Genomic DNA, 115,343 nt, shown 5'->3' with positions numbered 1-115,343 from the left:
GCGACTTCTAAGCCATCCATTTTTGGTAACATCAAATCTAGCAAGATCAAATCAGGTTCCACCTCAGTGACTTTTTCTAAGGCTTCTTCCCCGTCATATGCAGTATAAACATCATAGCCTTCCTTGGCTAAATTGAATTTGACGATATCCGAAATCGGCTTTTCGTCATCGACAACTAAAATCTTTTTCATTAAAGAGCCACCTCTTTTTTATTATTGTCATACTCTCCCATTATAACGTATTTTCCAAGATGTTTCATCTTTGTAAAAAAAGCCTTACAGAAAACATACACTTCTCACTTGAATCCTCATTTTGTTTATCCTTTATTTGTTTTTGGTGGCAAAAAATAAACGAATCAAAAAATAGCATTTTTTTCGATTCGTTTTACTGATTGATAGGGCTATTTTATTTTTTATAGAAAACGACGGTATTCATCAGTTATCTACAACTTGTACCGCAATTAATTCTTTGACATCTTCAGGATTGCCAGTCGGGATCGAAACAATCGTTGCTTGATCAAGGATTTCTTGTTCCTGCTTTTTCACTGCTGCTTGATCTCTTGGATTACCTTGAAAATGACTCGGAACAGGATAACAAGTGATCGTACCGTTATGATTGCTTGAATAAACAACTAAACTTTGATAACCATATTCTCCTGAAAGAGTGGCCGTTTCAGTTGGAAAAGTCAAACTCGTGCTATCATAAGGATTGACTGCTGCTCCAGCAGCTGAATGTGACACATGAAGTTTAAAATTCCCACTGGCTAAATCGGTTTTGTAATGTGTACCCATAACTGCTAACCAGACACGGGCATATTCAATTTGGTCGTTTGTATAGCCACTTAGCGGATCGGGAGTGACCATTGTTTCGGTGGTGCTGCTGATTGTCGTTGATGCGCTCGTTGTTTCATTTTGCGTAGTATTCGTATTTTTCGCGACAGACTGGGAGTTAGTCGTAGTAGATTGGGTTTGTGATGATGCTTGTTTGGCTGAACTTGAAGAGTTAGTCATTGTTTGAGTTTCACTGGATGAAGCAGCCTTTGATTCTTCTGCTTTATTTCCTTTTGTGCCACAACCAACAAGAAGAAAAGCTGAAATAACCATTACAAATCCTACTTTTTTCATTTATACCACCTCTTTTTATTAATAGTTCGTATTATAACATTTTACGCTGCCAAATACATCGCTACTTAAGCTATATAATATTTATCTTTTTTTGTTTAAGTTGTAAAATGTTGATTTTTATCTTTCCTATCGCTCAGAGTCATTCTTAGCTAAACGATCAAAAAGAGACTAAGGCAAAACTTGCCTCAGTCTCTCCTAGTATCTCTAAAAACGAATAAACGGTGAGACAAAAGCAGCATCTTCGGAAATAAGCCGAAATTAACCACTAATTTGGGAAGTGCCAAGTAGATAACAATTAACAGCAACACTAGTATTTATACTTCTTTTCAATTTTCGAAAATCCCTTCTTATTTCTCGATGCTAAACACTTTTATTTCAACCTCTTCTTTGCTATTTTAAGCTGTTTGACTTTGTTGAATAGCTATTTTTCTGATTACTTTTCTAATACTTGAACCCCGACACCTAACAAACCAGGACCTGTATGAACAACAAGTGCAGGGGATATTTGACCAAAATAGATTTGTTGCGCTTGTGGAAATTCTTCCTTCAATCTCGCCATCATCTCAGTTGCTTCTTCTTTGGCATCTCCATGCGCAACGGCTAAGTTAAAGACTTTAGCTGTTCCAACTCGTTCTTTCACATAGGAAACAGTTCGATCTAGACTTTTTTTACGTCCTCTTGCTTTGCCCACTGTATAGTAAATGCCTTCATCATTACAAGAAATGATTGGATTTAATTTTAAAGCCGTTCCTAATATAGAAGCAACTAACCCAATCCTTCCCCCTTTTTGTAAATATTCAAGGGTTGCCACGTTAAAGAATACTTTGGTCTGTTTGACTAATTCATTGAGTCTTTCAATCAATAATGACCATTCCATTCCTTCTTCTAACCATTTAGCTGCTTGAATTGCTGAAAAGCCTGCTCCGATCCCAATGTTCTTAGTATCTAGTACATACGCTTCCAATTCTTCTTGTTGTTGGGCAATCAACCGAACGATGTTATACGTACCACTTAATCCACTTGAGATTGTCACTGCTAAGATTTTTTCATAGCCGTCCTGTTTGATCTGTTCAAAAATTTTGGTAATTGTTTCGCCATCAGGTAAAGATGTTCCTGGAATCTCTTGAGGTAATCTTTGATAGATTTCCTCCGGAGTAATATCAACTTTATCAGTATATACTCGATCTTTATAAATAATCTTTAATGGAATCACATACATTTGATATTTTTCAATTAGCTCTTGTGGAACGTCTGTCCCAGAGTCTACTAAAATCGCCACTTTATTTTTCATTTTTTTTCTCCTCAATTAAATACTCAGTTTCTAGACTAATCGTTTTTTCTGCCAACAATTTCATCGCAAATGACAAGGTCGCCGATCGAACTGCGATATATTCTACGGGTATCTCTTGCTCCAATATCTGTGGATAGACTTCTCCTTGAGCCAATTGGCTAACCATTTTGATGGCTTTTTCTTGTTCGTGACAAAATAGATTGTAGGCTTCACGGATACCAACCGTTTTCCCTTGAAAGAGGATTCCTTCTTTAATTTCGGGAATTGTCAGGACTTGCTTCAATGATGTAATTGCAATTAAAAATGCAACATGCTCTTTGTTGTATCGTTTTTTGATGGGCGCTGGAACTAGCCCTAATTTCACATAATTATTTACCATTGAAGAGGTCAACAATGGATGTTTCTCACCTCGGATAACAGGAGAAAGATAGCGATCAACTAACGTTCTGACCTGATCCATATAAAGTTCTAAATCAGGAAGTTCATCCCACTGAGGTAAATGATAATTTTCCAGTTCTTTTCCCCATTCAATTAATTGTTGTCGCATTTTTTCCATTACTTGTTCTCCTTTGTTGTTTTCACAAACATCTTATTAGAGTTATTAAAAACATCCAATCTAGTTTTTTTAACTAGGTAATTCAATTATATTAAATTTTTCGAGAAAATAAAACAATTTTACTTGCGAATACCTAAAATAAAACAATCTTTCCCTCCTTAAACAGATACCTTGGTTCTTTGTTTGCTATTTTTTCTTACTTTTCTGATTCCTTAAGCCCTACGGATAATAACTTGCTTACTTCTAAGCTTATTTGAAACCTTCAGTCCATTCGGCATGGTACACTGAATAAGAGTGAATGGAGGGAAATAAAGATGATTCCAACAGATAAATTTTTTCAAGGAGAAAACAAAACCCACCCTTTTTTTGAAGGATGGTATTTTAAACATCAAATCGGAAATAACGTTTATGCTTTCATTCCTGGCTATTCGATTGCGGAAAATGGCGAAAAGTCTCCCTTTATACAAGTAATCAGTCATGAACATTCCGAGATTTTTTATTTTGATAGTGCGCAACTCTTTATCGAAAAAGAACATTTATTCATAAAAATTGGTGAAAATATCTTTAATGAAAAGGGTATTTCTCTTTCGTTAACCAATGACAATCTGTCGATTCATGGAACGATTGATTATGGCGATTTTACACCTATCCATCGGACCTACTATGCCCCTAGTATCATGGGCCCTTTTTCTTATTTCGCTTTTATGGAATGTTACCATGGGATATTAAGCATGAAACATTCACTACAGGGAGAATTAGTCTGGAATGATCACCCCATTGATTTTGATCAAGGGATTGGTTATGTAGAAAAAGATTGGGGCTCTTCTTTTCCTGCAACTTATGTATGGGCCCAGTGTAATCAATTTGAGACGTCCGATGCACGTTTTTTCTTTTCTGCAGCAGAAATTCCATTTCTTGGTGGACGTTTTTTGGGAATCATCGCAGTGTTGCAGATCCAGAGCGAAGAATATCGCTTTGCTACTTACTACGGAGCTAAAATTTTATCGATTGTCCAAGAAAAAGACTATTTAGTTATCACGATCAAACAACAACAGCTTAAATTAACACTGACAGTCCTGCAAAAAGACGGACATCCATTAATGGCGCCTCACAAAGGATTGATGAATCGAGTGATTCGTGAAAAAGCTAGTACAGAAATCTATGTAACGTTACAAAAAAATAATGAAACGCTTTTGGAACAAAAAGGGATCGCAGCAGGGTTTGAGGAAGTAGATCATTTGCATGGTTTTACCTACTAAAATAGGAGACCCGCCATTAAAAATGGCGGGAAGGAGTAAAAATGAAAAAGTGTTAGGGTTCGTTCTTTTGCAAGAACTTTTGTTGGTTGGTATGGTTATATCATACTGAGCATTTGTGAATAAACTATGAATGAATTTCTATAAAGACGTAAAGTTTTTTATGATTTTTTTTAAGCTAGTCTTGCATTTTAAAATCCACAGTGCTACTATTATTAAGTAATATTCAGTAAATATTTCATAAATTTATTGGGCCGTTAGCTCAGTTGGTAGAGCAGCTGACTCTTAATCAGCGGGTCGCGGGTTCGAGCCCCTCACGGCCCATTGGGTGCCAAACCCACGTCATCAGTACATTCTTGGCTACTTCGGTAGTTTCGAAAAGAGTGTACGTGATGACATTTTTTGTTTTTCGGATATATTTTTTTGATTGATCACTTAGTATTGTCCGGGGGAAAACTACGAATGAATGAACTCCGCCAAACCGTCAATTAATTAAACCACATTGCTTCCTCTAACAGATCTCTTCATCGTAACTAAATGATAGCGTTTACTTTATTAATAAAGCATTTATCGTTACAATCTAATTAAAGTTTCAATGAAACAAAGTAAGTCTAGCCCTTTTGACGTATTACCAAAGAAGTTCGTACACCTTGGGATCCTATTTAGTTGATGAGACAGCCTTTTGCCAACCATTAACTAACTATTGGATCGTTTTATCAACTAGTAATTGGAGGAAAAAAATTATGTGTGGACGTTATTTTTTTGATTTAGCATCCGATGAGCTGAAAAAATATTATGAACAAGTAAAGCCACAGGCGGAAAGTCGGCAAATCCACATTGGAAAAAATGAAATTTTTCCATCGAACCATGTAGTAACATTAGGTCTTAATCAAGAATCCGTTGTTGTGCCAGGTATCACTCGTTGGGGCTTTACCGGTTTTAAAAAAGGACAGCTAATGATCAATGCTCGAGCAGAAACTGTGGAAGAAAAAAAGACATTCTCTCACCCTTTCAAAGAGACTCGTTGTGTTTTCCCAATGTCGGGTTTTTATGAATGGGATTCTGATAAACACAAAGTAATATTCACTGACAGTCAAACGTCCGTCCTTTATGTCGGTGGTTTTTATCGAATCCATAAAAATGAAGCTGGATTTGAAACCGAATCAATCATTTTGACCACTCAACCAAGTCAATCAGTGCTTCCCATTCATGATCGCATGCCCTTAATCCTAGCAAAAGAACAGATTAAAGACTGGCTTAATGATTTAGATTTTGCAAGGAGTCAGCTGACAGCGAAGATGCCTGAGTTAATTCGGCATGACGTAGACTAGTCACAAATGAAAGTACGCTAGTCTTTTCCAAATGCTCGTCTCAAACAAAAAATCTCAAAACATGAAAAAGATGTTTTGAGATTTTTTGACTGATTACTAATCCACGACATACTAAAAAGATTTTCTCCTTGAGGACCCATTACTGAGATACTGAAATACAGTTTATTTTTCAATTGAACATTCATCACTACTGACTGACCTGGGAGATAATTTTCGCTGATCGTTAGCTGTTGATCTTTGAATTGTATCAAAATTTATTTGGATTCCCATCAACTGATTGTCCTTTGATATCAAAGTTTTGCTCTACTGATATCGGCACAATTTGACGACTGATTTCTTGGTAATCTTGATCATACAAGACAATCTTCACCTGATCAGTTTGCTTTAATGAACCCTCATAGTAATCGATTTCCCATTAGTGGGAAGATATCATGTTTTCTCAAAAATTTTTTCATAAATGATCGTTTTAGAGATCATTTTTAAATTTCCAAGTATGGAGACTGAAACAAAAGTAGCATCTTCAAAAAATTGGAGAAGAAATTTCAGGAAGTCCCTTCTTATTTCTTGATGCTAAACACTTTTGTTTCAACTTCAACTTCTACTTATCATTTAGCTTTCGATTGCTACTCTAAAAAACAGAGCGCTGTACAAATTTTCCTATTTTTTTAGTATCAAGCTGATGAATCATAAAAATTTAAATAGGCTGTTTTTGCTATAGTATCTCCTCGCCTAACACCCGTTTCCACTTACGCAAGGAACTAACTGATACTTTCCCATTATGGCACCTTTCTGTGATCATCTTTACCGTAATAGCATTCTACTGCAGTTGGATAACCAAGTAATTCTCCAACTGTTTTAAATTGATACCCTTGTCCTTTTAAATATTCAATAACTTGAGGCATCGCATTGATTGTTTCCGAATAGATATCATGAAATAACAGGATAGCCCCATTATGAACGGTATTTTGAACACGTTGTACAATCATTTCCGAATTTCTAGTTTTCCAATCTTCTGAATCAACTGACCATAAAATAATGGGGCGTTTAATTAGTTGAGCGACTCTATTTGATGTGCTCCCGTATGGTGGACGTACGAACGCAGCTGTTTTACCTGTCACCTTTTTAATTTCTTCGTCCGTTTTTTTGAGCTCACTCTCAACTGATTCCAGAGAGAGTCTCGTGAGATCTTGGTGATCATATGAGTGATTTCCGACTTCATTACCGTCCATGACTGCTTGTTTCACAACTTCAGGGTATAGCTGAATATTTTGGCCTAAAGCAAAAAACGTGCCATGTATCTGTTGGTCTTTCAAAATTTTTAAGAGTTTTGGTGTCGTTGTTCCATTTGGTCCGTCGTCAAAACTGAGTGCAATCGTTTTTTGTGCTTTAGTTTCCGTATTAGTTGTTGTAGAAGGCTTAAGCTCCTGTTCTTTCGATGTCTCTATTGTTTGTGATGAGGTAATTGTTTGTTGCGTTACGGTGGTTTTTGTCAAATGTAAAGCCCGTAGTGAAATAACTTCCACCAATAAGACACCTGTAAAAAAACAAATTCCCGCAATCAAAAATTTTTGTTTCAATATCTTTTGGTCACCTTTCTACTATTGGTTTTTATGATCGATTTCAATATACCAAACTGATTTCCTCACTTTTTCTTTTAATTTATCATCTTTTCCTTTTTATAATGAATTAACAGTTTTGACATTTTGTCTAAAAATAATTTCGTTTATGCCTTTATAAAAAAATTGGAATTTACACCATTTTTTCACTCAGAAAGTCTCCATGAACTGGAAAAAATTTTTTAAATAAAGAATCACAAAAAAAATCAAAAATGTAATTGATTCTTGTTTTTTTTATTGAAAGACTGATTTTTCAAAGTCATGTGTTGCTAAATGATACGCTTTCATTACTTGCGCTTTTAAATCATCCATATAATGCATCTTTCTGTTTTGTTTCGCTAGTGTTAAATCTTTATTCAAAGCATCTTGATATAGTATCTCGAATTCATTAGAAGAATGAATCGTCCGTGGACCATTTCAATTGATGGTAATTGGTTTGAACAAATCTTTTTCATTGATTGCGCTTGATTGTCCATTTCATTTTTTGAAGTTGTCACAACATTCGTACTTGTTAATAAATTCGTCGGTACATGATTATTTGGGATTTCTTCTGTATGCACGTATCCTTAGAAAGTATACTCATGAATATTGGGATCAATTTGTGGGAGTCTACTACCAATGGGAACTTCAAATGTTTGGTGCTAATGTTCTACCGAGGGGTGACCTATCATAGATAAACTTAATACGTTCGTACCGGTAAAAGCCTTCAGTAATAAAATACTAAATAAAAATTTAGATTTTTATGCTTTCTTAGACAATAAAATCCAGCTGGCTAGCAACATACCTGAATCAATATAGATATAAATCAGTGATGAGCCCGTATCATCTGTTTCCGACAAGACACGTTGATTATTTTTTTATAAACTAAATAATATTTTTAATTTTTAGTTACAACAGTTTTAGGCAGCTCTGTACTGATTTTTTCTTGTTCTACTGTGCTTAAATTAGTTTTTAATATGGGGATAAATTCGACCTGTAGAAATTTTTCCTGTTTATTCAGTTTTTCAATTACCCGCTTAGGTTCTGTAAGCAAGATATCCTCATTAACACTAGGAACTACCGGTATTCCATCTAGTAATACCGAGCCTATAGTCTTAAAAAAACACCTTATGGGAATTTTCTTAGTGCATATTTTATTTTCTTATCGCCAAATTTTTGTTTGTCCACTTTATTTTTCTCCTTAAATGTACATTTAGTTAAGGAAATTATAGCGAGAGATAAAGAACTTAATTATTATATTTTTTAAGAAAATCTGCTATTTTATCATAGAATAAAAATAGCAAACAATAATAGCCTCTTTTACATTCCTTTAGTACCATGGCTTATGTATTTTTCCCATCAACAGTGAGTTACATAAAAAAGTTCTGAATACTAACAAAAAATGAAGCGTTCCAAAAATAGTAAAGACTATTTTCAGAACGCTTCATTTAATTTACTAGAGTTTGATCGAACTTTTCGTGATCAGTTACCTAAACATTATTCTTTCCAGCTATCGACTGTTTTTTGATTTTCTTTGATCCAGTCTTGTGCTGCTTGTTGTGGATCTTTTCCGTTATTGATTTCTAACATGACTTTTTCCATATCTTTTTCTGACCAGTGGAAATTATCTAAGACCTTATATGCTTCTGGTTGGTCTTCTTTTAATCCTTTGCGGACGATCGTATGGATTTCTTCAGCACTTCCCATAGCTTTTTTAGGATCTTCAAGATACTTCAAATCATATTTAGCAAACATCCAATGTGGGGTCCAACCAGTAATAACGATTGGTTCTTTCTTTTTGATGGCTTGACCTAATGCCACTGTCATCGCACCTGAAGAAGAAGTTTCTACGGTCCAATCTTTTAAGTTGTCATATTGCTTGATTGTATTTTCAGCAGCATTGACGACTCCGGCACCAGGTTCAATACCGGTGATTTTCTTACCTGCTTGATTGGTTAATTCTTCAATCGAGTTGACATCCATATAGCTTGGAACAGCTAAGCCAACTTTAGCACCAGTTAAATTAGCACCTAGATCATTTATTTGGTCTTTGTACTGTGCATATTGAGAACCATGGGTTTTTGGTAACCAAGCAGCTACCATCCCATCTGATTCTCCTTTAGAAACAGATTCCCACATGATGGAATTATCTAATGGTGTGATCGACACATCATAGCCCATTCCTTTAAGTACTTCAGCAACTACATTCGTTGAAGCTACTTCAGTATCCCATTCTACATATGAAAGATTGATTTTTTTTGTTTCTTTGTTATTAGCTAAACTACCTAAGCCAATGGCACCTAAAATCACAACCACTACAGCTCCAATAATGATTCCTTGGCGTTTTTTACTTTTTTGTTTGTTCGCACCTGTCGCTTTTTTATTATTTGGTTGATTCAAATGTTGCGTAAAACGGTCAATGATGATCGCCAAGATAACTAAAGCTACCCCGTTAACAAATCCATTTCCGACTTGTGCACGTTGTAATGCTGACAAGACGCCACGACCTAATCCTGGCGCTCCGATCATTGAAGCAATCACGACCATTGAAAGTGACAACATGGTGGTTTGGTTGATCCCCGCCATGATCGTACTTTTAGCCAATGGTAATTCTAACTTGAACAGTTTTTGCCAACTGGTACTACCAAATGAATCAGATGCTTCCACCAATTCTTTTGGTACTTGGCGAATACCTAGATTTGTGAAACGAACAGTTGGTGGTAACGCAAAAATAACTGAGGCGAATACCCCTGGAACCATCCCGATCCCAAAGAATGCAACTGCTGGGATCAAGTAAACAAATCCTGGCATAGTTTGCATAAAGTCAAGGATCGGTTTGATGATACTTTGCGCTTTGCTGCTTTTTGCCATTAAGATTCCTAATGGTACACCAATAATGATGGAGATCATACTAGACAATAAGACAAGTGTCACAGTATTCATCAAATCAGACCATAACCCTTGATTGTAAATAAACCATAGACCGATCAACGTAAACAAGGTCAGTCCTGGACGTTTCTTAGAGATAAAGAATGCAACGACTGTTAATAAAAGGATGAACACTGGTGCTGGAATAACTAATAATAAATTAGTGATCCCAGACATCACTGCTTGCCCGATCGTTTGTAGAAAAGCAAATAGTCCTGCAAACGTAGTCGTAAACCATTCTGTCAATTTCTCAACCCAATCTGCTACGGGTAATTGATAGTTTAATAAATTATTCATGTTCATTCACCTCACCTGATTCTGCTAATGCTTCAATCACACTTCCTCGAATGACAACCCCTTTAAGTTTACCGTTGTCAACGACTGCTAGTGGCGTAGGTGAATCATAAATAATATTGAAGATATCACTGACAATCATGTCTTTCCCAATGACAGTGACATTTTCATCTAAGAAATCAATCAACGGCCGTTTTTGGCGTCTGGCTTCTAGCGCTTGATCAGCTGTAATGATTCCTTTTAAGTTTCGTTTTCTATCGACTGCCATCAACATACTTACTTCTTCGTTGCGCATTCGAGTCAATGCAACATTCGGACCATCTGATTCAATATTGGTAGTCAACGCTGGAACCATGATATTTTGAGCTGTTAAGACTTTGGAGCGGTCCACTTCCTCCACAAATTCTCGAACATAATCGTTAGCAGGATTCGTTAAGATTTCTTCCCCTGTGCCGATTTGCATGATTTCACCATCTTTCATCAATGCAATACGGTCACCGATTCGCAACGCTTCGTTTAGATCATGGGTGATGAAAATGATTGTTTTTTGGACATTTGATTGTAATTCGAGTAGTTCATCTTGCATTTCACGGCGAATCAACGGATCAAGAGCAGAAAAAGCTTCATCCATCAATAAAATCTCTGGATCGTTGGCTAATGCTCGAGCTAGCCCCACACGTTGTTGCATCCCACCAGATAATTGATTTGGATATTGATCTTTAAATGAAAGCAAACTTGAGTTTTCAAGTGCTTGTTCTGCTTTTTGTTGGCGTTCTTCTTTCGGAACTCCTCGAACTTCTAAACCATATTCCGTATTTTCTAAGATCGTACGATGTGGAAATAACCCAAAGTTTTGGAAAACCATATTGATCTTGTGACGACGAACTTCACGAAGTTCTTCTTTACTCAATTTTGAGATGTCTTCTCCATCGATATAGATGTTTCCTGCTGTTGGTTCGATCAAACGATTCAATAATCGAATCAAGGTTGATTTCCCACTACCGGAAAGACCCATGATAACGAATATTTCGCCTTCTTGAACATCAAAGCTAGCATCGTAAACACCGACTGTTGCGCCGGTTTTTTTCAATATATCTGTCTTCGGTTGATGATTCTTCATCATTTCTAAAGCTACTTGTGTCTTTTTACCAAATATTTTTGTTAAATTTTTTACTTCTACCTTTACCAAACAAATTTCTCCTTTTTTATGTTTATGTAAATTCATTTTACTTTCTGAAAAAAAGTGACCACACTATACTAACATCGTGTAGTCACTTTGTCAAAAAGGAGACTTTTTTGTTTGCTTCCAAAATAAAAAAAACTTGAATAAAGCCCTAGCGGTTAGGCTTATTCAAGATTAAAATTTGATGATAAAAAATAATTGAAGGACTAGTTTTCTGGATAGAAGAAATTAGTCATTCTTTGTAAGGTAAATTCGTTTCCAATGAAATGTACAGTGTCACCCGCTGTGAATTTGGCATACGGTCCAGGTGAAACGAGTAACTCTTCTTTATGGGAAATCGCAATCACTGTCGCTCCTGTTGCTTGCCAAATATTCAACTCGCTGATGGAGCGGTCAAGATGGGTCGCTTCTTTCGTCAACGTTAATTCAAATGGCAATAAAGGATTCATCTTATGTATCCGTTTCGTTTGACTGACTAATTGATCTAATAATTGTGAAAAATGATCCAATTCTTCTTGTTGCTTTTCTACACTTGCCATAATTTCGGCTTTTGTTTCTTGGATCGATTGAACATCTTGGTATTGCAATAAAAAATCTTTGGCTTTCTCTTTTGAGGCAACGAATGCCCCACTGCCATGGCGAACCTCCATGATCCCTAGATCAACTAGCACATTGATTGCTTTTCTTGTAGTTTCAGGAGAAGCATTATATGTACTTGCTAAAGTGGATCTCGCATGGATCTTCTCCCCCACCTGATAACGGTTTTCCACGATTCGTTCAGCCAGATCAACTGCGATTTGTTGGTATCTTGGACGAACAATTTTTTTCTTTCCTGCCATTTATTCTCCTCTTCCTTCTCTTTTTCAGTTACATCTTACTATGGGAAATCAAAATAAGCAAAAAATCTTAAAAAGGTTTTAAGTCTTTTCCTTGAAGAAAAATCAAAAGAAGCAGAATCAACCACAAAAAAAAACAACGAACGATGAACTGTTTTTCGATCATCACTCGTTGTTTTTATCATCTCTCATCCGTTAAACTTTCTTTACTGGGCAAGCACTTTTACAGTCATCACACGTTTTTCCTGATTTGACACGTGAAAACACGATATAACCAGCACTGCCAAAGATCAATACACTTAATAAAAAAGTCGCCATTTAATTTCCACCTTCTAATGATAACGTCAAAATTTCTTGTTTCTTCTGCTGTTTTTTCAACAAGGCGTAACCTAATCCAATCAGAACCATACCTGCTAAATAAGTCGAAAATACGATAGAGCCGCCTTCTAATAAATGAGCGAACTGATAAATCATGAAGCTTACCAAGTAAGCAAACCCACATTGATAACCAACTGCGATCAGTGTCCATTTCCTTGAATTCATTTCACGATGGATCGCACCGATTGCTGCAAAACAAGGGGCACAAAGCAGATTGAACGACAACAAGGAATAAGCAGCAGCGGAAGTATACGTACCTTGTAATGCTTGCCAAATCTCTCGACCATTTTCCGCTACTTCTTTGTGCCCAAACAAAATACCAAAAGTCCCAATGACATTTTCTTTGGCCACTAATCCAGTGATCGTAGCTACTGTTCCTTGCCAATTCCCCCATCCTAGTGGTTGGAAAAGAGGAGCCACAATCCGTCCAACACTTGCTAAGATACTTTGATCTTCTGTAACAGGTTGACCAAAAAAGTTATACGAAGAAGTAAACCAAATCAAAATACTTGAAACAAAGATGATCGTTCCTGCTTTTTTGACGAATGATTTACTGCGGTCATAGGTTTGGCGTAAAATCGTTGTTCCTTGTGGAAAATGATACGCTGGTAGTTCCATAATAAATGGTGCGGTATCGCCAGCAAATAATTTCGTCTTCTTCAACATGATCCCTGATAAAACGATGGAAGACATACCTAGAAAATAAGCAGAGGGTGCTACCCAAGAAGTATGGGGGAAAAACGCTCCTGCAATCAAAGCAATGATTGGTAATTTAGCAGAACATGGCATAAACGTTGTGACCATGATCGTCAAGCGCCGATCTTGCTCATTTTCAATGGTTCGGCTAGCCATCACCCCTGGAACGCCACAACCTGTAGCAATCAACATAGGAATAAACGATTTCCCTGACAAACCAAATTTCCGAAACAAACGATCCATCACAAAAGCGATCCGTGACATGTAGCCACAATCTTCCAAGAAACTTAAACACAAGAACAAGACGATCAGCTGAGGTAGAAAGCCCAACACTGCGCCTACCCCTGCTATGATTCCATTGAGGATCAATTGTTGCATCCACTGTGCCACTTGCCAGTTGACCAGTACCTGTTCGACGTGTTGTGGCAACCAGCTGCCAAATAACGTGTCATTGATCCAATCGGTTCCCATGGTTCCGATTGTTTGAATTGCTAAATAATAGATCAGCCACATGACAAAAGCAAAAATTGGTAAAGCGAACCAGCGATTAGTAACGATTCGATCGATTTTATCACTGATGGACAAGCGAAATGAATCCGTAGACACGACACAAAGTGCAGTAAGTTGCGTTAGCCATTCATATCGTTCATTAATAACTATTGTTTCGCTATCTTCATCAAATAGTCTCTCTGTCAGACGAATCAGCTGCTCAATTTCTTTTTCTTGTTTTGTCGTTATTGTTTGTTTTTCCCATAACTGTGGATCACGCTCAAAATATTTGATGGCAGACCAGCGTTGAAAAGGCTGATCTTTTCCTAATATCTCTTCGATTTCATGGATTGCAGCTTCTAGTCGATCGTCATAATTAGTTAGTAAGGATACCTTCTGTTCTTTTGGCTGCTTGAAGGCATCAATGATTTTCTTCGTGAGTTTATCCAACCCTTCTTTTTTCAATACACTGATAGGAACCACAGGTATGCCTAAACCATAACTTAATTTTTCGACATTGATTTTTTTGCCATTTTTTTTAATGATATCCATCATATTCAGTCCGATAATGATGGGGATGCCTAGATCTAATAATTGTGCAGTCAGATAAAGATTTCTTTCTAAATTTGTGGCATCGACAATATTGATGATCAGATCAGGACATTCGTTGGTCAAATAATCTCTCGCAATTACTTCTTCAGGTGTATAAGGTGACAGGGAATAGATTCCAGGTAAATCTTGAATCTTGATTATCGGATTCTTCTTCATTTTTCCTTCTTTTTTTTCCACCGTTACCCCTGGCCAATTCCCTACGTATTGTTTAGCACCAGTTAAGGCATTGAATAAACTACTCTTTCCACTATTAGGGTTACCAACTAAAGCTACCTTCATTTTTTACACCTCTTTTTGCACAAGGATCAACATTGCTTCTTCTTTACGAAGCGTTAACTCATACCCTCGCAAGGTAATTTCTAACGGATCTCCTAGTGGTGCTAATTTTCTTACTGTCAAAGGAACATTTTTCGTTACACCCATATCCATCAAACGCCGTTTAACAGCGCCTTTTCCATGTATCCCTACAACGATTCCTCGTTCTCCAACAGTCAGTTGATCTAATGAAGTCCAGTTATCCTTAGAAAGTTCGTTCTTTTTCACTAAAATTTGTTTAAACAACCCTCGATCGATCGCGATCCGATTATTTTTTAGCAGGACGATTCCATTACTTCCTGATCGATTGATAACAACGAGTTTACTTCCAACGATTATACCGAGATTTTGCAAATGTTTTTTGACTGCTTCACTCGTTTGCAATTTTTCAATTTGGTAAACAAGATTTAGCTTCGCTTCTTCTAAAGGGACAGTGGCATCTAAAGATAAAGTAGCATTCAAATTCATAAATCGATTTTCATCTCCTTCTTGTGAAAAACATCATGATAGTTCTTTCTATTTATTTTTCCTAGTATTTACTTCATTTATCAACATACATTGAGAATCATTCTCAATAAGAATACTCTCGTTACTTGATAAAGTCAACGAACGTTGTGATTTTATGAGCGAACTTTCATTTAACCACTTAATAAGGAGATAAAAAATCTTTTCGGGGATTTTTCCACAACCTTCACTGTACTAAAACAAGTATTTTTTCCCCTGTTACTTGTTTTCAGCTGTTTTTCAAAAACCACAAAACATAGTATTCCACAGTTTCCACAACACAAGATGTAGTGTTTGTTGTTTGACTTTTTTACTAATAGTTTTATACTATTCATTATAGATAAACAAGAGCTGTGGAGGAGGCAATACACATGAATGTCAAAATATTTTCTAAAAATAATTGTATGCAATGCAAGATGGTCAAACGCTTTTTAACTGACAACCAAATCGATTTTGAAGAAGTTAATATCGACGAACAACCAGATGCAATTGAATGGTTAAAAGCTCAAGGATTCCAAAGTGTTCCTGTTATCACGTCAGATGCACAAACGGTGATCGGGTTTCGACCAGATCAACTTCGCAAACTTGCTAGTTAGTCACCAGTCAATCGAAATGGAAAAGAACGTAGAATTGGATTTGATGGAATTGAGGCACTTGTTTTTGCCGTAAACTCCCCAAATCCTTTTTTACAGCACGAAACAATATTCACTATCAAAATATGGAATGAAGGTTGGGCGTACTTATGAGTCTTAAGCAGTTAAAAGATGTTAGTTACTTTAAATTAAACAATGAAATCAATCGACCAGTAAATGGTCAGATCCCGCTAAATAAAGATAAAGAAGCGCTAACCGCTTTTTTTGAAGAAAATGTCAAACCAAACACGATGACGTTTGCAACAGCAATGGATAAAATCAATTATTTGATTGAAAACGACTATTTAGAGTCAGAATTTATCCAACTGTACTCTGCTGAATTTATTGAATCACTTTATCAATTTTTAGCAGAACAACACTTTACCTTTAAATCATTTATGGCTGCCTACAAATTTTATTCACAATATGCGTTAAAAACGAATGATGGGACTGCTTATCTTGAATCTTATGAAGATCGAGTAGCTTTCAACGCACTTTATTTTGCTAATGGTGATGAACAATTGGCGCTGTCTTTAGCAGATGAAATGATCCACCAACGTTACCAACCTGCTACCCCTTCTTTCTTAAATGCCGGTCGGAAACGTCGTGGGGAACTCGTTTCTTGTTTCTTGACACAAGTAACTGATGATATGAACTCTATCGGTCGTTCGATCAACTCTGCTTTACAACTATCACGTATCGGTGGTGGTGTTGGGATCACTCTTTCAAACCTACGTGAAGCGGGGGCACCGATCAAAGGTTATGAAGGAGCAGCAAGTGGTGTTGTCCCTGTTATGAAATTATTTGAAGATAGTTTTAGCTATTCAAACCAATTAGGTCAACGTCAAGGTGCTGGTGTCGTTTATTTGAACGTCTTCCACCCAGATATCATTGCTTTTCTTTCTGCCAAGAAAGAAAATGCAGATGAAAAGATCCGAGTAAAGACACTTTCACTTGGTGTAATCGTTCCTGATAAATTTTACGAGTTAGCTCGTAAAAATGAAGAAATGTATCTTTTCAGTCCTTATAGTGTGGAAAAAGAATATGGCGTGCCATTTTCTTATGTCGACATCACTGCTGAGTATGATCATTTAGTAGCGAATCCTAATATTCGGAAACAAAAAATCAAAGCACGTGAACTTGAAAATGAAATTTCGAAATTACAACAAGAATCCGGTTATCCTTATATCATCAATATTGATACAGCTAATCGTGAAAATCCAGTTGACGGAAAGATCATCATGAGTAACTTGTGTTCGGAAATCCTACAAGTTCAAACACCTTCTGTTATCAATGGAAAACAAGAATATGAAGTATTAGGAACGGACATCTCATGTAATCTCGGTTCGACTAACATCGTTAACTTGATGGACAGCCCTGATTTTGGTCAGTCTGTGCGTACGATGACGCGGGCATTGACTTACATCACAGATGCTTCCGATATCGATGTTGTTCCTCCAATCCAAAATGGAAACAAATTGAATCATACGATCGGACTAGGAGCAATGGGCTTACACACTTTCTTTGCGAAGGAACAAATGGCGTATGGCTCTGAAGAATCCTTAGATTTCACAAATATTTACTTTATGCTTTTAAATTACTGGACATTAGTTGAAAGTAATACGATTGCTCGTGAAAGAAAACAAGTCTTCCATAACTTTGAAAAATCTGCTTATGCAGATGGAAGCTATTTTGATAAATATGTTACTGGAGAATTCCAACCAAAATCTGATAAAGTAAAAGCTTTATTTGAAGGAATCTTTATTCCAACTGCTGAAGATTGGGAAAACTTAAAACAAGCGATCATGACCGATGGTTTATACCATCAAAATCGTCTAGCTGTAGCACCGAATGGTTCGATTTCTTATATCAATGACACTAGTGCAAGTATTCATCCGATTACACGCATGATCGAAGAGCGTCAAGAAAAGAAAATCGGGAAAATCTATTACCCAGCGCCTTATCTGTCAAATGAAATAATTCCTTACTATACTTCAGCTTATGACATGGACATGCGAAAAGTCATTGACATTTACGCAACTGCTCAACAACATGTAGATCAAGGAATGAGTTTAACCCTATTTATGCGTTCTGAAATCCCAGAAGGTCTATATGAATGGAAAACAACGACTAAACAAACAACACGTGATTTGAATATCTTACGTCACTACGCTTTCCATAAAGGAATCAAATCAATTTATTACGTTCGGACGTTTACTGATGATGCAGAAGAAATCGGCAGCAATCAATGTGAAAGTTGTGTCATCTAAAACAAGTAAGCAAAAAATGAACAGACAGGTAATTTAAATAAAGGAGCATTTCTCATGTCAGAAACTTACTATGAAGCAATAAACTGGAATGAAATTGAAGATATCATTGATAAATCTACGTGGGAGAAACTAACTGAACAATTTTGGTTAGATACCCGTATTCCTTTGTCTAATGATTTAGATGACTGGCGGACACTGTCACAGTTAGAAAAAGATACGGTTGGCCATGTCTTCGGTGGACTGACTTTACTCGATACTGTCCAATCAGAAAGTGGAATGGATCAGCTGCGTAAGGATGTCCGTACGCCGCATGAAGAGGCTGTATTGAACAATATCCAATTTATGGAATCGGTCCATGCAAAAAGCTATTCTTCCATTTTTAGTACATTGAATACAAAAAAAGAAATCGAAGAAATCTTTGAATGGACGAATACAAATCCTTATTTACAAAAAAAAGCGGAACGTATCAATGAAATCTACAAAAATGGCACACCTTTAGAAAAGAAAATCGCTAGTGTGTTCTTAGAAACATTCTTATTTTATTCCGGCTTTTATACTCCTCTTTATTATTTAGGAAATAATAAGTTAGCGAATGTAGCAGAAATCATCAAATTGATTATTCGAGATGAATCTGTTCATGGGACTTACATTGGCTACAAATTCCAATTAGGTTACAATGAACTATCAGAAGAAGCACAAGAACAGCTAAAAGACTGGATGTATAATTTATTATATGAATTGTACGAAAATGAAGAACGTTATACCGAGGAACTGTATGATCCAATCGGTTGGACGGAAGAAGTAAAAACATTCTTGCGCTACAATGCCAATAAAGCATTGATGAACCTGGGAATGGATCCACTTTTTCCAGATACAGCGAATGATGTCAATCCAATCGTGATGAACGGTATCTCTACCGGTACCAGCAACCATGATTTCTTCTCACAAGTGGGAAATGGCTACCTCTTAGGGCATGTGGAAGCAATGCAAGATGACGATTATTTGATTGGTTTAGATGACTAAATAGGAAAAGAACGTTTAAGCGTTGGGTTGTCCCCACCTTAAACGTTCTTTTTTATGTGCTTTTTCTCAGTCAATCATTTGATATGTTCATGAAACTAAATATGGAAAATTCTCTCTGCATACTGGTCTTCGATTTTTAGATTTCGTTCGTGTCCCCCATCGATATTCGCACTTAAATAAACTGGCGGTTCAAAACCTTGAGCAACCATTCGCTCAATGGCTTCTAACATCGTTTGTTGGAGTAACAATGTAGCCGCATATGTCGAAGTCCCGCATACTTTGGTCTCTAATCCATCAACAGGTAATACCGCATCACCATAAACAGAGTGGTTATCTAAAACAACATCTGCAAATTCATACAATAACTTTCCACTTTCATGTCGTGAAGTGGATGCTTTAGAGGCAGCCAATGTCGTGACCACGATCAATTTATTTCCACGCTTTTTGATTTCCTCAGCCATTTCAATTGCCATGGGGTTTCTTCCAGAATTAGAAATCAGGAAAAAGACATCATTGGGATGGATGGACACTTTGTGCATGAGTGTTCGTCCGACACCAGCATGTTGTTCATACATGCCCCCCGCAGGATCTAAAATCAGTTTTGACGGTATCAATCCACCTGCACGCCCACTGATTTCTAGCGCTGCTGCATGGGAATGTCCGCTACCAAAAGCCTGCGTAATCCCACCGTTCATAATTCCATCGGCTACGATTTGGGCTGCTTTCGTTATATTTTCTGTTTCATACTTCTCTAATGTTTCAGTTAATTTTTTACATTCTTCAAAAAATGCGAGTGTCATAAGGCTCTCTCCTTTTTATGATTATTCCTCATTTAGTTATAAAATCACATGATTCCGAATACTCTTAATAAAATCGATAACACCATGATCGCTAAAATCGCTCTTGTTGAATTAAAGTATTTTTTTCCTAACAACCAATAAATGACACCCACTAAAAGGGCTGGAATCATCATCGGCATGATCTGATCTAGTGTTTCTTGAAGGTTAAGTTCGATATCTCCCGTTTTAAAGGTCCAAGTAATTTGGGCATTGATCACCGATGGAATCATGGCACCAATCACCGTGACCCCTAATAAAGTAGCAGCATTGGTCAATGCATTCAAATGTCCGGACATACTAGTCACTAATTTCACGCCTTGAGTATAACCTATTCTTACAGAGAAAAATCGAAAGACTAAAATCGCCAGATTTACTAATACCCAAACAGCAACTCCGATCGCGTTTCCTTGTAGAGCTAAATAGGAAGCCACTGAACCAAAAACAGTTGGGAACAATACTCCAAAAATCGTATCCCCGACACCAGCAAATGAACCCATTAATCCAGTTTTCAAACTAGACACCGTATCTTTTGATTGTTTGCCTTCAGCTTCTTCAGTAGCGATATCGATTTCCAAAATAAAACCGCCCATATGTGGTGTTGTATTAAAAAATTGACTTTGCATGTTCATCATGGCAATCTTGGTTTCTTCATCGTCGCCGTAGAGTTTTTCGATGATCGGTAACATGGAGTACAAATAGCCCCCACCCATCATTCGTTCATAGTTCCAAGACAATTGGCTACCATACAACCAATTGATACTTACTTTATCTAGGTCTTTTTGATTAATCTTCGTATTCATCAGCACTTAATCCTCCTTTTCCATTTACATCAGCTTGAGCCACTTGTGTCAGATTGTTTTGCTTTCCAATTAAATTCTTAAATTGTAAAATGGCTAAAGCCAATCCTAATAAAGCCACGCCAAACATAGGCATCTTTAAGTAAGCAACTGCCAAAAACCCAATCATCAAGTACGTAATGAAATTTTTAACTGGTAAAAATCTTAATAAAATGGCGATACCGACTGCTGGTAACATGCCTCCTGCAACTGCCAACCCACCAGTCAACCATTCTGGAATTACATCTGAAACAATTTGAATCACTCGGTCACCAAAACTAAAGACGATAAAAATAGGAACGCCTCGTGATAATCCCCAACTCATTGCTCCCAACAAGTGATAAATTCTTATTTTTTTAGTATCAGCTAAACGAATATTTTTATCGATTCTCTTTTGAAAGAACACATTGCAAAAACGAGCAAAAATATCTAACTGGATCATCAACAATGCTACTGGAACAGCTAATCCGATACCAAATTCCACACCTCTTCCACTCGTAATCGCAAAAACAGTTCCTACGATCGAAGCGGTCATATAATCTGGGACACTTGCTCCTCCATAAGCTTGAATACCCAATCCCATTAATTGCAATGTCGCACCTACTGCCAATCCAGTGGTCAGATCCCCCATTACTAAACCTGTAATGGTACCTACAATCAGTGCTTGGTTAGCAATCACATTGATCCCTAAATTTTCGATGATGACATAAAATCCTAACAGTGATAATACGATGATTTGCCAAATTTCTATATTCATTCGTTCCCCCTACTTTCCGTAAAATTGTGAAAATCGTTTTTCTTCTTCCATTGGTACCATTTGTGCCGTCACAACGACTCCTGCTTTTTCCAACTCTAAAATCTTCGCAATTTCTGCTTCGGTTAAAAAGACGGATTTTTTGATTTGAAGGGTTCCTTCTCTCGAACTGGCATTGCCTAAATTAAATGATTCAATTGGTACACCCGCATCGATCAAATCAAAGATCGTTTGAATCTTTTTGGTAAGCAACATGATTTTTTGATCTTGATAAATCCCTTCTTTTAACCGTTTCGCAGCGGTAACCGTTTTCAATATACTCAATTTGATACCACCTGGAACAGCAGCTTTTAAAGAGGTCTTAGCAATTGGATCATTGACAACTCCATCATCAACGATCATAACTCTTGTTGTTCCCATTTTCCCTAACCAAAGTGTCGCTACTTGACCATGGATCAACCGTTCATCCAATCGGACATGGCTGATCCCCAATTCACTCATTTTGTTGGAAACGGAAGCCACAACTGATGGCTCAGTCTCTGCTGTGTTCGATGGTAAATCCGCTGCGGTGCTTCCAAGGGACGTTTTAATCCCTTGAACACCGACGGTCGAAATGGTCTGAACGATTTCATTCAGCGAAGCCTTAGGATTAAAGCGTTCGCTATAAGCTTGAAGCAGCATCGGAATATTCAAACCAGAAACAATTTCGATTTTTCTGCTTCCTTCTTCTTTCAGCTGGTTCAGCTGATTAAAAGGTGTCCCACTCCATAGATCAACTAAACACAACAGTTCATCATCAACGGAATACTTCGCTAACACCTGTTCCACTTGGTGGCGAAACTCTTCTGGACTATTTTCAGGCATCAATACACACACATCTACCTGTTCTTGTTCTCCAAAATCATGTCTCCCGTTTGCTTTACGCCTAAAGCGAACTCGCCATGGCTTGCAAGAATAATGCCGATACTCATTTTTCTTCCTCCTTTAGTGTTAATTCAATCACTGGGATCAATTCATTTGGTTCTTTAATCGGAATGTTTAGCATCAACATGCTCGGGTCAAGCGCCTCCTTCACATGAACTTCAGTAATCTCTTTGTATAAATTAGTTGTCGCTTTTCTTTCTCCTCCTAAATGCTTCGTATCGACAAAACGAATCTCGGAACCATCATTGAGTAGTTTCGCAAACTTCACTTTCCCACCTAATTCTGGTAATAAAATCGTTCGATAAGGCCAACTAAAAATGTGAAGATATAATTTATTTCCTTTTTGAGTGTATCGACAATCTTGAGGTGGTGTAAAACTAGATAACCCCGCACCGTAAATCGCTTTTCCATGTTTTCGTAGCCATTGACCAACAGAACTTAAAATGCTATCGCTATTGTCATCCCACTCTCCTCGTGCGTTTGGTCCAATATTCATCGTGAAATTCCCACCTTTGGAGACAGTATCCACTAGTTGTTTCGCTACCATTTCATTCGTTTTGAAATTAAGGTTATCCCGATCGTAACCCCAACTATTATTTAAGGTTTGAACGGTTTCCCATACCTCTTCTTCGTTGTCCATTGCCTTACTTCTAGCAAATTGTTCTGGGGTAAGTACACCACGATGTAAGTCTAACCGGTCATTGATCAAAATATTGGGTTGAATCTCATGGATCATTTTTTCTAATTCAACACTTCCCCAATCTTGCGCCCCTTTACCGACCGAAGTCCCCCAATCTCTGCTTTTATAAGAAAAATCAAACCATAGATAGTCAATCGTACCGTAACTTGTCAATAATTCTCTGACTTGATTTGCCATAAATTGGCGATAATTTTCCATGTTGCCAGGATGTTGTTCGATATAGGTTGGATTATTTCTCATTGGATGATAGCCATCTACTAAGAAATCTGGATGATGCCAGTCTAATAGAGAATAATAAAGACCAATCTTGATCCCCACTTCACGAAATGCTCCAATCAATTCTCCTAACAAATCTCTTTGATACGGTGTTTTTCCTATATGATATTCTGTTTCTTTTGTATGCCATAAACAAAAGCCATCATGGTGTTTTGCTGTAATAATGACATACTTAAAACCTGCTTCTTTGGCTTTTTGAGCCCATTCATGTGGATCTAATAAATCAGGATCGAATTGATCCAGATATTTTTGGTAATCTGTTACACTGATTTCTTCTAAAGTCTGGACCCATTCATGTCTTCCTGCCACTGAATACAATCCGAAATGAATAAATAAACCATATCGACTCTCAGAAAACCATTTTCGTTCACTATTTACACTCATTTTTTTCCTCCGTTAACATTTCTATTTGATTTAACCAAAGTATAACGAGCAATTTAAAACGTTTCCATACTTGAATAATTTGTTGACATTTATTCAAAAAATGATTCACGCGAAAATATGTAAGCGTTCTATTGTATGATTATAACCGAAGCAGATTTGCTATCCACTTAGAAAAGGAGGAAAAATCTATGATTACGATCTTAGCCTTTGATTTAGGCGCTACCAGTGCGCGAGGTATCGTTTTTTCCTTAATGAATGGTCAAATCAAGGAAGAAAAAGTTTATCGTTTCACTGATTACCAAGTGATTGATTCCGACAAAGATGAAATCCATTGGAATATTGAGAAAATCATGACGAATATCAAGGAAATCATTACTTTAGCAACTACAGAATATGTCATTGAAAGTATCGGCATCGATACATGGGGCTGTGATTTTGGTTTGATAGATAAAAAAGGACAGCTAGTGCTACCACCACTTTGCTATCAAACTATGCTGAAAGAACCTAATTTACATTATGGTGGGGATTTACCAACTCACTTTCACGAACGTACAGGGATTCCAAATGCATCGATCAATACCAGTTCCCAACTACTCTACTTGAAAGAACATTATCCTGAGCAGCTAAATAAAGCAAGTACTCTTTTGATGATGCCTGATCTGATCCATTTTTTATTAACAGGTACGATCTTAACAGAATCTTCGATCGCCTCAACGAGTCAATTATTCGATATCGATAAACATCAATGGGCATCCGACCTTATTGAACAATTAGGGATTTCCCCTTCCTTGTTCTCAACGATCGTTCTTCCATATACAAAAATCGGTTTGATAAATCTAGCCGAAAGACAACTTCCGATTCATTCGGTGATGTCCCATGATACTGCTAGTGCGATCTTTGCTTTACCAACCAACGATCACTCTTGTTTCTTTTTATCCTCTGGCACCTGGTCTGTTCTAGGAGAAAAATCAGAAAGAGGAATTTTGGTCAATCACCCATTAGATACGAACTATTCTTATGAACAAGCCGGTGATGGAAAAATATTAAAACTCAAAAACATGTTAGGAATGTGGTTCATTGAGGAAGCTTTAGCGTTCAGCAATCAAACCCAGTCAATCACGATCCAACAGATCCAAGACATGCTACTTACTGCTGAGCCGATTCATTTTTTCTTTGATAACGAACATCCTGAATTTTTGAGTAAAGGTCAATTTGTAAAAAAATTGCAGCAATACGGAAACCAACATCATTTTTCATCAATTGAAGAGCCACAACAATTGTTTTTAGCCATCTATCAAAATCTAGCATTTAAATACGCTGAAACGTTCGATAAATTAGCAGGTTTCGCTCCTTTCACTAAGCTATATTTATTTGGTGGTGGGAGTAAATCACACTTTTTGACTCAACTAACAGCCAATTTAACGCAAACGACGATAGAGGTCTGCTATTCTGAAAATTCAGCTTTAGGTAATGCGTTAGCCCAATTTTTAGCGATCAAAGCAATCAAAAATAGAGACGAATTAGTTACGCTCGTTACAGAAAATTATCCACCAATTTCTTTTTTCCCAGAAGTTTCGACACCCTTTGAACAAACGTACATCAACTATAAACAATTTATGAGGAGGAATATCAATGAATTATCCTAAAATCGGCATTAGACCTACGATCGATGGCAGACAAGGAGGCGTCCGTGAATCATTAGAACAACAAACGCTGGACATGGCGCGTCGAGCAAAAGAATTGATCGAATCATCCCTTTATTACATGGACGGCACTCCAGTACAGTGCGTTTTACCAGAACAAACGATTGGCGGTTACGCCGATGCCAGCTTTGTTGACGATGATTTTGCCCGTCAAGATGTGGTCGCTACCTTAACGGTGACACCTTGCTGGTGCTATGGCACAGAAACGATCGATTTACGACCAGGTACCTTTAAGGCGATTTGGGGATTTAATGGTACAGAACGACCAGGAGCTGTTTACTTAGCTGCCGCTATGAGTGGCTATGCGCAAAAAGGAATTCCTGCCTATAAGATCTATGGTGAACAAGTCCAAGATAGTGACGACAAGTCGATTCCAGCTGACGTCCAAGAAAAAATCTTACTCTTTGCACGTGCGAGTGTGGCGGCTGGGGAAATGAAAAACAAATCTTATGTGAACATTGGTGCTTCTTCGATGGGAATTGCCGGTAGTCAAATCAATCAAACCTTTTTTGAAAAATATCTAGGGATGCAAGTTGAATATGTGGATATGACTGAAGTCTTACGTCGAATCGAACTAAATATCTTTGATCCGAAAGAATATGACACCATTAGAACTTGGATCAAACAATATTGTCAGGAAGGAATCGATATCAATGCAGGCAAGTCATTCCCTGAAGTCATTACAAAATCACGCTATATCGTTGAAGAAGATCAGTGGGACTTTATTGCCAAACAAACCCTAATCGTTCGTGATCTTTTATTTGGCAACCCTGAACTAGCAAAATTGGGTTGGCTGGAAGAAGCAAAAGGCAGAAATGCCATTGCTGGAGGGTTCCAAGGACAACGACAATGGACCGACTGGCTACCCAATGGCGATTTTATGGAATCTATTTTAACAAGTACTTTTGACTGGAACGGCCCTAAACAACCCGTCTCATTCGCTACTGAAAATGATACCTGTAACGCTGCTGCTATGTTATTTGGCTCTTTATTGACTAATAAAGCACCGATTTTTTCCGATGTCAGAACCTATTGGAGTGCGGAGTCAGTGGAAAGAATCACTGGGCACAAATTAACGGGTAAAGCACAACATGGCTTAATCCATCTACTGAATTCAGGTGCGAGTGCTTTAGATGGCAGTGGTGGAAGTATCGATCACGAAGGTAATCCAACGATGAAAGAATTTTGGAATATGACAAAAACCGATATCCAAGCTTGCTTAGAAAAAACAAAATGGTGTCGTGCTAATTATGAATACTTTAGAGGCGGTGGCTTCTCCAGTCAATACCATCTACAAGCAGAATTACCTTTAACGCTCATTCGTTTGAATATCGTTGAGGGTGTGGGACCAACTTTACAAGTAGCAGAGGGTTATTCCTGTTCATTACCTGATGAAGTCCATGACATCTTAAACGAACGAACCGATCAAACATGGCCAACACTCTGGTTTGCACCAAACTTAGGTGAGAAAGGTTTTGAAGATGTGTATACGATGATGAACCACTGGGGAAGCAACCATGGCGCTAGTGTCCACGGTCACGTAGGCGCAGAACTACTGACATTAGCCAGTATGCTTCGCATTCCCGTTTCACTTCACAACGTACCTAGTGAAAAAATCTTTAGACCCCACGCCTTTTCTGGTTTCGGAACAAAAGATTTAGAAGCAGCTGATTTCAATGCTTGCCAATCATTTGGCCCCTTTTATAAATAAGATGATGGAAGAAGGATTATGATGTATTCAATACAAAAACAAGAATTGATCGATTATGGAAATAAATTAATAGCAGATGGCTATACCTTAGGAACAGGCGGAAATTTAAGTACGTATATCCGACAAGATGAAGTGATGCTCATCACGCCTTCTGGAATCCCATTTGATAAAATCGAATTACCTGACATCGTGACTATGCGATTAGATGGAACGATCGTTCAAGGTCATCGTCGCCCTTCCAGTGAATGGCGAATGCACGGGATCATGTATGAAAAGCGGGAAGATCTAGACTATATCATCCATGGTCACACGATTTATTCCACTGCGCTAGCGGTCCTCAGACAACCATTGCCTGCATCACATTACATGATTGCTGTTGCCGGTAAAGATGTTCGTTGTGCAGACTATGCTTCATTTGGCACGGAAGAATTATCTCTAAATGCCTATGAAGCCATGAAAGATCGAAAAGCCGTTTTATTAGCAAATCATGGCGTTTTGACTGGTGGAAAGACAATGACTGAAGCCTTTGCCGTTTTAGAAGAATTAGAATATTGTTCAAAAGTCCATATCATAGCTTCAAGTGTTGGCAAACCAATCTTGATGTCCGAAGAAGAAATGGCAAATATGGCGATTCGTTTTAAAACATACGGACAAAAATAAGTTTCTTGTGGTACACTTTAGTCATGTTAGACCAGTGGTTAAGGAGGGATAGCCATGACTGAGTCACGAAAAGAACAAATCTTAACTTTGCTAAAAAAATATAAAAAATTAGATAACTCAGAACTGCAAAAACAGTTGTTTTGCTCTCCTTCGACTTTAAGGCGTGAATTAGTCGCACTTGAAAAAGATGGGATCATCCGTCGTTACCGTGGTGGTGTCGTTTTAGAAGTCGAACGAAATCACGTCATCTCAACAAATTATCGTGAAAATGTCATGGTTCAAGAAAAAGAAAAAATTGCGGAGATCGCTAGCACATTTATCGGACCAGGAATGAGTCTTTTTATTGACTCAAGTTCAACTGTGAAACAGCTGCTTCCCTATTTAGTTAAACTGTCAAATCTCGTTGTCATAACAAATGGCTTGAAAATCGCCTATGAGCTTTCCCAAGCCTGTACGGAAGATTCCAAAGTTTTTATGCTAGCGGGTGAAGTAATCAAGGATGCCGAGAGCGTTGTTGGGGACTATGGGAATTCTTTCTTAGACCTTTTTCAAATCGATTTATGTATTTTTAGTTCGACAGGAATTGATTTATCAGGGATCTATGAAGCTAATTTTGCTCAAGCCTTAGTGAAAAAGAAGGTAATGTCTAGAGGAGATAAAAGTTTGTTATTGGTCGACTATACAAAATTTGATAAAAAGCATGCGTATAAATTTTCTGATTGGACCTCTTTTGAATACATCGTCACGGATCAACAACCAGCAGATGATTACTTACAACTTGCGTTGAAACACGATACTGAATTTCTCTATTGATCGATCATTTTTGAGAGATCGTGACAGAGGTACCTAAACCTAAGTACGCAAAATAAACCAAAGAATCCAAAAAATAGATTTCCCTATTTTTGAAGTTCTTTGGTTTATTTTTTGTTTATATTCTCAGCATTCCTTACACGGGTATTGCAAGAAAAGCGTATTTATTCCCTAAAAGTAATTTTTGATTCTTGTATAGCTATAGACTGTACGCATTTATACTATTTGATTCGACTGTTTTTCCAGTCATCTCTTCAAAATCTTTTTTCATGATCTCCCAAGAAGTTTTGATATCCTCATCTAAGCCGAATAATCCGCTACGCCCAATAATATAAATATCTGGATTGGCTTGATCAATTCGCTTAAATGATTGACGGTTAGACGAACCATCCATTTCGATCAAATAATGATATCCTTTTTCTTGCCGCAATTGTCGTAATGCGGTGATTTTATCTAATGTGCTTTCGATAAATCGTTGACCAGCAAATCCTGGATCAACTGTCATGATCGTTACTTTATCAACTAATTCGATATAAGGAAAAATCGTTTCAATTGGTGTTTCAGGGTTTAAGACTACTCCAGCTTTTAAGCCAGCATCATGGATTTGATCAATCAAACGAAAAGCTAAACCGTCAAGTAATTCAGCATGCATACAAATCCACTCACATTTTTGTTGGATTAGTTGATTTACCCAAAAACTTTGATCGCTGACCATTAAATGAGCAGACATAGGTAATTGACTGATTTTACGTACTTCATCGATGAACCATGGCGATAATGTAATGTTCGGAACGTAATGGCCGTCCATGATATCGATATGGTAAGAATCAACATGTTCATTCAAAAATTCGATTTGTTCTTTGAATTTATCTAAATCCATCGTCATTAAGGATGGTGAAAAAGCTACTTTGCTCATTGAAAAAACTCCTTTATTCTATAATTTATCTACACTATAGCGACACCTTTTAACTAATTTGCTTTATCGCTTAAAAGATTTGAATGTCATCTAAACGAATGTCTTCCTCTTCTTTTTCTGGGACTGTTGTGACTTCCTCACCAACATCTTTCTTAATGATGGCTAAAACAACCGCTGTCACGATCACATTGACTAAAATGGCGATAACGCCTGCCCAAGGACGTGACATCGTTGGGATCATTAAAACGCCTCCAAAAGGAACCGTTGCATCTGCACCTAAGATCATAGTAGTCGCACCACCAGCAAAGCCCCCGATTGCAGTTGCTACAACCCCACGAACAATATCATTCATCACTAGGGGGATGACCCCTTCAACGATATTGATCACACCCATAGGAACTGCTGACTTTAAGGTTTCCACTTCAACCTTTGTATAAATGTTTTTGCGGAAAAGTTTAGCTATGAAATAAGCCAAGCCAAAACCGATTGGTGTAGCGGTATTCACGAGTTGTAAAGCTGTAATAGGACCGTTCACGCCTTCTGCTTGCATCGTTAACACAAAAGCAAAAACCGTCTTGTTGATTGGTCCACCATAGTCAACACCACTTAGTAAACCGATCACTCCCCCAAAGATCAACAAGGAAGAGTTTCCTAATCCATCCAAGAAGTTCGTTAGCAAAGAAGTGAATGCTGCGACTGGAGCTCCAATCACATAGACCATTACTAATCCACCAATAAATGAAGCAACAAAAGGAATAATCAATGTTGGCATCAAGCCTTTTGCCCAATTTGGTACTTTGAAATATTTTAATATTGCTAAAACAAGATAACCAGCTAGATAACCACCTAATATTCCACCAATAAACCCTGCACCGATCGCATTAGCTGTTAAACCAATAATAAAGCCAGGAGCAATACCAGGTTTTCCAGCAATCGAGTAAGAAATCCCCGTAGCAATCACGACTGGTAATAAGCCTAAACCAGCACCACCCATCGTTGCTAAGGCATCAAAAAATGAAAATTCGCCTTGCACCAAAGTTCCTTGGCTCGTTCCACCAAATGCCATCCCAATCGCAATCAGAAATCCCGCACCACACACAATGGGAATTAAATAAGAGATGGCAGTTAACAAATGCCCTTTCAGATTCAGCTTCTTTATCTTTTCCATCAGTCTTCCTCCTTATTTTTATGAAATACTTTGCTGTGCTAACACTTCTTGCGCTTTTTCAATCAATTTATTGGGTGATTTCACCGCAATCTCAGTTGGTACTTGGATGATTCTTTTCCCTTCAAAGCGTTCTCGACCACTGATTTTCACGTCAACTGCTAAGATTACCAAATCTGCTTCCTTGATTTGTTCGGGCGTTAATTCATTTTCGATCCCGATGGTTCCTTGAGTTTCTACGTGCATCTCATGTCCTGCTTTTTTTGCCGCATTTTCTAGTTTCTCTTGGGCAATATAGGTGTGGGCAATCCCCACAGTACAAGCTGCTACTCCAACGATTTTCATCTTTTTATCCTCCTTTGATTTTTAGCTGAATGCTGCGACCACTTCATCTGCATCTTTTGCTTGGATCAATTGCTCGATTACTTCATCATTCCCTAGTTTCCTAGCAAATAGTGAAAGTAACTTCAAGTGTTCTTGTGCCCCTTCATTATCATCCCCCACTGCAAATAAAATAATTCCTTTGACTCCCTTACCATCTAATGATTCCCACGGAATTTCATTTTCTGTAACACCGATTGCTACACCAATTCTATCTACATAAGGACTTTTCCCATGAGGAATGGCAATATAATTGCCGATCCCAGTTTGTCCTTCTTCTTCTCGCGCATAGATATCTGCCATGAAGCCATCTACATCTGTAATATAATGATTTTGCAATAACACCGTTGCCAATTCTTTGAGTACTTCATCTTTCGTTTCCCCCACTAAATTGGTCTTAATATTATTTGGATCAATGATTTTTGCTACTTCTACCATCAAATTTCACTCCTATTCTTTACTGTTTTACGACTTCCATGGCTTTCTCAATCAACTTATTTGGTGATTTGATCGCAATTTCAGTCGGTACTTGGATGATCCGCTTTCCTTCAAACCGTTCTCGACCACTGATTTTTACATCCACTGCTAAGATCACCAAATCTGCTTCTTTGATTTGTGCAGGCGTTAGTTCATTCTCGATCCCGATGGTTCCTTGGGTTTCTACGTGTATCTCATGCCCTGCTTTTTTAGCTGCATTTTCTAATTTTTCTTGAGCAATGTAGGTGTGGGCAATCCCCACGGTACAAGCTGCTACTCCAATGATTTTCATTTGTCATTTCTCCTTTCGTTTCCATCGATTGTTTCCAGTCTTTTTCCTTCTTTTAAAGTTTCGATTACTTGTTCATCTGCTAGTAGGCGCATGAAGTTTGCTATTTGACGCTTGGTTTCGATTTTTTCTTGCGGTGCCAGAAATACCGCAAGAATCAACTCGACTTGTTGGATTGCTGGGTTCCAGTTCGCCATTCTTTGTTCTAATGGCAAAATAATGACTTTTGTTGCTTTGACTAATTGATTTTCAATATGAGGTAGAAGTACCCCTTCATCAATTTGAATATCTCCAGTTTCCTCACGTTCCAACAACGCTTGTACGATTTGTTCTTTTTTTATTCCCATTTCTGAATCGACTTGCTGTGCTAGCCATTCATAGACTTCATTTCGTGAATGGAATACTGTGGGAGGAACATATTCGAGCCAATCATCTTTCATTGTATATTTCCTCAATCTTTCGTTGGATTCTTAACTGATCATCTGCTGTTAACATGCCGCTAACAAGTAATGTACGTGCAGGCAACGGATCTTTGATTCCAATGGTTGTTAAAATCAATTCAATTCCGGGATTTTTTTCTAATGCTGATTGGTAATTCTTGGTGGCAATCACATCAACGACCGCCAGTTCAGGAAACTTCTTATTGATTTTTGCTCTTAATAATTCTGAAGTACCGATCCCTGTAGTACACATGATCAGTGTTTGAATCGGTAGTTGCTGTGTTTCCAACATTCGTGCAAAATATAATGTGATAAAACCGATTTCATCTTGATTGATCAAAGGTAGCTGATACTTTTTGCTAACATCTTTAGAAACGACTGATACATTTTTATAAATCTCTTCATAGGTCAATTGAATTTGTTCTAACAATCCGTTTTTGACATGGATATGATTTTTTAACCGATTGAGCATTGGTTTGATGTGATTGGCTAGATCAACAAAAATCGCTTCATTCGCCACCTTGAGATTGATTTTGTCGCCCACCTCTTTCAGGTAATAAGAGGTAATTTCTGATACTTTATCTGGAAAAACCTGTTTCTTTTGCGTTGTTTTTTCCATCCGTGAGGATACTAGATATTGATACAAATAATAGACTTCGTTCATCGGTAAGCGAGTAACGAGATAACGTTCCACGTTTTGGATCACGATCATCGCCATCTCATAAATTGGACTTTCGTGGTCTAACGATTGAAGTTGCTCGGTAGATAACTCGATTTCTTTGATTTGGTAATTCGTCTTTCTGGAACGGCTGATCATGATGTACAGATGTGAAAAAATATTGACGTTATAAGGATAAGGGATTCCACCGCCTAATGTTTTTTCAATCAATTTCAATTGTTCTGATACAAACAACACATCGTAACGATTAAAATTCAGCTCTTTTGTGCGATTGATTTCATCAATGTCAAGAATATTCATCCGCCAGATGACTTCGGCGATCCCTCGCCGAATATTTGTTTCTGATCCTTGGATCGCAAGCGTGCGATTTTTACGGATCAGTTCAAGATCAAACTTTTTTATTTTCTTAGCAATCTGCTTTTCATCATTGGCAATAGCAGAATCACCAACATAATAATCTCTGAACAGCTCAGTGATTTTAAGTGCTTTAGGTGAAACCATTAGCAATTCTTCCATTACTCGATCTTGACGTTCAGCAGGCGATAGCTCTACAGAGGGTTTATTCAGTTCATTGGTTTGTTCGATAAACTTCCCATAATCTAATTTGTACCCCCGACCTTTTTCGGCTAGGATCAAGTGACCGTTAGGAAATTCAAGATTGATTTTCTTTATCAAACGGTAAATTGTTTTGGTCGAAGTTTCTAATAGAATGGCTAGTTCTTCTGAAGTCATATAATCTTTTTGTTTTGATAACAAAAGGATCAACTTATTTTCTCGATTCATCTGACTAGTCATGTTTCATCCCCCCTGTGTATCTTTATCATAAGACACATTATTTATTTTGTTTCACTGGACTTTGTCCATTGCAACAGACAATTTTGTATGCGTTTTCTTTAACTTCGTTATCCGTTACTTACTTTTTACGAAAGCGTAAGAAAGATTTTGTTTATTATAGTCTTTTTTAACTTATTATGGGAAAAAATTACTCATTTTCAAACAATCCCAGGATCCCATAAGAATTTTAACAAAAAGAGAGGAGGTTGAGACAAAAGTGTTTAGCATCAAGAAATAAGAAGGAATTTCCGAAAATTGCTTCTCAAATTTTTGGTAAATTTCGGCTTATTTCCGAAGATGCTGCTTTTGTCTCACCGTTTATTCGTTTTTGAGATACTAAAAGAGCCTGAGACAAGTTTTGTCCCAGGCTCTCTCTAATAAATAATGAATGGTGTACAAAATTCTTAGTGACTACTGTTGTGCTACCTTCTACTTCTTTATAGTACCTTTAATTTTCACGTCCATTCGTTTTTATCTCTTGGATCGTTGGTTCCACACCAGAATCAAACTTTCGCAATAAGTAAATTTTTCTGATATTCAAGACTAATGTTTTAATGACAGCATACACCGGAATACAAATCAACATTCCTAGAATCCCTGCGACACTGCCAGCACCGATCAACACTAAGATAATCGTTAATGGATGCATATTCATGTTTTTCCCAAATAATAACGGTTTGATTACATTTCCATCTAATTGTTGGATAACAAGGATCGAAAGCGCCATGTATAATGCTTGGAATGGTGAAACAAATAGACCAACGATCACTGCCGGGACAGCACCAATAAAAGGTCCCACATATGGAATAATATTGGTGATACCACAAAATACAGCTAACAATAAACTATATGGTTGTTTAAAGATGGTCATAGCAATAAAACTCATGATACCAATGATAACCGCATCAACGATCGTACTACTGATATATGCCGATAACGTCTCATTTAGTTCTTTGACCGTTTGACGTACTTCACCTCGAATCCCTTGTGGAAAGAATTTTGCTAAAGCATCGATAAATTTGTGTCCGTCTTTAAACATGAATAATAGAATAAAAGGCACGGTAAACAGTAAAACAAAAAACTGCATCATAAATGAAAAAACTTTAGAGACACTGCTGGATAAGCTTACCAATACAATATTGAACAAATTACTCAACGAAAGATTAGCCGAAGCTAATTGTTCTTCAATATTGAAATTTTTGATTTCCTCACGCTGTGCCAATTCATTGAGCCATTTACTTGTCTCTTCCGCATACATCGGCAAACTTTTAGTCAACTGGATCGTCTGTTCTGCCAATTGAGGAATCACATTCATTATCGCTAAAACCGCTAGTACGACTAGAACAACTAGCGTTAATATGTATCCATAAACCCTTGGGATTTTTCGTTTTTCCAAAAAAACAACGACCGGATCAAACATATAATAGAAAAATCCAGCAACCAGCAATGGCAATAAAATCGCTGATAACATTTTTAACACTGGACTAAAGACATTTGGCATCTGTAAAATAAAATATACCCCAATGATCGTTAGTACCAACTCGACAGTCCAAAATAATAATTTTGAATTTTTAAACTTTGATTGCATACCTCTCCTCCAACTCTTGATACTTTCATTTTATCATTTTATTAGAATTAAAGCGCTCTTTTCTGATAAACAGCTACAAAAATATTCTTTCTTTTTCTAATTACTAGTAGCTAATTTTCAAATTTAAAAAACTTCTAAGCTTAATGACTGAAATCAATATCTAAACAAATGCAAATAAATCAAAAAAAGACACCAAAAAACGCTCATTGGCTAAAATAGGAAATACTCTCTTAGCGAATGAGCGTTTTTTCTTTTGTAACCGACTCTTCATAAAACCAATGTGTGAAAAGCCTTATATTACCAACTGAAAGGAATTGTTTCATTGTGCCACACTAACTAAATGAAGCTTCATGATATTTTTATGGACAGATAACTCTTCAATGACATCTGCATACGTCATGTCCTTTGGTAAGTCAATTGTATAAATATTTTTATATACCCGATAATCCTCCACGAAATCCACGTCAAAATTTACGTCTTCAATGATAATTCCTCGTTGTTCAAAATACTCGGTCAAGAAATCTTTGGTTTCTTTCCGATGAATATATTGAATTTCTAGTTTTTTGGTCGTTGGTACGTGGATAATTTTTTTGACAACCGTTAATGCAATCACGATCCCGATAAAACTAATGATCGCAATCCAATAAAATCCCATACCAATGGCGATTCCTAGTCCAGCAATCGCCCACAGGGAAGCAGCTGTGGTTAGCCCGGTGACTGATTGTTTCGTCACAATGATCGTGCCAGCTCCTAAAAACCCAACGCCACTAACGACTTGTGCAATCAAACGTGCTTCATCTGAGCGAATCGTACCAACTAGTTCTGGGTATTCTAACGCATCACGTAACGCTTTACTTGCAATTTCCACTTGGATCAACGCAATGATACAAGCACCCATACATACTAAAATATGCGTCCGCATCCCTGCTGGACGATTTTTATATTGCCGTTCAAATCCAATCGCCCCGCCAAAGATCAATGCAATCCCTAGTCGTAAGATGATTTCTGGGACCGATAAGATCATCTCATCCATATAAATCCCCTCCAAACCAATATAGCATGTTTCGCAACTTCAAACAAAGCAAATCACCCCATTGCTTTGTGCGACAGATTAAAAATCTTATTCGATCAAAAAAGGGAGCTGAAAACGAGCAGCCCCCCAAAATTTTTATTTATTCTTATAGTTTGCTTCCTGCTGCATCATCAATAATCACGATCACGTTGTCGTGTTCTTGTAAAGCACTTGCTGGCAAATCAGTGGTCATTGGTCCTTGAATCATTCCTTTGATTGCATCTGCTTTGTTTTCACCATAAGCAAGTAAGACAATCTCTTTTCCTTTTAAGATCGAACCAATCCCCATTGAGACAGCTTTTGTTGGAACATCTTCTGCCTTTTCAAAGAATCGTTTATTCGCATTGATCGTGGATTCTGTTAAGTCCACTACTGAAGTTGTGCCATCAAATGGTGCACCAGGTTCATTAAATCCGATATGTCCATTTTGACCAATTCCTAGAATTTGGATATCGATTGGATGTTGTTCAAGGATTTCATCGTATTCTTGACAAGCCGCTTCAAGATCAGCAGCTTTTCCATCTGGTACATATGATTCTTTAAATGGTTTTTTATCAAACAATTGGCTATTCATAAAATGACGGTAACTTTGATCATCTGAACCGCCTAGTCCAACGTACTCGTCTAAGTTTACAGAAGTCATGTCACTGAAATCCAGATCGCTTGAAGTCATTTCTTTGTATAAAGTAATTGGCGTACTACCTGTTGCAAGACCTAATACTTTTGCCCCATTTTCCATGCCTTTTTTAATAATTTCAAAAGCTTTTTTTCCGCCCTCTTCAGCATTTTTCACTCGAATGATTTCCATAACGACTACTCCTTTGTTTTTGGTATAGCCCAATTATAGCACGACTTGTCTTTTTTTACAATATTAGTATAGACCAAAACCAACGATTTTCGTTTTCTTGACAATCCTGTCCCTTGCATGTTAGGTTGCATAAGATAACCTATCGCATGTCCTTTAAACTGATACTTTTAGTATACGTTTTTTATAATTAAAACATTAAAGACCAAGAAATTTAGAAAACAATCGCTACTTCTCATTAACTGAGAAACGATTTTCTAAAAGACGAGCAACTTATTTAAAAATTTTAACTGACATGTTCTCCTAGATTCGTTCGATCATGTCGAATGATCCCATAGTATGTTGAACAACTTCAGATCAGCTTTTTTATTTGTTTTGCTTTCTTCTATTAGTCTTCTTAACATGCATAACATTATTAGAAAGGAACAGAACATGAGTCTTTTAACATTAACAAATATCACGCAACAATTTGGAGATAAAATCTTATATGAAAATGTACAACTCCAAGTCAATGCTGGAGAACATCTAGGATTGATCGGACAAAATGGAGCTGGCAAAAGTACGTTGATCAAGATCATCACAGGAGAAATTCTACCAGATGATGGACAAGTCCATTGGCAAAAAAATATCCATAGAGGCTATTTAGATCAATATGTAGCGGTGGATGATACATTGACCATCGAAGAATTTTTAAAAACAGCCTACTCTGATGAATTTAAAAAAGAAGCATTGATTACCCAACTTTATCAAGAATACAGCGAAACAATGGAAGAGGAGTTACTCGAAAAAGCGGGAAAACTTCAAACAGAATTAGACCAAGGAGTATTCTATCAAATTGATACCTTAGTCGCTGAGATGAGTAGTGGTCTAGGCATTGATGTTTTAGGATTGTCCACTCCTCTAAAAAAACTGAGTGGTGGTCAACGTTCCAAAGTGATTTTGGCAAAATTACTCTTAGAAAATCCCGATGTTCTGATCTTAGATGAACCAACCAATCACTTAGATGACCAACATATCCAATGGCTTACTCAATTTTTACAATCATTCGAGGGCGCTTATATCGTGATTTCTCATGACCAGGAATTTTTAGATAAAATCACAACCCATATCGCTGACATAGAATTTGGTAAAATCACCAAATATACGGGTCATTTAAAACAAGCATTACGACAAAAAGAACAAAACCGTGAAAGTTATCTACGCCAATTCCATGCCCAACAAAAGCACATCGAAAAAACCGAAGCTTATATCCGAAAATATAAAGCTGGTTCTCGCTCTACCATGGCAAAAAGTCGCCAAAAACAATTAGATAAAATTGAGCGATTGACTCCGCCTGCCTCAACAGCTAAGCCAATCTTTGATTTTCCTTATTCTCCGATCGTAACGACATTGGCTGTTGAAACGACCGATTTAGTTATTGGGTATGACCGACCTTTGCTTTCGCCGATCAACCTAACCATCCGCTTTGGTGAAAAAGTGGCGATTCGTGGATTTAATGGTATTGGTAAATCCACACTTTTGAAAACCTTGATTGGTGAAATCGAACAACTAGCCGGCGAATATCATTTTCCCGACAACACAGCGATCAATTATTTCTCACAAGATCTCATTTGGGAAAAACCTTTAGAAACACCCTTACAATATCTAGGCGCACAGTTTCCTAAAGCAACCGTTAAAGAATTAAGAAGACAACTAGCCAAATCTGGTTTAGTCAATCAACTAGCTAGTGAACCACTTTCTACTCTTAGCGGTGGTGAACAAACCAAAGTAAAATTGGCACAACTCACGATGAACCAAGGAAACTTATTAATTCTTGATGAACCAACGAATCATATCGATCATGAAACAAAAGATAGCTTACAAACCGGTATCAAGCATTTTCCTGGGACGGTGATCATCGTCTCTCATGAACAAGAATTTTACCAGGATTTAGTCGATCGAGTCATTGAAATTGAGGGATAAAATTGACTAAATTCTCTAAAAATAGATTATGTACAGCCTTTAACACCAGCCTGTCTCCTCTACACAAGAACCCTTGTGTGGGTGGGGGCTATTGCTGTTTAGATCATCGTTTTTTACAATCTTCTCTCTTTTCTTAATTGTCCAGGTAAACATCGCCCCAATTTAGAATCGTTAAAAAAACGGTAGACTCATAAAGTGTCTATTGTATCTTCATTCGCCAAAGTTCGAAGATGGTTACTTTTTTCTACATGGTCAATTATTAGCAAAACCAACGTCGGAAAAGCGGTGAGTAATCTAACTTTCTCTAAAATGGAAATTACTACTTTGCCCGTTATCTCCTACTAAATAAACATCCCTATCACTTCCACCACTTCAATCCACGTCAACAAATCGCATTGTTCAATTTTTTCAATATTTCTTGTGGTATAATCAACCGATCTTAATTGGTGTGTAGCTACTTCACCCACTATTTTCTGCGGGTCTTTTATTTCAATATATGTTGCAAAGTTCCTCTTTGTAGAAGTGATAGGACAAACTAAGCAAAAACCTGTACGCTCATTAAACTCGTCTCTACTAACTACTAACGCAGGTCTACGCTTTCTTATCTCTTTACCTTTAGAAGGGTCAAAGTCGATCCAAATAATATCCTTTTGTTTTGGATATTTCCTCTAGTATTCCTCGCCTTCAAGTTTCATGCTATCCCATTGGGATTCTTCGGCTGTAATCGATTCTCTAAAACCTTCCCAAGCCTTTTCGTTTTTAAAAATATCTTCTTTCTTAGGTTTCAATATATACGCTTCTCCTACTTTCAAAATAGTAAATATTTCTCCCACTTTTGAAGATATATCCTTCGGGAAAATTGTTCCCACAGAATTACCTATTTTTCTTGCTACTGTTTCCATATCTTTCATCTCCAATCCTTTTGCTAAATTAAGTTAAACTCAGTTTAACGAAATTATCAAAACATATCTTTTAAGTGAATAGATTTTTATGGAAACAACTCATTTTCATATGAAAATGTTATACAAATTAAATATAAAAATTTCTAAGTAGTCTACTGAATATTTTTTTGGATCTTTCATAATATAACTGGTACTAAACAAAGTGATTTTATACTATTGAACGTATCCATATTATTTTTTCGTTGGAAGTTGCACGAAATTTTCTAATAACTGCGGTTGATCACGAAATCAGTTATAGAAACTCCCAAATAAAATAGGATAGAAGTATATTAAAAAAGTAAGCGAAGGAATCGAAAAACGACTTTCGAATCCTTCAGCTTACTTTTCAAGTTGGACACTTCTATCATGACCGCTTTTGAAAAATGATGTATTGACAAATATAGGCACATAATTGAAAGGCTAAACCAGTAAGTGTCACACCGAGCCAACCAAATTGTTGCCACATCGTTGTGCCTAGTAATGAACCAGTAGCACCACCGATAAAATACATAAACATAAACACTGTATTATTCCGATTACTTGCTGCTTCGCCTAGTCCTTGTACTCGTGTCTGATTTGCCACTTGCCCAAATTGATTCCCGACATCTAACAGAATAATTGCCACTAACAAAACGACTAAATGACTCCCTGCAACTAATAAAGCAACAAAACTGAGCGTTTGCATCGCAAGTCCCATTCCGACAATCTTTCTCTCGGAATAAGAATCAGACAACCGCCCAACAATCGGTGCAGCTACTGCTCCTGATAGCCCAAAAATCGCCAAAATTCCTGCTTCAAATGTTCCCCAATGGTACACCGGACTACTGATATAAAAAATCAATGTTGACCAAAAAATCGAAAAAGTTCCAAACATAAAAAAGCCACTAATAGACGCTTCTCTCAATAAGCGTTGTGTTTTCACTAAATAAGGTAAACTTTTTAAGGAATCAAGATACGATACAGATGAAGTTGTTTTTATTTGCGTTCTTGGCATTTTCCAATACAATAATCCGGTCAAAATAGCCACTAACACTAAAGCGAAAAGATAAATCATCCGCCAAGAAAAGAGGCTTGCTACAATGCCCGAAACCGTCCGTGAAAGTAAGATCCCCACTAATAAACCGCTTAACAAGGTCCCCATCACTTTTCCTCTAGCCTTGGGCCCTGCCAATACTGCTCCATAGGGAATAATAATTTGGGGCACGATCGATAATAAACCGATCAAAAAAGAAGCACACGCAAATAATGTAAATGACGGTGCAAAAAAGGCCGCTAATAATGAAATCGCAGAGAGTGCAGCCATTCGGATAATCAGCTTCGGACGATCGACTACATCCCCTAATGGCACCAAAAACAACAAACCTAACGCATAACCAAGTTGAGTCAACATCGTCAAAATACCAATTGCACTTGTGCTAACCGATAAACTGGCTGCCACTTTCGTACCAATCGGTTGGATATAATACATATTCGCTACTACCACGCCACAAGTAATTGATAAGAGCAAAATCAGTGAAGATGTTAACGTCGTTTTTTCATTTTTATCCATTTATCTCCCTCATTTCCTTTATTAGTTTACAATTTCTTAGAAAAATTGGGAATAGGAAAGTTCAGTGTTTTACTACTTTATGAAACATAAGTTATCGTGAAATTAAAATAAAAATGAATCGTGAAAGTATAAAACGAAATCAAAGGGATATTTCTTTTAATCATTGATAATATCAATTATTTTACATGTCGTTTTCTACGATCCTTGTAAATAATTACCACTAGAAGTGTCAAAATAAGGACACTAGCAACTAACAACAAAGCAGTCTTACTATAGCCATGAAATAACGCTTCGCCTCCACAAGCATAAAGAATCGAGGAAGGAATCACGCCAATCACGATTGATAAAATGATGTCACGAATTTGTAGATTTAACGTCATCGCTGCAAAGTTGATAACGGAAGAAGGGATCACAGGAACCATGTACCCCACCATTACGCCAATTTTGGGATGTTTCATATTGCGGATCGCTGTTACCCAGCGATTGGATTTTTTTGAATGATCAAACAGCTTTAAATGTTGCATTAAAAAAATCGATAACATATTCCCAAAAGCATTACCAGAGACATTGATTAAAGTTCCTAGCAACGGACCATAGCTTAAACCTACCAATACACCGATGACAGAAGTAGGGATACCTGGAACAGCACACATCACGCTGATCAGTAATATCAAAAAGAGCGCTGTCCGAAAGCCATGTGATCGAATCTGATCCAGTAATGCTTGTCGACTGGTCTTGGGATCCAAAAACATTTGGATATCCGTCTGATACTCCAAATATAAACGATAACCAATAAATAGAATCAAAAGGAGTCCAATAATGATTAAGAAAACACGTAGTTTTTTTGTTTTCATTTTTCCACCTGCCTAAAATAATCCATCTTCTATTAGAGTATCACAAAAATAACTATGAGTCTTTTTTATTCATTTTACGCTTTTTATCACATTGGTAATTATTCAGAAGTATGAGAAAAAGAGTCTGGGGAATCACTTTAAAAACGGGTAAACGGTATTCAAAGAGCTGACCTTAGGCGATAAGTCAAAAAATCTCAAAACATGGGCAGCTGTTTCAAAAAATTCTTTCTTATTGTCATTGGAACTACCCGATACTCTCACAACCTCATTTCCACGGTATTCCAAATTCTATCAGAAAATAAGCCGTAGTACACCAAAAATAGGGGATGCTATTTTTGGATTCTCCGGCTTATTTCTCAGAGCTAGACACTTCTGTCACAGCCTCTTCTGTTCATTTATTTTCCTTTTTTATGTGTTCGAAAAAGTCTTTTTTTATTGTTAATCTGGCAAAGAAAATAACCAAAAGGATTCCTAAGATAATTAGATAGGGTATAAATGTAAGTGTTATTTCTTCTAACCCAAAATGATCGAATATTTTTTTTAATAAATAATCACTCAAAAAAACGAGAAAAAGCACACGAAACGTTCCCCAACCTTTCTCATTTGGTAGCATCTCAACCATACCGACAACAACAATAGGTACTCTAAAATAAATTTCATTGAGAGTAAATGAGTGATGCCCTTTCAAAATGAATTCTACACTTCCTATTAAAATAAACAATACAAGAAATACACCTATTATATATCTGGAATCGAACTTTTTCATCATTACACCTTACTTACATTGTTTTATATTCTGTTCCAATAAAAACAGTCTGCGAATCATTCCGCATTTCCCGAACGTATAATCCAATCCAACCGTTCCCATTTGTATGTAATGCTGCTCTCCAGTTCTTAATCTATCATGATATCTGGCGGGCTATGAGTTGGCAATATGCTTAAAAATAAACGACAATGGTCTTTCTCGGCTTCAATTACAATGATAACATACGCAAAAGAACGAAATAATAGATATTTAAGACTTCGAGTCCGCTAAAACAACCTCTCATTACTACCTCACTATCATCCCACTCCTAAAACGAGCTTTTTCTTTCAGAAAATCTTTAATGTTGGAATAAAAAATAACACCTAATCATTAGCTGATTAAATACTATTACCAAATATCTAAGTACAAAATATCTAACGCGTGTTTACCGTCTTCTGAAAGATTATAGTTCTCATCAAAGGATTGAAGGATATGAAAATCTTCAATTTTATCGTAAATCTGCACAACTTCATCATCCGTATAATTACGATCTTGAATAATGACGTTCAATTTAGTTTTCAAAAACTGGATATCTGCAGGGCTTAGCATTTTATAAAGTTCCATCTTTTACTCCTTATTTCTTTTTTAGAGACATTGGATAGACTGTCATCCTTCAAATATTATCAATCACATAAATTATAGAGCCATAATAAAAAAGCATTGAAACCCTATCGTATCAAGGGTCTCAATGCCAACTAATTTCGAAAAATTATTTAACAGTTACAGATGCGCCAACTTCTTCAAGTTTAGCTTTTAATTCTTCAGCTTCTTCTTTAGATACGCCTTCTTTAACTGGTGCAGGAGCTCCGTCAACTACAGCTTTAGCTTCTTTCAAGCCTAAGCCAGTTGCTTCACGAACTGCTTTGATAACTTTAACTTTTTGGTCTCCAGCTGCAGTTAATTCTACAGTGAATTCTGTTTGTTCTTCAGCAGCAGCAGCGCCACCAGCAGCAACTGCAGCTACAGGAGCAGCAGCAGATACGCCAAATTCTTCTTCAATAGCTTTAACTAAGTCGTTAAGTTCTAGGATAGTTGCTTCTTTTAACTCAGCAACAATGTTTTCAATGTTCATTGCCATTATAATTTCCTCCGTTTTAGATGTTCGTATTTTTATTTATGCTATGCGGCTATTAAGCTGCATCTCCATCTTCTTTGTCTGCCACTGCTTTGACAGCGTAAGCCACGTTGCGGACTGGCGCTTGTAGTACAGATAGCAACATAGATAGAAGTCCTTCGCGGTTTGGCAATTTTGCCAATGCTGTGATTTCTTCCAATGAAGATACTTTACCTTCGATGATACCGCCTTTGATTTCTAATGCTTTTGCTTCTTTAGCAAATTCGTCCATGATTTTCGCTGGTGCTACAACGTCTTCGTTACTAAATGCAACGGCTGTAGGTCCAGTGAATACTTCGTCTAAGCCTTCTAATCCAGCTTTTTTAGCGGCACGTGAAAGGATTGAGTTTTTGATAACTTTCATTTCTACGTTTGCATCACGAAGTTGTTTACGTAAACGAGTCACTTCATCAACAGTTAAACCACGGTAGTCAACTACGACTACAGAAGCTGCTGCTGTAAATTTTTCGCTCACTTCATCAACGATTGCTGCTTTTTTTGCGATAATTGCTTCACTCATTTTTGAGTTTCACCTCCTGAATTTTGATGGAAGAGTTTTTACACTTGATCATTGACCAAGTATTGTTCATCATCTATTCACTTTGTTCTTAGTGATTCATCATGCTTCGCTTGAGAGGGAACTTCGCTCACTCTGTTCGCCAAGTATTGTTCATCATCTACTCACTTCGTTCTTAGTGATTCACAATAAAAAAACTCTATGCCACCGTAGACATAGAGGGACTATTGAAAGTATTCAATAAACGTCCTCGGTAGGAAATTAAGGCTACGCCACCTACTGTCTTCGGTACAAGTTAATTATTAACCTCAACTAGCTTAGCATGCTAAACTAGTTGAGTCAAGAATTATTTTTCAGTTGGATCAATCAACGTTCTAATTCAAGAATTAGAAAGAAGCTTGGTCTACATGGATACCAGGTCCAAATGTTGTTGTAACTGTGATATTTTTCATGTATTGACCTTTAGCTGCTGATGGTTTAGCTTTCACTAATACATCATGGATTGTTGCAAAGTTTTCAACTAATTTTTCATTGTCGAATGATACTTTACCGATTGGTACATGGATGTTTCCAGCTTTGTCTACGCGGTAAGTAACTTTACCAGCTTTTACTTCGTTAACAGCTTTTGCTACGTCCATTGTTACAGTACCTGTTTTAGGGTTTGGCATTAAGCCTTTAGGTCCTAAAACACGTCCTAGACGACCAACAGTTGCCATCATATCAGGTGTAGCAACAACTACGTCAAAGTCAAACCATCCGTTTTGGATTTTTTGAACCATGTCGTCGTCACCAACGAAATCTGCACCAGCTGCTTCAGCTTCTTTTGCTTTGTCTCCTTTAGCAAAAACTAAAACAGTTTGTGTTTTACCAGTTCCGTTTGGTAATACTACAGCACCACGAATTTGTTGGTCTGCTTTTTTAGGGTCTACGTTCAAACGGTATGCAACTTCAACAGTCGCGTCAAATTTTGCAATGTTTGTTTCTTTTGCTAAAGCTACAGCCTCGGCAACAGGATAAACTTTACTTGAATCAACTTTTTTTAATGCGTCTTGCATTTTTTTGCTCTTTTTAGCCATTTTGGTTCCTCCTTGATTGTGGTTATAACGGTTGTACCTCCCACGTGTTCTATATCTTTCAATACAGAGCCAACTGAGAAGCTACTTTCTTAGGGTGTAGCGATTATTCTACAGTGATCCCCATGCTTCGTGCAGTTCCTTCAACCATGCGCATAGCTGCTTCGATGTCAGCTGCGTTTAGGTCTTCCATTTTTAATTCAGCGATTTCTTTTACTTGATCGCTAGAAACTTTAGCAACTTTAGTTTTGTTTGGTTCGCCTGAACCTTTATCGATTTTTGCAGCTTTTTTCAATAATACTGCAGCTGGTGGTGTTTTTGTAACGAATGTGAATGAACGGTCTTCGTATACAGAAATAACAACCGGAATGATTAAACCTGCTTGATCAGCTGTACGAGCGTTGAATTCTTTAGTGAATCCCATGATATTGATACCCGCTTGACCTAGTGCAGGACCTACTGGTGGAGCTGGAGTTGCTTTACCTGCAGGAATTTGCAATTTAACGATTTTTTCTACTTTCTTTGCCACGAGACATACCTCCTTAAGTCCGTGATGTGGTTAATTGGAGATGCATATTTCTCCTCCCACGTTTTCACTCATAATCCTTCGATTATCAGTCAAAATAATGCATATGACAATGCACACTGATACATTATAGCAAATATATTCTATTTTTCAAGATTTTTTTCTGATAAATGTTTAATTTATTGCTTGAACCTCTAAAAAAAACTAAAAATCAACAGGAAGTCCACCTCATCTTCCTTCTTTTGTGATACACTTACGCTGAAAAGAAAACAAGCGAAAATACATAAGGTATCACTACCGCTCACTCATTAGTAATTTAGAAATTTCTGCTTTCTTCTATTTAAAAATATAAAAATATTGTTCGATATATTTTCATAGCTATCATTGATGTGTTTCCTAGATTAATGCACGCTTGTGAAATATTTATCTAATTTAACTAATGTAGTTTATGGTTCAAAAATGATGAGGAAACGAGTAAGTGAGCTATACACAGTTCACTTACTTTTGCTGGGGTGTTTATCTATTTTAAAGAGGTGGAAAAATGAAAGAATTAAGATATCGTAGTGTTTTTGACATTATTGGTCCAGTCATGATCGGTCCAAGCAGCTCTCACACTGCTGGAGCTGCTCGAATCGGCAAAATCGTCCGTAGTATTTTTGGGGAACAACCAGATTCTGTAGATATCTATCTTTATGAATCATTTGCAAAAACCTATCGGGGACACGGAACAGACATCGCCTTAGTTGGTGGTTTGTTAGGCATGGAACCAGATGATGAGCGTCTGGCAGATTCACTGCAGTTAGCTTATGAAGCAGGAATGGAAGTTCTCTTTGTGCCTAAGGGTGAAAAAGCAGAGCATCCTAACTCCGTTAAACTATTGTTGAAAAAAGGAAAACGGAAACTTTCAGTCACTGGTATCTCGATTGGTGGCGGAAATATCCAAATCTCGGAATTAAACGGCTTCAAAATCTCATTAAGCATGGGAACACCGACCTTTATCATCGTTCATCAAGATGTACCTGGGATGATTGCTAAAGTAACGAATATCCTTTCAGAAACAAATACAAATATCGGTACAATGACTGTTACACGAGAATCAAAGGGTGAAAATGCCATTATGATTATCGAAGTAGATGATCCACAAGTAGATGACACTATAAGTAAACTAACGCAATTACCGAAGATCGACAGCGTTAATTATTTTGATTAAAGGAGGAAGAAAGATGTTTTTCTCTATTGAAGAGTTGGTTCGCCAAGCAGAAAATTATCCTAGTGTCGCAGAATTAATGATTGCTGTTGAAATGGATATGAGTGGTCGTCCACGAGAACAAATCATTGCAATCATGGAAAAAAACCTCAGTGTCATGGAACAATCCATCGCTGAAGGAAACGAAGGTGTAACGTCTGTGACTGGAATCACTGGCGGCGATGCCCAAAAACTAGCTCGTTACTTAAAAGAAGCCGACTTTTTAAGTGGTGAAACCATTTTGTCAGCAGTCCGCAACGCTATCGCTGTCAACGAAGTAAATGCAAAAATGGGATTGATTTGTGCCACACCTACAGCGGGAAGCGCTGGTGTTGTACCCGGCGTCCTCATGGCTGTCCGTGACCGATTGTCGTTGACCCACGAACAACAGATTGAGTTTCTTTTTACCGCTGGCGCCTTTGGATTAGTCATTGCCAATAACGCCTCCATCAGTGGTGCAGAAGGCGGATGCCAAGCAGAAGTAGGTTCAGCAAGTGCAATGGCCGCTGCCGCTCTTGTCTGTGCAAAAAATGGTACGCCCCATCAAGCAGCCCAAGCTATCGCAATTACGCTGAAAAACATGATGGGTCTGATTTGTGATCCTGTCGCAGGCCTTGTTGAAGTCCCTTGTGTTAAAAGAAACGCCCTTGGCTCTTCTCAGGCGTTCATTTCGGCAGATATGGCATTAGCAGGAATCGAAAGTGTCATCCCACCAGATGAAGTCGTCGCAGCGATGTATCAAGTAGGTCGTCAAATGCCAGCCATCTTTAAAGAAACAGCTGAAGGTGGCTTGGCGGTGACACCAACAGCAAAGCGTTTGACTGAAGATATATTGAATCGATAACCATTACTTGGGTTTATGATCCTTTACTCCCCATGAATACAACTATATTTTAGAGGTTGAGACAAAAGTGTTTATTCGCTTTTAGAGATATGTAGAAGAGACTGAGACAATTTTTGTCCCAGTCTCTATTTTCATCTTAGCTGCACCTTTACGTCGTATCTCACACTGATTGATGCTCTGAATCGTTCATCTTCGATTTTCGTCCTTCTTTTTCTTAATCTCTTCTCAGAATGAAACACTTTTTAATGCCCTCTACTTCATGTTCCAAAGAAACTGGCGCGTGAGGGCATCAACTTCTTTATTCTCATGAAGCATACTATGCGTTACGTTCTCCCCTGTGATCACTTTTTCTTCCACTTGATTTCCATGTTGCTTCAATAACGCATACACTGCTAAAGCGCTGCTTAATGGCACCGTCCCATCACTTAAATCCGTCTCACTCACTTGTCCTGCAATCAGCAGGATTTGTGTAGTAGTTGGCACATTGCCAATAAGTCGTTGGTAGTCTTGATAACGACTAGAAGCTATCGCTGGACCATTAGCTAATTCATCGCTGATACTTTGCCCATTATTTTCTTCAAAGTCATTGAATGGTGCGGCAATTGCCACGAATTTATCCACTTTAGGCAACGTTTGATCTTGTCCATAAGTAGCTAAATACCGAAGACCACTGACGCCCCCCATCGAATGCCCTACCAGATTCACTTGATTGATTCCATACGTCTGTTGCAAATAACTTAAGCAGTCTTTGATCCATTCTGTTTGGTTCCATTCATTATTTTTATTATCTACAAATAGAACTTGGATCATTGGATTATCTGCTTCTTTTGAAAGTTCTCCTTCTGCCTGTACATTGCCATTGACATCAACCGTCAATGTTAATTCTTTTTTCCCACTCTCTGATGATTCCAGGCGCTGGATCATTCCTTTGAATGAATTAACTGTCCCACTATATCCATGGAAAAACAAAGTAGGGGTAGTCGATTGCGTTTCCTTTTCTTTCGTTGCTTGCGTTGTTTCAACTGTTTTAGCAGCTTCAGACGACTGACTTGTTTCTTTTGTCTGACAGCCACTTATAAAAAGAACACTGACCATCAATAAAAAGCCGACGATTCCAGACTTTCTCCAATTTTTCATTGTTTCTCCTTTCTAATTTGATCGATTCTCTGACTAGCATTCTCAATTTTCCACTGACAAATCGGCTCAAATTCCCAACCTATATTAGTGGTTATTCGTGAACGACTTGAAAAAATAAACCGAAATATTGCAAAAATAGGTTAAACAATTTTTGCAAATCTCGGTTTCAATCTTTTAGTCGTGATGCTATCTGATCGTCGCATGGATTTCTATTTAAAAATCCATCCTCAGATAGTTGAATACTTAGTCGATTTTATCTACTTGTTCAAAATCAAGTTCAGTACTTGTTTCACGACCAAACATATCAATATTAACTTTTAGTTTTTCTTTTTCTTCATCTACTTCAGTTACTTGACCTTCTAAGCCTGCAAAAGCACCTTCGATGATCTTGATTACTTCGCCAACTTCGATCTCTAGATCTGTTTGACGAAGACTCATACCGATTGAACGTAAGATGTGACTTACTTCTTCTGGCAATAATGGAGCTGGCTTACTACCTGCACCATGTGACCCTACAAATCCTGTTACACCAGGTGTATTACGTACAACATACCAAGAAGCATCTGTCATAATCATTTCTACTAAGACATAACCAGGAAATGTTTTATGAACGATTTCTTTTTCTTTTCCGTTCTTTACTTCTTTCTCAGTTTCTTCAGGAACAACTACACGAAAAATAAAGTCAGCCATTTTCATACTTTGCGCACGTGATTCGATATTTGCTTTTACTTTGTTTTCATAACCAGAGTATGTATGTAGTACATACCAATTTTTTTCAAAAGATTCCATTAAAGGCTCCTCATTTCGTTGTAAAATAAAAAAACCCCAGTTTCCCGAAGTTTTTCTTCACGTTGATTATAGCACGATATCCTTGCTTTTACTAGCGACTTATTTTAGTAAGTAAGCAAATAAGCTTTGGATCGCTGTGTCCATTACGAAAAACATCACACCAAAGATAATTGATGTTTCAATGACAACTAGTGTGTCTTTGCGTAATTGTTTGCCACTAGGCCAAGTCACTTGTTTCATTTCATCTTTTACACTTTTAATGAATTTCATTGCGGGCCCTCCTGTCCTCTATTTTGTTTCTTTATGTAATGTGTATTGATTACAATATTTACAAAATTTATTGATTTCCAAACGTTCGCCACTTTTTCCTTCACTAACCGATTTGGTATAGTTTCTAGAACCACAAACGGAACAAGCTAATGCTGCTTTCTTCTTTGCCATCCGCTCCTACCTCCTCACTGAAAATCAAAATTATACTCATTTACAGTATCATGGAAAAGATTTTCTGTCAATTCGAGATTGAATAACCTATTGTTTTATAATTAATTATGATATGATTAATTTGAAATTAAGTAAAAATGAGATATATGGAGGTAACTTTATGCTACTAAAAACACTCGTATATAAGAAAAAAGATTTAACAACTGTCACAGAAACTAGTACCTTGGAAGAAGCCTTAGCGATTCTAGAATCCTCTGGTTATCGTTGTGTGCCAATTTTAGATGCTTCAGGAAATATTTTCCGTGGAAATATTTACAAAATGCACATTTATCGTCACAAAGCGAATGGTGGAGATATGACTTTACCCGTCACCCACCTCTTGAAAAATGCAACAAAATTCATTTATTTAGATACTTCATTCTTTAAAATATTTTTTACGATCAAAGAGTTGCCTTATATTGCTGTTCTTGACAATGACAATCATTTCTACGGTATTTTGACCCACAGTACATTGCTAAACATGCTTTCACAATCTTGGAGCGTAGAACAAGGCAGCTATGTTTTAACGATTGCTTCTACTGGAAAACAAGGAGATTTAGCTACGATCGCTAAAATTATCGCAAAACATAGTAGTATCGCAAGTTGCATCACTTTAGATATTGAAAAAGAAGAATACATCCGTCGTACACTGATCACGTTACCTGCACATACAGATCAAAAAGTTTGCGACACGATCGTGAACCATCTTGAAAAGAAAAATTACAAAGTGATCGAAATCGAAAATTTACAAAACCCTGAATAAATGTGTAAAGGATCAGTCAACTTTACGACTTTACGATAGAAAAAAACATACTAAGATTAGAGACTGGGACAAAACTTGTCTCAGTCTCTTCTAGTATCTCTAAAAACGAATAAACGGTGTTCAAACATCAGCTCCTTGAAATAAGCCTGAATTTTTCAAAACATGAGAAGCTGTTTCAAAAAATTCTTTCTTATTGTCATCAGAGCTACCCGATGTTTTCACGACCTCTGATTCACGGTGTTCAAGAAGCAACTCCTCAACAATAAGCGATGATTTTCTAAAATATGAGGAGCTATTTTAAAAAATCCTCTCTTATTCGCTCGGAGCTAAACGCTTCTTTCACAACCTCTAATTTTGCGTAAATAAAAACAGTAGCTAAAGATGAATTTCTTTTAACTACTGTTATCCCTTTTTATAAATATATTTTAACTGATTAACAGGTTTTCCTCTATCTACCTATTGATCGCTATACTCTTTTTTCAAAGTCTAGGGAACGATCCAAGTAATACATCAATGGTGCAGAAATAGCCATAATGATGAACTCACTCAAAGCTAGCGTACCATAAGTTGTCCAAAATGCTTGTCCACCAGTTGGTACCAACATGTACGCAATCAATCCCATACTAATTGTAAAGAAAAGCGTATTTAATGCTAATCTTATTTTGACATTCTTTACTTTATTTTGTAGCAAAGCAGTCAACCCCAATGAAATCAAGGTTTGTCCCCCACCATAGACCACATCTAATATACCAAAACCAAAAAATGCGTTATAGACAATGACGCCACCTAACACGCCCCAAAGTAATTTCCGGTTGAAGACTACTAAGTGATTCAAGCTTTCAGAAATACGAAATTGAATAGGTCCAGAAGAGACTGGTGCCACTAAAATCGTAAGTGCCAAATACAAAGCCATAATAATTCCATTTACTACAACGACCATCAATCGTTGGCGTTCCACCGTTTTTTGCATAAAATATTCCTCATTTCTCCTAGTTTTTTTAATGCGGGATGGTTGATGAACCGCAGCTGTCATAAGCAAGGATTCATTATAGCAGATATCCCCGCGATTTGAAACTGCTCCTACAAAAAACGTTATCTAAATATAAGTCTTTTGCTTCCATGCTATTTATTCAAATCAGGGTGAACTTTACCTCTTATTTATGCACGGTGCTTTTTCAAAATTCCTCTTCTCTGCTATAATAGCCAAGGATAAAAAATAATGTTTGTTTTCTTAGTATCGCTAAGACACAAACCATGTAAAATTAACGATAGAAGTTTCAGTTGCTTGTTCACTAAATGACTAAGCAAAAAATAGTTTGATCATTTTTTCTATTTTAATGAATGAGTGGAATGAGTGAGATTTACTCATCTTCTGAATCAGATGCAGGAGGTAAAAATGAATTTCCATTATTACTTATTGATCAATCCAGCTGCTGGAAGTGGTGCTGGTAAAAAAGTAGCAGAAAAAATGATTCCGCTATTTGCCGAAAAAAAGCTTCACTATTCGATCCAATACAGTGAGTATCCAGGGCATGATGCTAAAATTGCCGAAGAGTTAGCGAAAGAAATATTAGTTGAATGGACAGACGAACCACAAGAAAGCGAGTCTGAATTTTCCCTACTCGTGATCATCGGTGGTGATGGCACACTGCATCAAGTGTTAAATACCTTTTATCAACTAGATGTGGCATTTCCAGTAGCCTATATTCCCGCAGGCTCTGGCAATGATTTTGCTCGAGGGATTGGGTTACCTAGAAATGCCGAGAAAGCATTAGAAAATATCCTAAAGACGAACAAACCTCAAGAAATCAACCTCTTAACTTACGAGGAAAAAGTGAGTGACAAACAAGGTGTAGTAGTAAACAATTTTGGCATTGGCTTAGATGCGGCAATCGTCCATGCTACAAACCACTCTACTTCAAAAACAAAATTAAATAAATATAATTTAGGTTCTTTCGCTTACCTGTTCTCTATCCTACGTGTCTTTTTTTGGCAAAAAGGGTTTCCAATCTTAGTGGACATTGGCGGAAAACAAATCAGTTTTGACAAAGCTTTTTTATGTACTGCAACGAACCATCCTTATTTTGGTGGCGGTGTAGCGATTGCGCCGACAGCAGAAATTGCCAAACCAACGATCGATCTAGTTGTTGTTGAACGAGTGAATTTATTCAAAATCTTGGGAATCATCTTCTTATTACTACAGAAAAAGCAAATGAAATCAAAAAATTTCCATCATTTTACTACTAGCAAATTGCGCATACTATCAACTGTTCCTCAGTATGGTCAAGAAGATGGTGAAGATAGCCAAAAACAACCTTTTGATTTGCAATTAGCTACCAAAAAGCAACTGTTTTGGTGTAACGTGTCACATTGATTTTGCCTATTTTATATAAATTTTCTTCCATGGGTAAGATAACTCCATAAAAAGAGCTGGAGATATTGAAGAGACCGCAAAAGTCAGACTTGTTGGGCTAACTTTTGCGGTCTTTATCTATCTCTTGGCTCTTAAAAAATAAGTAACATTCTCATTAGGAGCGATTCAAGTGAGCCTGAGCCAAAACTTGCCTCAGGCTCTTCTACCTATCTCTAAAAACGGATAAACGGTGTTCAAACATCAGCTCCTTGAAATAAGCCTGAATTTTTCAAAACATGAGAAGCTGTTTCAAAAAATTCTTTCTTATTGTCATCAGAGCTACCCGATGTTTTCACGACCTCTTGCTAAACGGCGTTCAAAAAGCAACTCCTCAACAATAAGCGATGATTTTCTAAAATATGAGGAGCTATTAAAAAAAATCCTCACTTATTCGGAGCTAAACGCTTCTTTCACAGCCTCTTGCTCCATCCCAATCATTGGATCAATCCACTGTTTTTCAATCGCTTCGGTTGTTAAAATATATGTTTTTGGTAGTTGCTCTGTTGGTGCTTCTTCCATCACTTTTGATTCGACAGCCGTTTCGGTTGTGTCTTGTTCTACTGATAAAGTAAAGAGATCATCGCCAACATTTCCCTCCGTTGAATCTACGACATTTTCTTGAGCGGCTTGTTGAGTTGTCTCTGTTTTTACGGGATGAGCAGTTTCTCCTGCCTTGGTATAATTTCCTTCTTCAAAAGGATCATTACCTACGAGGGAATCTTCATAAGCGACAAGCTTCGTCCGTGTAACAAGACTCATACTGTCATTTTCTTCGATCCGTTTCTTCAATGTCGTCATTCGACTAGCCGATTCATTCGCAACGCAAGTAACGTACGCTTGTTCTTCCCCTAGTAGAATCAATAGTTCTTTACTTCTTGTGACAGCCGTGTAGAGAAGATTCCGTTGCAACATCCGTTGGTACTGATGAACCATCGGTAAAATGACCATCTTAAATTCGCTTCCTTGAGATTTATGGATCGAGCAACAATAAGAAAGGGTGATTTTATTCCATTCATTGCGTTTGTAAGTCACTTCATTCGCATCAAATTGAATCACTAATTCATCCACTTTATCTTCTGAATCTTTCGCTAATACGATCCCCGTGATCTCACCCATATCACCATTAAACACATTGAGTTCAGGTGTGTTCACTAATTGTAATACTTTATCACCGATTCGATAAACAGTCTCATTCCAGTGGACTTCTTTCCGCCCCGCACCTCCAGGGTTAAAAATCGACTGCATCATTTTGTTTAACGCATCAATACCAGCTGGTCCACGGTACATTGGCGCCAAGACTTGGATATCTTGTGCAGTGAAGCCTTTATTTTTGGCTTTTTCAACAATCTTTGCGATTAAAGGTTCGATACTATAGGCATCGCTTCGAAAGAAAGAACGATCTTTTTGATTTTGCAAAAAATCACTTGGTAAATGACCTTCTTTGATTTCATGAGCAAGGGGGATAATACTTGATCCGTCTCCCTGCCGATAAATTTGATTCAATTCCACTTTCGGGATTTGGTCAATTCCTAATAAATCATGCAAGACTTGTCCCGGTCCGACAGATGGTAATTGATCTTTATCTCCTACTAAAATCACTTGCATGTTGGTAGGGATGGCTTTAAATAGCGTATTAGCTAGCCATGTATCGACCATCGACATTTCATCGATGATCAACAACCCACCTTCTAATTCTTTCGTACTTACTGAAGGAGATTTTTCTCGACCATTCAAACCTAGTAGTCGATGGATCGTACTGGCAGGTAATCCTGTCGTCTCGTTCATTCGTTTGGCTGCTCGACCAGTTGGTGCAGCCAGTAGGATCGGAAAAATTTCTTGGGTATATTTGTTTGGATCTAATTCTAAGCCATTTAATTCCGCAAACAAATTGACGATCCCATTGATAACTGTTGTTTTCCCTGTGCCGGGACCCCCAGTTAAAATAAATAAAGGTGATCGGATTGCTTCCGAAATTGCTTTTTCTTGCGATTCTCCATATTGGATACCAAATATTTTTTCAATTCGCCGAATGTTTTTCTGCACTTCTTTTTCGTCATAGTTGATTTCTTTTTTTCGACTAAGTAACCGTTGAATCGAGTTACCGATCCCCCATTCTGAGAAATACAGACTATTTTCATAGAGATTGGTTTCTTCTTGTTGGATCTTACCTTCTTCCACAAGTTGAATAATGACCGTCGCCACTTGATCAGGTTGGATCTCAATTGGTCGACTGGTTTCCAAAATTTTGATTGTTTGATGAAGAAGCGTTTCAGCTGGTACATATGTATCGCCAGTTTGAACAGCATGTTGAAAAATCTGATGTAAAACTGCAGCTCGAATCCGTCTTGGTGAATCAGCCGCGATCCCTAATTGTTCTGCAAGATTATCTGCTCTTTTAAAGCCGATCCCTTCCACATCTTCGACTAACTGATAGGGATTTTCCTGGATGATATCTAAAGCTTCATTTTTATATGCTTGATAGATACTAAAAGCTAACTGACTACCAAAGCCATAACGATTCAAGCCCATGATCACTTGATCCATCCCATGGTTCAAACGAATCGTCTCAACGATCATATCTCTTTTGGCCTGATTCAAGCCTGCGATTTGTTCTAATACGGACGGCTCTTCGATGATTTTTTCAATCGCTTCTTCACCTAGTTGCTCCACGATCTTCTCAGCTGTTTTCTTGCCAATCCCAGGAAATTTTTCACTGGATAGATAACCCACGATCCCGTTGACTGTTGTTGGTTTCTCCTGCTCATAGCGTTCAACCTTTAACTGTCGCCCATATTTAGGATGATCGACTAATTCGCCGTAAAAACGATAAAGCTCATTTTCTTGGATCTCACCAAAGCTTCCAGTGACCACAATTTCTTTTTCACGATAGTCAGCTGTTGTTTCAGTGAGCCGAACCAACAGTACTTTATAAAAATTACTTGGATTTTGAAAAAAGATTGCGGCAACTGTACCAACAAAATAAGGCATTTCTTCTGGCTGCATCTTGCCGCCTCCTTTCCAATTAGAGTAATGGTTCTGGTTTTGTCTCTTTTCCTAAAAAGTCAATTTCGTTCCAAACTTTTAGTTCATAAGGCAACAGATTGTTGGGTTCTCCTGTTTCTAAAATCGTCAAACTACTATTATATAAGCCACCCATTTCTCTTAGTTGACTCAGTTTTTTTCCTGTCAACCATTGGATCGCCGCAGTTAATGATGCCCCATGCCCAACAAACAAGATCGGTCCATCATGTAAAGCAACGGCATCAGCCACAACTGTTTCAATACGAGTAATGGCACATTCGATCGCTTCTCCTTTAAAAGGTGTCGGATCATAACGATCTAAGTGGTTACGTAGATTGGGAAGGTTTTCCGGATATCGTTCGTACATTTCATCAATTGATTGACCTTCTAATTCTCCTAAACCCAATTCTCTTAATTTATCAGTATAAATAATTTCGACTGGATGCGCTAATTCTTGGTTGATCCCTTCGGCTGTGTCACGGGCACGCTTAGCGGTACTTGAATAGATTGCTTTAAATGGTACATACTTCACTTTTTTACCAAATGCTTTGATTTCCTCATAGCTTTCAGGTAAAAGTGGTGAGTCGCCTTGGCTTCCTTGAAAACGGCGTTCGAGATTCCATTGTGTTTTTCCATGTCGGGTAAAATATAATTCCATTTATATCGGACTCCTTATAGGCTCATTTAGACAAAGATGATGCTACTATTTTATAAAATTTGTTCCTTAAAAACAAAGAACTCCTTCAATAAAAAGTCCTTGTGATTATTCGTATTGAATCAGAATACTTTGAAAATGACCTCTTGATAAACGGTATTTTCCAAGTTGATTCTGTGCATTAAGTCCAAACCAAGTAAAACATGAAAAGCTGTTTTTCTTTGTTTCTCCTTAATGCTTAAATCAGAGCACTTGAAAGATGACCTCTAGTCTAGTTTATCATTTTCATAATGGTGCGTTAACTCTAAATTAGGAAATCCTTGTTGGCGCAATGCTTCATAGACGATCATTGCAGCCGTATTTGAGAGATTCAATGAACGGACATGTTCGTCATTCATTGGGATTCTTAAACATTTTTCTTCATTTTCACGCATAAATTCTTCAGGTAATCCTGTTGTTTCCTTGCCGAATAAAAAGAAATGGTCTTCTCCATCAGCGAAATTTTCGTCACTATATACTTTATGGGCAAACTTCGATACCAAATGAAGTTTACGTTCCCCTAAATAAGCCATAAAAGCATCTAAATTTTGATGATAGGTAATATTGACATCGTTCCAATAATCCAATCCTGCACGTTTTAGATGTTTATCATCTGTTGAAAATCCTAACGGTTCAATCAAGTGCAAGGGCGTATTGGTTGCTGCACAAGTTCGGGCAATGTTTCCAGTATTTGCTGGAATCAATGGTTCAAATAAAACGATATGGTTCATTAAGATCCATCCTCTCATCTATATGTTAACTAACTAGTAGTGATTTTGGCATAAAAAAAAACGTATCAACTCGGTGTCAGTCACTGCGAGTCGTTACGTTAGTGAAGCTCTTCTCACTAACTTTTATCAGAACAGGAACCTGATAAAAACCAATGAAAAAACAACTTGTCGTTACTATATCATCAACAAACTCTTTTTGCAACCTTTAGAAATGAATAATTTCATTGCAATCGTTTTCTCTTATTTCCTTTTAATAATTCTACGTCAATTGTAATCTTTTTCAAAGGATTCTGGTACACACGCTCTTTGACGTCTTGATTGACTTGCCATTCGAGCGGAGACATCGCTAACAAATCTTGCCGATTTTTTTCTGGGATATCAAATTCGTAAGTAACACGCCGACGTTCAGTCAATTCTAGGGACTCCGCAAACTTAGCCACCACTCGTTCATTTGAATACTGTTGTTTCTCAGGCTGGTCTGGATAAAACGCTTGGCGTAATTCTTTTAAATAATCTTGTTGCGGAACGATTTTCAAGACTTCCCCATCATCGGTTAGCACACGTTGAAATTCTTTATAGTGAGAAGGCGAAAAAATATTTAGAATCGTAGTAAATGTTTGGTCTTCAAAAGGAAGATTGGTTAAATCTGCTACACACCAAAACGCCTCGACCGGCTGAGCAGTAGCCGCATAAACACCTTCTTTAGAAAGATCAAAACCTACGGCCTTTTTCAATGGTTGCAGTCGTGCTAATTCATTTAAAAAGCTTCCTTCGCCACAGCCAACATCTAAAACCTCTGATCCCTGCGATACTTGTTGTGCTAACAAGTCGATGACAGGCTGATACATCCCTGCTTGGATCATTCTACGTCTGGGATCAAACATACTCTGATCATATTCCGTTTTTACCCCATGAGATAAAAAGTAAAGCGTGCCTTTTTTGGATAAGTCGAAGCGATGGTTCTGATGACAAACCAAACCGTTCTCAGTGACTGCTACTCCAGCATGGCAAAGTGGGCATCGGAACAACTGTTGATTTCCCTTTAAAAATTGGCGACCTTGATCAATTTTTTTTAACATTTTTTTTGCTCATTTCTTGTTTTAATCGTTGAATATTGCTTTATTCCCTTTTCATCTTACCGTTAGAAGAAAACTTTAGCAACTACAAAAAATATGGTACAATTTTAGAAGAAGAAGGCGAATGATAAAGGAGCAGGCAAATGATCAAAGAATTTTGTGCAGAAAATTATACTTCCATCCCTCTAGCAATTGCTAAGGGAGCGAACCGGATCGAATTATGCGATAACTTAGCTGCTGGCGGAACCACACCTAGCACCGGAGTGATCGAAGAAGTTTTAAGCTATGCCAATGAAAAAGAAGTACCTGTAATGACAATTATCCGACCACGAGGTGGCGATTTTGTCTACAATGATATTGAATTAAAGATCATGCATACTGATTTAATCGAAGCAAAGAAATTAGGTACAGATGGCGTAGTTATAGGCTGTTTGACTCCTTCAAATTGGATTGATGAAGAGGCAATGGAATTATTGATCGAAACCTCAGAAGGTCTACAAATCACGTTCCACATGGCTTTTGATTGTATCCCGCAAGAACGGCAATTTGAAGCAATTGATTGGCTGGTTGAACACGGTGTAGACCGTATTTTAACTCATGGTGGAGATGCGAACGCACCAATTGAAGCCAATTTTGACCATTTAAAAAAATTGATTGCTTATGCTGACGGACGTCTGATCATCTTACCTGGTGGCAAGGTCGATTACAAAAATGCAGAACATGTTGCCAAAGAACTAGGCGTGAATGAAGTTCATGGAACAAAGATCGTTTCATTCGACTAAATTTTTTCTAGTAATAATAAAAACGTAAGAAGCAAGTTGATTACTTTGCTCCTTACGTTTTTTATTTTTATCACAGACTTGTTGCACCATCTCAAAAGGAATGGCTACATAAAATACCCCATAAACAATGAAGCGATGTTGAAATAGATCAAGACACTAGTCAAATCACTCAAGGTGGTAATAAAAGGACCACTAGCCACGGCAGGATCAAACCCTAAGCGATCCATCAACATCGGAATCAAGCTTCCTGCCAAGTTGGCTACAGTAATCGCAAATAACATGGCAATCCCAATTACAAAGCCTAAAATAAAGTTATGCTTCCAAATTCCTACAATCAAAAAGATCGTCAAGCCAGTGATTGCCCCTGTCACAAGTCCTGTGAGTACTTCAGCTAGAATCAAACGGACAAAACCAGCATCTTTGTCGTCAGAAACAGCCAAACGGCGAACTGCAACCGCCAATGATTGGGTGCCAGCATTCCCCGCAGTTCCGGTGATCAACGAAATGAAGACGGCTAAAATACTTGCTTCACTCACCAGTTCTTCGTAATGGCTGATCAACGAAGCCGTAGACATCCCTAAAAATAATAAGGTGATCAACCAAGGAAGACGTCTAGCAGCTGACTTCACGGGATTTTCATTGATTTCCTCAACATTGACCCCTGCCAAACCAGAATAATCACTTGCAGCCTCATCATCAATAACATCAATAATATCATCAACTGTTACGATCCCCAGTAGATGGTCATCGTAATCTGTTACGGGTAATGCTAGAAAGTCATAATCACGAAAGGTTTGCGCGACATCTTCTTGGTCATCTCCCACATGGACGGATAACACACGTTCGCTCATCAAATCAGAGATCATTGCATCATCATCATTAACGATCAAATCCCGCAATGAAATAACTCCAACCAATTGTTCTTCTTGATTGACGACATAGATATAGTAAATGGTTTCAGCTACATCTGCTTCGTTTTTTAAGACATACATCGCAGAACGAACCGTTTGATTCGCCACGATCGAAACAAATTCTGTCGTCATGATCGCGCCAGCTGTTTCATCTTCATAGTGTAATAACTCTTTGATTTCACTAGCATCGTCAGTAGTCATTAAACTTAAATATTTAGCGACTTGTTTTTTATCTAAGGTATTTAGCAAATCTACCGCATTATCGGTATACATCTCTGAAAGCATTTCTGCAGCATAACTCGGACGCATTTCAGCTAAATACTCTTTCATATATTCATTGTCTTCTTCAATCACATCAAACATATCTGCCAATTCTTTAGGAGATAAGTAGGAATAGATCAGTTGACGATCCTCTTCGTTCAGAGATTGATAGAATTGCCCCTGCTCGTAAATATGCATTTCCAGGAAACTGTTTCTAAATTCCTGTAGGTTATTTTCTCTTAAATCCTGTAGTAACTGGGCAAATCGTTCCTCTAGTTCTTGATTTTCATCCAACTCTATCTCACCTCACCCTAACTTTCAAAATGCTGGAGAACAGTCGCCATATCTTTAGCCAAAGGCTGTTTAAATTCCAATCGTTCCTGTGTAAAAGGATGATCAAAACGCAGGTCGTAACAATGTAAAGCTTGTCTTGCTATTCCAAGATCCATACGCCCACCATACATTTCATCTCCTAATAGCGCACAGCCAATTTCTGAAAAATGAACTCTGATTTGATGGGTTCTCCCCGTATGCAGTTGGATATCTACCAAAGCAACCTCTGCGGTGTTTTTCGTTAACCAATATTCGGTTTGTGCGCTTCGCCCAGCTGTCGAAACCATCCGTTTCAGTAAAGAAGATTGGTCTCTCGCAATTGGAAGGTCAATCCAGCCGTGGGGTGCCAATTTAGTTATTTCGCCACTCACAAGTGCTTGGTATTTCTTCACAAATCGTTTTTCTCGAAGCTGTACATCTAACTTTGCATGAGCAAAGCCATGTTTGGCAAACAACATCAACCCAGAAGTATCCCGATCTAGTCTTGTCACCACATGAATGACTTGATTTTCGTAACCTTGTCGTTTGTAATAAGCTTTTACTCGATTAGCCATCGTATAGTTTGGATGATATTGTGCTGGAATCGAAGAGACGCCAGCTGGTTTATTCACAACTAAAAGATGTTCATCTTCGTAAACGATCTCGATCGGTGTTTCATCTAAAAGCACCGTTTCATGTTCGCCTTCTGCCGGAATGACAATCGTTACCTTATCATTGTACGATAGAGAAAACAAGACATTTTCAGTTTGACCATTTACTTTGATCTCGCCACCTTGAAATTTGATTTTCGCTAACAAACCTTTAGAAATTCCTTTTTCTTTTAAAAAATATTTTATCTGCTGCGGATGATTTTTTTCATACGTCCACACAAATTCCATGTTATCCCTCACCAATAAAGGAATCTTTTACACGATGCCAAAAATGCATATGGCGATAAGAAGCAAAATGAATTCGCTCTTTTGCAATGCGATAATAGATGGAACGAATATTCGATTCCTTAATATCCAATTGGTCGACTGTAACAAGATAATCCTCTGTATTTTCTAATTTGATTTCCAGCCATTCGTCTTGTGCGATGACCATAGGCGAACCGAGTGTACGAAAGACTCGATTATTTAATGAAGCAATTTCAGTTAACTGAAAGGCATTGATACTCGGATGAATAACTGCCCCGCCGATACTTTTATTATAAGCGGTTGAACCTGTTGGCGTAGACACAGCCAATCCGTCCCCTCTGAAACTTTCAAACAATTCATTTTTGATATATACATCGGCAACCATCGTCCGATTTGATCGTTTAATCGTGGATTCATTCAAAGCCAAGAAATGTTTTGCCGGCTTATCATCTAAATAACTGATCTTTATATCGAGCAAAGGATAACTTACACTTTGTTCTTGATTGGTCTGTAAGCTATTGACTAATTTTTCCAATTCATAGTCACGCCAATCCGTATAAAAACCTAAGTGCCCTGTATGGACCCCTAAAAAACGAACTTCATTTAATAGATGGCTATACTTGTGAAAAGCGGACAATAACGTCCCATCGCCACCTACGGAAATCACTAAATCGGGGCGTTGTCCGTCGATTTGAATAGCCGATTGTGTCAAAAGAGCTTTCAATCGTTCGGTAACTTCAATTGTTTTCGCTTCTTGGTTATGAACGATCGCTACTTTCATCCGTGACCTCCTCTTTTTTCTCTCGATTTAATACGGTACGATAGTAAACGTCATCTCGTTTTCCTCTTCCATGGGAAAATAGACGTTGAGCTTCTTGGATTTCTTCCCGAATATTGGACATTTCTTCGTCCAATTGATAAGCCGCTTCTGCCGCACGTTGGAGTCTTTCACTCATTTCTTCAGGAAACACGCCTTGATATTTATAGTTCAATGAGTGTTCGATTGTCGCCCAAAAGTTCATAGCTAACGTCCGGATTTGAATTTCAGCTAAAATTTTCTTTTCGCCACTGATCAACTGAACAGGATACTCAATCACTAAATGATACGAACGATACCCACTGGCTTTTTTATTTGTAATATAATCTCTTTCTTGAATCACTTTCATATCTTTTCTTTTACGAATGATATCTACTACTTGGTGGATATCTTCTACAAACTGACACATGATTCGTAATCCAGCAATATCAGACATTTCTTCTTCTAAACGGCTCATCGGAATATGACGCAGCTGTGATTTTGTCACAATGCTATCGACTGGTTTGACTCGTCCAGTAACAAACTCAATCGGAACATGTCGGTTTTGTTCTCTGAATTGCTTACGGATCCCGCGTAACTTTACTTTTAATTCTGATACTGTTTGTTCATACGGTGCTAAAAACTCTTCCCAATCTCGTTCCATCGCTGATCCCTCTACTTCGTTAACATTCTTTTCTATTTTAACATATAAATGAAGTTTTTTTGTACCTCTCGGCTTTTTGTATTGACCAAAAAGGAAAAATTAGGCAGAATGAATGAAAGGGGCGATCATTATGTCTGAAATGTTAGAAATTGAATACAAGTCCATGCTGACGCAACAAGAATATAGTCAATTGATCCAGTATTATCAACTAAAACCAGAAGATTTTACGGTTCAAACGAATATCTATTTTGATACACCAGATGGACAGCTAGCACAAAAAAATTGTGGATTACGCATCCGATTACTTGAAGATCGGGCAGAATATACACTAAAAACACCTGCAAAAGAAGGAAAACTTGAAACCACTGATACTTTAAGCAAAGAGGAAGCACTCTCTTTCATTGAGCAACGTCAATTACCACGTCAGGGTGCTGTTTTTCAAAAATTGTTAGAATTGGCTGTTCCTTCGGATGAATTGGGTAAAATTGGAGACATTACTACCAAACGTGCGGAATTTCACATTGAGGAAGGTCTTTTAGCGATTGATGAAAGTTTTGGAGAACAATTACATGATTTTGAACTGGAGTTAGAAGTATCTGATGCTACTCTTGGTAAATCTGCCTTTTTAGCGTTTTTGGAAAGACATTCTTTCCCTTATCGACCAGCTAAAAATAAAATTCAACGGATGCTAGCAGCGAAAAATTAAAGTTCTATCATTTTCACAAGGCACTTGAGTTCATTTTTTATCGTTTTTCTGTTAAGTTATACGTTGTGAATAAAAGAATTCACGAGTTGTATAGAATCTATTTTGGGGGAGATTCATATGATCGAAATTTATTTATTTGTTAATCCTTTGGGGAAACATTGTTTTACACTAGAACAACAGTTATTACAATTTATTGAAGAAGAGTACGGAAAAACATCCAAAGAAAAGATGCAATTTCGTTTACTGCCTTTAGTTAATTTGCAGACAATTGGGGATGTCATGCAACGTAACGGAATTTCTCAAAACGACCTCGTTACGCGTAACCACTTATTTTCAACTACCTATTCTGCTGCGTTAGACTGTAAAGCGGCACAGTTTCAAGGTAAGAAAAAAGGACGTCAATTTTTGATCAAAATGCAAGAAGCTGTAGGTTGTAATAAAGTACCGTATTCTCCAGAACTTGCTGAATCACTTTTTGCAGAAGTCGGCGGCGATATCGAGATGTTCAAAGAAGATCGTCAATCCGAGTTTGTTAAAGAAGTTTTTTTCTCTGATCAAAAAATTGCTCGAGAAATGGGCATCACCAAACATCCTTCTGCTGTAGTGTATAACTACTCCTGTGAACAAGACTTTGGTGTCTTAATTGAAGGCACAAATACAGTCCGAAAAATAAAAGAACTTTGTAAGACTAAAAATGATTCTTATCAAATTTTTGATGGTGAACATTTACATACAAATGATTCTCGCTTACAACCAGGAAGTAGCCATTTATATTTACTCTCTAACTAATGATGTCAAGAACCATTCGTTTCACTAACTAACCGTTTTTCAAGTACTTAGATCACTAAGTATTCGAAAAACGGTTATTTGGTGCTTGTAGAAAAATATGGGAATCTTTACCAACATGGACTAATAGCACATCGTCTGAGGTTGAGATAAAAGTGTGTAGCATCAAGAAATAAGAAAGAGTTTTTCGAAAAACGACAAAAAGCAATCGCATCCTTCAGAAAATAGCTGATGCCATTTTCGACCGATACGACTGCTTTTTTTAATGAGACTGGGACAAAACTTGTCTCAGTCTCTACTAGTATCTCTAAAAACGAATAAACGGTGTTCAAGAAGCAACTCCTCAACAATAAGCGATGATTTTCTAAAATATGAGGAGCTATTTTAAAAAATCCTCTCTTATTCGCTCGGAGCTGAACGCTTCTTTCGCAGCCTCTTGCTAAACGGTGTTCAAACATCAGCTCCTTGAAATAAGCCTGAATTTTTCAAAACATGAGGAGCTGTTTCAAAAAATTCTTTCTTATTGTCATCAGAGCTACCCGATGTTTTCACGACCTCTGATTCACGGTGTTCAAAGAGCTGACCTTCGGCGATAAGTCAAAAAATCTCAAAATATGGGAAGCTGTTTCGAGATTTCCATCCTTAATGCTCCTGCGATTACTCGTCGCAGTTTTTACTTGGTGAGCGCTCAGGTCAAGTCACTCTTTTCACGACCTTTTGTTCACGGTGAGACAAAAGCAACATCTTCGGAAAATTTGCCGAAATTTACCAAAAATTTGAGAAGCACCAAGTAGGTAACAATCAACATCAAAAACTAGTTTTTGTGTTTCTTGTCAATTTTCGGAAATTCCTTCTTATTTCTTGATGCTACACACTATTCTCTCAACCTCTTTCAGATTAGTTTGCTAGTGCTTCAACGATTGCTTCGTTAAATGCTGGAATATCATCAGGATTTCGGCTAGTAATCAAGCCTCGATCAATTACCACTGGCTCATCCTTCACGACGGCACCGGCATATTCGATATCTGGACGTACCGTATCATAAGCTGTCATTGTCCGTCCTTCAGTTAAACCTGTTTGAATAAATAATTGTGGACCGTGACAAATTGCAAATAACGGTTGATCATTTTTTAAAAAGTAAGAAACAAAATCAACGAATCGTTGATCTGCTCGTAATTGATCCGGTGAAAATCCCCCTGGTATCAATAGCGCATCGAAGTCTTCAGGAGAAACATCTGCAATACTTTGTTCGACTGTGAATTCTGCGCCTTTTTTTCCTTTGATTGTTTGATTTCCTTCAAACCCAATCAAAGTCACTGTATGTCCAGCTTTTTCTAGTGCTTCTTTCGGTGACGTTAGTTCCACATCTTCAACTAAATCTGTAACGATTGCTGCAACTTTTTTTGCCATTTGTTCTCTTCCTTTCTTATCGCTTAATTCAAGCCTAAAGGAATTTATTCAAGTGTGCAAATCATCTGTTTGGACTAAAGAGCGGTTTTTGTCTCCGTCCATCTTGTTGCTTTTAGTCATTCATCGATGTGATAAACCGGATAACAACCAACCAAATGCGTAGGATAGCCTTGCTCTTGTAGCACTTCAATTAGCTCATTCACCTTGTCGATCTTGTCATCGATAGCAACATCGATAACAAAAAAGTATTCGCCTAACCGCGTTTTTTGTGGGCGTGATTCGATTTTTGTTAAATTCACTTGATTATTAGCAAAGACCGAAAGAACTTGATAAAGCGCCCCAGGTTTATTTTCTGGCAAATCCACAAAGAATGTCGCTTTATGACTGTTTTTTTGTAATTTTGCATCAACAGGCGCGGCACTTAGAACCCAAAAACGGGTCTCATTAGTTGCAATGGACTGGATATCTGATTGCACGATGGTCAACCCAAATTCGTTTGCAGCTTCTTTGGAGCCGATCGCACCTAGACATTCTTCTGGATGGGTTGCTACTTGCTGGGCTCCTTGGGCAGTGGAACCTACTTGTTCAATCTCGACCTTTGGAAAATTTGCCCGTAGAAAAAGTTGTGATTGGGCTAATGCTTGCGGATGACTACAAATCTTTGTGATATTTCGCCAGTTGGCTTGTTGGGTCGGATGGACCATCAATTGTTGTCGGATAGGCAGAACGATTTCTCCTTGAATAGAAGGTAATGTCTCATACACATGATCAAGTGTTGGCAAAACAGAACCTTCAATCGTATTTTCGATCGGCACCATTGCATAAGTAATCTCTTTTTCTAATTGTGCATCGATCAAATCAATCAAGGAATCATAAGAAAGAAAAGTACCTTGTTTGAAATAACGTGTGGCTGCACTATAAGTAAAGGAACCTTTAGGACCTAGATACCCAATTTTCATCATTATTTTCTACCCACTTTATGATTTCTGTGATAATTTCGTCTGGCGATTTCTTAGACGTATCTATCGTGATTTTTGCTAAACTTTTGTATATTTTTTCCCGTTCCCACATGATCTCACGTAGTTTTGTGTCACTATTCTTTAACGCTAACGGTCGAATATTTGTTTGATCTTGTCGTATCCGTTCGATCAAGATATCGGCTTCTCCTTTTAAATAAATGACTTGTTGCTGTTTTAATAGTTCCTGATTTTCTTTCTGTAAGACAACCCCGCCACCAGTAGCGATCACTGCCTTTTTTTGTAAAATTGTTTTTAAAAGAGCGGTTTCGTGGTCGCGAAACGCGGCTTCTCCGAAGGTAGCAAAGTATTGCTCAATGGAACAGCCTAATTGTTTAACTAAATAGTCATCCATATCGATGACTGGTTGATCCAATCGAGCCGCTAATTTTTTACTGATCGTCGTCTTACCAGCGCCCATAAAACCGATCAATACAAGTGACGTCATGATGGGTCCTCCTGAACCAATTTGGCTAGATCCGTAAAAAATTCAGGATATGAAATATTGACTGCTTCAGGATTGAGTAATTCGACAGGTTCTGCGGTTAGTAAAGCGGCGATTTGTAACATCATCCCAATTCGATGGTCCCCATGGCTATCCACTGTCGCTCCATGTAAAGGTGTTGGTCCGTGAATAATCAAACCATCTTCTGTCGGTTCAATGTTCGCACCCATTTTCGTTAATTCTTCCGCAGTTGCATCAATCCGATTTGTTTCTTTGACTTTTAATTCCTGAGCATCACGAATGATGGTTGTGCCTGTTGCTTGAGTAGCAGCTAATGCAATGATCGGTAACTCATCAATCAAGCGTGGGATGATTTCTCCTTGGATCTCACAAGCATGGAGTTGCGCAGAACGGACAATCAAATCTGCTGCTTGATTTTGCTCATCCAACTGTCTTTCTTCAATATTAGCACCCATTTGCATCAGCACATCGAGAATCCCTGTCCGTGTCGGATTGATTCCTACTTGTTTTAAGAGGACTTCACTGTTTGCTAAAATACTTGCTGCGACGAGATAAAACGCAGCCGAAGAAATATCCCCTGGGACAGTGACTTCTTGGCCGATCAACTGCTGTGGTCCAGTGACTATAATTTCTTTTCCTTCCACTTGGATCTTCCCACCGAATTGTTTGATCATCTCTTCGGTATGGTTCCTTGACTGTTCTTTCTCGATGATTTTAGTGGTTCCTTCGGCTTGTAAAGCTGCAAAAAGGATAGCAGACTTCACTTGCGCACTAGCAATGGGCATGTGATACTCGATCCCGTGCAATGTATTTCCAGTTACTTTTAGTGGAGGAAATTCAGCTTCGGCCGTTCCTTGTAAATCAGCACCCATCTCACGCAATGGCTTCATCACACGTTCCATCGGACGGCGATTCAAAGAAGCATCCCCTGCAATCTCAGAAGTAAATGGACAGCCTGCTAAAATCCCTAATACTAAGCGCATCGTTGTGCCAGAATTTCCTGCATCTAGCCTGGAAAATGGTGCTGTTAATCCTTCAAATCCTTTTCCTTCAATCATGATTTGTTCATTTTTTTCGGTAATACGTACCCCTAATTGCTTAAAAACTGCAATCGTACTTAAACAATCTTCAGCTTTTAAAAAATTGTTGACGATCGTAGTTCCTTTGCTGATCGCACCAAACATGATGCTGCGATGGGAAATCGATTTATCAGCAGGAATCACTAATTCTCCATTGATCCCATTTTTAGCTGTCAATAGTTTCATGACTTCAACTCCTTATCCAACAATGAAATTTTTCGGCTTCGATCAGCTTCTGTCCTTTAAGTAAATCCGCTTGATTTTTAAAAGACAACTCTAACACACCAAAAATATCTTCTCTTGTTTCTTGGATGCTCAAATTAATAATGGAAAGATTTGCCTGACTTAGTACGTTAGTAACTTTTGCGACTGCACCAGCGATATCGGGAATATCGACATATAAATCATAAAAAGCTGGAATCGCTCCTTGTTTTTTCCGGGGCAACTGATCCCGTGTTTGTTTTGCCTGCACAAAGAACTCTTGAATTGCCGATTGGTTTTGATCAATCAGTTCCTGTTTTAACGTTTCCATTGCGCCTTGCCAGTCTTCCATCAACTGAATCATCATTTCTTGGTTCGTCATTAAAATATCCGTCCACATTTGGGGATCTGATGAAGCAATCCGTGTGATATCCCGAAATCCGCCAGCAGCTAATTGTGAGGCACGTGGATATTTTTGATTCAGCTGCTCACTGATTTGTACTAATCCTGATGCAACAATATGTGGCAAATGACTTAGCACCCCAACGATCTCATCGTGATCTTTGGCAGTTAAGCGAACAAACTTTGCTCGAGTAGGACGTAGTAAAGCGATCAGTTCTTCTGTACGTTCACTTTGACAGTCATCCGTTACGATATAATACGCTTCTTCAAATAAATACGGATTGCCTGCTTTTACTCCTGATTTATGTGAACCAGCCATCGGATGCCCACCAATAAAATCAAATGGGAGTTGCTTCGCTAGCGCCATTATCGTCGCTTTCGTACTTCCGGTATCACTTACTAATACTGTTTCTTTCAAGGGAAGTGTCGCCAAACAGTTGAGATACTCCAAGCTAACTTGAACTGGAACGGCAAGGATAATCACATCCATTTGACTAGCTGCCTCGATCCCTGTGACAACCTGATCGACTAACTGTGTTTTTTCCGCTATTTCTCTTGTTTCTTCTGAATGATCCCAGCCATAAAGGGTAATTGCTGACCCTTTGATCGCTCGGCATAAGGAAGCGCCAATCAGACCCAATCCTATGACAAACACCTTTTTTTTCATCGCTACCTCCGATTAGAATTCTTTGGTCATTTGGCGGTGATTTGCAACGGCTTTTTTTAATTCTTGCATATTATCTGCTGGAAAATGCTCAAGTATCTCGCGAACAAGAGTGGTCGCAATCACATGCTCTGCGACGACTGAAGCTGCTGGAACTGCCGTACTATCGGAACGTTCCACACTAGCTTTATAAGGTTCTTTAGTATCGATGTTCACGCTCATGAGAGGTTTATATAAAGTAGGAATTGGTTTCATCACGCCCCGAACAATAATCTGTTCTCCGTTGGTCATTCCACCTTCAAAGCCACCTAAATGATTACTTGCTCGGTGATAGCCGCTTTCGTCCCAAGTGATTTCATCCATCACCTGTGATCCTGGTAACGAAGCAGCTTCAAACCCAATTCCAAATTCGACTCCCTTAAAAGCATTGATGCTTAACATCGCTTGAGCTAACTTACCGTCTAATTTTTTATCCCACTGTACATAGCTCCCTAACCCTGCTGGCACATTTTCGACCCGAACTTCCACTACACCTCCCAAAGTGTCTCCTGCTTTTTTAGTAGCATCGATCAAGGCTTTTACTTCCTCTTCAATCATTAGATCTACCATGTTCACTTCGGAGATAGTCGTCTTTTCTTTGATTTCTGTCACGGTCAAATTCTCTGGCACATTCGCTTTGATTCCTCCAAGGATCGCTACATGACTAGCAATCTCTATATCTAAAGCAGCTAAAATCTGTTTTGCTAGTGCCCCGATTGCTACTCGCATCGTCGTTTCTCTTGCGGAAGAACGCTCTAATACATTTCTAAGATCATGGTGTTGATACTTTATGCCACCAACTAAATCGGCATGACCTGGTCTTGGTTTAGCCACTCGTCGTAGATTTTCTTCTTTTTCAGAAACTGGAGTAACTGACATCACCGTTTGCCAGTTCTTCCAATCTTTGTTCGTGACAGTCATTGTGATCGGTGAGCCTAATGTTTTGCCGTGACGAATACCCGACGTGATTGTCACTTGATCTTTTTCAATCTTCATGCGCCCACCTCGACCATAACCACCTTGTCGTCTAGCTAATTCTTGATTGATTGCCTCAATCGATAAGGTTAAGCCTGCTGGAACTCCTTCAATAATCGCTGTCAAATTAGGCCCATGTGATTCTCCTGCTGTTAAGTAACGCATTTACTCACCTGCTTCTAAATAATTTTTGATTGCTTCGATTGGGATCGATTGGATTTTTGCCTGACCGATTTTTTCTAATAAAATAATTTTCAACTGTTTTCCCCGGGCTTTTTTATCATGAGTGATTGCCTGGAACAACGCCTGTTCATCCCATGGTTCGTAAGAAATGGGCAACTGATACTTTTGGATCATCTTGATAAGTTGTTGCGTCGTTCCTTCAGGTGTTTCTTTCCTTTTTTCAGCATTCCGACTGATTTGTACCATGCCGATCGCCACTGCTTCTCCATGACTAATCTGTCCATATCCCGCTGTTTGCTCGATAGCGTGTCCGATCGTGTGACCAAAGTTGAGGAACAAACGACTGCCTTGATCAAATTGATCTTCTTCTACCACTTCTTTTTTTACACGTAAAGCTTTTTCGATCACTAGCTCGCTATGTGCTACTAAATCAGCTACATCAATAAAACGAGCTAACTCTCTCCAAAGACTTTCATCCTTGATCGCACCACACTTGATGATTTCTGCAATTCCTTCTTGGATCCTTTTTACTGGTAATGTCGTCAGCGTTTCTGGATCAATCAACACACCGTCTGGCTGTGCAAATGTGCCAATCATATTTTTGGCGTTTGGTGCATTGACTGCTGTTTTGCCACCTATGCTTGAGTCTACTTGTGCCAATAAGGAGGTAGGAATCTGTACAAAAGAAATTCCTCTCATGTAAGTTGATGCCACAAAACCAGCTAAATCGCCTACAACACCGCCACCTAGAGCAATAATGCCATCACTTCTCGTCAATTGTTCAGTGGCTAGAAAATCATATAATTTAGCAGCCATCGACAGTGATTTACTTTCTTCGCCAGCCGGAATAACATAATTCACAACCTCATACCGATCGGCTAATTGTTGTTGTATCTTTTGACCATAAAGCGGAAAGACATTTTCATCACTAATGATCGCAATTTTCTTTTCTTGCCATAAACCGGAAAGCCAATCTGCGACTTGATCTAGTGCGTTTCGCTGGATGATGATCTCATAGCTTTTTTCGGGTAAGACAACTTCTAACATCCGTGTTTCTCCTCTCTATAAAGCGTTGATTTTCTTCATCGCTTCTACTAAGATGTCCACTTCATTCATCATTTTCAGGTAGTTTTTCTCATTCAATGACTGCTGTCCATCAGACCAAGCATGAATCGGATCAGGATGGATCTCTACAATCATTCCATCTGCCCCACTAGCAACACCTGCTCGTGCCATTGGTGTCACTAAGTCCCAGACACCCGTTCCATGACTTGGGTCAACGATGATCGGGAAATGACTTAATTTTTTGATCAGTGGTACGGCACTTAGATCGAATGTATTTCTAGTAGCTGTTTCGTAAGTGCGGATTCCGCGTTCAATGAAGATGATGTTTGAATTGTTTTGAACTGCAATGTATTCAGCGGCATTTAACCACTCTTCGATCGTACCTGAGATGCCACGTTTTAAGCCAATTGGTTTTCCTGTTCGTCCTACAGCTTCTAATAAACGGAAATTTTGCATATTTCGTGCGCCGATTTGAATGATATCTGCGTATTCACTGACCACATCGATATGCGCTTCATCCATTACTTCGGTAATCACTTTCAAGTCATAATGATCCGCAGCTTTACGCATCATTTTCAACCCTTCTTCACCTAATCCTTGGAAAGCGTATGGTGACGTTCTTGGTTTGTAGGCACCACCACGTAAGATTTTAGCACCACCAGCCTTAGCCATTCGTGCTGTCTCCATGATTTGTTCTTCCCCTTCGACAGAACAAGGACCAGCCATTGTCACAAAACTCCCATCACCGATTTTCACTCCAGCTACATCAACGATCGTATCTTGAGGATGAAATTCTCGTGACGTCAATTTGTACGTATTGGTAATCGGTACGGCACGTTCTACGATATCGTAGCGTTCAAACGGAACATCCCGAATTACCTTTGGATCTCCTAAAAGCCCTAAGACAAAACGATCTTTACCATGGTTGATCTGTACATCTAGCCCTTCTTCTTTAATACGTTCAATTACTTGTGTTAACTCACTTTCTTGGATACCTGGTTTAATGATTAGAATCATACAATAACTCCCTTTGTTTTTTATTTTGTGTTTCGCTTCATCGATTTCCTCGCTGTTTGATTGGATTACATAAATTCTTGCAAATCAATCGTTACTTTGCTTATACCTTGTTTGAATGCGTTTAGTTCCCCCTTTATGTAACAAAAAAAGCCCACCGTAGAAAATCCATCTACAGTGAGCCCCTGAATCAATCAAATAAAAAAGCCACTATAGATTTTTCATCTATGCGGCGAGCAAGTCATCTCAAACATCCTTAGCCATCATAGATACAAACAAACGCTGATGTTTGCACCCATAATCGTATGAATACAAACTTATCTAAAATAGCTAAAGTAATAATTATTCAGTTGTGAACTATGTGTGATTTTCATAATAATCGCTCCAAACTGATATAAGATTGAGTTTAAGTATAGAGATGTTTTTGAAAGAAGTCAAACAATTTCTTGAATAAAATGATCAAAGAGTATGAAAAAAGGGCTTTTACCTGATAAAAACTCCAATTTACCCACTAAATAGTCGCAGGAGAATGCTGAAAATACCATAGAAAAGTATCAACAGCATGTCCGGCTTCTACTTCTATAATCAAACGAGCCCAAAAGTGAGCTGAAATTGTTCTTTATTTGGAAATTTGCCCGCTCTTACAATCGTTTTTGTCCGTCTAACTTTTGGATCTCAGTAATATCTTGCGTGACTTCTAAGCACCCAAGATAATCACCTGTCTCATTTTTTAAAGCAAAGTAGCGAATATAAATTTTCCGTCCTCTCATATCAATCCAAAATTCTGCTGAATCCCTTGTTCCTGTACGGAAATCGTCAAGTATTTGTTGGACAAGATGCATGCTTTTTGGTGGATGACAGTTGACGACTTCACGACCAATGACAGAAGTAGTTCTTGGAAAGACCCGTTTCTTTCCTTCTGAGAAGAAACGAACCCGATCCTCATGATCAACAAATGTCAAATCCACAGGCAACACTTGAAACAAGGCAACTAATTGCTCCAACTGTAACGCTCCTGTCGGAAATTGCACAACTAAATCAGTCATAGGTGCTGTTTCGTCTTGAACTGCCTCTGACGTAAACTCTTCGATCCCAAGACCAGCAGCAATACCATCGGTCGTTTCTTTAGCTTTTTTAATGGCTAATTGACGAGCTGGTTCCCGTTCACTTTCTTTTTCGAGTGATTCTTGGCTTGGCTTCCATGGAAGTGGTTCAGGGATAAACGCAAAACCGATATCAAAGCTGTCATGAGCGATTTGTTCCCAATCTTTAAGGCTAAACACATCTAAGGTCATGGGTACCATGATCTCCTCTTCCTTAAAAATCATCTCTTCAATTTCTGTTTTTACTGCTTCCCATTTTTCGGATAGCGGATTATAAGCCGCTTTGTCTGTAGCTAAATAAGCATTCAGCGCTTTGATCATTTCACGGATATCATCATCTACACCCCACATCACTTTAGGTGGGGCTGAGATTCCGTATTTTTCCATATAAGAAAAGATCAACGTTTCTTTTCGTGCATAATGCTTGTCGATCTGCAATAAATCAGTCAAAGCGTGTTGCAATCGTTCCTTTTGTGACCAATCTCCTTTAGCCATTTTTGCCAATAATCCGTCAATTTCATCCGTCAGTAACGACTGCAACACTTGGTTTTCTAACTTTAAGGTATGGATCGGGTGTCCTGGTTGTGCATGTTCATAATTGGAATGATGGATCTCATTGATCGCTCCTTTAAAAACAGCTACATGGATATTACATAACTTTTGGATTTCTGACGGATCAAGACCGTTTTGGATCAATGCTTTTTCCGCAGCAGTGATTTCTGTAACATCGACTCCCTCAAATTCTTCATTGAACAATCGTTTTGCTTCTTCAAAAGAACCACCTTTATGTAAAAGTGACAGGATTTCAACAATCCGTTCTTGTCGTTGATTCGTGGGTTTCATTTTACCAATCCTTTCACAATAAATCCTGATGTTTCAAAGACCGTAACAATTTGTTCTAAAGGGATTTTTTTCATTTGAGCCCCTTTAGGAATTGTCATATAGCGACCAGCAGTTTGCAACATCCCAGGCTGATTGATGGCATTAAATCCTAGCTCTGCCATGATTTGTTTGACTTCTGGATACTCAGTAACTAATTCAAATAATGTTTTGGAAAAATCGATCTCTCTCATTTTGCTTCCTCCTTCATTGAGAATCGTTCTCATTTGATCGGATTCATTATAAACGATTTTGTGCACTTTTACACGATAATTTCAAAGCAAATCTTTTTTACCATTCTAATGATGAGTATATCTAGGCTCATTCTTTTTTCAGTGTAAAACTTCCTATTGACTTTCTGATCAGCAAAAAATAAAATAACTTTTTTTATTAACTAATGAGGTCATCCAGCTGTTTTTTCTTTCAATTGATTTTGCTTCAGATACTACCCATTTCTCTAAACGATAAAAAGACAATAATCTTCTTCTCCACTGTTTTTTTACCCCTTCCATCACGTTTTTTTCGTTGACATAAAATGCGAACATGTGTTCTAATCAATAAGAAGAGGTGACGAATATGATTCGAAATCAAAATCCAGTCTTTGATTACACAAAAGAACCTTCGAGAGATATTCTTTGCATCGATTGTAAGTCGTTTTATGCTTCTGTTGAGTGTGCCGAACGTCATTTAGATCCTCTAACAACCAAACTCGTCGTCATGTCCTATCCGTCAGGGAAAACCGATGAACGTGGGAGTGGCTTGATCTTAGCTGCTAGTCCAGCCGCAAAAAAAGCCTATCATATTACAAATATCAGTCGAGCAAGAGATTTACCCTTTCCCTATCCCGACGATCTTTATATGGTCCCTCCACGAATGGCTTACTACATGAAAAAAAATACCGAGATCAATGCTATTTATAAAAAGTACGTGGATGAAGAGAATCACCATGTCTATTCTGTCGATGAAAGCTTTCTTGATGTCACCAACAGTTTGAAACTTTTTAAAGTCAAAAGTGCTTGGGATCTAGCTGAAATCATCTATCAGGATGTCTACCAACAAACAGGAATCCATACAACTATTGGGATTGGTGATAATCCACTACTAGCTAAGTTAGCGTTGGATAACGGTTCTAAAGGAAAAGAGCGAAAGGCCGAATGGCGCTATGCAGATGTGGCAGACAACGTTTGGCGTATTCCTTCTCTCACCGATTTTTGGGGAATTGGTCATCGGACAGCCAAACGACTCAAACGACTGGGGATTCATTCTGTTCATGATTTAGCTCATGCGGATTATTACCAACTAAAAGAAAAATTTGGAGTGATTGGCACCCAGCTTTTTGCTCATGCTTGGGGAATTGATCGAAGCTTTTTGGGAGAAGATTATACCCCCAAATCAAAAAGTATTGGGAATAGTCAAATTTTGAATCGTGATTATACAAGGCGTGAAGAACTTGAAATCGTTCTTAAAGAAATGGCTGATCAAGTCGGAACTCGTCTGCGGCGTGAACATGCGAAAGCGCAAGTTGTTAGCTTGTGGATGGGCTACTCTTTAGGTTATCGAGATCGTCTAGGGAAAACTGGATTTCATCAACAACTAAAAGTTGAGCCGACAAATTCTAGTCATGAACTCAGTCTCATTTTATTGAATCTTTTTCGTAAACATTACCAGCATCAAGACATTCGCAGTGTCGGTGTCAACTGCTCCAAACTAATTTACACAGACAGTCTGCAATTGAATCTATTTGCAGATCCCGATGAACAAGTCAACGATGCCAAAATCGATTTTGTCGTTGATCGTATTCGCCAAAAATATGGGTTCAGTGCAATTGTCCATGCCCATAGCTTATTAGAAGGTGGCCGTGCGATCGCAAGGAGTTCACTCGTTGGCGGACACGCTGGTGGTCATGCCGGTATTGAAGGTGAGGGCTATGCGTCGAACAAAAAAAGAATTTCTCGACTACAATGAATACCGAGATCGCCCATTCGGATTAAAATGGGGCACCGCATTCGCTATGGAAGAGCTAGTCACTGGGATCAAAAAAAATGAAGCGTGGGCAGTGAAAGAGATTCGTCCGTTGGAACAAATGTCTCGAGAAGAAATGGATAGTGTTTTATTAGAGGCTTTTCTTTACCATAAAAAAGTAAGTCTGCAATTAAATACCAAGGATGAATTTGGCCGCTACTTAGAAAGCATCGAGGGTTTCTTTACTGGTGAAGCTTATCACGACTATTTTATCCTTGAAGAACAGACCGTTCACTGGTGTGACGTCCGACATGTTCAAATAAAACAGGAAGATAAGTGGTTTGATGTTTCCTATTTTCCCCAGTCAGTCACACAACATGAAACGTTAAGTAACCGAAGTCTTAACGAAGAGATCGTTCCGATCAAAGATGAATTTTACCAAAGTTTTCCTGAAGAAGAGTAGCGTTTTGTCATTGATCAGCATAAAATGCCTATTTCATTAAACTAGAAAGAAGTGATTTTTTGAAAACAGTCCATCAACATTTTGAAACGATCGCTATCACTGCGTTTATTGCCAAACAAGAAATCATTGTCCGCTGTAAGGATAACAACACTTATCGAGGATTTGTCCAACGAGACATGACAGAAAAAGGATTTTCCTTAGATGAGCAATTGATTCATTGGGTGGACATCGTTGAAATCCAATTGACCGATCAATACTTTCACTTTTGGGAAGATATTTTACATCTAAAGGAACCGACATCCTAACAAAGCCATATAATTGGAACACCTAATCCTATTATATGGAACGCATGGACTCCCCCCAAAAAACGTACAAGTCTTCTCGTAAGCGATAAACCTTTGATTATACGGATAAACTGCTCGTCCGTTTCATACTACAGCAAAAAATCTCAAAACCGCAAAAATGGTTTTGAGATTTTTTGCTTATGTCTAGGATGAATCATTACTTAACGATCCAACTGTCTTTTTTTCAGTTGACAATGTAAAGTAACTGACTGCTTTTTCAATTTAGATATTTTTCGATCAAGTACGCTGGCGTACAGCTCCACGCATGGCAATAACTACTGATGATCGGGCTGCCATAAGGAGAAAAATCTGGTTCTTCTGGTTTAAAAGCTTCCCAAAAAGTGTCTGCTCCCAGCTGAATCATTTTGCCCCAATAGTTTTTCATTAACTGGATAGCTTCTTCTTGAAGTCCAGCTACAAATAGCGCTTCGACTACATGATGATACATATAAGGTGTAGCAATCCCTGTGATCGGAAAATGATGCGCAATCATCGTCTCCAAAATTTCTCGATTCATTGGTTGATCAAAGACCTCTGCTAAAACCATCCAAACTTGACTCGCCACATTGATTTCTCCGGTTGTTTCAATAATAAACTGCTTTTGTTCTTCATCAAATAATTGTTGCTTCGCAAACGCAATCAGTTTCTCTGTTGTTTCTTGGTAATGACTCAGTTGTGGATCTTTCACTTGTTCTGCCAACTGGTTGAATCGTTTCATCGCATAGATCAACACTGCTTGCCCTGCTGTACTCTTTTCAAACTCATTCGACCAGTCGATAAATACTGGCCACTCTTCTAACAAATTCAGGCGTCCCTCTTCATCGACACATGTCAGTGCTAGTTCCATCTGCTTTTTCGCTACTGGATATAAATCCTGCAAGACAACTGAATCTTTCGTCTGATGGTAAAAATCAGCTAAGATCACTGCAAAAAACAAACTATAGTCGAATAAAAACGTATCATCTGGTGTCAATTGCGGGGCTATGAAAACATTGGCTGGAATCTTTCCTTCACTGGTCGTCATCCCACCAAATAAATAAAGACAACGTTTCGTTAAAGCTAAATCACCGAAAGTCGCATAATTCGCTAACGCTTGTAAACGTAAATCACCAATCCATAATCGGCGATCTCGTTTGGGCCCATCTTCAAAGACTTCTTGCATGCAATCAAATAATGTTTTAACAGAAACTTGGTAGATGGAAGCAAGTTCTTCATCAGTAATCACAGGCTTTGGTAATTGGTCGAGTGACACACAACTTTCTGCGATAAAAAGCGGATCAGAAAAACTAGCTTGCCACTTGGGTGAAGTATCTAACACCTTTAGCTCAATATAACGACAGCTATATCTTCTTGGTAATTCTAAACGTGCCGGTAAAACATCTAGATGGATAAATTCTTCTTGAATCCAAGACTTTGACAACCAACCATCATATACACTAGAATCTGCCGCAAGTTCAGCGGGTACTTCCGCAAATTTCAGTTGTAAATATAAGGGCGCATCCATTGGCGAACCAACCGAGTCAATGGACAGACTAAAATGCCCAACATAATGATCCCCTAAATCTAAGATAATCGCTTCATCCCTTTTTAAGGTATAATCAGCTAGTTGTTTGATTTCTTTGTCACTGTTAATTGCTGAATACCCATTCAAACCATGTGGGTCTTCAACGACTTCAGTGATTGCTACTGGTTCGATCTTCGTTTTCAAAAGCTTTGGTACATGTTGTTGTGCTTTGGCCAGCAGTGTCTCGTCTTTCTTCCAACGCACATCTTGATTGATTTGAAAAGTAAATGCCATCTTGCTTTCTCCTCTTCTTTACTTGGTGAACGATGCAGTCATTTTTCCTTCAGCCAGCTCTTTATCCACCGGATCAATCACTGGGTATTTTTTCTGTAGACGCATCATGATTACTCCAGCAATTGTTGCTACTAAAACGATTCCCGCAAAGCCAAACATAGATGTCTGGATACGATCAGGAGCAACTAAGTAAGGGGTAACAAAAGCAAATAACCCACAACACATTCTTGAAAAACCATTGATGAACCCTTGAAGTGAAGCTCGTGTTTCTGCTGGGAAAGATTCTTGTGTCCACACTTTGTAGATTGCTTCTCCGGCTAGTGGATTCCCAAAATTATAAAAAGCAATTGTGATCGCTAATGCAATAAATCCTGCACCACCACCGATCAATGCCATACCTAACATTGCGCCAAATTGAACGACTGCCCCAATAAAGAAAGCTTTGTTTCTAAATTTACCACCTGCAACAGAGGCAAATGCAATCGTTGTTGCTAAAGAAATCACATTCAACCCGATCCCTAATCCTGTAGCTTGTGCTTGACTAGCTCCGGCATTTGTCAAAGCATAGGTTTGAAATTGTCCCCAAGTATTCGCTAAGAGGTTCCAACACACATAAAAAATCAAGATAGCGGCGAAAAAGCCAAGGTATTTTTGTTTGTTTTCCCCAAATAGTACTGTCTTGAAAGAAACTTCTTTCGAGTCGCTTGTCACTTTAGTCATTGCTTGTCGAGCAGCTCCGGCTTCATGAAATTGTCTAAACTTAGGTGAAAGTGTCCGCCATAACCAAGTGATCACTGCAAACGTAAATAAGATGGCAAAAACAATTCTTGCTCCTAACACACCTTCGATTCCCGATAAAAGAAATGAACAGATGTAAGAAATGAATATCCCCACTTGCCAAAAAATCTGTGTGGAAGAAATCAAACGAGCAGAAGTATGCTCATCAGGTGCATCATGAGAAACAACGGTCAAACTTAATGGTAAGTCTGCTCCAGATGCTACGCCCATGATAATCACGCCTAATAAGAGCATTGGGAAACTTGTGGCTAGAATACAGACCGCAGCTCCGATCGCGTAAAACAAATTGATCCAGTTAAATGAACGGATCAAGCCAAATGCTTTTGATATCTGTCCAGTAAACAGCGATCCGAAAGCGATTGCAAAAGTTAGCCCGCCAGAAACGATCCCGACTTGTCCAGTTGTCAGCTCTAGTCCCTTTTGCCAAACGGGAATCGTCGCTGAGAGTCCAACAATACAGCCAGATCCAAGCATGGAGCCAATTCCAGCAGCGACAGCTAGAGGCGAATACTCTTTGACTGTGATAGTAGTTGATGCCTGTTGTTTCTTCATAAAAAACACTCTTTAAAATAAGTTTTATAAGTTCGAACAGTTAGAATTGTAAACGTATGAATTACTCAGGACTATAGCAAAAAAAGTGTTCTTTTTATCCAAATCACATTCGTATGCTTCAGCGAATCAAACAAGCGATTCTTTTTCGAACATTCAGGAAATGAAAAGAAGGTTCACACTTATCCAATACATTTGGAATACGCTTTCGTTAATCTTCGCTTTTCATTGCCAGTTCATGATTGGTCAAATCTTTTTTACAGATCACCTGAGAAAAAGGACTCGTTGCATCACAACTGCCTATTCTATTTTTTTAACAGACTATCTTTGAGTTCTTTAGGTGTCAGTTCTGTGTATTTTCCGACTAATTTATACAAAGAAGCAAGAGTTTCAAAACCAAGTTCATACGAGATTTCTTCAAAAGTTTTATTCGTTTCTCTCATCAACTCGATCATCGTTTTATACCGCAAAGAATTGATCAATTCTTGGAAAGAACTCCCTGTTTCTTTTTTCAATTTATTACTTAAATAATTTGCATTATAACCAAAATGTTTCGCTAGATTTTTCAGTGTCAGTTTTCGAAAATGAAGATCGATATATCGTAAAATCTCTAATAATTCCTGATTCTCACGTTGCGTAACATATTCTTCTAAATCACGGGTAAGTTCGATCAATAGTAAAGACAATCTCAGATTCAGTGCCCGCATATAATAGTCTTGTTTGTTGTAATATTCCAAAATCATTTTGTGCAATAACCCTTGCACTTCTAAGTTATCACCACAATGAAAATGGATAAATTCATCATGTTTTCCTTTTTCCTGCGAAGCATTTAATAGAAATTCATTGACCAATCCACGTGACTTCACCATATTGATCACGATGTCAGTCGTAATCGATTCCCCTTTCAATAAAATATTGATCAAAAGGTCTTCCTCTTCTAAAGGATCGATACGCTGAACGATTTCTTTGTCTAATAACAGCAATTCACCTTCTTTCAAGTGAATTTTCTTATCGTTGACATATTGGACACATGAACCAGACAACATATAGTTAAATTCAACAAATTCATGCGTATGTGCAGGCATTTCAGCGTAACGATGATGTTTATTGATAAAGATATTACCCTCTTTGAAAAATTGGTTTTTGGGCATTTTAGGTACTGCGACTGTCTCATAGGGCAACTGTTGGTCATTGATATTTTGACCATCAATTTGTTGTCGACATTCAATTTCGTTATTTTCCATCAAAAATGTTTTTAGTTGCTCAAAGGTAAACACTAGCATCCTCCCCTTTTTCTTCATTTTCAGTTAGCTTTTCGTCAATAGCAACCAGAGCTTTTAGGTAATTAGGTAACTATCTTTCAGTCTAACGAACGAAAAAGCAGCAAATCAACCAATGGAAGGTTTTTCCTTAGTCGTAACAAATAAATAGTTCGCTGGATAACCGATTTGGAAAACACCGAGCGTGATTAGATAAAAAACAAGTGGTACTACAAAAGTAGAGAAAATAATGCCAAATGACGCGCTAGATAATTGCGCCTGATTCGCTACATAGCCTGTATAGCTCAAAACAAATCCTGGGATAGCTCCACCAATCGCATCGCAAATTTCATGATAAAAGAATTCAACGAAGCGATCAGCGCTGCTGTTTCAATTCCCAACTCGTGTTTTATTTGATCCACATTATCAGCAGATAAACTATACTGCAAAGTATTGGTTAGCCCTAAGCCAACTTGGACAGCAAGATAAGCCCCTAAGAAAATCATTTTCGATTGATGCACGCCGATCATCACGATCATCGCTAAACAGAGTAAAGATAATGCGCCAACATATACTTTTTTCTTCCCCCATCGCTTAGATAAACTAGGGACCAACACACCTGCTCCTAAAGCACCAAACAGTCCTAAAAAACTAGCGAAACTAAGCAATTTTGTGTCATTCAAAATATAGTTCAAATAATACAAAAGCGATCCACTAAAGATATTGCTTGCGGCGGTAATAAAAAGCATACTGATAAATAGGGTCATCACTGGACGAATTTTTAAGATAGCAAGCGCTTCTTTATAAGAATAGCCGCGCTCTTGCGATAATTCAGCGGGCTCTTCATTCCCTCTTTCTTTCAGTGCTAATGTACCAAAAATCGTGAAGAACAAGACGACTAGTACCGTTCCGATAATCAACAAGGTATACCCAGAAAGTCCATTATTGTAAGCGGAAAGGATCAACGGTGCCAAAATATTCAAACAAGTAGGTCCTACTGTATACGCCACGCCTTTTATGGACGACAAGATGTTTCGATCGGCTTCTTGATTGGTTAATACTGGGATCAAACTATTTAATGGGATATCCATTAAATCAAAAGTGATACCTAACAAAATATAAGAAATATAGATAACGACGATTTTTTGACTAGTAAAAAGTAACGGCGCAAACCAAACAAGTAAATAGTTGATACAACAAATCACTGTTCCCAGCACCAAAATCGGGCGATATTTCCCAAAGCGCGTCACTGGGAAACGATCGATCAAAAAACCTAATAAAGGATCACTGAAACCATCAAGTAGTCTGGAGACTAGAAAAAGCGTACTAACTACAGCAGGATTAATGCCAATTACGTCGGTATAAAAAATCAAAAGGTACGTATTCAACAACGTCATCACTGGAATATTTCCGAGATTTGTTAAAGCAAAACCAATTTTTTCCTTTACACTGATTCGTGTTTGTTGCATTCCAATCCTCTCCTTTTTCAAATCAGTTGTTTGCTCTTAGTTGTTTCAAGGGAGATATCATAATTTTTTCCTGGTTCTAAATGAACCTCTTGTTGGTTGATTCGGAGAATTCCTCCTTCTCGCGTCGTTGAAATGCGTAACTGTTCTTGCTCTTTGTTGATTGTGACCAGACCATTTTTGATCGGTATTTGCATGTTTAGACTTTCAAAAGCAGCTAGATTAGGTTCAACAACGAAAGTTTGATATCCTGGTGAAAGTGGTCGGACACCTGCGAAATATCTGCCTAATAGATAGATTGGGCTTGCTCCCCAAGCATGGCATAAGCTTTTGCCAAAAGGATCCCCATACATTTCATACACTTGTTCGCCCGTTTCCTCAGGGATATATTCTTCCCAGAATGTCACTGCCCCTCTTTCAACCATTCCGCCCCAGTAATCACAGATGATTTGATACACTTGGTCTGTTTGACCCATTTTACATAGAGCATCTTGCTCGAAAAATTTGAAATAAGGTGTCGTGATCTGGGTAATTTCAGGGTTTAACAATACATGGGTTAAAATCTGTTCTTTCTTTTCTTGTTCCACTAAATCGAATAAAATGGCAAAGATATTGGCATGACGAGTTACGTGGCGCTTTTTCGATTCATAGGAATCAATAAATGCCTGCTTTTCTTCGTCCCAGAAATAGCTCATGACATTTTCTTTTAGTTGTTGATACTTCTGTTCGTAGTCATCTACCTCACCCAAAACAGCTCCACAAGTCATCATCGTTTGGTAAGCTTTAAGCAATAGAATTTGTTCTGCTGCCAAGGTTCCTTCTCGATCCATCTCCGTCCAATCAATAAACAACCAATCTTTTTCTCGCCCATAAATAAAGCCAAGTTCATTCGTTTGTGCTTGGAGATAGTCCATCATCGTCTTCATCTTAGGATAGATTTGTTTCAAGAAAACCGTGTCACCCGTCATTAAATAGTGATTCTCAACAGCGATGATCCATAAAATCGAGTAGTCAACGATCGTATTCATATGTTGCTTGATTTCATTTTGCCCACGAAGCGCTAACATCGTTCGGGTATTGATTTCTTCATCGAAAAAGAGATATTGGTTGATAAAATAGCTTTGGTAAGCATCGCCTGACCAGATCCACCGATCTCGCTTGATCCCATCGATAAAGAACAATCCGCTACATAGGGTAAATGTTTCCACAGAAACTTCCCAAATCTTGTTTAAAAGGACATTGTCTGAAGAAAAAGCAGCATGATTGGTTAAAGGAAGGGATTCATGGATCGCCTCGATCTCAATTTCTTCCTTCGCAACATCTGGAACAAACAAATACCGAAAAGCACGCTTTCTTGGGATTGTTTCAACAGTAGCTGCTTTTTCTTTGTAATAGCACATCTCCACATCCAATGCTTCTGATGCAGATTCACCATAGCAAATCATGATCGGTTGCCCATGTGTCATTTTTTTGATCGCCAGTGTTCCGTAAACCGCACGACCATAATCAATCAATACCCCATCATTCTGTTCGTTGATTGAAACAGGTGTAACCACTTTTTTTTCAAAATAGACATGATTTGGATCGTTTGCTTTATCCAAATAAAGTGAGCTCCAACCAGCTGGTAGTTCTTCAATAAAGTTACTTGCTCGCCAACCTAAATCACTCTTAATAACCTCTCCTTCGACAAAGACAGCGGGTAATCCAGTTGCGTTGCCTACAAAAATCCTGATTTTATTCTTTCCAGGCTGACAATTGATTGTTTCTTTAAGTGGATACTTTTTCCCATTCACTTCCACATAGCCAATCCCTGTTGCATAAACAATAAAAGAAGTTGGTTCTGTCAGTTCGTAGTAACGTTTGAATTTCACATTTTTATGACAATCATCAACGTTCCAATAAGCAGGCCAGTCATAACCTCTTTCTTCTCTTGAAAAATTTTGTAATAATCCTTGTCTGATTTCAAAATCTCCTGGGTACCATAACCATCTTGTTTGTTTTTCACTATTCATCTTCCACACTCCTTGGTTTTGGATCGTAGCAATGGTAATCATGCACGATTCTTTTTTCTCATTGTCAATAACTGATAGTCTAAGCCTTTTGAACACATTGATTAATAACAAATGAAACAGCCCCGTACGTCTCACCCAAACTAGCGAAAGTTAAGCCAAATGAACACATTTGTTTAGTCATTTTGATAGCTCACTCTACTTCAAAAATAAAGTTAGAGATTTCCATTTTGTACTTTCCATCACTTAAAAAAACAGGAACAGCCGTTATCAATCAACAGCTAAAAGATTTAAGTTCTCCTTCCTAAACACTTATGCTTTTTCTCCCTCTACATATTAACCGCTTTCATATTCAGGGAACAATTTCCAAAATCCAGAATGTTTATATCAAATCTACAGGTTTTTTGGTTAAGAAGTTGTGTTACATTAATAGCAAGGTAAGATGATCATTAAGAGGTGAAGTTCATGGAGAAATGGATCGCAGAGTTATTCAAAGAAACGGAAATCGAAAAATTGCAAAAAAAATCAGGTAAAAATATTAATACGATGAACCTCAACTATCATCGTTCGATCGTTCCAGAAATTCCTAAAAGTAAGTTCTTTGAGTTTGGATCAATCGCAATTAACAAACATCCAAGATTTTCTTACACACCCGCGCATACCCATCATTTTATTGAGTTGAATTTTTTATTCAATGGGCAGTGCACTCAGCGTTTGAACGGTGACGTTTTTCATTTAGAAAAAGGACAGTTACTTCTGTTAGATAGTAAGGTTATCCAACAAATCGATTATGTAGGAGCAGAGGATATCTTGATCAATTTCCTCCTTGATATTCCAGCTATTCAAAATATTCTATTGCCTAATCTACCAAAATCCAATAATCTAATCACAGATTTTTTCTTTCAAGCAACCCGTTCGCCTACTGAACATACTAGTTATATCCTACTAGACTTATCAATGAGTCCCTTAGCGTATCAGCTAATTAAAAGTCTGATGATGACCACTTATCAAAAAGAGTCTGTGCATAAGCAACTTTTGCTGAATTTATTATTTTCTTCACTGATGGTAGAAAGCGCCCAAGCACCAGTGATTATCACGAATAAAAAAACGATTCGTAATGAGCCGCTGATTCAAATCTTAGATTATATCAATGATCACTATGCAGAAATCACCTTACAGCAATTAGGAGAAACTTTTGGCTATAACAAAAACTATTTAAGCAACTTGTTAAAAAATAAAACCGGTAGTAGTTTCCAAGAGTTGATCGATCAAAAACGCTTATCTGAAGCAAAGCGACTCATGCTAGAAACAAACGATAGTTTAAGTACGATTGCCTTAAAAATCGGCTATAAAAGTGTCCCTTCGATTTTCAAACTTTTCCAAAAAGAAACCGGAAAAACACCTGATTATTTCCGAAAAAAACGGATGTAAAAAGAGTAGTTTAAACATGAATGGTGCATCTTACTAATTCCAACTGTAAAACAGTGGCGAAAAGTTATTAATACAAAAAAATAACAAAAACCGCCTGAAACAATTGAAGTGTTTCAGGCGGTTCATTTATATTTTACGTAAAATACAACATGTCTAACGAATGTCTCTAATTGTTTGATTTTATTCTACAAATGGTTCTTCTCCCAATGCTTGTTGCGCGGCTAGATTGATCATATTCCATTGGCGATCAAAACCTGGTTGGAAGAAAAAGTCAGCTTCTGCTAAATCTTCAATCGTCAGTTTTTGTTGGATCGCTAGCGCTAGTACGTTGCCTTGAGCAGTCACATCATAAGTAGATAAAACAGCTCCGCCAAGGACTTGATGTGTCATTGGGTCAAAGAATAATTGGATTGAAACTTTCGTGTTCCCATATTCTTCAGGTACATATTTAGGACGAATAGTATCTTCATAATAAGCTGTGCGAATGGCTACGCCTGCTTTTCCTGCGGTAAAGCTATTCAAACCACTAGCTGCAAAGTGATAATCAAAAACACTTAATGCCGAAGAACCTACAACGCCTCCAAATGGTTGGCTTGGTGTATCCTCAAATAGATGTTTGACTACATATCGTGCTTCTCTTCTTGCCACTGTTGCTAGTGCAATCGGCATTTTTGAGCGGGCAGGTATCGAATAAGCAAGGGTTGCATCCCCTACTGCATACACATCAGGTAAATTGGTTTGCAAATATTCATCGGTAACGATCCAACCACGATCATCTAAATCTACGACTCCTTTTAGCCATTCCGTATTCGCTTTGACTCCAGCTGCTTGAATCACAAGATCTGTCGCGATTTCTTCATCTGCTGTTTGAATCGCAGCGACTTGTTGCTCACCAGTGAAAGCAGTGATTTTCGCACCCGTCACGACTTTGATACCCTTTTCTTTTAAATGTTCGGTTAAAATATCCGTCATTTCCGGATCTAAATAAGTGCCTAATGGTCGTTCAATCACGTCTAATAATGTCACTTCTTTCCCTGCTTTTTGAAAAGCTTCAGCGGCTTCGATCCCGATATAGCCTGCACCGATAACAGCTACATTTTTGATTGCTGGATCAGTTAATTTATCTTTGATTCTAGTAGCCCAATCGTACCCACGCATCAAATAAACGTTCTCTAAATCTGTTCCTGGTACTGGCAATGAATTTGGTTTTACTCCTGAGCTTAGGATCAATTTATCATATTCATACTCTTTGGTACTCTTATCTAAGATACTAGTCACCGTTACTGTCTTTTGGTCTGCATGAATCGCTTTTACTTCATGATTGTTTAAAATGTGAACATTGGGTTGTGGAAAGTTTTCTGGTCTGAAATTTCGTACATCATTAACATCTGTCACTTGGTCCTCTAAATATAATTCCATGCCACATGACATGAACGAAACATAATCCCCTGCTTCAAATAAGGTGATATCGACATTTTCACCATATCTAGATAGCAATTCTAAAATCGATTGATGTCCGCCATGAGATGCGCCGACAATAATAACCTTTGTTTTCTCCATTGATGAAACCTCCTTGTTCAATTATTTAGAATAACTCTAAACAATTCAAACATAACACTCGATTTTTTATAAATCAAAAGAAATGCCCAAACATTGGACAGAAAAAATAAGACTTTCTCTATTAAGTTTTTTGACTTAAATGTTTATCAACTCTCTTTTTAGATGGCAATATTTTTTAGTAAGAAATAACTGTACAGAAAAATAAAACGGTTATGCTATTATTTGTCAATTATATCACTTGACTTAACTTGTAAAATTTATATAAAAGACATTTTCCATACTAATAAAGTTAGTTGGTACTATAGACCTCCTCAACCATGAAATTAGAAAAAAAACAAAAAAACATACCAAAAATAATAATTGTACAAAAAAGATCGTTTCAGGACACTTAACATTTACAAATAAATATAGGAAAAAATTTTCGTTACTTAATGTTGTATAGTACTATAAGAGTAAAGAGGTGGTATATGTGCTCATTACAAAATCTAGATTACAAGGTGGTTCTGTAGTAATTACTCTACCGTCTGACAATGGTAAAAAACCTTCAGAAAATCAAGAATATATTGTTGTCTACTCTGAAGATGGGACAATCACATTAGTTCCTAAAATCGAAGATCCATTTAGTGCTGGACAAGAAGCTGAGTATTACGAAAAAGATGAATGGAAAGACTTAACTCCTAAAGGGAGAGAAATTTTATAGTGCCTAAAGCTAGAAATTATATTCCTAAAAAAGGGGATATTGTTTGGATCGATTTTGATCCATCCACAGGCAAAGAAATTCAAAAAGAAAAGACCAGGATTGTTTGTATCTTGTTATGAATTTAATTGCACAACAATGTTTGCAATAATCTATCCAATTACTTCTACTATAAAAAATCGACCGACACGCTATTCGCTTCCCAAAGATTTAGATACAAAGGGACAAGTACTTATTTCTCAATTAAAATCACTTGATTTCAAGGAAAGAAAACTCAAAAAGGTCGAAAATTTACCTTTACAAGATATGGCTAAAATTGATCAGATTATCCAGTATATATTTTAAGCACCTTAAATTGGATCATAATCTTTCGTTATGCCAAATAAAACTAAAAAATGTACACCATTAAAAAAGAAAAATGACAAATGTTCCTCTTTCAATCAACAAAGCAAACAAAAAATGAAAAACTTCGTTCAATAAAATGAACGTAGCTTTTCATTTTTTTTGATTACATATCAGCTAAAAAAAGGCGAATCCGTTGGCAAGCTTCCGTAAGTTCTGCCAAACTACTTGCATAAGAAATCCGAATATAGCCTTCACCCTCTGGTCCAAAAGCTGAACCAGGGATACAGGCGACTCTGCCTTGTTCTGCTAACTGTAAGCAAAACTCCCAAGAATTTAGGGTAACTTCTTTTGGCAGTTTACAAAACAGGTAAAAGGCGCCATCAGGTGGTATGACTTCAAACCCTAACTCACTTAATTGACCTAAAAGATAATCTCTTCTCTTCGCATACTGTTCTTTCATTTTTTCCCCATCATACATTCCGGTAGTAAGTGCCTCAACCGCAGCTTTTTGAGCCATTGTGGTGGCTGAAGTGACTAAATATTGATGGACTTTGATGATTTCATCAATCACATATTTTTGAGCAAAAATAAAGCCGATCCGCCAGCCGGTCATCGCATGAGATTTGGATAAACCGCTAATCACGATTGTTTGCTCCGGAAGATAAGACGCTGGCGAGACATGGTCTCCGACATAATTCAACTCTGCATAGACTTCATCACTGATCACGAAGACCGATCGTTGTTTGATGACTTCAGCTAATTTTGCCATTTGTTCTGAAGTTAACAGTGTTCCTGTTGGATTGCTTGGATAGTTCAAGATAATTGCTTTGATCGAGTCGCCATAAATAGCAAAGGCTGCTTCTAACTGTTCTGGTTGGCAGATAAAGCCTGTTTCTGACGTATCGATCGTGATCAATTCCGCTCCAGCAAGATCCACTATCGGCTGATAGCCAGGATAAGCAGGCGCAGGAATCAATACTTTGTCGCCTTCTTCTAAAATCGCTAGTAAAGAAGCAGCGATTGCTTCTGTGGCACCAACTGTCGTTAGTACTTCAGTTTGAGGATCGTATACCAACCCATAACGTTCTTTTTGAAATAAACAAGCAGCCTCACAAAGTTCGGGTAGTCCCCTCATCCCCGTATAATGGGAATAATTTTCTTCAATAGCAGTGATCCCCGCCTGTTTAACATGTTCGGGTGTTGGAAAATCAGGCTCTCCTAAGGTTAACTTGATGACATCGGGGATAGCAGAAATTTGTTGGTCAAAACTTCTGATTTGTGACACTGCTATTTTTGCAAGCCTGTGATTAAAACGATTGGTTAAATTCATGTGGTTTTCTCCTTTTTATCACTTCTTTGTCACTGATCCTTTTTTAGCAAAAGTCCTTTTGTATGAAGGATCGTTTGATACCAAGCGACACCCTTTTCTAACACAGCCATATCAAAATCAAATCGTGCATCATGAAGTGCTGGTGTATCACCGACACCGAGAAAGAAAAAAACACATGGATACTTCTGGGTATAAACACCGAAATCCTCTGCTTGCAAGACCGGTTGTTCAAGCTCATGTAATTTTTCTGATTGCTTCAAGGCTGTATATATGTGAGGATCATTGATGACCGCTGGATATCCATCATTATAACGGAATTGGATCGATACCTGCGAATTTTTTTGAAATTTCTCTGCTAAATCAGCCAGTTGTGCTTTGATCGAATCTTGGATTTGCTGATCATAAGAACGGATGCTGCCTGAAATAGTTACTTCATTTGCTAAAACATTTCGAATCGTACCACCAGTGATCTGTCCAAACTTTATTAAACGTCGCCATTCTTTAGGTAAAGATTGTTCCAACTCGTATACTTCATCCATAAAACCAATGGCTCCTCGGATACTGTCGATCCCTTGTTCACTAGAGGCAATATGGGCAGATCTCCCTTTGACAATGATATCTGTCTCACTACTTTGTGCCATAAAGGCGCCCGATCGTGAATAGATCTCGCCTTTGGGAAGACCTGGCCATAAATGAAACCCGAAAATCGCTTGGACTTGATAGTCCTCTAACAAACCTGTTTGAATAACACTTTCCGCTCCGCCAGATATTTCTTCCGAAGGTTGAAAAATCAGAACAACGTTGTACATTAACTGTTCTTTATGATCTGCGATATATTCCGTTAACCCTAATAACATTGCCATATGTCCATCGTGACCACACGCATGCATCATCCCTTCATGAGTAGAAGCAAAGGGAAGATTTGTTTCTTCTTGGATCGGTAAGGCGTCAATATCTGTCCGAAAAGCAATCGTTTCGTTTTGTTGATAATCAAAATAAAGCAATAAACCAGTCTCGCCGATTTCATGCAGGACTCCCCCAAGATCCTTGATTTGTTCATGCAAATACGCTTTGGTTTTAAATTCATGAAAGCCGATTTCAGGAATTTGATGTAACGCCATGCGATGTTTTGCTAACATCGACATTCACCATCCCTTCATAGAGCCCTTTAACGACTGTTTCATATTCTTCATTTTTTACCCCAATGATCAAGTTTAATTCTTGTGCTCCTTGGGATAAGATCGATGTCCGAATCTCTAATTGATTTAAGATGGATAAGACTTTGCCAGAAAGTCCAATCAATTCTTTATGTGGTCCGCCAACAACTGAGATCAACGCCAGATTCTCGATAATTTCGACTTCCTCGACACCCAAATTTTCTTTTAACTCTTTGGTAATCAAAAATAATTGATCTGCAATGGCTTCTGCTGAAACGACTACTCCAATATTGTCGATCCCCGAAGGAATGTGTTCGATCGAGATACCATGATTCGCAAAGACACTCATTGCTTTCCAAATAAACCCGATTTCATCAGACATATGTCGTTTAAATAGTGTTAGCGAAAGAAAATCTTTTTTTCCAGCAATCCCTGTTAAGCCATTTTCTTTTTCGACTTCTTTGCTGGAAATTCTAGTGCCTTGCGCCTCTGGATCGTTCGTATTTTTTATTTGAATCGGGATACCTGCTTCTTGTACTGGGAAAATAGCTGATTCATGGAGAACATTTGCCCCCATATACGCCATCTCTCGTAATTCTCTAAATGAAATTTCTTTGATGATTTTTGGCGTGTCAATGATTCGTGGATCAGCCATCATAATCCCGGAAACATCCGTCCAATTCTCATAACAGTCGGCATTCAATAGTTTGGCTAATATTGCGCCAGTGATGTCGCTCCCACCTCGCCCCATCAATTTTTCTTTTCCAACTGGATTAGCACCATAGAATCCTGGGACTACTAGTGGGCCTTTTTCTTGATAAATAGTTATTATTACTTGTTTCGTCCGTTCTTCATCGATCTCACCCGTATAATCAAAGAAAATCAGTTCTTTCGCATCTATAAACGTATAACCAACATATTCAGCTAATAACTTCGCAGTGAGATATTCTCCCCGACTGACCAAAAAATCCTGTGAGACTTTTTCTCGCTGTAATTTTTTTTGGATCTCTAACAATTCATCTTCAATCGGAAAAGTCAACGACAAGACATCTCTCACTTGAATGAATCGTTCACAGATCCTTTCCCACAAAGGTGTCCAATCGACTCCATGATGAAGATAGGCATGGATCAAATACAAGAGATCCGTGACTTTGTCATCTTCTTTTGTTCGTTTTCCTAAAGCGGAAACAACGATCACACTTCGTTCAGGAGCAGCTAAAATAATGGATTTTACTTTTTTGAATTGTTCTTCATGAGCCATCGATGAGCCACCAAATTTTGCGACTTTCATTGGATCACCTCCCTGATTGGTGATAACAAGGCAGAGGCGATTTGTACAGCATTCGCAGCTGCGCCTTTACGGATATTATCCGCTACGGTATACAGCAACAGCCCATTTTCCAATGTAGGATCATGCCGGAGTCTGCCGACGTATACCTCATCTGTTCCTTTAGCAAGGATACTGGTCGGATAACTATGGTTGGGCAAATCATCCACGACTGTTATTCCCGGAAAATGTTGCAAACATTGACGGACTGCTGCAAGTGAAAATGGCTGCGCCAACTGGACTGCGATTAAAACACCATGACCAACTTCGATGGGGACACGTACACAAGTAGCCGAGACAGGTAAGTTAGGCAAATGCAGGATTTTCCTTGTCTCAGCCATCATTTTGTGTTCTTCTTTCGTATACCCATCGTCCAACGGTGCATCAATTTCGGGGATGACTGTTTGACTGATATCATGCGGATAAAGCGAAGGTTCCTGCCCTTTTTGAGTGGCGTGAAGATCAGTTAGCCCTTGTTGCCCCGAACCAGAGACCGCTTGATAGGTGGAATAGTTCACGAGATTGACACCAAATGTCTGTTGCAATGCCTTTAACGGTAAAACGGCTTGGATCGTGGAACAGTTTGGATTGGCAATCAATCGGTTCATTTCATGATCTGCTAGATTGACTTCTGGAACGATCAACGGAATCGACGGATCTTCTCGCCAAGCAGAAGAATTATCAATGACGACCAACCCATGTTCTCTAGCAAGTGGCGCAAATTCAAGTGAAATTTCTGCTCCGGCTGAAAAAAGCGCTAAATCATACCCGTCAAATGATGTCTTTGTTAATTCTTCTACTGTGTATTCTTTCCCCTTAAACACACAGACTTTTCCAGCTGAACGCTTGGATGCTAATAATTTCAAACGACCTACCGGAAAATCATATTCTGCTAACACGTTCAACATCGTTTGACCAACTAAACCAGTTGCTCCAACGATACAGGTATCTATTTTGCGCATCTTTTTCATCCTCTCTATAATTCCCGTAATGCAGCAATCAATGCGGTGTTTTCCCTCGTTTGTTCGTCTTTGATTTTTAATACTCGGGCAGGCGTTCCACCTACTACGGTATCAGCGGCTACATCTTCTAAAACAACTGCTCCAGCCGCTACGACTGCATTTTTGCCAATACGGACACCTTCAACAATGACAGCATTCGCCCCCACCAAGACACCGTCTTCAACCACCACTGGTTGAGCGGAAGCCGGTTCGATCACACCCGCCAACACTGCACCCGCACCAATGTGACAATTTTTGCCGACAATCGCTCTTCCGCCTAAGATTGCCCCCATGTCGATCATCGAGTTTTCCCCAATCTCCGCACCGATATTGATGATCGCTCCCATCATGATGACCGCATGATCACCGATCGTTACTTGATCCCGAATAATTGCTCCTGGCTCGATCCGAGCATTGATTTCTTTTAAATCAAGCAGAGGTATGGCACTATTTCTAGCTGTTTCTTCTATTTCGATCTCAATGATTTTAGCGGATTCTTTTGCGAGGATTGGTGCGATTTCTTGGTAATCACCGAAAATAATTTGGCTATTCCCCTGACCAAATACTTTACACTTTTCAAATTTAATTGGTTCAGTGACATTTAAATACACTTTAACCGGTGTTTTTTTATCAGCTGTTTGAATCAAACGTATAATTGCTTGTGCGTCCATTTGCTTTCTCTCCTTTATCCACCTAAAGTATCTGCTAATTGATAGTATCCAGCTGGTTGATTGCTTAACCAAAAAGCTGCACTTACTGCTCCTTCTGCAAAAATCTGATTGGAAAACGACTCATGTTTGATTGATAATACTTCATCCGTAGATGCAAATAAAACTTCGTGCTCTCCAGGTACAGAACCAATACGTAAACTGTGTACTCCGATTTCATCGGTTTTTCTAGGTTGATCTTTCCATTGGAAAACAGGAGATAGTTTGCGGACTTCTTGCATACTAGCGAGTAGTGATTGAGCCGTTCCAGAAGGCGCATCTTTTTTTTGGTCATGATGTTTTTCAATCAATTCGATTTGCCATGTTTTCAATAATTCAGCAGCCTGCTTCACTAATTGATTCATGACAAAAATCCCTAAAGAAAAGTTCGCACTGTATAAAATGGGGAAACGTTGCCCAAACGCTTCGATTGCCTGGAATTGTTCCTCACTATAGCCAGTCGTTCCGATCACGACTGGAAGTTGGTGTGCTGCTCCATAATCTAGCACTTTTTCCAAATTATCTGCGTGAGAAAAATCAATAAGGAGTGAGATATTACTCGGAAAAGATAAAGTAGTCGCTTCTTTAAGGGAGACCTTTGGAAAAACGACCTCATGTTCATAAGATTCAATGACTTCTTGGATTTTTTTGCCCATTCGTCCATGTCCGACTACACCAATTTTCATACCTGTTCTCGTCCTTTCATAGGTAATAATTCCTGTAATACTCCTCGCTTGTCCTCAGACAGAGGAACAAGTGGTAGCCGTAACGCACCTGAAGGAAGAGCCATCATCTCCATTGCGGCTTTTATTGGGATCGGATTTGTTTCACTAAACAAGGCATGGATTAATGGTAAGGCAGTTAATTGGATTTGTTGCGCTCGTCGAAGATTCCCTTGCTCAAACGTTGCGACTAATTCATGGACTAATCTAGGCTGAATATTGGCCCAAACACTGATAACCCCACTTCCACCCACACTTAATATCGGCAAAATAGCATCATCGTTGCCACTATAAAGGACAAACGAGTCTGTCAAAAGACGACCAACTGCCATCACATAAGCAAGATCACCTGATGCTTCTTTGATCCCGCTGATTCGTGGATGTGTCGCTAATTTTTCCAGGACTGGGATTGGGATCGTCATTCCAGTTCTAGATGGTACATTGTATAAAATGATCGGTCGTGGTGATTGGTCAGCAATTGCAGTAAAATGCGCCAACAAACCTGCATCACTTGTCTTATTATAATAAGGCGTGATCACTAACAATTGATCCGCCCCAATCGCTGCTAAACGTTGGACTCTTTCAATTGTTTTTTTCGTATCGTTTGTTCCTGCGCCTGCGATGACTGGGATTCTTTTATTTACTTTTGCTACTGTAAAACGTAGAATCTCCTCTTCTTCTTCTGGCGTTAACGTCGAAGATTCCCCAGTTGTTCCTAACACTAACAGGCCATCTGTACCTTCTGAAAGATGAAACTCAATTAGTTTCTCTAATCCTTGATAGTCAATTTCGCCAAGCGCATCCATCGGTGTAATCAATGCAACGATCGAACCTTTAATCATACGACATCTCCTTTTGTGACCATTCATGAACAGCTGGTCCCGTCATTTGTATTTGTGTCTCCCCAGTAATCATTAACTCTCCTTGCTCTAAGTGAATCATGGCCTTAGCACTTGCTAAGTATCCATGATCTCTAGCTACGACATAAGCCGCGCAACAGCCAGTACCACAAGCCAATGTCCAACCAACGCCACGTTCATACGTGCGTACGATCAGTTCCTGTTCATTGACTCGTTGGACAAAATTAACATTGGTTTTTTCTGAGAATAATGGATGGTGACAAATCTGTTCCCCTAACGCTTTCATTTGTTGCGCTTTTGCATCCTCTACAAAAACAACAGTATGGATCGTGCCCATAAACAAACTAGTTAGCTGGACATCCACTTGTCCAATACGTACTATTTGATCCACGATGGGTTCTGTTTGATTGACCGCTAACTTTTCTGTCGAATAATCGGGTTGTCCCATCTGAGCGGTACAATAAAAAGGTTCTTCTGTCAAAATTTCAATGGAAATCACACCCGCTAATGTGTGTACGTCGAAAGGTGAAGTTTCTACCATAGCTTTATCCCATACATGCCGAGCAAAACAACGAATCCCATTCCCACACATCGGCGCCTGACTGCCATCTTTGTTGAAATAAAGCATCGTTAAAGGTTGCTCTCGAACGACAATCAACCCATCTGTATCAAAACGATCCTGTCCACACCACTTGCTGGCTAATTGGTGATAATCGATACCTTCTTCATAGTCCATTAAGATAAAATCATTGCCGCAACCATTATATTTATGCAGGATCATTGAACTTCACCTCGCAATAAATCCTCATATTCTTGCCTACGTACCACTAATCGAGCAGTTTCACCGTTGACGAATACCACAGCAGGCGTCAAGGCTCGGTTATAGTTGCTACTCATTGAATAACCATAAGCGCCTGTGGCATATACCGCTAATATATCTCCGGGTTCAGCGATAGGCAAAAGAGCTTCTTGAATAACCACATCACCTGACTCACACATTTTCCCAGCGATCGTGACTTTTTCGGTTTTCTTTTCCCTTAATTTGGTTGCCAGATCACATTGATAGCTCGCTTGATAGAGTGCTGGACGGATATTATCGGTCATTCCCCCATCGACAAAATAATATTTTTTATTTGGCGTTTGCTTAATAAATCCTACCGTATAAAGCGTCATTCCTGCTTCCCCAACGATACTTCTTCCGGGTTCGATCAACAATTCATTGATTACTAATCCTTGTTTTTTTAAAGCTTCTTCCGTAAAACGTACTAATTCTCGAACAGATTCTTCAATGGGCAATGGCTGATCACTTTCGGTATAACGAATACCGAATCCTCCCCCAAGATTTAGCGAAAGTACTTCATCAAAATCTTTAAGATAACCAATCAGTTTATGGATTTCTGCTATCCAGGCTGATAATTCAAAAATCTGCGAACCAATATGGGCATGAAAGCCTTCTAACTGTAAAAATTCACTACCCTGAATAAATTGGATCGCTTTTTGACACTCTTCACTTTCATAGAGTAGACCAAATTTTGAATCAATATGAGCGGTAACGACATATTCATGCGTATGTGCTTCGATCCCTACATTCAACCGGATCATTACCTGGAGTTCTTTTTGATATTCTTGGCTAAGTGCGACTAACAATTCAACTTCCATGAGATTATCTGCTACAAAATGAACAAGTCCATTTTCGATAGCATAACGGATTTCCGCAGGTGTTTTATTGTTTCCATGAAAATAGACCTCTTCCATTGGAAAGTCAGCACACACAGCTGTATAAATCTCGCCGCCACTAACTACATCTAAACCTAATCCTTGTGATTGAATCAGTTTTAACATGGCAACGGTCTGAAATGCTTTTGATGCATATAAAATCTTTGTCTTAAAATGATCTGATTGAAATCCTTGTTTAAATGCCTTGATGTTCTCCACCATTTGCTTCTCATCGTAAACATAAAGGGGTGTTTGATATTGTTTTACTAATTGACTAACAGGAATTTCACCGATCATTAATTCTGACATTCGAGACTACCTCTTTTCCGCAATGTTTTTTAAAATTTCTCTCATTAAGATTTGAATTTTATTTGAATAATATTAAACAAATTCTCAGTGATTGTCTACTATATTCATAAATTTAATAAAAAAAAGTGCATTCATACATTTTTTTGTATAAATACAAAACTAGCGAATAAAAGATTAAAAAACAATGGATATGCTCATAAATCTCACTATTTCAATCATACAATCTAGTGAAAGCAACTACTCGCTCAAATAAAAATACGTTTGGTTGCGATCATTCCATCGAAACCAAACGTATTTTTTAATTTAATCCTTCGTTGTAAAAAGGAGAGCTATTCCTTTGTTCATCAGAAAATTCATTCTTAAATTGATTTTTTTTAAACCACATACCCAAAGTAAACGGCTAAAAACATCAATGATGCACCTAACATCACAAATAAGTGCCAAATAACATGTGTGAATCTCTTACTTTTCATGCTATAAAAAATTGAGCCGATCGAGTAAGCTAACCCACCAGCGACCAATAAAAGTAAACCGGTCAAATTGATGTTTTGATAAAGTTTCGGTAAAACGATCACGATTCCCCAGCCCATCACATTATAAATAATCGTTGATACTTTAGAAACCTGACTGGCTTTCGCTAAAGTCAAACACTTGTAAATGATCCCGATAACTGCTGTTGCCCAGATTACACTAAGTAATAGTACACCAGAAAGTCCCTGAACGATTAACAGGCAAAAAGGCGTATAGGTCCCGGCAATCAGTAAATAGATCGAACAATGATCGAATATTTGAAACACTTTTTTTGCTTTTGTAAAAATCAAGCTATGGAACAACGTAGAACTGAAAAAAAGCAAAAACAGCGAACTGCCATAAATGATAAACGCAACATAATCGAGGGTTGAATGGGCTTGTTCCATCAGCAAGTCAAAACAAATGAGACTTAAAAACGCTGCAATTCCATGGGTGACGGCATTCAACACTTCATTCACTATTTGATACTTCCGACTAAATTCTACTTCCATTTTTGTATTTCCTCCAATCATTGATGCCTTCTTCTTATAAACCTATTATATACTGTTTGTAAGACTTTTACATCTAGTTTTCAAAACTATATTAAAACTTAATGTTTAAAATAGCAAATGAAACACACTATCCCGACCACTAGCAATCCAATCAATACGAATCCAAGAATCAAAAGAGATCGTTTTTTTTGGCTATCGATTTTCTTGTCTTCTTTTTCAATGTCTTGATCTTCATAGGGAATACGGTGTCCTCGTACCAGCAACCGGTGACTATTGACCATATAAGGGGTACATGTTAATAATGTAACTAAATCCTGCCCTTTTTCAATCATCAGATCATCAAGAGCTGTAGGCTCAATAATTTTGATTTGATCCACTTGATACGCTAATTTACCATTCTGACTTTCGATAAAAAACAAATCGTTTTTCTCTAGTTGATCTAAATCCGTAAATAGTTTGGCTTTGGGTAATCCACGATGACTAGAAAGAACGGCATGAGTACTTTCACCCCCAACTGGATAAGAGGTTCCTGCCAATAAAGAGGCACCTTTTTCCAGAAAAAAAGAAGTCGTTTGGTCAAAAATCGGTAGTCGCACATTGATTTTCGGGATTGATAACACACCAATGGTATGTTTTTGGATCGTTGATTGTGTTACCTTCTCCGGTTCTTCTTCGGCGAATGGGTCAGAGCCTGGGGAAGAATTACTTTTTGCAAGTTCTCGATTTTTTTCTAGATATTCTTGTTGGATTTTCTCTAACTCTTCTGTCTTTTGTTGTTGTGCTTGTTGTTGGTATTTTCTAATGATTTGCTGATCCAGGTAATCATTGATACGATCACTAACAAAAGGATACATAAAAATTACGATTCCTGTGATGAATAACAAGGTCATGAAACTATCCAAATATCGCCGCTTTTTGTTACTCATTGATCGTCATCCTTTTTTGACTAGTTTTTCCTTTTAATGATGGGATTTTTTTACTTTTACAAAATAACCAATTCCCATGATTAATAAGATCGTACCAATTGTTAGGTAAAGGTAAATCCCTTTGCCACCTGTAGAAGGTAATGTTCCTTTATGCTTGTTTGGTACCTTTTCTGGTGAAATGACTTGTCCAGACAAATGATAAGATTGTTCATCGACTACAAATGAAAGGCGGTTGGTCAACTGTACATAACTTTCTGGTGCCTTGATTTCTTCTAAATAGTAGGTTCCATGAGCTAATCCAATGATGGTAATCAACCCATCTTTTTCAGTAGTAAAAACAGTCGCTTTTCCTTGCTCTTTCGTCCAATTAACGGCTTTCGTTTGAGGATCAATCAACAAATAGTTCGCCTCACTTGAATCTTGGTCTCGAACGACAAAGCTAGCACCTGCTAACGGTTGGTTTGTTGAAACCGCTCCATCAACTTTGATAAACTGCTTACCACCTGTAACTACTTCAACAGTTGGTGGTGTTTGGTCTTTCGTATAGTCGTTTTCTACATTTGCTTCATTTTGGTATCCTGTAGTTGGATTTGCTTGGTCATTCAAATACATATAATAAATAAATTTCAATGTTCCTCCAGGCGTTAAAGAAGGAATATACGCTGGATCAACTGCCACCGTAAAGCCATTTTCTTGCTCAATCACTGTATAATGACTTGGATCGATTGTTGTTTCTCCATCGTAAAGTGCATAGCCATTGGCGCCATTGACTGCATGATGAAAAGTCAATGCTGCATCGTGTTGATCGATTAAATTGAATTTCGTGTATTTGTTCATTGAACCTTCTTTATCAGCAATTCCTTCGGGAAGATTGACCTTGATTTCATACTGGATCATTTCGCCAATTGCTACATCTTTGCCATTTAATTTTGGCGTACTTTTTTCAACTTTTGATGTATCATTTTTAATCGTTTTTTCGACAGGCGTTTGATTATTTTCGGTAATTTCAAATGCTGTTTTCGTTTGACTCTCAATCAATGCGGCGTTATCTGGTGCCTTCACTTCTTCCAAAAGGTAGTGGCCAACTTCTAACCCGTAAATTTCCATCTGACCTTTTTCACTGTTTTCTTCAATGAAGTCAGCTGTTCCGATATGATACGTTTTCCCAGTCAAAAAAGATTTAGCAGCGGTTTGATCAGTTGTCCAAGTATAAAGCCCGTCTTTCACACTATGAAGGTATTTTTTTACTGCTCCTTCGGTTTTTGAAATGTTAAAGACTGCGCCATTCAATGGTTCATTTTCGGCTGTCCCCACTTTTTTGACTTGCAATACCCCATTATTAGAAACAAGATTTTTAGGATATAAATGAATCATGTCTAATTCTTCTGTACCATACTGATAAGAGCCGTCTGGTTGTTTGATCATTTCATAAACAGGAAAAGCCAATACCATATTGCCAGCTGAGACTACCCCTGCTTTCGGTTCTTCTTTGATGACATAAACCGCATCTTTTCCATTTTGAGATTTTGGCAATTCCAGTGTTACGCTTCCTTGTGCATCTGTCGTTCCCGACGTGATTGGTTCTCCAGGAGTCAGTTCTTGAACTGCTTGTTGCGCTTCTTCGACTGATTTACCATTATTTCGTTGTTCATAAAATTGATTCGTTACATTATAAACAGTAAATGATACATCTCCTAGACCTTGATATTGGTCAAACTCTGTCATCTCTTTCCCACTGTTTTGAATAACATTGGGTAAAGAAAGTGCTTTTTTCTTATGCAAGATCACTTGTGCAACTTCTTGATCGGTAGCTGCAAAGACAGGCGATTGCCCTACCCAGCTACCTAAAACAGCTGATAACACGAATAATATTCCCCAACAAATGTCGATTGCTTTCCACTCTTTTTTCATTTATTTTCACCTTTCTTTCTCCATTTCCACAGACTGATACTAACTAGTATTAGCCCAACGATGACATAAAACTGGCTATTTTTTTCATTTGTTTTAGGCAGCAAACCGAAATCTGCTTTACGATTCTTTACCTTCAAAGGATCCGCCTGTTGTCCGTTTTGCTGAAACGAATTTTTTTCAACTACAAAAGGAATTAGCTCTTCACTTTTGATATAACCTTTCGGTGACTGGATCTCTTCAAGGTAATAATTCCCGTCGGTCAACCCTCGAACTGAAAAATTCCCTGATTGGTCGGAAGTTAGTCTATACGCTCCTTCACTACTCATTCGCCAAGTAACGCCTTCCTTCGTTTGATGAAGGTATTTACCTCTTTGATTTCTTACTAGAAATACAGCGCCTTGTAGAGGTCTTTGATTTCGACTATCAATTTTCAAAAAATGCTTTCCTCCCGTACGGATGGCAGTTGATCGTTGGAGGTACTCACGTTCTGTAGTGACCGTGACGTTATTCTTCAATTCCTCGTCTGGAATTGCTGTCGCTGATACTTGCATCTGATAGGTAATCGAAAGTGGTTGTCCAACCATTTTTTGGAGTGTCTCTTTGGCCAATGTCAATTCAAAGCCATTTTGATGAGAAACCATCTTATACCCGGAATGTATTTCTTGTCCGCCAATTTTGAGTTTCCATGTATCAGGTAAGAAGAACAAATGATCATCAGCTTCATCAATGAGTTGATAGCTTTGACAGTCAGAAACAATGGTATCTACTGTATAAGTGACGATTTCACCAAACGAAACACTGGAATCTCCTTGGATCTTTTTTTCCAAAAAAGAAAGTGGAGTCGTTTCTTCGTTCTTAGGATATAAATGAATCGTCTTCAATTCTTGACCTTGCTCATTATTAATTGGGAGTACCACAACTAAATTGGCTGATTTTTCTTTGACGTTTACTGGTGTCTTCGTTTCTTGAAAAAGATACACTTGATCTCTTCCTTGTGCATCTTGCTTTGGTAATTGAAATTGAGCGATACCAGCTTCGTTACCAACGGTTTTGGTGATTTGTTCTGTTACAAACGTTCCGATCTCTTGTCCCTTTTTTGCTAACTGTTGTTGCGCTGTTGTGACATCGATCCCTTGTTCTCTCAATTGATAGAAAGAAGCTGTGACATCATAAACCGAAAAACTCACCTCATTTAGCCCCTGAGCTTCTTGGAAGAATACTTGCTCTTCACCCGTATTTTTTTGTGGATCAGGTAAATTCCCTTCCGTAAACAGAAGTTTATGCAAGATAATCTGTACCTGCTCATTCGAAGATTGGTTCGGAATATTTTGAGCCGCACTTCTTTGCGATCCAATCGTCAACAACAGCGGAATGAGGAACAAGATATACCAGATTCTTTTTTTCATTACGCCACGCCCTTTCTTTGTTTTTTGAAAAAGGCAACGAAACATGTGCTGCTTATCGCAAGGAAACCAGCTAAATAGAACCAGATACGACCCATTCCGCCAGTCTCAGGTAAAGGAACTTTGACTTGATTGGTAATCGTTAACGTAATTTGATTATTTTCGGCTCCAGCTACTAATCCACTTTCTTGTTTGGACCCATCCACGGTCACTGTTCCATCTTCCTTCACAACGATCAAGACTGGCTTTTTCAATCCTTGATACCCATCTGGTGTTTTGGTTTCTGTTAACGTGTAAGAACCAGGTTGAAGGTTTTCAAATGTAAATGTATCCGTTGATTCACCTGCTTGAGGTAGTTCGACACTTGACCCTTCTCCCTCTAGTTTAAAGCTAGCCCCTTTTAATGATTGCCCGTTATCTTGTTTTTTATAGACCGTAAGATTAAAAGGTTTGAGATGGTTTTGATGCTGTAATGTCCACTGCGGATCTACCTCAACATTTTCATGTTCATAGTGGATCGTGCCATATTGATCAATCGTCCATTCATAATTCCCGGCAATCGTATCATAGCCAACGGGTCCTTTCGTCTCTACCATTCGATATTCTCCTGGTTCCTCTACTGTAAATTGAGCCAGTCCCGTTAGTTCCGATACTTTTGTCGCTACTGTTCGATAACTATCAGCAGCATCTTTTTTCTGTAATTCAAAAGTAGCCCCTGCTAAGTGGACTTTTTCTGACCTATGAAGCGTATATTTGTGAATCGCCAAAGGAATTTTTTTGAAAGGATTTTCGATCGTTAGAAGAATCGCCTGTTCCTCGATTTTTGCGGATTGTCCGTCGATCGTTACCTTTCCTTCGGCTGATACCGCAATCTTCCAGGTGTTTTTTTGAGCAAGTTCATGTCCGTCTGGTGCCTGTACCTCTGTAAGCGTATAGGTTTCCCCTTTCATTAGTCGAACATCAGCAGGCAAGTGATAACTGCCATCTTTGTTATCGATCAAGCGGATCGTTTTAGATTGACCAGTTAATTCGAAAACTGCTCCTACAAGATTTTTTGCTCCAGATGAAGAATGTTTGGTGATGTTCAAATCAAATGGTGTAAACTTTTTAGTGTTTTTCCAAGTCGTATCGTTGACTTTAGCAGCCTCATAGCCTTCAACGGTCATTTCGTTACTTGCTTGATAGTTAAACGCTTGTCCTTGGTTATTAAATTTTGGCAACATCATGTTTTCTTGATAGTCAGTGCCATTACTTGCTGAGAGTAACTTGATGTTTTCACGTCTCCAAGTTCCCTCGGTATCATTAGTTGGTTTATTTAACTGGATAAATCCAGTTTGCCAACTATTTTTATCTGTTGTTGGCGTTCGTTTTATTTCATAAGTGATGTGATCTGGTCGTAGGCTAGTATCATGATCATATTCTTCCCATTCTTTTGTGAAAGACAATGTTACGCCTGGTGCTTTTGCGGAAGGAACGCCAAATTCAACAATTGTTGAAGCATCCGCCGTCGGTTGCAAGGTTGTTTTTTCATTCATTTGGTACCATACATCGGGTTTAAACGTTTTACTTTCAGTTTGGATTCGTACCTGATAATGGATTTGGATTTCCTGATCTTTCCCTAAATATAGTTGATTGCTTTGGATCGTTGAACCAGAAATACCAATCGTAGGCATTACTGCGACAGCATTTTTCCCTACATCTTTGATCGTGAGGGTATTTTCTTCGTAAACAAAGGGTTGAGCAATCGGATCAATCACTTTTCCATTACTGATGGTTCCAGCAATATGGACCGCTTTTTTCGCTAAATAATCAGAAATATCTGTGGCACGATCAGCCGATTCGTAATAGAATTGACCAGATTCATCCGTTGATACCATTTTCTTCATATTTATTTCCACATCAGCTTTTGATAAGCCAGCTGGAATATCTGATTGCAATTGGATTCCTAAGCCATGGATCTTGATTCCTCGTTCTTTCAACGCTAATGCTTCGCCAATCGTCGCTATAAACGTACTCCGAATTTGCTTCTCTCGATTGTTTTGATCGGGAACATCGTAATATCTACTCAAAAGAGAAGTATTTCCGGCTCCTTCTCGTACATCGCTAAATTCAGTTCCATAATAACTACCATCTTGTTCTGTAAACACTTTGTTCACGTGATAGGAGTAGGTTGGCACACCATCCGTTAATAACACAATCACTTTTTCATGATTATTTTGTTCAGCCAACATCTCACCAGCTTCTCTCAACGCTTTTTGAGTAAAGGTTCCCCCTTGTGTCGTTGAAGGAGTGATCGCTTTAATCTGATTTTTTACAGAATTGAATGAACTTAGTGGGATTGAACCGTTGTTATAACCCACACTAGAATACCCAATATAGCCAAGATTGATTTTTTCAGCTATACCACTATGGTCAAGGGTATCTACAAAACTATTGACCCCTCGTTTCACTTCTGCCAAACGATTGTCTTCATTCATACTGCCTGACCAATCAACTACTAATACAACGTCTACAGGTGAAAACTCTTTTTGAACGTTCCCACGTACATTTAAAAAAACATCGTATAATCCTGGTGTAGCCGTTTCTCGTGCATATTTACGAATAGCATAAGAGGATTCTTCTCCTGTTCCCCCGTATTCAATATAAGAATTTGACCGATTAGATGGGTCGCCATTCCATGACGTCACACCATCCCACTGACCATTTTGATTTCCTTGATGATTGAGAACCGTTTCGTTTCCTGTCGGCTGCCACGCTGCTTGTGGGTAGACCCCAGTAGAATCGTTGGTATAATTTGGTACGATAGGTGTGACAATTTGTTTATTATTTCCAGCAGAAAAGAAAGCGGGAAATTCAAACGGACGTACAACCTCTTCTTTTGTCTCTTCTTCAAGATCTTGTTCCTTTGCTTGCTGTTCTTCATTTCCTCTTTCTGTTGATTCCTTTGTGTCTGCTTCGTTAGATTTAGTCGATTGCTCCGTTGTTTCCAGCGAAGTTTCCTTATTACTTTGTTGCTCTAATGTATTATTTTCCAGAAACTTAAATGATTCCTTCACAATCGGCGTGAGTGCTTTTCCTTGCTCATTTTCTGCCGTTTGTTGTTCCACTAAAACTTCTACGTCAACTGACTGATTCTGCTTGATGCCTGCAAAAATCCACTTCTCGTGATACTCTTGCTTGAAAAATTGGCTAGTTGTGAGCCATTTTCCACTAGTTTCATTAAGGTATTCCGTATATTCAGTTGTTGGAATTGGTAGAAGCATTTCTTTTGTTTCTGAATCAATAACCCGTACCAAGTATCTATGTCCTTGGTCATTCTCAGAAAGCCCTAATTCGATGGTCAATTGTTCCGCAGATTGATGAGCTTGGACTTGGCCATATTCATTAGCCATTATTTCCATAGTAGCCTCATTACTTGCTTCGACAAGTTTCCTATTCTGAAAGAAAAAATTGAGTACAACAATGATTCCTAAAGACCCTAACAAAAAGAATAATTGTTTCTTTCTCATAGATATCCTCCTTAAAAATTATTTAAAATTCAGTTAGATAATATAAAAAAAGAGAAAAAACCTCTATTTTTTCTCTTTTTATTCTCATTCAATTTTTAAGTGGATTTTTTAGTTATATTAAATCTATAGAAGATATGTAAGTAAAAAATATATCTATAAACGTTCTGTTATTTTTATATAATGATGTAGTTTATATTTTCAAAATAACTGATCGAATAGACTTGGTTTTGAAACACTGACTTTCTTCTCATTTCTACAATTACTGAAAAAATATAAAAATCTGAGATACATATTTACAAGATGATAAAAATGAGTTAATAATAATAATACTAAATTAGAAAAGATGGTGATTTATTGATCGAGCAATTATTGTTAGATGATCATTCGCGAGGAAAATTAGCTGTTTATGGTCAACTATTGACGTTATCTCCAGGAGAGCACTTGATCGATAACCTAAGAGAAAACTTAGAAACAACAATCAGTATGGTTAAACTAAAAAAAATCCTTGTTTCTATTCAAGAAGACTTGGCAAAGATAAGTAATAAACAATTATTAACGGCTAAAAATAAGTTGATCATTCGTGAAAGAATGATCCATTACAATCAATATCAAAATTTTTTAACCACACAAAGTATCCCTTATCAGTTATTGCTTAGTATCATCAAGAAGCAAGATGAAGATCTTGCTTCTTTTTGTCAACGCAACTATATTAGCCGTTCCACTTGTTTTCGCCAAACCAAAAAATTAGCGCAGTATTTTAAAGACTATCATATCACTTTGAACTTAACGAACTTAACACTAACAGGTTCGGAAATGCTGATCCGGATTATGTTTTTTAACTTTTTTTGGTTTGTTTCATTAGGTGAAAGTCTAGATGATCTCTATTTTAGCGATGATTTAAAAGCACTATTTGAGTTATACGAAGCGGAACACCTGAAAGATAAATATGCAATCGGCAAGAAGCAAGCTATGCTCCATTGTAAAATCAATCTTTTACGAATTAAAGAGGGTCATTTCACTGATATTTATGAATTAACTCCCACTTCTTTTATCCCTAGTGGAACAGATCTTGAATTTTTTTATGATTTCTTTCAACTTGCTAATTTGAAGCTCGATATTTTAGAAATCAATTCCCTTTTTTATTTGTTCTATTATTGGCCTTTTCTAAATTCCAAATCAGATGTCCAATTACCAATCGTGGAACATTCTTATCTGCAGGCGAACAACCATTTAAAAAAAGTCTTGGAAGAGTTTGAAACGCATTGTCAAAAATATATTAGTAATTTCAACTTTCATGAAGAGCCTTCCCTTCATGCGAATATCTACCTTTCATTGTTGAATTTTACTGTATTCAAACAAAAAATCCCTTTAACAACCTTTTTTATTTCTACGTATATCCAAAAGAAATATCCTATGATCCAAATTTTAGCTACTAAAATCGAAAGTTATTGGAAAAAGATTGCGAATCGTAAAAACTTCCTTTGGTTAAAAAATTGTAGTAGTGAATTAGCTTTCATCCAAGCTTGTTTACTTTATCCGTATTATACCAAGATGGAAGAAGACTATAAATTGAAAGTTGGCTTTATCAACGTTTCAGAATACTTGATCACTTATGAGATATTTAATCTAGGTGAAAAGATTCCTTTTATCGAGATTGAAAAAGCCCATCTGCCACTCACGAAACAGTATGATTTTTTTATTATTGGTTCACCCTTGTTTATTCCTCCAGAGCTAGACCCAGCAAAATATGCGGTCATTGATTTTTGTCGTTACAATGATTTTGAAACGGCATTGTATCAACGACTTTCACATGCCCACCATGAAAAATTAAAAAAACAGCTATAAATAAAGGCTTTTGCTCAAGTATCCTACTGGATCTTGAACAAAAGCCTTTATTGTTATTTTGATGCACGTTTTACGTATGTGCCTTCTGTTGTATTGATTTCAAGTAGTTCATCTGTTTCGATGAAGTCTGGAACGTTAACGACTAAACCTGTTTCCATTGTAGCTGGTTTACCAGAACCAGTCACGGTTGCTCCTTTAATTGAAGGTTGTGTTTCAACAACACGCAAAACAACCGTTGTTGGAAGTTGAACACCAATCACTTCGCTGCCGAAGAATTGAATTTTTACTTCCATATTTTCTAAAATATATTTCATTTCTTCTTCTACAGTCTCTACTGGAATTTCATATTGTTCATATGTTTCAAGATCCATAAAGAATGCTGTGTCGTCCATTGTATATAAATATTGTACTGGTTTCGTATCAATATGTGCTTTTTCAAACTTTTCTTCTGGTCGGAAAGTTGTGTCATATGTTGCTCCTGAACGAACATCTTTTAGTTTCATACGCATCACAGTGTTTCCTTTACCAGGTTTGTGGTGGCTTGCGTCTAAAACTTTAATTAATTTACCGTCTTGAACAAATGTCATACCGGCTCTTAAATCACTTGCTGAGATCATTATTTTTGCTCCTTCTTAACTTAATCATAATCAACTTTATTGTATCAGACAACCGCTTAGAAAACTAGGGAATTATCTATTTTTAAGTTTTACTCTTTGACTTTCTCGTTTAATCATGCTATTTTTAATGAAATTCATTTTTGGAGGGACTTCACATGACAAACAGCAAATCAAAACAAATGAATATTTGTTGTTGTATGGTGCATAAAAGCAGCATACGATTTGTCATGTCTATTAATAGCCCTTCATAAATTGGTATTGCCTTCTTCCGTTTTCCAATACTTATTTCATGATTTTTTCAAGGAGCTGATTTAATAGTCAGCTCCTTTTTATATTCTATTTTTTTAGGAGGGAATTATGATCATTACAACAATCACCGAAGCAATTGGATCCACCCCGTTTTTTAAATTTACTGCTAAAGATTATCCTATGCCCCAACATTCAGCTATTTATGCGAAATTAGAGTATTTGAACCCCGGCGGAAGTATCAAAGATCGACTCGGTCATTATCTGATCCAACAAGGGATTCAAACCGGACAGATCACAAAAGAGACAACAATTATTGAACCTACTGCTGGTAATACTGGAATTGGTTTAGCATTAACTGCTTTAAGTTATTCTATCAAAACAATCTTTGTTGTTCCTGAAAAATTCAGTATGGAAAAACAACAAGTGATGAAAGCATTAGGCGCAACAATCATCCACACACCAAGTGAACTGGGCATCGTTGGTGCGATTGAAAAAAGTAAAGAATTAGCGAAAACCATTCCTCACAGCTTTCTACCAATGCAATTTGAGAATTGGGCGAATCCCATGGCCTATTATCAGACGATCGGACCGGAAATTAGTCAAGAACTTACAAAACCAATCACTAGCTTTGTAGCGGGGATTGGTAGTGGCGGTACGTTTGCGGGCACCGCTAAATATTTAAAGGAACAAAATGCAGACATTCGTTTAATTGGTGTCGAACCAGAAGGCTCAATTTTGAATGGTGGTACTGCTCATAGTCACAAGATCGAGGGAATTGGCGTTGAATTTACCCCACCATTTCTTTCTGGAATCACCATAGATGGTTTTGAAACGATTTCTGATCAAGAAGGCTTTGCTTACACGAAGCAACTAGCCAAGCAACAAGGAATACTAGTTGGCAGTTCTAGCGGCGCTGCTTTTGCGGCAGCCTTACATGAAGTCCAACGATTACCTTTAGGAAGTTCAGTGGTAACTATTTTCCCAGATGGAGCAGACCGTTATTTATCAAAAGGAATCTATTCATAAAACAAATAGTCGTTTTGACCGAAATACAGATATAAAAAATTAGGAGGAACAAATAATGCATATTCAAACAAAACTAATACATGGCGGAATCAGTGAAGACCCTACTACTGGAGCAGTTAGTGTTCCGATCTATCAAACATCCACTTATCGACAAAATAGCGTGGGAAATCCCAAGCAATATGAATATTCTCGTTCTGGGAATCCCACACGTTTTGCCCTTGAAGAATTGATTGCTGAGTTGGAAGGTGGAATCAAAGGATTTGCTTTTGCCTCTGGATTAGCCGGTATTCATGCAGTCTTCTCTCTTTTTCAATCAGGAGACCACATTTTATTAGGTGATGATGTTTATGGTGGTACTTTTCGACTCTTTGATCAAGTCCTAACCAAAAGTGGTCTGGAATATACAATTGTCGATACGAGTGATTTGGCACAAGTAGAGCAAGCCATTCAACCCAATACAAAAGCACTTTATTTAGAAACTCCAAGTAACCCGTTATTAAAAATCACTGATCTCCAAAAAAATAGTCAACTAGCAAAAAAACACCAACTGATAACAATTGTTGATAATACTTTTGCCACCCCTTATTTCCAGAGACCACTTGACTTAGGGGCAGATATCGTCTTGCACAGCGGGACAAAATATCTCGGAGGACACAGTGATCTCGTAGCAGGTTTGGTTACTACAAATAATGAAACCTTAGCGGATGCTATCGGCTATTATCAAAATGCCATTGGCGGTGTATTAGGGCCACAAGACAGCTGGCTACTTCAAAGAGGAATCAAAACATTAAGTGTACGAATGGCAGAACATCAAAAAAATGCTTTTGCGGTCGCACACTTCTTAAAAGAACGCCCTGAAGTTGAACAAGTCTTTTATCCTGGTTTGGTCGCTCATAAAAATCATGAAATTGCGCAAGCACAAATGAGTGGTTATAGTGGCATGGTTTCTTTTACACTAAAAAATGAACAGGCTGCGATTCCTTTCGTTGAATCTCTCCGATTGTTTATTTTGGCAGAAAGCTTAGGTGGTGTGGAAAGTTTAGTCGAACTTCCCGCAGTGATGACTCATGCTTCCGTTCCTAAAGAAAAAAGGGAAAAAGCAGGTATCAAAGATGGATTGATCCGCTTATCCCTGGGAATTGAGTATGAGGATGATCTTATTGAAGATTTAACTCAAGCATTTCAGCAATTAAAAGAAAATTAGCGAATGAAAGAAAAGATAAATTTCATTTCAGATTGCTACACCTACAAAGCAATAAGTGTTAGAATCTAATTGGAAGCACTGTGTTTATCGAAGTTTCTTCTAGTAGATGTGTACTTGATTCCGATAAACAAAAATGATTACCAATAGTTAGGAGCCTTAAGTCATGAAAATGAACGTAGAAAGTTTTAATCTTGATCACACAAAAGTAAAAGCACCTTATATCAGAGTAGCTGATAAAAAAACTGGGGAACACGGCGATGTCATTATCAAATATGATGTTCGCTTCAAACAACCTAATAAAGAGCATATGGATATGCCAAGTTTACATTCTTTAGAGCATTTAACTGCAGAATTGATCCGTAACCATGCTGATTATATTGTTGACTGGTCACCAATGGGTTGCCAAACAGGTTTTTACTTAACTGTTTTGAACCATGAAAGTTACGAAGATATTTTAGATGTTTTAGAACAAACAATGAAAGATGTACTTGAAGCGACGGAAGTCCCTGCAAGCAACGAGACGCAATGTGGCTGGGCAGCTAGCCATACATTGGAAGGTGCGCAAGCACTCGCTCGTGAATTCTTAGAAAAACGTGATGAATGGTCTCAAGTAGAAGCATAATTGACATAGCTATTGAGAAATCCATATATTCTCAGATATGTCATTTCAATGTTCTATAACAAATCGTTTCCTTATAAGCGATAAGCGAAACTTTTGACAAATAGTTACAAAATAACCATATTTATCAGTAGAAGATAATTTTTAGCTAAGCTCTAAACGAAAACAAATGATTTTGTTTGATGTTTGGAGCTTTTAAACTATCCTGAGGAGGAAAGATGATGAGTATTTATAATTTTATGGTTACTTTAGAAGATGGAACCTCTTATTCATTAGATAAGTACAAGAATCAACCGATGATCATCGTGAATACCGCAACGAAATGTGGGTTAGCTCCGCAATTCGAGCAATTAGAAGAACTTTATGAGCGTTATCAATCTCAAGGATTAATTATATTAGGTTTTCCTTCTAACCAATTCAAACAAGAAGTTGCTTCTGCCAGCGATGCCGCTCAAGCCTGTCGAAATACCTATGGCGTTA

111 protein-coding genes, 1 tRNA gene, 1 pseudogene and 1 other annotated feature (2 of these 114 running past the window's edge) are annotated in these 115,343 nt (G+C 38.0%); of the genes and pseudogenes, 29 read left to right on the top strand and 84 right to left on the bottom strand.

All coding sequences use genetic code 11. The features are described from left to right. The 4 genes from yycF to IGL30_RS02050 form a co-directional block, all read right to left on the bottom strand. Window positions 1-191, bottom strand: partial view of a response regulator YycF gene (yycF, locus tag IGL30_RS02065; RefSeq protein WP_010720053.1) — the beginning only. 514 nt of this gene lie to the left of the window's left edge; only the first 191 of its 705 coding nucleotides appear in the window; its start codon is at window positions 189-191; its stop codon lies off the left edge, out of view. A 243-nt stretch (window positions 192-434) separates the two neighbouring features. Beyond that, window positions 435-1,124, bottom strand: coding sequence for a hypothetical protein (locus IGL30_RS02060; RefSeq protein WP_088745031.1), 690 nt, complete (start codon window positions 1,122-1,124; stop codon window positions 435-437). Window positions 1,125-1,557: 433 nt separating this feature from the next. Then, entirely contained in the window at window positions 1,558-2,415 is an 858-nt protein-coding gene (locus tag IGL30_RS02055; RefSeq protein ID WP_010738442.1) for a DegV family protein, read from the bottom strand. Beyond that, entirely contained in the window at window positions 2,405-2,971 is a 567-nt protein-coding gene (locus IGL30_RS02050) for a DUF1836 domain-containing protein (protein WP_010720056.1), read from the bottom strand. Before IGL30_RS02050 ends, IGL30_RS02055 begins: the two co-directional genes overlap by 11 nt. A gap of 314 nt (window positions 2,972-3,285) precedes the next feature. On the opposite strand from IGL30_RS02050, the gene IGL30_RS02045 reads away from it, so the two are divergent. From IGL30_RS02045 to IGL30_RS02035, 3 genes are all read left to right on the top strand, one after another. Next, a complete protein-coding gene (locus IGL30_RS02045) occupies window positions 3,286-4,230 on the top strand; it encodes a tocopherol cyclase family protein (protein WP_123875062.1) in 945 nt (314 codons plus the stop codon). A gap of 248 nt (window positions 4,231-4,478) precedes the next feature. Beyond that, window positions 4,479-4,551, top strand: a tRNA-Lys gene (locus IGL30_RS02040). A 419-nt stretch (window positions 4,552-4,970) separates the two neighbouring features. Continuing rightward, the gene (locus IGL30_RS02035; RefSeq protein WP_088745391.1) at window positions 4,971-5,558 is read left to right on the top strand and encodes an SOS response-associated peptidase; all 588 of its coding nucleotides are present in this window, start codon (window positions 4,971-4,973) and stop codon (window positions 5,556-5,558) included. A 776-nt stretch (window positions 5,559-6,334) separates the two neighbouring features. Here IGL30_RS02035 and IGL30_RS02030 read toward each other — a convergent pair. From IGL30_RS02030 to IGL30_RS01990, 9 genes are all read right to left on the bottom strand, one after another. Then, complete coding sequence (locus IGL30_RS02030) at window positions 6,335-7,135, bottom strand: polysaccharide deacetylase family protein (RefSeq protein WP_283397853.1); 801 nt, start codon at window positions 7,133-7,135, stop codon at window positions 6,335-6,337. A gap of 273 nt (window positions 7,136-7,408) precedes the next feature. Continuing rightward, window positions 7,409-7,534 carry a hypothetical protein gene (locus IGL30_RS02025; RefSeq protein ID WP_263765722.1) on the bottom strand — a complete coding sequence of 42 codons (126 nt, stop codon included), beginning with the start codon at window positions 7,532-7,534 and terminating at the stop codon, window positions 7,409-7,411. Continuing rightward, window positions 7,531-7,734 carry a hypothetical protein gene (locus IGL30_RS02020; protein ID WP_088745394.1) on the bottom strand — a complete coding sequence of 68 codons (204 nt, stop codon included), beginning with the start codon at window positions 7,732-7,734 and terminating at the stop codon, window positions 7,531-7,533. Before IGL30_RS02020 ends, IGL30_RS02025 begins: the two co-directional genes overlap by 4 nt. Window positions 7,735-8,650: 916 nt before the next feature. Continuing rightward, the gene (locus tag IGL30_RS02015) at window positions 8,651-10,378 is read right to left on the bottom strand and encodes an ABC transporter permease/substrate binding protein (protein WP_010720060.1); all 1,728 of its coding nucleotides are present in this window, start codon (window positions 10,376-10,378) and stop codon (window positions 8,651-8,653) included. Then, a complete protein-coding gene (locus tag IGL30_RS02010; RefSeq protein WP_010720061.1) occupies window positions 10,371-11,564 on the bottom strand; it encodes a quaternary amine ABC transporter ATP-binding protein in 1,194 nt (397 codons plus the stop codon). The genes IGL30_RS02015 and IGL30_RS02010 overlap by 8 nt, the downstream gene beginning before the upstream one ends. A gap of 200 nt (window positions 11,565-11,764) precedes the next feature. Next, complete coding sequence (locus tag IGL30_RS02005) at window positions 11,765-12,397, bottom strand: GntR family transcriptional regulator (protein ID WP_010720062.1); 633 nt, start codon at window positions 12,395-12,397, stop codon at window positions 11,765-11,767. 192 nt (window positions 12,398-12,589) lie between these two features. Then, window positions 12,590-12,712, bottom strand: coding sequence for a hypothetical protein (locus IGL30_RS02000; RefSeq protein WP_053765766.1), 123 nt, complete (start codon window positions 12,710-12,712; stop codon window positions 12,590-12,592). Then, a complete protein-coding gene (gene feoB / locus IGL30_RS01995) occupies window positions 12,713-14,848 on the bottom strand; it encodes a ferrous iron transport protein B (RefSeq protein WP_088745395.1) in 2,136 nt (711 codons plus the stop codon). A 3-nt stretch (window positions 14,849-14,851) separates the two neighbouring features. Next, window positions 14,852-15,352 (bottom strand): FeoA family protein, encoded by a 501-nt coding sequence (locus IGL30_RS01990; protein ID WP_034699516.1) that lies wholly within the window; start codon window positions 15,350-15,352, stop codon window positions 14,852-14,854. A gap of 407 nt (window positions 15,353-15,759) precedes the next feature. On the opposite strand from IGL30_RS01990, the gene nrdH reads away from it, so the two are divergent. From nrdH to nrdF, 3 genes are all read left to right on the top strand, one after another. Beyond that, the gene (gene nrdH / locus IGL30_RS01985) at window positions 15,760-15,984 is read left to right on the top strand and encodes a glutaredoxin-like protein NrdH (protein ID WP_010738447.1); all 225 of its coding nucleotides are present in this window, start codon (window positions 15,760-15,762) and stop codon (window positions 15,982-15,984) included. 146 nt (window positions 15,985-16,130) lie between these two features. Beyond that, window positions 16,131-18,290, top strand: coding sequence for a class 1b ribonucleoside-diphosphate reductase subunit alpha (nrdE, locus tag IGL30_RS01980; protein WP_088745397.1), 2,160 nt, complete (start codon window positions 16,131-16,133; stop codon window positions 18,288-18,290). A 54-nt stretch (window positions 18,291-18,344) separates the two neighbouring features. Continuing rightward, window positions 18,345-19,313 (top strand): class 1b ribonucleoside-diphosphate reductase subunit beta, encoded by a 969-nt coding sequence (gene nrdF, locus IGL30_RS01975; protein WP_010720068.1) that lies wholly within the window; start codon window positions 18,345-18,347, stop codon window positions 19,311-19,313. 95 nt (window positions 19,314-19,408) lie between these two features. Here nrdF and IGL30_RS01970 read toward each other — a convergent pair whose 3' ends face one another. The 5 genes from IGL30_RS01970 to IGL30_RS01950 form a co-directional block, all read right to left on the bottom strand. Next, complete coding sequence (locus IGL30_RS01970; protein WP_123875089.1) at window positions 19,409-20,113, bottom strand: SIS domain-containing protein; 705 nt, start codon at window positions 20,111-20,113, stop codon at window positions 19,409-19,411. A gap of 44 nt (window positions 20,114-20,157) precedes the next feature. Next, a complete protein-coding gene (locus IGL30_RS01965) occupies window positions 20,158-20,952 on the bottom strand; it encodes a PTS system mannose/fructose/sorbose family transporter subunit IID (RefSeq protein WP_123875090.1) in 795 nt (264 codons plus the stop codon). After that, window positions 20,936-21,745, bottom strand: a complete 810-nt coding sequence (locus IGL30_RS01960) for a PTS mannose/fructose/sorbose/N-acetylgalactosamine transporter subunit IIC (protein WP_123875091.1) — start codon at window positions 21,743-21,745, stop codon at window positions 20,936-20,938. The genes IGL30_RS01965 and IGL30_RS01960 overlap by 17 nt, the downstream gene beginning before the upstream one ends. A gap of 9 nt (window positions 21,746-21,754) precedes the next feature. Then, entirely contained in the window at window positions 21,755-22,606 is an 852-nt protein-coding gene (locus IGL30_RS01955; RefSeq protein WP_260222081.1) for a PTS mannose/fructose/sorbose transporter subunit IIAB, read from the bottom strand. Window positions 22,607-22,709: 103 nt separating this feature from the next. Beyond that, window positions 22,710-24,026, bottom strand: coding sequence for an alpha-L-fucosidase (locus IGL30_RS01950; RefSeq protein WP_088745400.1), 1,317 nt, complete (start codon window positions 24,024-24,026; stop codon window positions 22,710-22,712). A gap of 188 nt (window positions 24,027-24,214) precedes the next feature. On the opposite strand from IGL30_RS01950, the gene IGL30_RS01945 reads away from it, so the two are divergent. Genes IGL30_RS01945 through IGL30_RS01930 form a run of 4 tightly spaced genes read left to right on the top strand, consistent with a single transcriptional unit; the run spans window position 24,215 to window position 28,913 of the window. Beyond that, window positions 24,215-25,672, top strand: coding sequence for a rhamnulokinase (locus IGL30_RS01945; RefSeq protein WP_088745401.1), 1,458 nt, complete (start codon window positions 24,215-24,217; stop codon window positions 25,670-25,672). Next, a complete protein-coding gene (locus tag IGL30_RS01940; protein ID WP_123875092.1) occupies window positions 25,659-27,440 on the top strand; it encodes an L-fucose isomerase in 1,782 nt (593 codons plus the stop codon). Before IGL30_RS01945 ends, IGL30_RS01940 begins: the two co-directional genes overlap by 14 nt. A gap of 21 nt (window positions 27,441-27,461) precedes the next feature. Beyond that, on the top strand, window positions 27,462-28,100 hold the full coding sequence (locus tag IGL30_RS01935) for an L-fuculose-phosphate aldolase (protein ID WP_088745402.1): 639 nt from the start codon (window positions 27,462-27,464) through the stop codon (window positions 28,098-28,100). A 54-nt stretch (window positions 28,101-28,154) separates the two neighbouring features. After that, on the top strand, window positions 28,155-28,913 hold the full coding sequence (locus IGL30_RS01930) for a DeoR/GlpR family DNA-binding transcription regulator (protein WP_010720077.1): 759 nt from the start codon (window positions 28,155-28,157) through the stop codon (window positions 28,911-28,913). Window positions 28,914-29,109: 196 nt separating this feature from the next. Here IGL30_RS01930 and alsE read toward each other — a convergent pair whose 3' ends face one another. The 10 genes from alsE to IGL30_RS01880 form a co-directional block, all read right to left on the bottom strand. Beyond that, window positions 29,110-29,826, bottom strand: a complete 717-nt coding sequence (alsE, locus tag IGL30_RS01925; protein ID WP_010720078.1) for a D-allulose 6-phosphate 3-epimerase — start codon at window positions 29,824-29,826, stop codon at window positions 29,110-29,112. A 70-nt stretch (window positions 29,827-29,896) separates the two neighbouring features. Next, window positions 29,897-30,994: a PTS fructose transporter subunit IIC gene (locus IGL30_RS01920; protein ID WP_010720079.1), complete on the bottom strand. Its 1,098-nt coding sequence runs from the start codon at window positions 30,992-30,994 to the stop codon at window positions 29,897-29,899. Window positions 30,995-31,012: 18 nt separating this feature from the next. After that, on the bottom strand, window positions 31,013-31,336 hold the full coding sequence (locus IGL30_RS01915) for a PTS fructose transporter subunit IIB (protein WP_034699505.1): 324 nt from the start codon (window positions 31,334-31,336) through the stop codon (window positions 31,013-31,015). Between the two features lie 21 nt (window positions 31,337-31,357). After that, window positions 31,358-31,810: a PTS sugar transporter subunit IIA gene (locus IGL30_RS01910; protein WP_010720081.1), complete on the bottom strand. Its 453-nt coding sequence runs from the start codon at window positions 31,808-31,810 to the stop codon at window positions 31,358-31,360. A gap of 19 nt (window positions 31,811-31,829) precedes the next feature. Next, entirely contained in the window at window positions 31,830-32,141 is a 312-nt protein-coding gene (locus IGL30_RS01905; RefSeq protein ID WP_010720082.1) for a PTS fructose transporter subunit IIB, read from the bottom strand. Then, window positions 32,138-32,578: a PTS sugar transporter subunit IIA gene (locus IGL30_RS01900; RefSeq protein WP_123875093.1), complete on the bottom strand. Its 441-nt coding sequence runs from the start codon at window positions 32,576-32,578 to the stop codon at window positions 32,138-32,140. Before IGL30_RS01900 ends, IGL30_RS01905 begins: the two co-directional genes overlap by 4 nt. Continuing rightward, complete coding sequence (locus tag IGL30_RS01895) at window positions 32,568-34,052, bottom strand: BglG family transcription antiterminator (protein WP_010720084.1); 1,485 nt, start codon at window positions 34,050-34,052, stop codon at window positions 32,568-32,570. Before IGL30_RS01895 ends, IGL30_RS01900 begins: the two co-directional genes overlap by 11 nt. A 487-nt stretch (window positions 34,053-34,539) precedes the next feature. Then, complete coding sequence (locus IGL30_RS01890; RefSeq protein ID WP_096708456.1) at window positions 34,540-35,679, bottom strand: AI-2E family transporter; 1,140 nt, start codon at window positions 35,677-35,679, stop codon at window positions 34,540-34,542. Between the two features lie 319 nt (window positions 35,680-35,998). Next, window positions 35,999-36,712 (bottom strand): MgtC/SapB family protein, encoded by a 714-nt coding sequence (locus tag IGL30_RS01885; RefSeq protein WP_010720086.1) that lies wholly within the window; start codon window positions 36,710-36,712, stop codon window positions 35,999-36,001. Between the two features lie 145 nt (window positions 36,713-36,857). After that, complete coding sequence (locus IGL30_RS01880) at window positions 36,858-37,559, bottom strand: glucosamine-6-phosphate deaminase (RefSeq protein WP_010720087.1); 702 nt, start codon at window positions 37,557-37,559, stop codon at window positions 36,858-36,860. A gap of 429 nt (window positions 37,560-37,988) precedes the next feature. Between IGL30_RS01880 and IGL30_RS01875 the strand changes: the two genes are divergently transcribed. Next, window positions 37,989-39,518 carry an ABC-F family ATP-binding cassette domain-containing protein gene (locus IGL30_RS01875; protein WP_123875095.1) on the top strand — a complete coding sequence of 510 codons (1,530 nt, stop codon included), beginning with the start codon at window positions 37,989-37,991 and terminating at the stop codon, window positions 39,516-39,518. 341 nt (window positions 39,519-39,859) lie between these two features. On the opposite strand, the gene IGL30_RS01870 is transcribed toward IGL30_RS01875, so the two are convergent. The 10 genes from IGL30_RS01870 to rplK all read right to left on the bottom strand — a co-directional run bounded on the left by IGL30_RS01870 (window position 39,860) and on the right by rplK (window position 46,900). Beyond that, window positions 39,860-40,162 carry a type II toxin-antitoxin system PemK/MazF family toxin gene (locus IGL30_RS01870; RefSeq protein WP_123875108.1) on the bottom strand — a complete coding sequence of 101 codons (303 nt, stop codon included), beginning with the start codon at window positions 40,160-40,162 and terminating at the stop codon, window positions 39,860-39,862. A 24-nt stretch (window positions 40,163-40,186) separates the two neighbouring features. Continuing rightward, window positions 40,187-40,420, bottom strand: coding sequence for an AbrB/MazE/SpoVT family DNA-binding domain-containing protein (locus tag IGL30_RS01865; RefSeq protein WP_088745405.1), 234 nt, complete (start codon window positions 40,418-40,420; stop codon window positions 40,187-40,189). Between the two features lie 403 nt (window positions 40,421-40,823). Then, the gene (locus IGL30_RS01860; protein ID WP_053765777.1) at window positions 40,824-42,008 is read right to left on the bottom strand and encodes an MFS transporter; all 1,185 of its coding nucleotides are present in this window, start codon (window positions 42,006-42,008) and stop codon (window positions 40,824-40,826) included. Window positions 42,009-42,184: 176 nt separating this feature from the next. Continuing rightward, window positions 42,185-42,862, bottom strand: a complete 678-nt coding sequence (locus tag IGL30_RS01855; protein WP_010720092.1) for a TVP38/TMEM64 family protein — start codon at window positions 42,860-42,862, stop codon at window positions 42,185-42,187. A gap of 391 nt (window positions 42,863-43,253) precedes the next feature. After that, complete coding sequence (locus tag IGL30_RS01850; RefSeq protein WP_430618487.1) at window positions 43,254-43,631, bottom strand: hypothetical protein; 378 nt, start codon at window positions 43,629-43,631, stop codon at window positions 43,254-43,256. 384 nt (window positions 43,632-44,015) lie between these two features. Then, entirely contained in the window at window positions 44,016-44,231 is a 216-nt protein-coding gene (locus tag IGL30_RS01845; protein WP_081127692.1) for a Spo0E family sporulation regulatory protein-aspartic acid phosphatase, read from the bottom strand. Window positions 44,232-44,376: 145 nt separating this feature from the next. Beyond that, window positions 44,377-44,745, bottom strand: coding sequence for a 50S ribosomal protein L7/L12 (gene rplL, locus IGL30_RS01840; RefSeq protein ID WP_010720148.1), 369 nt, complete (start codon window positions 44,743-44,745; stop codon window positions 44,377-44,379). Window positions 44,746-44,797: 52 nt separating this feature from the next. Next, the gene (rplJ, locus tag IGL30_RS01835) at window positions 44,798-45,301 is read right to left on the bottom strand and encodes a 50S ribosomal protein L10 (RefSeq protein ID WP_010720149.1); all 504 of its coding nucleotides are present in this window, start codon (window positions 45,299-45,301) and stop codon (window positions 44,798-44,800) included. A 178-nt stretch (window positions 45,302-45,479) separates the two neighbouring features. After that, window positions 45,480-45,605 (bottom strand) — a sequence feature (ribosomal protein L10 leader region). Between the two features lie 79 nt (window positions 45,606-45,684). After that, window positions 45,685-46,374 carry a 50S ribosomal protein L1 gene (gene rplA / locus IGL30_RS01830; RefSeq protein WP_088745408.1) on the bottom strand — a complete coding sequence of 230 codons (690 nt, stop codon included), beginning with the start codon at window positions 46,372-46,374 and terminating at the stop codon, window positions 45,685-45,687. Between the two features lie 103 nt (window positions 46,375-46,477). Next, window positions 46,478-46,900 (bottom strand): 50S ribosomal protein L11, encoded by a 423-nt coding sequence (gene rplK, locus IGL30_RS01825; protein ID WP_010720151.1) that lies wholly within the window; start codon window positions 46,898-46,900, stop codon window positions 46,478-46,480. A gap of 538 nt (window positions 46,901-47,438) precedes the next feature. On the opposite strand from rplK, the gene sdaAB reads away from it, so the two are divergent. Both sdaAB and sdaAA read left to right on the top strand, forming a co-directional pair. Further along, a complete protein-coding gene (gene sdaAB, locus IGL30_RS01820; protein WP_010720152.1) occupies window positions 47,439-48,107 on the top strand; it encodes an L-serine ammonia-lyase, iron-sulfur-dependent subunit beta in 669 nt (222 codons plus the stop codon). 13 nt (window positions 48,108-48,120) lie between these two features. Further along, entirely contained in the window at window positions 48,121-48,987 is an 867-nt protein-coding gene (gene sdaAA / locus IGL30_RS01815) for an L-serine ammonia-lyase, iron-sulfur-dependent, subunit alpha (RefSeq protein WP_010738508.1), read from the top strand. Window positions 48,988-49,239: 252 nt separating this feature from the next. Here sdaAA and IGL30_RS01810 read toward each other — a convergent pair whose 3' ends face one another. The 4 genes from IGL30_RS01810 to rpmG form a co-directional block, all read right to left on the bottom strand. After that, the gene (locus IGL30_RS01810; RefSeq protein ID WP_088745409.1) at window positions 49,240-50,124 is read right to left on the bottom strand and encodes an alpha/beta fold hydrolase; all 885 of its coding nucleotides are present in this window, start codon (window positions 50,122-50,124) and stop codon (window positions 49,240-49,242) included. Window positions 50,125-50,367: 243 nt separating this feature from the next. Next, entirely contained in the window at window positions 50,368-50,913 is a 546-nt protein-coding gene (gene nusG, locus IGL30_RS01805; protein ID WP_010720157.1) for a transcription termination/antitermination protein NusG, read from the bottom strand. Between the two features lie 99 nt (window positions 50,914-51,012). After that, window positions 51,013-51,183, bottom strand: a complete 171-nt coding sequence (secE, locus tag IGL30_RS01800) for a preprotein translocase subunit SecE (RefSeq protein ID WP_010720158.1) — start codon at window positions 51,181-51,183, stop codon at window positions 51,013-51,015. 18 nt (window positions 51,184-51,201) lie between these two features. After that, window positions 51,202-51,354 (bottom strand): 50S ribosomal protein L33, encoded by a 153-nt coding sequence (rpmG, locus tag IGL30_RS01795; protein ID WP_002294578.1) that lies wholly within the window; start codon window positions 51,352-51,354, stop codon window positions 51,202-51,204. Window positions 51,355-51,514: 160 nt separating this feature from the next. Here rpmG and cbpA point away from each other — a divergent pair, with 160 nt between their 5' ends. Further along, entirely contained in the window at window positions 51,515-52,156 is a 642-nt protein-coding gene (gene cbpA / locus IGL30_RS01790; protein WP_010738510.1) for a cyclic di-AMP binding protein CbpA, read from the top strand. Window positions 52,157-52,622: 466 nt separating this feature from the next. On the opposite strand, the gene IGL30_RS01785 is transcribed toward cbpA, so the two are convergent. Next, complete coding sequence (locus IGL30_RS01785; protein WP_010720160.1) at window positions 52,623-53,126, bottom strand: QueT transporter family protein; 504 nt, start codon at window positions 53,124-53,126, stop codon at window positions 52,623-52,625. 426 nt (window positions 53,127-53,552) lie between these two features. Between IGL30_RS01785 and IGL30_RS01780 the strand changes: the two genes are divergently transcribed. Then, window positions 53,553-54,530: a diacylglycerol/lipid kinase family protein gene (locus tag IGL30_RS01780; protein WP_123875096.1), complete on the top strand. Its 978-nt coding sequence runs from the start codon at window positions 53,553-53,555 to the stop codon at window positions 54,528-54,530. A gap of 426 nt (window positions 54,531-54,956) precedes the next feature. Here IGL30_RS01780 and recD2 read toward each other — a convergent pair whose 3' ends face one another. The 4 genes from recD2 to IGL30_RS01760 form a co-directional block, all read right to left on the bottom strand. Next, window positions 54,957-57,572, bottom strand: coding sequence for an SF1B family DNA helicase RecD2 (gene recD2 / locus IGL30_RS01775; RefSeq protein WP_088745411.1), 2,616 nt, complete (start codon window positions 57,570-57,572; stop codon window positions 54,957-54,959). A gap of 19 nt (window positions 57,573-57,591) precedes the next feature. Next, the gene (locus IGL30_RS01770) at window positions 57,592-58,248 is read right to left on the bottom strand and encodes a histidine phosphatase family protein (RefSeq protein WP_010738514.1); all 657 of its coding nucleotides are present in this window, start codon (window positions 58,246-58,248) and stop codon (window positions 57,592-57,594) included. A gap of 263 nt (window positions 58,249-58,511) precedes the next feature. Further along, entirely contained in the window at window positions 58,512-59,015 is a 504-nt protein-coding gene (gene trmL / locus IGL30_RS01765) for a tRNA (uridine(34)/cytosine(34)/5-carboxymethylaminomethyluridine(34)-2'-O)-methyltransferase TrmL (RefSeq protein WP_010720164.1), read from the bottom strand. A gap of 221 nt (window positions 59,016-59,236) precedes the next feature. Beyond that, on the bottom strand, window positions 59,237-60,094 hold the full coding sequence (locus tag IGL30_RS01760; protein ID WP_088745412.1) for a methyltransferase domain-containing protein: 858 nt from the start codon (window positions 60,092-60,094) through the stop codon (window positions 59,237-59,239). A gap of 140 nt (window positions 60,095-60,234) precedes the next feature. On the opposite strand from IGL30_RS01760, the gene IGL30_RS01755 reads away from it, so the two are divergent. Beyond that, window positions 60,235-60,873, top strand: coding sequence for a copper homeostasis protein CutC (locus IGL30_RS01755; protein ID WP_088745413.1), 639 nt, complete (start codon window positions 60,235-60,237; stop codon window positions 60,871-60,873). A gap of 104 nt (window positions 60,874-60,977) precedes the next feature. On the opposite strand, the gene mgtE is transcribed toward IGL30_RS01755, so the two are convergent. Genes mgtE through IGL30_RS01735 form a run of 4 tightly spaced genes read right to left on the bottom strand, consistent with a single transcriptional unit; the run spans window position 60,978 to window position 64,734 of the window. Further along, window positions 60,978-62,339: a magnesium transporter gene (mgtE, locus tag IGL30_RS01750; protein WP_010720167.1), complete on the bottom strand. Its 1,362-nt coding sequence runs from the start codon at window positions 62,337-62,339 to the stop codon at window positions 60,978-60,980. A gap of 17 nt (window positions 62,340-62,356) precedes the next feature. Next, window positions 62,357-63,256 (bottom strand): RluA family pseudouridine synthase, encoded by a 900-nt coding sequence (locus IGL30_RS01745; protein ID WP_010720168.1) that lies wholly within the window; start codon window positions 63,254-63,256, stop codon window positions 62,357-62,359. Between the two features lies 1 nt (window position 63,257). Beyond that, a complete protein-coding gene (locus IGL30_RS01740; RefSeq protein WP_123875097.1) occupies window positions 63,258-64,055 on the bottom strand; it encodes an NAD kinase in 798 nt (265 codons plus the stop codon). Further along, window positions 64,033-64,734: a GTP pyrophosphokinase gene (locus IGL30_RS01735; protein WP_010720170.1), complete on the bottom strand. Its 702-nt coding sequence runs from the start codon at window positions 64,732-64,734 to the stop codon at window positions 64,033-64,035. The genes IGL30_RS01740 and IGL30_RS01735 overlap by 23 nt, the downstream gene beginning before the upstream one ends. A gap of 130 nt (window positions 64,735-64,864) precedes the next feature. Between IGL30_RS01735 and IGL30_RS01730 the strand changes: the two genes are divergently transcribed. After that, window positions 64,865-65,440 carry a CYTH domain-containing protein gene (locus IGL30_RS01730; protein WP_025480558.1) on the top strand — a complete coding sequence of 192 codons (576 nt, stop codon included), beginning with the start codon at window positions 64,865-64,867 and terminating at the stop codon, window positions 65,438-65,440. Window positions 65,441-65,557: 117 nt separating this feature from the next. Then, window positions 65,558-66,229, top strand: a complete 672-nt coding sequence (locus IGL30_RS01725) for a ClpXP adapter SpxH family protein (RefSeq protein ID WP_088745414.1) — start codon at window positions 65,558-65,560, stop codon at window positions 66,227-66,229. A gap of 894 nt (window positions 66,230-67,123) precedes the next feature. Here the strand turns inward: IGL30_RS01725 and IGL30_RS01720 are convergent. The 11 genes from IGL30_RS01720 to IGL30_RS01670 all read right to left on the bottom strand — a co-directional run bounded on the left by IGL30_RS01720 (window position 67,124) and on the right by IGL30_RS01670 (window position 77,237). Next, window positions 67,124-67,636 carry a type 1 glutamine amidotransferase domain-containing protein gene (locus tag IGL30_RS01720; protein WP_010738518.1) on the bottom strand — a complete coding sequence of 171 codons (513 nt, stop codon included), beginning with the start codon at window positions 67,634-67,636 and terminating at the stop codon, window positions 67,124-67,126. Window positions 67,637-67,752: 116 nt separating this feature from the next. Continuing rightward, window positions 67,753-68,598 (bottom strand): prephenate dehydratase, encoded by an 846-nt coding sequence (gene pheA, locus IGL30_RS01715; RefSeq protein ID WP_088745416.1) that lies wholly within the window; start codon window positions 68,596-68,598, stop codon window positions 67,753-67,755. Beyond that, the gene (locus IGL30_RS01710) at window positions 68,570-69,100 is read right to left on the bottom strand and encodes a shikimate kinase (RefSeq protein WP_088745417.1); all 531 of its coding nucleotides are present in this window, start codon (window positions 69,098-69,100) and stop codon (window positions 68,570-68,572) included. Before IGL30_RS01710 ends, pheA begins: the two co-directional genes overlap by 29 nt. Further along, window positions 69,097-70,383 carry a 3-phosphoshikimate 1-carboxyvinyltransferase gene (gene aroA, locus IGL30_RS01705; RefSeq protein ID WP_088745418.1) on the bottom strand — a complete coding sequence of 429 codons (1,287 nt, stop codon included), beginning with the start codon at window positions 70,381-70,383 and terminating at the stop codon, window positions 69,097-69,099. Before aroA ends, IGL30_RS01710 begins: the two co-directional genes overlap by 4 nt. Window positions 70,384-70,387: 4 nt before the next feature. Beyond that, window positions 70,388-71,467, bottom strand: coding sequence for a prephenate dehydrogenase (locus tag IGL30_RS01700; RefSeq protein WP_034866089.1), 1,080 nt, complete (start codon window positions 71,465-71,467; stop codon window positions 70,388-70,390). A gap of 12 nt (window positions 71,468-71,479) precedes the next feature. Further along, on the bottom strand, window positions 71,480-72,643 hold the full coding sequence (gene aroC / locus IGL30_RS01695; RefSeq protein ID WP_088745419.1) for a chorismate synthase: 1,164 nt from the start codon (window positions 72,641-72,643) through the stop codon (window positions 71,480-71,482). Next, window positions 72,644-73,708 (bottom strand): 3-dehydroquinate synthase, encoded by a 1,065-nt coding sequence (gene aroB, locus IGL30_RS01690; protein ID WP_088745420.1) that lies wholly within the window; start codon window positions 73,706-73,708, stop codon window positions 72,644-72,646. Window positions 73,709-73,723: 15 nt separating this feature from the next. Then, window positions 73,724-74,743 (bottom strand): 3-deoxy-7-phosphoheptulonate synthase, encoded by a 1,020-nt coding sequence (gene aroF / locus IGL30_RS01685; RefSeq protein ID WP_010738525.1) that lies wholly within the window; start codon window positions 74,741-74,743, stop codon window positions 73,724-73,726. A gap of 638 nt (window positions 74,744-75,381) precedes the next feature. After that, window positions 75,382-76,686, bottom strand: a complete 1,305-nt coding sequence (locus IGL30_RS01680; protein WP_088745421.1) for a DUF438 domain-containing protein — start codon at window positions 76,684-76,686, stop codon at window positions 75,382-75,384. Continuing rightward, window positions 76,683-76,916: a DUF1858 domain-containing protein gene (locus IGL30_RS01675; RefSeq protein ID WP_123875098.1), complete on the bottom strand. Its 234-nt coding sequence runs from the start codon at window positions 76,914-76,916 to the stop codon at window positions 76,683-76,685. The genes IGL30_RS01680 and IGL30_RS01675 overlap by 4 nt, the downstream gene beginning before the upstream one ends. Window positions 76,917-77,084: 168 nt before the next feature. Beyond that, window positions 77,085-77,237: a hypothetical protein gene (locus tag IGL30_RS01670; RefSeq protein WP_430618477.1), complete on the bottom strand. Its 153-nt coding sequence runs from the start codon at window positions 77,235-77,237 to the stop codon at window positions 77,085-77,087. A gap of 61 nt (window positions 77,238-77,298) precedes the next feature. On the opposite strand from IGL30_RS01670, the gene IGL30_RS01665 reads away from it, so the two are divergent. Genes IGL30_RS01665 through IGL30_RS01655 form a run of 3 tightly spaced genes read left to right on the top strand, consistent with a single transcriptional unit; the run spans window position 77,299 to window position 79,452 of the window. After that, complete coding sequence (locus IGL30_RS01665) at window positions 77,299-78,687, top strand: Y-family DNA polymerase (RefSeq protein WP_081127667.1); 1,389 nt, start codon at window positions 77,299-77,301, stop codon at window positions 78,685-78,687. Then, window positions 78,650-79,147, top strand: coding sequence for a hypothetical protein (locus IGL30_RS01660; RefSeq protein ID WP_053765838.1), 498 nt, complete (start codon window positions 78,650-78,652; stop codon window positions 79,145-79,147). Before IGL30_RS01665 ends, IGL30_RS01660 begins: the two co-directional genes overlap by 38 nt. A 59-nt stretch (window positions 79,148-79,206) precedes the next feature. Further along, window positions 79,207-79,452, top strand: a complete 246-nt coding sequence (locus IGL30_RS01655) for a hypothetical protein (RefSeq protein WP_010720185.1) — start codon at window positions 79,207-79,209, stop codon at window positions 79,450-79,452. A 256-nt stretch (window positions 79,453-79,708) separates the two neighbouring features. On the opposite strand, the gene IGL30_RS01650 is transcribed toward IGL30_RS01655, so the two are convergent. The 6 genes from IGL30_RS01650 to IGL30_RS01625 form a co-directional block, all read right to left on the bottom strand. Further along, on the bottom strand, window positions 79,709-81,289 hold the full coding sequence (locus IGL30_RS01650; RefSeq protein ID WP_088745653.1) for a family 78 glycoside hydrolase catalytic domain: 1,581 nt from the start codon (window positions 81,287-81,289) through the stop codon (window positions 79,709-79,711). 18 nt (window positions 81,290-81,307) lie between these two features. Beyond that, entirely contained in the window at window positions 81,308-82,639 is a 1,332-nt protein-coding gene (locus IGL30_RS01645) for an MFS transporter (protein WP_088745654.1), read from the bottom strand. A 302-nt stretch (window positions 82,640-82,941) separates the two neighbouring features. After that, window positions 82,942-83,913: an AraC family transcriptional regulator gene (locus IGL30_RS01640; RefSeq protein ID WP_010720188.1), complete on the bottom strand. Its 972-nt coding sequence runs from the start codon at window positions 83,911-83,913 to the stop codon at window positions 82,942-82,944. A gap of 111 nt (window positions 83,914-84,024) precedes the next feature. Beyond that, window positions 84,025-84,204 carry a hypothetical protein gene (locus IGL30_RS01635; RefSeq protein WP_240211009.1) on the bottom strand — a complete coding sequence of 60 codons (180 nt, stop codon included), beginning with the start codon at window positions 84,202-84,204 and terminating at the stop codon, window positions 84,025-84,027. Beyond that, window positions 84,201-85,364, bottom strand: coding sequence for an MFS transporter (locus IGL30_RS01630; protein ID WP_240211008.1), 1,164 nt, complete (start codon window positions 85,362-85,364; stop codon window positions 84,201-84,203). Before IGL30_RS01630 ends, IGL30_RS01635 begins: the two co-directional genes overlap by 4 nt. A gap of 17 nt (window positions 85,365-85,381) precedes the next feature. Beyond that, entirely contained in the window at window positions 85,382-87,373 is a 1,992-nt protein-coding gene (locus IGL30_RS01625; protein WP_088745655.1) for an amylo-alpha-1,6-glucosidase, read from the bottom strand. A 462-nt stretch (window positions 87,374-87,835) separates the two neighbouring features. Between IGL30_RS01625 and IGL30_RS01620 the strand changes: the two genes are divergently transcribed. Continuing rightward, window positions 87,836-88,801 (top strand): AraC family transcriptional regulator, encoded by a 966-nt coding sequence (locus IGL30_RS01620; RefSeq protein WP_081127653.1) that lies wholly within the window; start codon window positions 87,836-87,838, stop codon window positions 88,799-88,801. Window positions 88,802-88,981: 180 nt separating this feature from the next. Here IGL30_RS01620 and IGL30_RS01615 read toward each other — a convergent pair whose 3' ends face one another. Next, complete coding sequence (locus tag IGL30_RS01615; protein WP_088745656.1) at window positions 88,982-90,361, bottom strand: FAD-dependent oxidoreductase; 1,380 nt, start codon at window positions 90,359-90,361, stop codon at window positions 88,982-88,984. Window positions 90,362-90,830: 469 nt separating this feature from the next. Between IGL30_RS01615 and mazE the strand changes: the two genes are divergently transcribed. After that, window positions 90,831-91,061, top strand: a complete 231-nt coding sequence (gene mazE, locus IGL30_RS01610) for a type II toxin-antitoxin system PemI/MazE family antitoxin (protein ID WP_088745657.1) — start codon at window positions 90,831-90,833, stop codon at window positions 91,059-91,061. Then, window positions 91,061-91,403: pseudogene (locus IGL30_RS01605) on the top strand (type II toxin-antitoxin system PemK/MazF family toxin). The gene mazE and the pseudogene IGL30_RS01605 overlap by 1 nt, the downstream one beginning before the upstream one ends. A gap of 163 nt (window positions 91,404-91,566) precedes the next feature. Here the strand turns inward: IGL30_RS01605 and IGL30_RS01600 are convergent. The 14 genes from IGL30_RS01600 to IGL30_RS01535 all read right to left on the bottom strand — a co-directional run bounded on the left by IGL30_RS01600 (window position 91,567) and on the right by IGL30_RS01535 (window position 109,303). After that, window positions 91,567-92,733 carry a pyridoxal phosphate-dependent aminotransferase gene (locus IGL30_RS01600; protein WP_088745658.1) on the bottom strand — a complete coding sequence of 389 codons (1,167 nt, stop codon included), beginning with the start codon at window positions 92,731-92,733 and terminating at the stop codon, window positions 91,567-91,569. A gap of 29 nt (window positions 92,734-92,762) precedes the next feature. Beyond that, complete coding sequence (locus IGL30_RS01595; RefSeq protein WP_185068170.1) at window positions 92,763-93,872, bottom strand: M20 family metallopeptidase; 1,110 nt, start codon at window positions 93,870-93,872, stop codon at window positions 92,763-92,765. Next, a complete protein-coding gene (locus tag IGL30_RS01590; RefSeq protein WP_123875099.1) occupies window positions 93,832-95,181 on the bottom strand; it encodes an aspartate kinase in 1,350 nt (449 codons plus the stop codon). Before IGL30_RS01590 ends, IGL30_RS01595 begins: the two co-directional genes overlap by 41 nt. Next, window positions 95,178-96,179, bottom strand: coding sequence for an aspartate-semialdehyde dehydrogenase (locus IGL30_RS01585; RefSeq protein ID WP_088745660.1), 1,002 nt, complete (start codon window positions 96,177-96,179; stop codon window positions 95,178-95,180). The genes IGL30_RS01590 and IGL30_RS01585 overlap by 4 nt, the downstream gene beginning before the upstream one ends. 14 nt (window positions 96,180-96,193) lie before the next feature. After that, the gene (gene dapD, locus IGL30_RS01580; protein WP_034699414.1) at window positions 96,194-96,889 is read right to left on the bottom strand and encodes a 2,3,4,5-tetrahydropyridine-2,6-dicarboxylate N-acetyltransferase; all 696 of its coding nucleotides are present in this window, start codon (window positions 96,887-96,889) and stop codon (window positions 96,194-96,196) included. 14 nt (window positions 96,890-96,903) lie between these two features. Next, on the bottom strand, window positions 96,904-97,611 hold the full coding sequence (gene dapB / locus IGL30_RS01575; protein WP_034699411.1) for a 4-hydroxy-tetrahydrodipicolinate reductase: 708 nt from the start codon (window positions 97,609-97,611) through the stop codon (window positions 96,904-96,906). Further along, on the bottom strand, window positions 97,608-98,489 hold the full coding sequence (gene dapA, locus IGL30_RS01570) for a 4-hydroxy-tetrahydrodipicolinate synthase (RefSeq protein ID WP_088745661.1): 882 nt from the start codon (window positions 98,487-98,489) through the stop codon (window positions 97,608-97,610). The genes dapB and dapA overlap by 4 nt, the downstream gene beginning before the upstream one ends. Further along, on the bottom strand, window positions 98,482-99,288 hold the full coding sequence (gene dapF, locus IGL30_RS01565; protein WP_053765851.1) for a diaminopimelate epimerase: 807 nt from the start codon (window positions 99,286-99,288) through the stop codon (window positions 98,482-98,484). Before dapF ends, dapA begins: the two co-directional genes overlap by 8 nt. After that, the gene (gene lysA / locus IGL30_RS01560; RefSeq protein WP_123875100.1) at window positions 99,285-100,532 is read right to left on the bottom strand and encodes a diaminopimelate decarboxylase; all 1,248 of its coding nucleotides are present in this window, start codon (window positions 100,530-100,532) and stop codon (window positions 99,285-99,287) included. Before lysA ends, dapF begins: the two co-directional genes overlap by 4 nt. A 374-nt stretch (window positions 100,533-100,906) precedes the next feature. Continuing rightward, window positions 100,907-101,554, bottom strand: a complete 648-nt coding sequence (gene trhA / locus IGL30_RS01555; protein WP_025480259.1) for a PAQR family membrane homeostasis protein TrhA — start codon at window positions 101,552-101,554, stop codon at window positions 100,907-100,909. A 98-nt stretch (window positions 101,555-101,652) separates the two neighbouring features. Then, a complete protein-coding gene (locus IGL30_RS01550; protein ID WP_123875101.1) occupies window positions 101,653-102,480 on the bottom strand; it encodes a class C sortase in 828 nt (275 codons plus the stop codon). 33 nt (window positions 102,481-102,513) lie between these two features. Beyond that, the gene (locus IGL30_RS01545) at window positions 102,514-104,391 is read right to left on the bottom strand and encodes a SpaH/EbpB family LPXTG-anchored major pilin (RefSeq protein WP_123875102.1); all 1,878 of its coding nucleotides are present in this window, start codon (window positions 104,389-104,391) and stop codon (window positions 102,514-102,516) included. Beyond that, the gene (locus IGL30_RS01540) at window positions 104,388-105,797 is read right to left on the bottom strand and encodes a SpaH/EbpB family LPXTG-anchored major pilin (protein WP_034866076.1); all 1,410 of its coding nucleotides are present in this window, start codon (window positions 105,795-105,797) and stop codon (window positions 104,388-104,390) included. Before IGL30_RS01540 ends, IGL30_RS01545 begins: the two co-directional genes overlap by 4 nt. Next, entirely contained in the window at window positions 105,797-109,303 is a 3,507-nt protein-coding gene (locus IGL30_RS01535; protein WP_409541707.1) for a SpaA isopeptide-forming pilin-related protein, read from the bottom strand. The genes IGL30_RS01540 and IGL30_RS01535 overlap by 1 nt, the downstream gene beginning before the upstream one ends. A gap of 354 nt (window positions 109,304-109,657) precedes the next feature. Between IGL30_RS01535 and IGL30_RS01530 the strand changes: the two genes are divergently transcribed. Then, window positions 109,658-111,148 (top strand): helix-turn-helix domain-containing protein, encoded by a 1,491-nt coding sequence (locus IGL30_RS01530; protein ID WP_430618467.1) that lies wholly within the window; start codon window positions 109,658-109,660, stop codon window positions 111,146-111,148. A gap of 53 nt (window positions 111,149-111,201) precedes the next feature. On the opposite strand, the gene efp is transcribed toward IGL30_RS01530, so the two are convergent. After that, the gene (gene efp / locus IGL30_RS01525) at window positions 111,202-111,765 is read right to left on the bottom strand and encodes an elongation factor P (protein WP_010720208.1); all 564 of its coding nucleotides are present in this window, start codon (window positions 111,763-111,765) and stop codon (window positions 111,202-111,204) included. A 357-nt stretch (window positions 111,766-112,122) separates the two neighbouring features. Here efp and IGL30_RS01520 point away from each other — a divergent pair, with 357 nt between their 5' ends. The 4 genes from IGL30_RS01520 to IGL30_RS01505 all read left to right on the top strand — a co-directional run. Next, the gene (locus IGL30_RS01520) at window positions 112,123-113,040 is read left to right on the top strand and encodes a PLP-dependent cysteine synthase family protein (protein ID WP_430618465.1); all 918 of its coding nucleotides are present in this window, start codon (window positions 112,123-112,125) and stop codon (window positions 113,038-113,040) included. A 55-nt stretch (window positions 113,041-113,095) separates the two neighbouring features. Beyond that, on the top strand, window positions 113,096-114,244 hold the full coding sequence (locus IGL30_RS01515; protein ID WP_430618463.1) for a cystathionine gamma-synthase: 1,149 nt from the start codon (window positions 113,096-113,098) through the stop codon (window positions 114,242-114,244). Between the two features lie 163 nt (window positions 114,245-114,407). Beyond that, a complete protein-coding gene (locus IGL30_RS01510) occupies window positions 114,408-114,866 on the top strand; it encodes an S-ribosylhomocysteine lyase (protein WP_010720211.1) in 459 nt (152 codons plus the stop codon). A gap of 218 nt (window positions 114,867-115,084) precedes the next feature. Further along, window positions 115,085-115,343: the 5' portion of a glutathione peroxidase gene (locus tag IGL30_RS01505; RefSeq protein WP_123875106.1), read on the top strand. 212 nt of this gene lie beyond the right edge of the window; only the first 259 of its 471 coding nucleotides appear in the window; its start codon is at window positions 115,085-115,087; its stop codon lies beyond the right edge, outside the window.

This window comes from Enterococcus sp. DIV1089c, assembly GCF_050530965.1.
Classification (GTDB): domain Bacteria; phylum Bacillota; class Bacilli; order Lactobacillales; family Enterococcaceae; genus Enterococcus_B; species Enterococcus_B hirae.
Note: the sequence above shows the minus strand (reverse complement) of the source record. Positions and strands in the feature narration are given on the sequence as shown.

What these genes read in the sequence shown, in the direction of transcription:
- IGL30_RS02060 (WP_088745031.1), bottom strand. Translation starts at nt 1,124, where the DNA reads ATGAAAAAAGTAGGATTTGTAATGGTTATTTCAGCTTTTCTTCTTGTT.
- IGL30_RS02055 (WP_010738442.1), bottom strand. Translation starts at nt 2,415, where the DNA reads ATGAAAAATAAAGTGGCGATTTTAGTAGACTCTGGGACAGACGTTCCA.
- IGL30_RS02050 (WP_010720056.1), bottom strand. Translation starts at nt 2,971, where the DNA reads ATGGAAAAAATGCGACAACAATTAATTGAATGGGGAAAAGAACTGGAA.
- IGL30_RS02045 (WP_123875062.1), top strand. Translation starts at nt 3,286, where the DNA reads ATGATTCCAACAGATAAATTTTTTCAAGGAGAAAACAAAACCCACCCT.
- IGL30_RS02035 (WP_088745391.1), top strand. Translation starts at nt 4,971, where the DNA reads ATGTGTGGACGTTATTTTTTTGATTTAGCATCCGATGAGCTGAAAAAA.
- IGL30_RS02015 (WP_010720060.1), bottom strand. Translation starts at nt 10,378, where the DNA reads ATGAATAATTTATTAAACTATCAATTACCCGTAGCAGATTGGGTTGAG.
- IGL30_RS02005 (WP_010720062.1), bottom strand. Translation starts at nt 12,397, where the DNA reads ATGGCAGGAAAGAAAAAAATTGTTCGTCCAAGATACCAACAAATCGCA.
- IGL30_RS02000 (WP_053765766.1), bottom strand. Translation starts at nt 12,712, where the DNA reads ATGGCGACTTTTTTATTAAGTGTATTGATCTTTGGCAGTGCTGGTTAT.
- feoB (WP_088745395.1), bottom strand. Translation starts at nt 14,848, where the DNA reads ATGAAGGTAGCTTTAGTTGGTAACCCTAATAGTGGAAAGAGTAGTTTA.
- IGL30_RS01990 (WP_034699516.1), bottom strand. Translation starts at nt 15,352, where the DNA reads ATGAATTTGAATGCTACTTTATCTTTAGATGCCACTGTCCCTTTAGAA.
- nrdH (WP_010738447.1), top strand. Translation starts at nt 15,760, where the DNA reads ATGAATGTCAAAATATTTTCTAAAAATAATTGTATGCAATGCAAGATG.
- nrdE (WP_088745397.1), top strand. Translation starts at nt 16,131, where the DNA reads ATGAGTCTTAAGCAGTTAAAAGATGTTAGTTACTTTAAATTAAACAAT.
- nrdF (WP_010720068.1), top strand. Translation starts at nt 18,345, where the DNA reads ATGTCAGAAACTTACTATGAAGCAATAAACTGGAATGAAATTGAAGAT.
- IGL30_RS01970 (WP_123875089.1), bottom strand. Translation starts at nt 20,113, where the DNA reads ATGACACTCGCATTTTTTGAAGAATGTAAAAAATTAACTGAAACATTA.
- IGL30_RS01965 (WP_123875090.1), bottom strand. Translation starts at nt 20,952, where the DNA reads ATGAATACGAAGATTAATCAAAAAGACCTAGATAAAGTAAGTATCAAT.
- IGL30_RS01960 (WP_123875091.1), bottom strand. Translation starts at nt 21,745, where the DNA reads ATGAATATAGAAATTTGGCAAATCATCGTATTATCACTGTTAGGATTT.
- IGL30_RS01955 (WP_260222081.1), bottom strand. Translation starts at nt 22,606, where the DNA reads ATGCCTGAAAATAGTCCAGAAGAGTTTCGCCACCAAGTGGAACAGGTG.
- IGL30_RS01950 (WP_088745400.1), bottom strand. Translation starts at nt 24,026, where the DNA reads ATGAGTGTAAATAGTGAACGAAAATGGTTTTCTGAGAGTCGATATGGT.
- IGL30_RS01945 (WP_088745401.1), top strand. Translation starts at nt 24,215, where the DNA reads ATGATTACGATCTTAGCCTTTGATTTAGGCGCTACCAGTGCGCGAGGT.
- IGL30_RS01940 (WP_123875092.1), top strand. Translation starts at nt 25,659, where the DNA reads ATGAATTATCCTAAAATCGGCATTAGACCTACGATCGATGGCAGACAA.
- IGL30_RS01935 (WP_088745402.1), top strand. Translation starts at nt 27,462, where the DNA reads ATGTATTCAATACAAAAACAAGAATTGATCGATTATGGAAATAAATTA.
- IGL30_RS01930 (WP_010720077.1), top strand. Translation starts at nt 28,155, where the DNA reads ATGACTGAGTCACGAAAAGAACAAATCTTAACTTTGCTAAAAAAATAT.
- alsE (WP_010720078.1), bottom strand. Translation starts at nt 29,826, where the DNA reads ATGAGCAAAGTAGCTTTTTCACCATCCTTAATGACGATGGATTTAGAT.
- IGL30_RS01920 (WP_010720079.1), bottom strand. Translation starts at nt 30,994, where the DNA reads ATGGAAAAGATAAAGAAGCTGAATCTGAAAGGGCATTTGTTAACTGCC.
- IGL30_RS01915 (WP_034699505.1), bottom strand. Translation starts at nt 31,336, where the DNA reads ATGAAAATCGTTGGAGTAGCAGCTTGTACTGTGGGGATTGCCCACACC.
- IGL30_RS01910 (WP_010720081.1), bottom strand. Translation starts at nt 31,810, where the DNA reads ATGGTAGAAGTAGCAAAAATCATTGATCCAAATAATATTAAGACCAAT.
- IGL30_RS01905 (WP_010720082.1), bottom strand. Translation starts at nt 32,141, where the DNA reads ATGAAAATCATTGGAGTAGCAGCTTGTACCGTGGGGATTGCCCACACC.
- IGL30_RS01900 (WP_123875093.1), bottom strand. Translation starts at nt 32,578, where the DNA reads ATGAAAGATGATTGGCTCGAATATGTTCCTCCCACAGTATTCCATTCA.
- IGL30_RS01895 (WP_010720084.1), bottom strand. Translation starts at nt 34,052, where the DNA reads ATGACTAGTCAGATGAATCGAGAAAATAAGTTGATCCTTTTGTTATCA.
- IGL30_RS01890 (WP_096708456.1), bottom strand. Translation starts at nt 35,679, where the DNA reads ATGCAATCAAAGTTTAAAAATTCAAAATTATTATTTTGGACTGTCGAG.
- IGL30_RS01885 (WP_010720086.1), bottom strand. Translation starts at nt 36,712, where the DNA reads ATGGATGAGATGATCTTATCGGTCCCAGAAATCATCTTACGACTAGGG.
- IGL30_RS01880 (WP_010720087.1), bottom strand. Translation starts at nt 37,559, where the DNA reads ATGGAAATCATTCGAGTGAAAAATGCTGAAGAGGGCGGAAAAAAAGCT.
- IGL30_RS01875 (WP_123875095.1), top strand. Translation starts at nt 37,989, where the DNA reads ATGAGTCTTTTAACATTAACAAATATCACGCAACAATTTGGAGATAAA.
- IGL30_RS01865 (WP_088745405.1), bottom strand. Translation starts at nt 40,420, where the DNA reads ATGGAAACAGTAGCAAGAAAAATAGGTAATTCTGTGGGAACAATTTTC.
- IGL30_RS01860 (WP_053765777.1), bottom strand. Translation starts at nt 42,008, where the DNA reads ATGGATAAAAATGAAAAAACGACGTTAACATCTTCACTGATTTTGCTC.
- IGL30_RS01855 (WP_010720092.1), bottom strand. Translation starts at nt 42,862, where the DNA reads ATGAAAACAAAAAAACTACGTGTTTTCTTAATCATTATTGGACTCCTT.
- IGL30_RS01850 (WP_430618487.1), bottom strand. Translation starts at nt 43,631, where the DNA reads ATGATGAAAAAGTTCGATTCCAGATATATAATAGGTGTATTTCTTGTA.
- IGL30_RS01845 (WP_081127692.1), bottom strand. Translation starts at nt 44,231, where the DNA reads ATGGAACTTTATAAAATGCTAAGCCCTGCAGATATCCAGTTTTTGAAA.
- rplL (WP_010720148.1), bottom strand. Translation starts at nt 44,745, where the DNA reads ATGGCAATGAACATTGAAAACATTGTTGCTGAGTTAAAAGAAGCAACT.
- rplJ (WP_010720149.1), bottom strand. Translation starts at nt 45,301, where the DNA reads ATGAGTGAAGCAATTATCGCAAAAAAAGCAGCAATCGTTGATGAAGTG.
- rplA (WP_088745408.1), bottom strand. Translation starts at nt 46,374, where the DNA reads ATGGCTAAAAAGAGCAAAAAAATGCAAGACGCATTAAAAAAAGTTGAT.
- sdaAB (WP_010720152.1), top strand. Translation starts at nt 47,439, where the DNA reads ATGAAAGAATTAAGATATCGTAGTGTTTTTGACATTATTGGTCCAGTC.
- sdaAA (WP_010738508.1), top strand. Translation starts at nt 48,121, where the DNA reads ATGTTTTTCTCTATTGAAGAGTTGGTTCGCCAAGCAGAAAATTATCCT.
- IGL30_RS01810 (WP_088745409.1), bottom strand. Translation starts at nt 50,124, where the DNA reads ATGAAAAATTGGAGAAAGTCTGGAATCGTCGGCTTTTTATTGATGGTC.
- nusG (WP_010720157.1), bottom strand. Translation starts at nt 50,913, where the DNA reads ATGGAATCTTTTGAAAAAAATTGGTATGTACTACATACATACTCTGGT.
- secE (WP_010720158.1), bottom strand. Translation starts at nt 51,183, where the DNA reads ATGAAATTCATTAAAAGTGTAAAAGATGAAATGAAACAAGTGACTTGG.
- rpmG (WP_002294578.1), bottom strand. Translation starts at nt 51,354, where the DNA reads ATGGCAAAGAAGAAAGCAGCATTAGCTTGTTCCGTTTGTGGTTCTAGA.
- cbpA (WP_010738510.1), top strand. Translation starts at nt 51,515, where the DNA reads ATGCTACTAAAAACACTCGTATATAAGAAAAAAGATTTAACAACTGTC.
- IGL30_RS01785 (WP_010720160.1), bottom strand. Translation starts at nt 53,126, where the DNA reads ATGCAAAAAACGGTGGAACGCCAACGATTGATGGTCGTTGTAGTAAAT.
- IGL30_RS01780 (WP_123875096.1), top strand. Translation starts at nt 53,553, where the DNA reads ATGAATTTCCATTATTACTTATTGATCAATCCAGCTGCTGGAAGTGGT.
- recD2 (WP_088745411.1), bottom strand. Translation starts at nt 57,572, where the DNA reads ATGCAGCCAGAAGAAATGCCTTATTTTGTTGGTACAGTTGCCGCAATC.
- IGL30_RS01770 (WP_010738514.1), bottom strand. Translation starts at nt 58,248, where the DNA reads ATGGAATTATATTTTACCCGACATGGAAAAACACAATGGAATCTCGAA.
- trmL (WP_010720164.1), bottom strand. Translation starts at nt 59,015, where the DNA reads ATGAACCATATCGTTTTATTTGAACCATTGATTCCAGCAAATACTGGA.
- IGL30_RS01760 (WP_088745412.1), bottom strand. Translation starts at nt 60,094, where the DNA reads ATGTTAAAAAAAATTGATCAAGGTCGCCAATTTTTAAAGGGAAATCAA.
- IGL30_RS01755 (WP_088745413.1), top strand. Translation starts at nt 60,235, where the DNA reads ATGATCAAAGAATTTTGTGCAGAAAATTATACTTCCATCCCTCTAGCA.
- IGL30_RS01745 (WP_010720168.1), bottom strand. Translation starts at nt 63,256, where the DNA reads ATGGAATTTGTGTGGACGTATGAAAAAAATCATCCGCAGCAGATAAAA.
- IGL30_RS01740 (WP_123875097.1), bottom strand. Translation starts at nt 64,055, where the DNA reads ATGAAAGTAGCGATCGTTCATAACCAAGAAGCGAAAACAATTGAAGTT.
- IGL30_RS01735 (WP_010720170.1), bottom strand. Translation starts at nt 64,734, where the DNA reads ATGGAACGAGATTGGGAAGAGTTTTTAGCACCGTATGAACAAACAGTA.
- IGL30_RS01730 (WP_025480558.1), top strand. Translation starts at nt 64,865, where the DNA reads ATGTCTGAAATGTTAGAAATTGAATACAAGTCCATGCTGACGCAACAA.
- IGL30_RS01725 (WP_088745414.1), top strand. Translation starts at nt 65,558, where the DNA reads ATGATCGAAATTTATTTATTTGTTAATCCTTTGGGGAAACATTGTTTT.
- IGL30_RS01720 (WP_010738518.1), bottom strand. Translation starts at nt 67,636, where the DNA reads ATGGCAAAAAAAGTTGCAGCAATCGTTACAGATTTAGTTGAAGATGTG.
- pheA (WP_088745416.1), bottom strand. Translation starts at nt 68,598, where the DNA reads ATGATGAAAATTGGGTATCTAGGTCCTAAAGGTTCCTTTACTTATAGT.
- IGL30_RS01710 (WP_088745417.1), bottom strand. Translation starts at nt 69,100, where the DNA reads ATGACGTCACTTGTATTGATCGGTTTTATGGGCGCTGGTAAGACGACG.
- aroA (WP_088745418.1), bottom strand. Translation starts at nt 70,383, where the DNA reads ATGAAACTATTGACAGCTAAAAATGGGATCAATGGAGAATTAGTGATT.
- IGL30_RS01700 (WP_034866089.1), bottom strand. Translation starts at nt 71,467, where the DNA reads ATGAAAAAAAAGGTGTTTGTCATAGGATTGGGTCTGATTGGCGCTTCC.
- aroC (WP_088745419.1), bottom strand. Translation starts at nt 72,643, where the DNA reads ATGCGTTACTTAACAGCAGGAGAATCACATGGGCCTAATTTGACAGCG.
- aroB (WP_088745420.1), bottom strand. Translation starts at nt 73,708, where the DNA reads ATGTTAGAAGTTGTCTTACCCGAAAAAAGCTATGAGATCATCATCCAG.
- aroF (WP_010738525.1), bottom strand. Translation starts at nt 74,743, where the DNA reads ATGATTCTAATCATTAAACCAGGTATCCAAGAAAGTGAGTTAACACAA.
- IGL30_RS01680 (WP_088745421.1), bottom strand. Translation starts at nt 76,686, where the DNA reads ATGAAACCCACGAATCAACGACAAGAACGGATTGTTGAAATCCTGTCA.
- IGL30_RS01675 (WP_123875098.1), bottom strand. Translation starts at nt 76,916, where the DNA reads ATGAGAGAGATCGATTTTTCCAAAACATTATTTGAATTAGTTACTGAG.
- IGL30_RS01665 (WP_081127667.1), top strand. Translation starts at nt 77,299, where the DNA reads ATGATTCGAAATCAAAATCCAGTCTTTGATTACACAAAAGAACCTTCG.
- IGL30_RS01660 (WP_053765838.1), top strand. Translation starts at nt 78,650, where the DNA reads ATGCGTCGAACAAAAAAAGAATTTCTCGACTACAATGAATACCGAGAT.
- IGL30_RS01650 (WP_088745653.1), bottom strand. Translation starts at nt 81,289, where the DNA reads ATGGCATTTACTTTTCAAATCAATCAAGATGTGCGTTGGAAGAAAGAC.
- IGL30_RS01645 (WP_088745654.1), bottom strand. Translation starts at nt 82,639, where the DNA reads ATGAAGAAACAACAGGCATCAACTACTATCACAGTCAAAGAGTATTCG.
- IGL30_RS01630 (WP_240211008.1), bottom strand. Translation starts at nt 85,364, where the DNA reads ATGCAACAAACACGAATCAGTGTAAAGGAAAAAATTGGTTTTGCTTTA.
- IGL30_RS01625 (WP_088745655.1), bottom strand. Translation starts at nt 87,373, where the DNA reads ATGAATAGTGAAAAACAAACAAGATGGTTATGGTACCCAGGAGATTTT.
- IGL30_RS01620 (WP_081127653.1), top strand. Translation starts at nt 87,836, where the DNA reads ATGGAGAAATGGATCGCAGAGTTATTCAAAGAAACGGAAATCGAAAAA.
- IGL30_RS01615 (WP_088745656.1), bottom strand. Translation starts at nt 90,361, where the DNA reads ATGGAGAAAACAAAGGTTATTATTGTCGGCGCATCTCATGGCGGACAT.
- IGL30_RS01600 (WP_088745658.1), bottom strand. Translation starts at nt 92,733, where the DNA reads ATGAATTTAACCAATCGTTTTAATCACAGGCTTGCAAAAATAGCAGTG.
- IGL30_RS01595 (WP_185068170.1), bottom strand. Translation starts at nt 93,872, where the DNA reads ATGTTAGCAAAACATCGCATGGCGTTACATCAAATTCCTGAAATCGGC.
- IGL30_RS01590 (WP_123875099.1), bottom strand. Translation starts at nt 95,181, where the DNA reads ATGAAAGTCGCAAAATTTGGTGGCTCATCGATGGCTCATGAAGAACAA.
- IGL30_RS01585 (WP_088745660.1), bottom strand. Translation starts at nt 96,179, where the DNA reads ATGCGCAAAATAGATACCTGTATCGTTGGAGCAACTGGTTTAGTTGGT.
- dapD (WP_034699414.1), bottom strand. Translation starts at nt 96,889, where the DNA reads ATGGACGCACAAGCAATTATACGTTTGATTCAAACAGCTGATAAAAAA.
- dapB (WP_034699411.1), bottom strand. Translation starts at nt 97,611, where the DNA reads ATGAAAATTGGTGTAGTCGGACATGGACGAATGGGCAAAAAAATCCAA.
- dapA (WP_088745661.1), bottom strand. Translation starts at nt 98,489, where the DNA reads ATGATTAAAGGTTCGATCGTTGCATTGATTACACCGATGGATGCGCTT.
- dapF (WP_053765851.1), bottom strand. Translation starts at nt 99,288, where the DNA reads ATGATCCTGCATAAATATAATGGTTGCGGCAATGATTTTATCTTAATG.
- lysA (WP_123875100.1), bottom strand. Translation starts at nt 100,532, where the DNA reads ATGTCAGAATTAATGATCGGTGAAATTCCTGTTAGTCAATTAGTAAAA.
- trhA (WP_025480259.1), bottom strand. Translation starts at nt 101,554, where the DNA reads ATGGAAGTAGAATTTAGTCGGAAGTATCAAATAGTGAATGAAGTGTTG.
- IGL30_RS01550 (WP_123875101.1), bottom strand. Translation starts at nt 102,480, where the DNA reads ATGAGTAACAAAAAGCGGCGATATTTGGATAGTTTCATGACCTTGTTA.
- IGL30_RS01545 (WP_123875102.1), bottom strand. Translation starts at nt 104,391, where the DNA reads ATGAAAAAAGAGTGGAAAGCAATCGACATTTGTTGGGGAATATTATTC.
- IGL30_RS01540 (WP_034866076.1), bottom strand. Translation starts at nt 105,797, where the DNA reads ATGAAAAAAAGAATCTGGTATATCTTGTTCCTCATTCCGCTGTTGTTG.
- IGL30_RS01535 (WP_409541707.1), bottom strand. Translation starts at nt 109,303, where the DNA reads ATGAGAAAGAAACAATTATTCTTTTTGTTAGGGTCTTTAGGAATCATT.
- efp (WP_010720208.1), bottom strand. Translation starts at nt 111,765, where the DNA reads ATGATCTCAGCAAGTGATTTAAGAGCCGGTATGACATTTGTTCAAGAC.
- IGL30_RS01520 (WP_430618465.1), top strand. Translation starts at nt 112,123, where the DNA reads ATGATCATTACAACAATCACCGAAGCAATTGGATCCACCCCGTTTTTT.
- IGL30_RS01515 (WP_430618463.1), top strand. Translation starts at nt 113,096, where the DNA reads ATGCATATTCAAACAAAACTAATACATGGCGGAATCAGTGAAGACCCT.
- IGL30_RS01510 (WP_010720211.1), top strand. Translation starts at nt 114,408, where the DNA reads ATGAAAATGAACGTAGAAAGTTTTAATCTTGATCACACAAAAGTAAAA.